Below are 113,431 nucleotides of genomic sequence, written 5' to 3'. Positions count from 1 at the left end.
GCCGCCCACCCGCTCCTGGAGAAGCTGGGCGCGCTCCCGGCCACGCCCCGCGCCGTGCTCCGTACGCCGCAGGTGCGCGCGGCCGTCGCCGAGTCGCTGGAGGGCGACGGGTACGCGCTGCGCGACGACGCCCCCGACGCCGAGGAACTGGCCGAGCTGGTCCTGACGTTGGTCCGGGACGCCGACCTGGCCCCCGGCGATGAGCCCTGGCTCGGCGCCCTCGCCCTGCCCGACGAGGACGGCGAACTGTCGCCCGCCGGCGAACTGGTTCTGCCCGGCGGAGAGTTCGCCTCCGTCATGCGGGAGGGCGAACTCGCCGCGGTGGACGAGGAGTGGGCCGGGCGGTGGGGCGAGCAGCCGCTGGCCGCCTGCGGCGTGCTGGCCCGCTTCACGCTCGTACGCGCCACGGACGTCGTCCTCGACCCCGATGAACTGGAGCCGCGTGACAGCGACTTCGCCGAGCCGGACGACGCGGGGCTGCTCGACGCCGTCGACGTGTGGTGCGAGGACGTGCTGGACCGCCTCCCCGAGGGGCCCGTGCCGCCGGTCGCCACCGAGATCACCGCCGTCCGCGATCTCGACCTGGTCGACGACGACCGCTGGCCCGAGGCGCTCGCCCTGCTCTCCCGGCCGCCGCTGCGCGACGCCCTCACCCAGCCGGTACGCGTGCTGCTGCCCGACGGCACCACCGAGTCGGTCCGCCCCTACACCGCGTGGTGGCTGCGCGGACACCCCGTCCTCGACGGCCGCCGCCCGGCAGGTCTGCGCGCCGCCTCGGGCGACGCGCTGCTGGCCGGGTTGTACGACGAGGTGGACGCGGCCGGTTTCGACGACGCGCTGGTGCTGCGCGCCCTCGGGGTGCGCACCACCGCCGCCGCCCTGCTCGACGAGCCGGGCGGCGCCGCCGAACTCCTGGACCGCCTGGCCGACCCGGACCGTGAGGTCTCCACCCGTCACCTGCACGCGCTGTACGGCCTGCTGGCCGGGCTGGACCCGGACGAGGTGACGCTGCCGGACGAGCTGCGGGCCGTGACCGACGGGATGGTGGAGGTGGTGGACGCCCGTGACGCCCTGGTCGCGGACGCCCCCGACCTGCTGCCCTTCGCCACCGGACGCCCCCTGCTGCCGGTGGCCCCGGCGCTGGCCGCCCGCCTCGCCGAGCTGCTCCAGGTGGGGCGGCTCTCGGAGTCGGTGCGGGTGTCGCCCGAGGGGGAGGGCGTGGAGCACCCGGTGCCGGACGCCGTACGCGAACTCCTCGGCGACGGCGTACCCGCCTCGTACCGGGAGCACGAGGAACTCCTCGCCGACGGCGTCGAACTGGACTGGCACCTCACCCCGTCCGGTGTCCTGCACGCCGCCACCCTGGAAGGCGTCGCCGCCGGCCTCGCCTGGGCGGCGGGCCAGTGGCCGCGCCGCTTCGAGGTGGCCGCCCTGCTGGAGGACCTGTCCCGCACCGCCGAACTGGCCCGCGACCGCTGGTTCGACTGACGCCGCCGCCCGGCCGGTCCTCGCCCCGGGGCGAGGACCGGCCGGGCGGCTTCGGGGCGCGGGTGCGCCGTGGCCCGGCCGGGTAGGTCCGGCCCGCGTGCGGCCGGGGTGGGACGCGGCCCGCTCTGTTCACAGAAAGGTCGCAGTGTCCTACAACCCTTCACATGTCCCCCGGGTCTATCGAGTCGAGTCATGGGACTCGACAGACCTCGCGGTGGCCTCGTGCCGCCGCGGTCTGGGGACGGCCTCCACGGGGGCCCTTCTCCACCTGGGGAAAGACACATGCGTATTCGTGCCACCGTCGCCGTCGTCAGCGGCGCCCTGGCCCTGTCCGCTCTCACCGGCGCCGCCGCCCAGGCAGCTCCGGGACCCGACCGTGAGCGGCCCGCACCGCCCACCGCCCAGTCGGTGTTCGGCGGGAAGGCGACCGTCAAGGGGCAGGGCTTCAAGGCCGCCGCCGCCCCGAAGATCTCCAAGGTCACCGTCAACGGCGGCAAGGACATCGTCCTCGGCACCACCAAGCTGAAGACCGTCACCGTCAGCATCACCGCCTCGCACGCCAGCGGCATCGGTGACGCCTACACCTACCTCTGGCACGGCTCGACGCCCGAGACGGCCGACTGGCTCATCGTGCCGAACGAGGAGTACGCGAGCTGCAAGGCGTCCAGCGCGACCACCTCGACCTGCAAGCTGACCGTCACGATCGACCCGCAGTGGGACCTCGTGAACGACCTGGCCGGAAGCTGGAACGTGGTCACCGCGGCGCAGGCCGCCGACGAGTCGGACTTCGTCTGGAACGACAAGGGCGCCAAGACGCGCGTCCAGCGCGCCTCCCGGCTGGACGTGAACGCCACGCCGGAGCCGGTCAAGAAGGGCAAGACCCTCACGGTCAAGGGCACCCTCTCCCGTGCCAACTGGGACACCTGGAAGTACGCCGGCTACACCAAGCAGTCGGTGAAGCTCCAGTTCAAGAAGAAGGGCGCCGCGAGCTACTCGACCGTGAAGACGGTCAAGAGCGGCACCAAGGGCGCGCTGAAGACCACCGTCAAGGCCGCCTCGGACGGCTACTGGCGCTGGAGTTTCGCGGGGACCTCCACCACGCCGGCCATCAACTCCAAGGCCGACTTCGTGGACGTGAAGTAGCCCCCACCGCCCCGAGGGCCGCTCCCCCATCGCCACAGCCAGGGGGAGCGGCCCTCGGCCGTGTCCGGGCGCGGCTCACCACAGGGCCTGCCCCCGGCGCCACGGCGCATCGCTGCCGCGTCGCCGACCCGGTGGCGACGCGCGCCCCGGTGCCCTCGGTGCCCCGTCCCTGCTCGTCGTTGTGTCCGTCCCGGCCCCGGCCCCGGTGCTCGTGCCGTGCGGGCCCGGCTCGACGACGTACCCCTGGTGACCGCGGGCCCACACCGAGGTGTGTGGGGGCCGGCCCCCGGTCCGGCGGTGCGGGTCTCGGTGCGGGCGGGGTGGCCGGTAGGGGGGGGCGGAGGCCCGCCCGCCCGGCCCCCGGTACCTGGGCGCGGGATTCCGGGCGGGTGGCCCCCGGCGGCGCCCACGTCTCACGGGTGGCGGGGTGGGGCGTGCGCCCGGCCCGCCGCCCCGCGCGGCCGGCCGGTGCTGCCCGGTCCCCGCCGGGCCCGCCGGGCGAGTTCCACCGTCAGCGGCTCACACCGGCAACCGGCGGTCGACGATCCGCCACACCACCTCGACCAGCCCCGCCGCGACCACCGCGATGCCGACCGCCGCCCACGGCATGACGGAGCCCACCAGCCGCAGGGCGAAGAAGTCCTGGAGCCAGGGGACCAGGAGCACCACCACGAAGGCGCCGGCCATCGTCGCGACCAGGCCGATCCGCCACCAGGTGTAGGGCCGGGCGATGATCGCCAGTACCCAGATGGAGACCAGGAAGAGGGTCAGTGTCGCCGCGCTCGTCTCCGCCGGGAGCGAGTCGGGGCCGGTGTAGTACGCCCGCGCCGTCATGTACGTGGTGAAGGTGGCGAGTGCGGCGATGACGCCGCCGGGGATCGCGTACCGCATCACGCGCTTCACGAAGTGCGGCTGGGCCCGTTCCTTGTTGGGGGCGAGGGCGAGGAAGAAGGCGGGGACGCCGATGGTCAGGGTGGAGAGCAGCGTCAGGTGCCGGGGGAGGAAGGGGTACTCGGTCTGGGAGAGGACGACCAGGACGGCGAGCAGCACGGAGTAGACCGTCTTGACCAGGAAGAGTGTCGCGACCCGGGTGATGTTGCCGATGACCCGGCGGCCCTCGGCGACCACCGACGGCAGCGTCGAGAAGCTGTTGTTCAGCAGCACGATCTGGGCGACGGCCCGGGTGGCCTCCGATCCCGAACCCATGCTCACGCCGATGTCGGCGTCCTTGAGGGCGAGGACGTCGTTGACCCCGTCGCCGGTCATGGCGACCGTGTGGCCGTGCGACTGGAGGGCGCCGACCATGTCCCGCTTCTGCTGCGGAGTGACCCGGCCGAAGACGGTGTTCTCGTCCAGCGTGTCGGCGAGGGCCGCCGGTTCCTTCGGGAGCTTGCGCGCGTCGTAGGTCCGCTCGGCCCCGGGCAGCCCCAGCTTCCCGGCGACCGCGCCGACCGAGACGGCGTTGTCCCCGGAGATGACCTTGGCCGCGACGTGCTGCTCCTCGAAGTAGCGCAGGGTGTCGGCGGCGTCCGGCCGCAGTCGCTGCTCCAGCACGACGAGGGCGGTCGGTGTGGCCCCCGCGCCCGGATCGGCGGCGTCCAGGCCGGCCTCGGCGCGGGAGAGCAGCAGGACGCGCAGGCCGCGTTCGTTGAGCGCGTCGGTCTCCGCGAGCGCCTCGGCGCCGGGGGCCAGCAGCACGTCCGGGGCGCCGAGCAGCCAGGTGCGGGCGGTGGTGCCGCCCTCGTCGAAGGAGGCGCCGCTGTACTTGCGGGCGGAGGAGAACGGGAGCGTGCCGGTGGTCCGCCACCCGTCGGGGGCCGGGCAGGCGTCGATGACGGCCTGGAGGCTGGCGTTGGGCCGCGGGTCGCCGGCGCCGAGCGCGCCGAGCACCTGCCGTACGTACGCCTCGTCGGCGCCGCCGAGCGGGCGGATCGACTGGACGTCCATGCCGCCCTCGGTGAGGGTGCCGGTCTTGTCGAGGCAGACCGTGTCGACGCGGGCCAGCCCCTCGATGGCGGGCAGCTCCTGCACCAGGCACTGCTTGCGGCCGAGCCGGATCACGCCTATGGCGAAGGCGACCGAGGTGAGCAGCACCAGGCCCTCGGGGACCATGGGGACGATGCCGCCGACGGTGCGGGCCACCGAGTTCTTGAAGTCGTTGTCCCGGACGACGAGCTGGCTGATGACGAGGCCGACCGCGGTCGGCACCATCATCCACGTCACGTACTTGAGGATGGTGCTGATCCCCGAGCGCAGCTCGGAGTGGACCAGGGTGAAGCGGGAGGCCTCCTCGGCGAGCTGTGCCGCGTACGCCTCGCGGCCGACCTTGGTGGCGCGGAAGGCGCCGCCGCCGGCGGTCACGAAGGAACCGGACATCACCTCGTCGCCGGGGCGCTTGACGACCGGGTCGGCCTCGCCGGTCAGCAGGGACTCGTCGACTTCCAGGCCGTCCGCCTCGCGGACCTCGCCGTCGACCACGATCTTGTCACCGGGGCCGATCTCGATGAGGTCGCCGAGGACGATCTCCGAGGTGGAGACCTCGCCGGATCTGCCGTCCCGGCGCACGGTCGGCTTGGCCTCGCCGATCACCGCGAGTCCGTCCAGGGTGCGCTTGGCGCGCCACTCCTGGAAGATGCCGATGCCGGTGTTGGCGACGATGACGAAGCCGAAGAGGCTGTCCTGGATCGGCGCGACGAAGAGCATGATCACCCAGAGGACGCCGATGATGGCGTTGAACCGGGTGAAGACGTTGGCCCGGGCGATCTCCGCCAGCGAGCGGGAGCTGCGCACGGGGACGTCGTTGACCTCGCCGCGCGCGACCGCCTCGGCCACCTGCGCCGAGGACAGCCCTGTCTCGGGTGGCACGGCGGGCGTGGCGGCGTCCGGTTCCGTCCCCGTGTCGATCCGACCGTTCCCGGAGTCCGGACCCCCGGTGTGCACCTGTCCCCGCTGCGTCATGACACAGACGTTAAGGCCCCCGCCCCCACTTCACCGCCGGAGGGTCCGAAGATCCGTCCCGGGTACGAGATCGGGGTGGGACCGGCGTAGGGGTCCGGCCGCCGGAACCCCCACCGAGGTAGCCCCACCCCCCTACGGGAGGGGTGCTACAGAAGCTGCCGCGACCCAGCCGGCGCTCCCGGGGCCAGGGCTCGCCGGGAGGGGGGGGCGGGCGGCTCAGCCCTGCGACGAGGCCGAGGACGCCTCCGAGGCGGCCGCGCGCCTCAGTGCGGCGTCGCGGCGCCGGACGTACCAGATGCCGAGGCAGCCGAGGCCGGCGCCGGCCAGGCAGGTCCAGACCCACCAGGTGTGGCCGTGGTCGGAGAACCAGCCGTAGAAGGGGAGCTGTACGAGGAAGAGGACGAACCAGAGGATCGTGCCGCCGGTGATGGTGGCCACCACGGGCCCTTCCAGGGGTTCCGGTGCCTCGTGCCGGGGCGTCCACTTCTTCATGCCCCCAGCTTACGACCGGGCCGCCCGGCCTCCGCGCCGCGCCCGCGCCCACCCGCCCGGCCCGTCCCGGTACGCCCCTCCGGCCTTGTGGCTTATGCCTCTACGCGCGGAGATAGCAATTTCGGGTTCATGTATTCATACTGAAACAGCTTGAGGCTGACCGTTTTCTTTCGTAAGAAGACACAAGGGCCGCAAGTATCGGCAGGTTTCCGCCCCGGCCCGATTGATCCACCGGTCACACCGCCGTGATCCGGGGGTCACACCTGGCTGATTCTGTGCGGTGACCCGTACCCCCGTCCCGTCGTACGGACCTCCCGCCAAAGAGCCCGTACGCCTCGCACCCCTGAGGTTTCCATGCCCACCTCGGCCCCAGCCCAGGACGCCACGTCCGAGCAGCCGAACCCGCCGTCCGGCGCGCTCGACCGCTACTTCAAGATCACCGAGCGCGGTTCGACGATCGCCCGCGAGGTGCGCGGCGGCTTCGCCACGTTCTTCGCGATGGCCTACATCATCGTGCTGAACCCGATCATCCTCGGCAGTGCCAAGGACATGTACGGGAACCAGCTGGACAACGGCCAGCTCGTCACCGCCACCGTGCTGACCGCGGCGCTGACCACGCTGCTCATGGGCGTCGTCGGCAACGTGCCGGTGGCCCTCGCCGCCGGACTCGGCGTGAACACGGTCGTCGCCCTCCAGCTCGCTCCCCGGATGAGCTGGCCGGACGCGATGGGCATGGTGGTGCTCGCCGGTTTCGTCGTCATGCTGCTGGTCGCCACCGGCCTGCGCGAGCGGGTCATGAGCGCGGTGCCGCTCGGCCTGCGCAAGGGCATCGCCATCGGTATCGGCCTGTTCATCATGCTGATCGGCCTGGTCGACTCCGGGTTCGTCTCCCGTATGCCGGACGCCGCGCAGACCACCGTTCCGCTCCAGCTCGGCGCCGACGGCCACCTCAACGGCTGGACCGTGCTGGTCTTCGTCCTCGGTGTGCTGCTGACGCTGGCCCTCCTGGTGCGCAAGGTGCCCGGCGCCATCCTCATCTCCATCGTCGCGATGACCGTGCTGGCGCTGGTGGTCAACGCGGTCGCCGACATCCCGTCCTGGGGCCTGACCACGCCCGAGTGGCCCGGCAACCCGGTGGCCACCCCGGACTTCGGGCTGATCGGCCAGGTCAGCCTCTTCGGCGGGTTCGCCAAGGTGGGGCTGCTGACCGGCATCCTCTTCGTCTTCACCGTGCTGCTGTCGTGCTTCTTCGACGCGATGGGCACGATCATGGCGGTCGGCGACGAGGCTCACCTCACCGACGACAAGGGCAACATGCCCGGCATCAACAAGGTCCTCTTCGTCGACGGCATCGCCGTCGCGGCGGGTGGCGCCTCGTCCTCCTCCGCCACCACCTGCTTCGTGGAGTCCACCGCCGGTGTCGGCGAGGGGGCCCGCACCGGCTTCGCCAACATCGTCACCGGCGGCCTCTTCGCCGTCGGCCTCTTCCTGACGCCGATCGTGACGATGGTCCCCTCGCAGGCCGCCACCCCGGCCCTGGTCGCGGTCGGCTTCCTGATCCTCTCCGGCTCGATCGGCGCGATCGACTGGACGGACTTCACCATCGCGATCCCGGCCTTCATCACCTTCATGATGATGCCGTTCACGTACTCCATCACCAACGGCATCGGCATGGGCTTCGTCAGCTTCTGCGTGCTGCGCCTCGCCGCCGGCCGAGGCCGCTCGGTGCCCGCGGCGATGTACGCGGTCTCGGCGGTCTTCGCCTTCTACTACCTGATGCCGGCACTCGGTCTCACCTGACCCGGCCCGGCCCGCGCCCCGGCGCGGTCCGCTGCGGGACGGCCCCGGCCCGGTCCGCCCGACCCCCGCTCGCCGCGGGGGTCAGGTGGGCCGGGTCGCGCCGTTCACCGCCTCGTCCTGGACGCTCCCGTCACGCGGGTCACGGCTCTCCCCGGACTCGTCCCCGTAGAACTTCTCGGTCTCCTCCACCGCCGTCTGGAACCGCTGGTCGAAGTCGTCCCGGATCATCGTCCGCACGACATAGTCCTGGACGCTCATGCCGCGCCTGGCCGCGTGACCCCGAAGACGTTCGAACAGCTCTGAGTCCATGCGCAGGCTGAGTACGTGGGTGTCCATACCTGTCAGGGTCCCCGCACGTCTGGCGCGATCGTGCCGCTTTTCGCGCCACCCTCACTCTTTCGGGTGACGACCAGGTGCCCGTCCGGCAGGTCCCGGGCGACGCTGGTCACTCCTGCGGAGGGTGTCCGGCCGGTGGCCGTGACCCCCGCCACCGCGGGGTCCCCACGGTGGTATTTAGACACAGTAATAAGTTACGCTAACTAGTATGCCGGATCTCACCCATGGCGAAGACGCCGACGCCGTGAACGCACTGCGCTCCTCCGTCATGCGCCTCTCCCGCCGACTCAAGCACCAGCGGGTCGACGAGTCGCTGAGCCCCACCGAGATGTCGGTACTGGGCACCCTCGCCCGCTGCGGTACCGCCACCCCGGGCGAACTGGCCCGCAAGGAGCACGTGCAGCCGCCGTCCATGACGCGGATCGTGGCCCTCCTGGAGGCCAAGGGCCTGGTGCGGCTCGAACCGCACCCCGAGGACCGCCGCCAGAAGGTGGTCACCCAGACCGAGGAGGCCGAGGCGATGCTGGAGGAGAGCCGCAGCAGGCGGAACGCCTGGCTCGCCTCCCTCGCCGCCGAACTGGACGAGGACGAGTGGGCCCGGATCCGTTCCGCCGCCCCCGTCCTGGAGAAGCTCGCCCACCTCTGACCCGTACCCCTCCCGGGTGGCAGCACCGGAAGTACCAGCAGTACCAGCAGCACCGATCGACGAAGACGAACGACAGCCCCGCCACAAGGAGGCGACGTCCTTTGAGTACGGGACCCGGAGCAGACTCCGCCCCCGCACCAGCGACCCACGACACCACCCCGCCCACCCCCAAGCAGTCCATGTTCAGCTCGTTGAGGATCCGCAACTACCGGCTCTTCTTCACCGGGCAGGTCATCTCCAACACCGGTACCTGGATGCAGCGCATCGCCCAGGACTGGCTGGTCCTCACCCTCACCGGGTCGTCCGCGGCCGTCGGTGTCACCACCGCCCTCCAGTTCCTGCCGATGCTCCTCTTCGGGCTCTACGGCGGTGTCCTCGTCGACCGGCTGCCCAAGCGGCCGCTGCTCCTGTTCACCCAGGGCGCCATGGGCCTCACCGGCCTCGCGCTCGCGGTGCTCACCCTCTCGGGCCAGGTCCAGGTCTGGCACGTCTACGTCACCGCGTTCGTCCTCGGCCTCGTCACCGTCGTCGACAACCCCGCGCGGCAGACCTTCGTCAGCGAGATGGTCGGGCCCCGCCAGCTCGCCAACGCCGTCTCCCTGAACTCGGCCAACTTCCAGTCCGCCCGCCTCGTCGGTCCGGCCGTCGCCGCCGTGCTGATCAGCGCCGTCGGCTCCGGCTACGCCTTCCTCATCAACGGCCTCTCCTTCGCGGCGCCCATCGCCGGGCTGCTGATGATGCGCATGGGCGAGCTGCACAAGGCCCCCCGCGCCCCGCGCGGCAAGGGCCAGCTCCGCGAGGGGCTGAAGTACGTCGCCGGGCGGCCCGACCTGATCTGGCCGATCGTGCTGGTCGGCTTCATCGGCACCTTCGGGTTCAACTTCCCGATCTGGCTCTCCGCCTTCGCCGACAAGGTCTTCGACGGCGGCCCCGGCATGTACGGCACGCTCAACACGCTGATGGCCGCCGGCTCGCTGGCCGGTGCCCTGCTCGCCGCCCGGCGGGGCGCGGGACGGCTCAGGCTGCTGGTCGCCGCCGCCGCGGGCTTCGGCATCCTGGAGCTGGTCGCCGCCTTCGCGCCGTCCGTCTGGATCTTCGCCGTCCTCATGGTGCTGACCGGCATGTTCGGCCTGACCGTCAACGTCACGGCCAACTCCTACGTGCAGATGGCCACCGAACCGCAGATGCGCGGACGCGTCATGGCCCTCTTCATGATGGTCTTCACCGGCGGTACGCCGCTGGGCGCGCCCCTGCTCGGCTGGATCACCGACGCGTACGGCGCCCGGACCGGCTTCGCCGTCGGCGGCGCGATCTCGCTGCTGGCCGCCGTCGGCGTCGGCCTGGTGCTGGCCCGCGTCGGCGGGCTGAAGGTCAAGGTCGACCTGCGCCGCGGCCGCAAGCACATCAGGTTCGTGCCGGACGAGAAGCGGCTGACGGCCGCCGCCTGAGGGCACCACCGACCCGCACACGGCCGCTCCCCGGGCCGGGGGAGCGGCCGTCGCCGTACCGGCCCGGCAGACTGCTGCCATGGCCACTCCCGCGCCCCGTCCCCGCCTCTTCGTCGCCGTCGTCCCGCCGCAGGAGGTCCTCGCCGAGCTGGACCGCGCCACCGCCGCCCTGGAGGCCCTGCCCGGCACCGATCGGCTGCGTCGCACCGAGGCGGCCGGGCGCCACTTCACCCTCGCCTTCCTCGGGCCCTGCGACCCCGGGCGCCTGGACGGGCTCACCGCGCGCCTGGCCCGGGCCGCACACCGCACCGCGCCCTTCCCGCTCGCCCTGCGCGGCGCCGGCCACTTCGGCGACCGCGTGCTGTGGGCGCGGCCCGAGGGCGGCCTCACCGCGCTCGGCCGCCTCGCCGACCGCGTACGCGCCGCCGCCTCCCGGGCGGGGCTGCCGCCCGACGCGGAGCACGCCTTCCGGCCGCACCTGACGCTGGCCCGCGTCCGGCCCGGACAGCGCGTCCGGCTCGCCCCGTACACCGAGGCACTGGCGGGACTGGCGGCCGGCCCCTGGCGGGTGACCGAGGTGCGGCTGATCCGCAGCGTGCCGCCGCCTGGCGGCGTGCCGGGGGCCCGTCCCCGCCATGAGACGGTCGGGCGCTGGCCGCTCGGCGGGTGACCGCGGGGGGCGCGTCGGGTCCGTGGGGGCCGTGGGGTCCGTCACCCCGGGCCCGGACCGCGCCACCAGGCCGTTAACCTCGTAGGCGTGGACCCCAAGACCAGGAACCGGATCATGGCCGGTGTGCTCGTACTGATGTTCGCCGTCATCGCCGTCTCGGCGGCCGTCGGCGCCTGACACGTACGCGGGGAAGCGCCCCCGGAACCGTGGCTCCGGGGGCGCCCGCCGCTTCGGCGGCCCCTACCAGGCGAACGCCTCCGGGGACGGCCCCGGGCCGGGGAAGATCTCGTCGAGCGAGCTGAGCAGCTCCCGCGGCAGCTCCAGCTCCACGGCCCGGACCGCCGAGGCGAGCTGCTCGTCGGTGCGCGGCCCGACGATCGGCCCGGTCACCCCGGGCCGCGTCAGCAGCCAGGCCAGCGCCACCTCGCCCGGCTCCAGACCGTGCTTCTCCAGCAGGTCCTCGTACGCCTGGACCTGCGCGCGGATCGTGGAGTTGGCCAGCGCGTCGCCCGAGCGGCCGTCCTTCGTGCGCGACCCGCCGCCCTCGCGCTCCTTGCGGATGGCGCCGCCGAGCAGCCCGCCGTGCAGCGGCGACCAGGCGATGACACCGAGGCCGTACTCCTGGGCGGCCGGGATGACCTCCATCTCCGCGCGGCGCTCCGCGAGGTTGTAGAGGCACTGCTCGCTGACCAGGCCGAGGCCGCCGCGGCGGGCGGCCACCTCGTTGGCCTGGGCGATCTTGTAACCGGGGAAGTTGGAGGAACCGGCGTACAGGATCTTGCCCTGCTGGACCAGGGTGTCCATGGCCTGCCAGATCTCGTCGAACGGGGTGCGCCGGTCGACGTGGTGGAACTGGTAGAGGTCGATGTGGTCGGTCTGGAGCCGGCGCAGGCTGGCGTCCACCGCGCGGCGGATGTTGAGGGCGGAGAGCCGGTCGTGGTTGGGCCACACGTCGCCGTCGGCACCCATGTTGCCGTACACCTTGGTGGCCAGGACCACCTTGTCGCGGCGGCCTGCGCCCTGGGCGAACCAGGTGCCGAGGATCTCCTCGGTGCGTCCCTTGTTCTCCCCCCAGCCGTACACGTTGGCCGTGTCGAAGAAGTTGATGCCGTCGTCGAGGGCCGCGTCCATGAGGGCGTGGCTCTCGGCCTCGCCGGTCTTCGGCCCGAAGTTCATCGTGCCGAGCACGAGACGGCTGACCTTGAGACCCGTACGTCCGAGCTGCGTGTACTTCATGTCCACAGCCAAGCCCTTCGGGTGTGCTCCAGGCAAGGGTGCGGGGCGGCGTGGCTCCGCCGGTGCCCTGTGGCAGGCTCGGAGCCATGACTGAGACGACCGGGGCCCGGCCCCAGCTGCTGGCGGTGGTGCGGGAGCGACTGGCGTCGGCCGGTGACGAGGAGCGGGGCGCCCTGTGGCGGCTGGCCGAGGACGGGCGGGAACTGGACGCCAACCTGGTGCGGCTGGCGCCCGGCGCGGTGGTCGGCGAGCACCGCGAATCCGTCCTCGACGTGCTGCTGGTGGTCGTGGCCGGAAGCGGACGGGTCGAGCCGGACGGGCCGGCGCTGGAGGAGTCCGCCGTGCTGTGGCTGCCGCGCGGCTCCCGGCGCGCGTTCACCGCGGGCCCGCACGGCCTCGCCTACCTCACCGTCCACCGCCGCCGCCCCGGCCTGTCCATCGGTTCCGCGCCGCCCGGCACCGTCCACGCGGCCGAGCCCCCCGGCGGTGAGGCCCCCTGCTTCATGGACCGGGTCTGCCCCGGCTGCGGCCGCGTCTCCGACGACCCGGCGCCGGTGTACTGCTCGCGCTGCGGCGAGCGGTTCGCGTGAAGCCGCCGCCCGCCCCGCGACCGGGCCGGCGCGGTGCGCCCCGGCCCGCCGGGGTAGACGTGGCCCCATGAGCACCGGTCAATGGATCGCCCTCGCCGTGGTCCTCGCCCTGGCGGGACTGGCGGCCGTCCTCGTCCTGCTGGTACGCGTCTTCCGGGCCCGCAGACTTCTGGTGGACGCCGGCGTCCCGCTCCAGAACAAGGCCCTGTTCTGGACCGCGGTGGTCTACACCGTCTCGCCGGTCGACCTGCTGCCCGACCCCGTCTACCTCGACGACATCGGCTTTCTCCTGCTGGCGCTGCGCTCCCTGCACTCAGCCGGCGCCCACGCCGTCGCCGCCCGCCGTGAGAAGCGCGCGGGCGGTGCGGAGACGGGCACGGGAACGGCTGAGGGGCCGGGACCGCGGCGGGCGTCCCTGACGAAGGACCGCTAGCTGTATTGACCACGAGCGTTGTCGACAGTCGCCGGATTTGATCAAGACATCCGAACGGATTGCTGCGGTGGCCGCCCGCCACGCCCGGGGCGAAGCCGAGGAGGAGACGCCGAGGCGGAGACGGACACCGCCCGCCGCCGTCCGGTAGGCGACGCCCACGCCCTCCGGCTCCCGCCACGGGGACGTGGATTCCGTGGGGCTGCGGGCCCGCTGGACCAGCGTTCCTGTGCCGGTCCCGGCGCTGGAGACGCGGGAGTTGGCCGGGTTCGGACCGTCCGGCCGCGCGAGGGCGGGGGAGGTACGGCCGAGCGGCGCGCCGTCCCGCCACCTCGACCGGACCGGCCCCCGCTCACGAAAGCCCCGCCGTGCGGTGAGGAGGCTGCCCGACGTGCGGCCGGGGCGTGCTTGACGCGGGGCGAGGCTGCTGGCAGCGTGCCCAGCGACAACCGTCGCCGTCGCCGCAGACCATCGGGGGAACCCGTGCCCAAGCGAACACCGCGAGGCCGGACCGCCGCCGCCCTCCTGTGCGGCCCTCTGCTCGCCCTCACCGCCGCCTGCGGTTCCGGCGACGACGCCCCGGCCCCGCAGTCCACCGCCAGCTACGCCGCACCCGCGCCCAGCCCCGCCACCACCGGGCCGGCCGGGCCGCTCACCGGTGTCTGGGACAAGGCCGACCCGGAGGCGCCCGCCACACTCACGGTGAGTGACGACGGGGCGGTCACGCTCACGGCCGAGGACGCCACGTGCAACGGAGAGGCACAGCGGGCCGGACGCACCGCCTACACGGCGTCGCTGACCTGCACCTCGGGCCCCGACCGCACCCTCACGCTGACCCTGCCCGACGCCGACCCCGCCGAGACCCTCACGGTCACCGGCGAGGGGAAGCGGGGCCCGGGCACGTACGAGCGCACCACCTGACCCTTTCCGGCCCCTCGCCCGCCGGGCACCCGAGCCGCCTGGCGTAACCAAATACCCCGGCGATAGCGTCAGTTCCCCAGTCCGAACTTTCGCCCGCACCGGGAGTCGTCACGTGAACCGCCGAACGTTGCCCGCCCTCACCGCACTCGCCACGGCGACCGCCCTCCTGCTGACCGGCTGCGGCGGGGAGTCGTCCGACCCGGACGACAAGATCGCAGGCGCGGGGGAGAACTCCGCCGAGGCTTCGGCTTCGCCTGGCGAGAAGGGAGCGGGGGATGGGATCGACCGGCCCGAGATGGAGTTTCCGGGTGACGTCGAGTTCAAGTTCGCCTGGCAGAAGCCCTCAGAAGCCAAAGAGGCTGCAGTACTTGACGACACGGAGCAGTATCTGAGGTCGATCATTTACGGCATCACCGAGCAGGACCCGCGCAGCTCGCCGTACAAGTTCTACACGGTCCCGCTCAGCCAGGCAGCCACCTATGCCGAGGATCAGATCAAGCAGGCCAAGGAAGCGGGGCACACTGTCAGCGGTGTGCAGCAATTTCCCTCTGCTCAGGTGAAGCTGTCCGGGACCAGGACCGCGTCGGTCACCTATTGCCAGGACGAGTCGAAGTTCTACAGCAAGAACGTGAAGGGGGGAAAGGTGAAGGTCACTGAGCCCAGCGAAAACAGCTACTACTCCTTCACCCTGGTCCTGGAGGCTCCTACATCGGGGAAGGGGCCGTGGCGCGCTAAGGCCATTACCGGAAAGCAGGGGGTGGCCGAGTGCGCCGCCTGAGCCGTCGAGGTCCGGTCCTCGGAGCAGGGACCATCCTGCTGCTGGTGGCGAGCACTCCGGCTATGGCGGACCGTGGTGAATCGCTGGTCCCCTCCGGTGGGCAGCAGAACGGAAACCTGAACGCCCAGGTCGAGGTGATCAAGTACGACACCTCGAAGAATGGTTCAGGACCGGCGGCCGGCCCGGTCGCCGCGGCGCAGACCGACTGGTCGCCGCCGCCCTGCTGGTACGCGCCGAAATGGACCCCGGACGAGCTTCGCGACTACTACCAGTTGACCTATCAGGCGATACTTCACGATCCAGGTCTGCCGCCCGACGCTCGCAACAAGTGGAACGAGGAGCGGCACAACTACATCGACGGGGAATACGAGAACTTCAACGAGGAGAAGGAGGGCGAGGGGATGTGGTGGGGAGCAGTGCAGAATCCCAACGCACCCTTCGAGGAACAGTTCGCCTGCGACCGGATCCCCTTCTGGGCCGACAACGGTGAGACCCCCGAGGTCGAGAACGTCATCACGCCCGAAATCCTCGCCGGGCTCGCCTACGAACAGATAAAGGTGCCCGGGACGGAGGTCACGCTCGCCCCCGGGGGCAGGAGCAAGGTGAATCTGCCGACCTGGGCCTGGTTGGACGGTGGGGAGTTCAAACCGGTCTCGGTGACGGCCTCGTTGGCGGTGGGCGGGCTGGACATGTCCGCCACGACCACGGCCACACCCAAGTCGTTGACGATCGAGCCGGGGACGAAGGACGCGCGGTTGCATCCGGCGTCGGGGGAGTGCGCGCTCAACGGGGACGGGTCGATCGGGGAACCGTACGCCAAGGGGAAGGCGAACCAGGAGCCGCCGTGCGGCGTGACCTACCTGCGGTCCTCCGGCGGCGGGTCGTACGCCATGGAGGCGACGGTGACCTGGGAGATCAGCTGGACCGGGACCGGGGTGGCGGCCGCGCAGGCGCTGCCGGACGGGACGTTCGGGAACGAGCAGGCGGTCGAGGTCGAGGAGATCCAGTCGATCAACCGCTGACCCGGCGGGGAGGGGGGCGCGGGCCACCGGCCGGCCCCCCGCTTCCCCTGGGGGACGTCCTCACATCCCGCACGGCGCCCACGGTGCCCGGCACACACGCTCGCCGCACCGGGCGAAAGCCCGGGTACGTCCGGTACGAGAGCTTGTGCCAGGCGTGCCGAGAGCACGGCACCGGACACCGGCGGACACCGGCGGACACGGCGCAGGCCTAGCTCTTCCCCCCGCCCAGGCGGGTGAGCCGTACCGCCTGTGGGGTCAGCGCCGACACCTCGAACCGCACCCCGGCGAACTCCACGGTGTCCCCGGGCCGGACGTCCTCGTAGCCGGCGACCTGGACACCGGCGCAGTTGGCGTCGAGGCCGGCGGTTCCGGTCTCCTTGTGGACGTAGGCGACCGTGACGGACAGGCCCGTGGGGAAGCGCCGTACCCCGCCGTTGCCGAGCAGGGAGAGGGTCTCGCCCTCGGGCGGGAAGCCCTTGGCGGCGGCCGCCAGGACGGTGGGGTTGGTGGTGAAGCAGAGGGGGGCGTCGGCGGCGCCCTGGCGGGGTTCGAGCGACTTCGGCCCGGTGGCGAGGGCGGCCCTGTCCTCGGCGGCCCGCGGCTCCAGGACCACGCGGTGGGCGCAGAGTTGCCGCACCGTGTAGCCGTGACCGGAGACGGTGACCTCCGCCCCGGGGGTGACCTTCCACTGCTCCTGGCCGGAGGCGTAGGTGGCGCCGTCGCGCAGGGTGGCCGTCCGCGTCGTGCCGTCCGCGGAGGCCCCGGCGTACTGCACGCCGCCTCCGCCGGGCAACTTGAAGCCGCCGCCCCGCAGGACGTGGACGCCGCCCTCACCGGGGGCCTCGCCGACGCACGCGGGGCCCTTGTCGCGGGCGGCCGGGGTCGCCTCGCCCCCACCGCCGCCTTCCCCGCCCGCCTCGGGTGACGAGCCGCAACCCGCCAGGGACAGCAGGGCCAGCGCGGCGGCCGCTGCCGTGCCGTAGCCGTGCTTACGCGTCCGCCTGGTCACCGGAGTCCTCCCCGTGGGTGTCCGCCGGGCCTTCGAGGACGACACGGGTGCGGTAGTCGACCTCGGCCACCCGCCAGGTGTCGCCGGTGACCTCCACCGTGTCGCCCGGGGTCAGTCCGTCGTGCTCGACGGGGGGCAGTCCCTCGCAACTGATCTGGACGCGGCCGTGCACCGAGGGCTGCGAGAAGACGGTCGCCACGATCCGGTGGGTGCGGCCCTCGTGCTCGACGGAGTACGGCACGTGGTGGCGCAGCACCCACCGGCCGTCGAACGCGAAGGGGTACTTGACGCGAGGGGCGTCGTCGTCACGGGACATCGAAGGCCTCGGGGTAGTGGAAGTACTTGTCGAGCTGGTCCTGGCTGACGGTGATCGGCGGATAGCCCTGGGTGCCCCAGGGGTTGCCGAGGACGACCTTGCCGTCGTCGGTGAAACCCCGCACGTAGTAGGCGTGGTTGGTGTGGTAGGTGCTGCCCCACTCCTTGGGGTGGTCCTTGTCGAGGCTCTCGTCGTCAGGGGTGGAGACGGTGACGACCTGGCCCGACTCGTAGGCCTCGCGCAGCCGGTCGATGTCCTTGTCCTGGCCCGAGCCGATGCCGAGGAAGCCGCCGGTGCGCAGGTCCTCACCCTCCTGGCCGGTCAGGTAGGGCGCGGACTTCTTGGGGTCGTCGCCCTCGATGCCGCCGTAGCCGCGTTCGCCCTCGCCGTCCTCCGAGTAGACCATCGCGAAGGCCTTCTCGTAGTACGCGGGCCAGGTCTCGCCGTTGCCGTACGTGCTGATCGGGTCGCCGTTCTGGTCGGTGGGCAGGTCGGCGGTCATGGTGACCCAGTGGTGGTTGCCCTCCTTGTCCCAGACGCGGACGCTGACCGTGCCGTTCGGGTTCTCCTTGATGCCCTCCTCGATGAACTTCGGGTTCTGCTGGGAGAGCCCGGCCAGCGAGGCCACGTACCAGCAGTCGCCGAACTGGTTCTGGCTGACGTCGTCGGCGGAGACGCCGTCGCGGAACAGCGGGTCCGAGGGGGGTGCCCAGTGGATGCCGTTGTTGGTCAGGCCGTTCTGGTCGTTGCCGCCGCTCTCGTAGGCGCCCGTGTTGGTGAAGGTGGGCTGCATGTCCGGGAAGGCCGTCTGGAACTTGGCGACGTTCTGCGGGCTGATCCTGGACAGCATCAGGCTGAGCGTGTCGCGGCGCTGGTCCTCGGGCAGGCCGTTCTCGTCGAACGGGTTCCAGCCGGAGTCCGAGGTGTCGGAGAGCAACTCGTTGTAGAAGGCGAGGTCGTCGGGGGACGCCTTCGACATGAAGACGTCCAGCTCGGCGCCGCTCAGCCCGTCCAGTTCGGCGGCGATCCTCTCCAGGTCGTCCCGGTTGCCGTTGGTGCCGAAGTCGGTGCCGCGCAGGCCCTGGAAGTTGCGCAGGGCGTCGTCGATCTTCTTCGGGTCGGGCGGCTTCTCGTCCAGGAAGACGCTGCCGTCACTGACCGGGTAGCCGAGCTTCTCCAGCTCCTGGAGGCCCTCCATCTGGCGTACCCGGCGCTTCATGGAGCCCTGCATGTCCCCGAGTTCGCTCTGCAGGGAGCCGGGCAGGCGGCGGCGTCCGCCGAAGAAGGACGGCATCGGCACCAGGTCGCCGACGAGGCCCTGGAGGTCGGGGTCGCGGGAGGCGGCCTGGCCCGGCGGCAGGTTCTGCTGGGCGGTGGTGAGGAGCGTCGCCAGTCTGGAGTGGAGGCCGGCCGAGTCCCCGGCCTTCCGGTCCAGGTCGCCGGCGAGCGCCCGCAGCTTGGCGGCGTCGAATCCGCGGAAGGCCATCAGCCGCCGCCCGCTTCGGCCTTGGCCGTCTTCTCGGCCTGCCGGTCGAGTTCCTCGGCCTGGCTCTCCCAGCGGGTGGCGTCCGCCATCAGCGCCGTGCCCATGTTGTTGAGGGTGCGCTTGCGCTGCTGGAGCTTGGTGGTGCACTCGTCGGCGAACGGGCCCTGCCATATCGCGCCCTTGCCGTCTCCCGCGGCGGCGCGCGGGGTGGCCTTCTTCACCGCGTCGTCCAGGTAGGGACCGAGGCCGCGGGCGAGGGTACGGGCCTGGCGGGCGCACTCCCGCAACCGCTCGGCGCGTTTCTTCAACTCGGCTTCACTGTCGGCGTCCTTGGGACCCATGCGCCGTTCCTCTCCCCCGTCGGCCCGTTGCGTGCCGTGCCCGCCGGGTCCGCCGTCGCGGACCGGGAGCACCGCTGGTGCAGCATACGGGTGGCCGCCACCGCCTCCTACGGAGCGGCGGCCGTCTCTACGGAGGACACACAATCGGCACACACCCCGCCGCCTCCCCGCACGCGGCCGTGAGAGCGCCCGGGCGCGGGGATGGCGGTGAGGCGGTGGTGCGGTCAGGCGGCTTGCTCGAGGAGAGGCAGCAGGATCTCCTCCTCGTAGGTCAGGTGGGCCTCCAGTTCGGCGATGAGGCGGTCGACGTCCGGGAGGAGGCCGGCCGGGGTGGCGTCGGTGCGGCCGAGGGTGGCGCGCAGCTCGGCCAGGAGGGTGGCGACGGTCTCGTGCTCGGCGCGCAGCCGGTCGAGCTGCGGGGCCAGCTGAGGGTGCTGCCGGCCCATGGCGGGGAACAGACCGCGGTCCTCCATGGTGTGGTGGGCGTGGAGGTTGTCGCAGACGGTCAGGCAGTTGACCTTCAGCTGCGCCATGAGGGTGGGCCCGGATGCGGCGAACTCCTCGCGGACGGTGCTCAGTTCGCGGCGGAAGGCGTCGTGGACGCCGAGCAGCAGGGCTGCCGGGTCGCCGCCGGCGGGCGGGCCGGCGCCGATCTGGGTGAGGGCGACCACCGGGATGGCGCGGGTGGTCCCGCGCTGGTACTCGGCCCACCCCTGGTCGGCCTCGGCGGCCCGGGCGAAGAGGAGGTCGCGCTCCTCGCCGGTGAGGATCTCGGCGCGGGCCTCGTAGGTGAAGGTGCCGTCCTCGACGGTGAGGACGGGGTGGGCGACGAGGTTGTGGTACCAGGCGGGGTGGTGCGGACCGCCGCCCGCCGAGGCGATGATCAGGACGCGGTCGCCGTCGGGGAGGTAGCCGACCGGGTTGGTGTGCGGGCGGCCCGAGCGGGCGCCGGTGGTGGTGATCAGGAGCAGGCGGCCGCCTTCGAAGGGGCCCCCGACCCTTCCCCGGTTGGCGCGGAACTCCTCGATCACCGCCTGGTTGAAGGCGTGGACCGGGTGCGGTTCGGGCGTCGCGGAAGAGGGTGTCGCGGTGGTGGTCAAGAAGAGTGAGCCTTTCTCCGGGGCCATCGGCACGCGGCGCGGGAGTGCGCGGCGGCGGGGTGGGGTGGAGAAAGGTGAAAGGCGGGGCTCGTCCCCGCCTCCGCGTCAGGCGGAGGCCGGGTGCCCTACTCGTGAACGGCGCGAGGCCGACCCGGCAGTCATGGCGTCAGCCTAACCCAAGTCCCGGACCTCCCGCCCGAGTTGTGGCGGAAGGTGTCATTCCGGCAGGCTCCGGTACGGCCCGCCGACGCCCCAGCCCTGGTGCAGCGCGTCGGCGAAGGCGGCGGCGATGCGGTGTTCGCCGGAGGGGCCGGGATGGGTGCCGTCGTAGGTGTCGGCGTCCAGGGTGTAGCCGGGCGGGTGGGAGGCGAGCAGGAGCGGGGAGCCGGGGCGGTCCAGCTCGGCGACGGTCTTGGCGAGGAGCGTGTTGAAGCGGGCGCAGTCGTCGGCGAAGAAGGGGTCGGTGCGGGCGCGGACGTTGGGGACGACCGGGAGGATGACGGCGCGTACGTCCGGCTTGGCGGCGCGGGCCCGGGACAGGAAGGTCCGGGCGTGCTCGGCGGTCTCCTCGGCGTGCGCGTAGAAGCCGAGGTCGATCAGGCCGAGGGCGACCAGCAGCACGTCGGCGCGGGTGGTGGCGACGACCGGCTGGATCAGCGGGGCCATGTGCCGCCACCCCTCGCCCCAGCCCGCGAGGTGGCGGCGCGCGGCGGGCGGGAAGGCGGGGTCCGCGTACGCCTCGGAGGCCTCGGCGCCGTCGCCCGCGTACAGGCCGGTGCGGGGGCCTGTGATGGTGTACGCGCCGGGGCCGAGGGTCGTCTCCAGGTGCTGCCACATGCGGTGGCGCCAGGTGAAGTCCCCGGCCCGGCCGACCGTCATGGAGTCGCCGACGAAGAGGAAGCGCATGGGCAGCATCATCTCCCAGCGGCGCGGCACCGAGGACGTGAGCCCGGCCACGACCGGCTCCCGGCGCCGCGAGGCGACGGCGGCGTAGCAGACTGGGGCCATGAGCCGCCGTTCCAGCACCGCCCGCCGCCGGCCGGTCCGCCCCGGGCGGGCCGCCGCCGTCCTCGCCGCCGGGGCGCTGCTCCTGGCGCCCGTCGCCCCCGCCGCGGCGGCCTCCGGCGCTGACCAGGACTTCACCGTCGAGGACCCCCGGATCACCGAGTCCAGCGGGCTGGCGGCGAGCAGACGGCACCCGGGCGTGTACTGGACGCACAACGACAGCGACGACGGCGCCTACCTCTACGCCGTCGACTCACGCACCGGCAGGACCGTCGCCACGGTGACGATGACGGGCGTCGGCGAGCCGCGCGACGTGGAGGCCGTCTCGCTCGGCCCCGACGGCAACCTCTACGTCGGCGACATCGGCGACAACCTCGGCGGCACCTGGGACCACGTCTGGATCTACCGCCTGCCGGAGCCCGCCGAACTGCGGGACCAGGCGGTGGCCGCCACTCAGTTCACCGTCCAGTACGAGGACGGTCCGCGCGACGCCGAGGCGCTGATGGTGCACCCGGGGACCGGACGGGCCTACATCGCCTCGAAGAAGCAGTCCGGCGGCCGCCTCTACGCGGGTCCGGAGGAGCTGTCCGCCCAGGGCGTCAACGTCTTCCGCCCGACCGGCGCCGAGGTCGACTGGGTGACCGACGGGGCCTTCTCCCCGGACGGCTCCGAGCTGGTCCTCCGCTCGTACCTGGGCGCCAAGGCGTACGACTGGAAGGGCGACGGGAGTCTCGGCGAGCCCCGGCGGCTCTCGGCGCCGCTGCTCGGCCAGTCGGAGTCGGTGACGTACACCGCCGACGGGACCGGGCTCATGTACGGGGCCGAGGGCGCACGGAGCCGGGTCGTCCGGGTCGACGTGGAGAAGCGGGACGGGGAGGGCGGGGCGCCGGAGGGGACGAAGTCCCCCGGGGCCGAGCACCCGGACGGGGCCGGAGGCGGCGGCGAGGCCGACGGGGGTGGCGAGCAGCCGGCCGGCACGCTCGGCCTGGTGGCGGTCGGCGCGGTGGTGCTGGCGTGGCTCGGGCTGCGCAAGGGGCGGCGCGGGGAGAAGTAGCCGCCCACCGTCACTTCCCGGCGCGGCCGGCCGCCGCCAGGGCCTCCGAGCCGGCGGCGAGGCGTTCCGGGCCGGAGGTGCGGCGGGCGGGCGCCGAGGGTGTCCTCGGAGAGCGCGGCCGTCGTGGAGGTGCGGGCGGTGCCGCCTCGCGGATGCGCCTCCGCGTCAGGTTCCCGACGCGGCGGTCCACGGTGACGGCCGAGGCGGGTTGGCGGGAAAAGGCGTGCGAGCGAGGCGCCGGACTGCCTAGGGTAAGGGTTGATCGGTCTGATCGATCCCTACAGGAGGGCCGGTCGCCCCGCCGCTCCACCGCTCGCAGTCCCCGTCACCGAGGAGAGCCGTGACCCCCTCGCTTCCCATCACCCTGGACGACGTGCGCGCCGCCGCCGACCGCGTCAGGGGCGTGGTGCACCGCACCCCCGTGCTGCGCTCCCGCACCCTGGACACGCTGGTCGGCGCCGAGGTGCACCTCAAGGCCGAGAACCTCCAGCGGGTCGGTGCCTTCAAGTTCCGCGGGGCCTACCACGCGGCCTCGCGCCTCGACCCGGAGGCGCGGGAACGGGGGATCGCCGCCTACTCCTCGGGGAACCACGCCCAGGCCGTCGCCCTGGCCGCCCGGGAACTCGGCACCTCCGCCGTCATCCTCATGCCCGAGGACGCCCCCGCCTCCAAGCGGGCGGCGACCGAGGCGTACGGCGCCGAGGTCGTCACCTACGACCGGTACACCGGGGACCGCGCGGCGATCGGCTCGGCCCTGGCGGCCGAGCGGGGGCTGCCGGTGATCCCGCCGTACGACCACCCGGACGTGATGGCGGGGCAGGGCACAGCCGCGCTGGAACTCGTCGAGGAGGTGGGGGAGTTGGACGCACTGGTGATGCCGGTGGGCGGCGGCGGGCTGATGGCCGGGTCGGCGACGGCGGCCAAGGGCCTGTACCCGGCCACCCGGATCGTCGGCGTGGAGCCCGAGGCCGGCGACGACACGCGCCGCTCGCTGGCGGCGGGCGAGCGGGTCGGCGTCCCGGTTCCGCGCACCATCGCCGACGGCCAGGCCCTCACCACCCCCGGCGCCCTGACCTTCGAGGTCAACCGCCTCCTCGCCGACGCCGTGGAGACCGTCACCGACGACGAGATCCGCGCGGCCATGGTCTTCGCCTTCGAACGCCTGAAGACCGTCCTGGAGCCGAGCGGCGCCACGGGGCTGGCGGCGCTGCTGGCCGGACGGATCGGCCCGCTGCCGCCCCGCGTCGGCGTGATCCTCTCCGGCGGGAACGTCTCGGTGGAGCGGTTCACGGAGCTGTGCGGAGGCTGAGCCGGTCCGCGCACGCCCCGAGGCCCGCACCGGGAAACCGGTGCGGGCCTCGGGGCGTGGGACGGCGCGGGCCGCCCCGCACAACTCAGAGCTGCTCGATGACGTGGTCCACGCACTGGGTCAGCGCGGCCACGTCGGACGGGTCGATGGCCGGGAACATCGCGACGCGGAGCTGGTTGCGGCCGAGCTTGCGGTAGGGCTCGGTGTCGACGATGCCGTTGGCGCGCAGGACCTTCGCGACGGCGGCGGCGTCGACGTCGTCGGTGAAGTCGATGGTGCCGATCACCGAGGAGCGCTGCGCCGGGTCGGTGACGAAGGGCTCGGCGTACTTCACGTCCTCGGCCCAGCCGTACAGGGTGCGGGCCGACTCGGCGGTGCGGGCCGTGGCCCAGTCCAGGCCGCCCTGGCCGTTGAACCAGTCGAGCTGCTCCGCCAGCAGGAAGAGGGTGGCCAGCGCCGGGGTGTTGTACGTCTGGTTCTTCAGGGAGTTGTCGATCGCGGTCGGCAGCGAGAAGAACTCGGGGATGTGGCGGCCCGAGGCGTGCACGCGGCGGGCGCGCTCCAGGGCGGCGGGGGAGAACACGCCGATCCACAGGCCGCCGTCGGAGGCGAAGGACTTCTGCGGGGCGAAGTAGTAGACGTCGGTCTCGGAGATGTCGACCGGCAGGCCGCCCGCGCCGGAGGTGGCGTCGACCAGTACGAGCGCGCCCTCGTCGGCGCCCGCGACCCGCTTGACCGGGGCGGCGACACCGGTGGAGGTCTCGTTGTGGGTGAGGCCGTAGACGTCGACGCCCGCCTCGGCCCGCGCCTCGGGGTGGGTGCCGGGCTCGGCGGAGACGACGGTCGGCTCGGCCAGCCACGGGGCGAGCTTGGCGGCCTTGGCGAACTTCGAGGAGAACTCGCCGAAGGAGAGATGCTGGGACTTGTTCTCGATCAGGCCGTGGGTGGCGATGTCCCAGAAGGCGGTGGAGCCGCCGTTGCCCAGGATCACCTCGTACCCCTCGGGGAGGGAGAAGAGGTCGCGTACGCCCTCGCGGACCCGGCCGACCAGGTTCTTGACCGGGGCCTGGCGGTGCGAGGTGCCCAGCAGGGACGTGCCGGTGGCGGCGAGCGCGTCGAGCGCCTCCGTCCGCACCTTGGAGGGGCCAGCGCCGAATCGTCCGTCGGCGGGCTTGATGTCAGCGGGAATCCGGATCTCAGCCACCCCGCGAGCCTAGCCCGTCGGCCGGGGCCTCGGCGAAATGTCCGGAGACTGAGACGGGTATCCGGGGTGTGGACCCGCGGGGGGGTGCGGGGGACCGGCCCCGGCGTGGGGCCGGTCCCAGGCGCGTCCGCGCGGGTCAGCCGTGCAGGCGGACCGGGAGGTCGAAGAGGTCGTTCTGGGTGAGGATCGGCTTGTTGCGCAGCTCGGAGTCGTCGACGGCGAGGGTCAGGTCGGGGAAGCGGGCGTAGAGGGCCGGAAGGGCGACCTCGGCCTCGACGCGGGAGAGGGAGGCGCCGGGGCAGACGTGCGGTCCGTGGCCGAAGGCGATGTGGCGGATCGGGTCGCGGGTGACGTCGAACTCCCCGGCGGTCGGGCCGTGCTGCTTCTCGTCGCGGCCGATGGCGGAGAACGAGACGATCAGCCCCTCACCCTTGGGCAGGATCTGGTCGCCGACCTCGATGTCCTCGGTGGGGAAGCGGATCAGCAGGTGCGAGGTCGGGGTGTTGTGGCGCAGGGTCTCCTCGATCACCTGGGACCAGGGGATCTCGCCGGCGAGTACCCGGGCCCGCTGTTCGGGGTGGGCGGAGAGGGCGCGGACGGCGTTGACGATGAGGCTGATCGTCGTCTCGTGGCCGGCGGTGACGATGATCTTCAGGGTGTTGACGATCTCCTCGTTGGTGAGGGTGTCGCCGTCGGCCGCCGCCTCCAGCAGGCCGCTGGTCAGGTCGTCGCCCGGGTTGTCGCGTTTCGACTGGACGAACGCCTGGAAGATGTCGTCCAGTTCGGCCATCATCGGCGGCACCTGCTCGCGGGGCACCACCGTCGAGAGGAAGATGTCGAAGAGTTCCTTCAGCCGCGGGATGTGGTGCGCGGGCATGCCGAACAGCTGGGTGATGACCGTCATCGGCACCGGGTGGGCGTAGTGGGCCTTGAGGTCGACCACGCCGTCCTCGTCCGCGGCCCGCTCCATCCCGTCGAGCATCCGCGCGCAGAGCGCCTCGATGCCCGGGCGGAGCTTCTGCACCCGGCGCACGGTGAGCGCCTGGGCGACGAAGTTGCGCAGCCGCCGGTGCTCGGGGCCGTCGGCGGTGAGCATGGAGCGGCCCGGGTTGGCGAAGCCCATCAGCGGCCAGTCGGCGGGGATCTCGCCGTTGTTCCAGGCGTTCCAGTGGTTGATGTCCTTGACCAGCCGGCTGTCGGTGAGCAGCTTGCGGGCCTCGGCGTGGTGGGTCACGGAGTAGACCGGGATGCCCCCGATCAGCATGACCTTGGCCAGGGGGCCGGCCGCCCGCAGCTTCGCGCTCTCCCCGTCGAGGTCGCGGACGAGCGGGTCCAGCGCGACGTACGCCTCGGGGGCGGCGGCGTGGGCGTGGGCCGGGCAGCCGGGAGGCGGCGTGACGGGCGTCTCGGTGGCGGACGTCTCGGACAGGGACATGCGGTGCCTCCAGGTGGGCTGGGTCGGTCGGCGTCGCGGGGGGTGGGGTCTGAGGGGGCCGGCCCCCGCGGCGCCGAACGGCCCGGGGCCCGGCCGGTCAGCCGGCGGGCACGGGCGTGAAGCGCACCGGGAGCCGGGTCAGGCCGCGCAGCCACGGCGAGGGGCGGCGGGTCAGTTCCGCGGCGGGGACGGCCAGGTCGATGTCGGGCAGCCGGTCGAGGATGACCTCGATGGCGGTGCGGGCGACGATCTCGGCGATCTCCCGGGCCGGGAAGGGGCAGCGGTGCTCGCCGTGGCCGAAGGAGAAGAAGGCGTTGTTGCCGCCGGTCAGCGCCGACTGGTCGGTGCGGACCAGCGGGTCGTAGTTGGCGCCGGCGAAGCTGAGGATCAGCAGGTCGCCCTCGCGGATGCGGCGTCCGCCTATGTGGGTGTCGCGGGTGGCCCAGCGGCCGGCGATGTTCTGGCTCGGGGTGTCCTCCCACAGGACCTCGTTCATCGCCTCGGCGATGGAGTGGCGGCCGCCGAAGAGGGAGGCGGCGAACCGGTCGTCGGTCAGCATCAGCCGCAGCGTGTTGCCGATCCAGTCGGCGGTCGGCTGGTGGCCGGCGACCACCATCACCAGGACGTCCTGGATGATCTCGGTGGCGCTGAACTCGTCGGTGATCACGGCCCGGTCCTCGCCGGGCAGGTGCCCGCCCAGCCGCAGCATCCGGCTGGTGACGTGGTCGCGGGGGTGCACGTGCAGGTCGGCGACCATCCGGCCGACGCACGCGCGGATGTGCTGCTGCCCGGCGAGGGCGCGCTCACCGCCGTTGATCATGTCGTTGATCGCGTGGGCGAGGCCCCGGCCCTCGCTCTCGGGCAGACCGAAGAGCTGGAAGAGGACGAGGGCGGGCAGCATCATCGCGTAGTCGGCGATGACGTCGGCCTCGCCGCTGCCGCAGAAGTCGTCGATGAGGGAGTCGGCCAGCCGTTCGGTGGTGGCGCGCAGGTGATGCGCCTCGACCGCCTCCAGGCCGCCCTCCATGACGGCGGCGCGACGCCGGTGGCGTTCGCCGACGGTGTAGAGGATCGACTCCTCCTTGCCGATCATCGGGCGCAGGGGCCAGTTCTCCGGGACGCGGTCCCACTGGTTCCACAGGTCGGAGTCGCGGCTGTAGAGCACCGGGTCGCTGGTGACCTGGTGCAGTTCGCGGTAGCCGATGACCAGCCAGGCGGGGAGCCGCCCCGGCAGGACGACGGGGGCGACGGGGCCGTGGTCGCGGCGCAGGTCGCGGTAGAGCCCGATCGGGTCGGACTGGAAGCGGTCGCCGCCCAGCAGCAGGGGCGCGGGCTCGCCGCCGGGCCCGGTGGCGGCCGGGCCGCCGGCGCCGTGGGCGACGGGGCAGCCCCCGGTGGCGGACGCGGCCGGGGCGGGCGCGCCGGTGGCGGCCGACGGGGTGGGGGAGGAAGTCACGACAGGGCCTCCTGAGCCGGGGCGGTGGGGCGCGCGCCGGGGGCGTACAGCGTCCGCAGGTGCTCGACCAGGGTGATCAGCACGTCCCGGGCGGAGTCGCGGGAGCGGGCGTCGCAGTGGACGAGGGGGACGTGCGGTCCCAGGTCGAGGGCGTCGCGGACCTCGGCGTCGGTGTGCCGGGGGCCGCCGAAGTCGTTGCAGGCCACGATGAACGGCGTGCCGTGGTGCTCCAGCCGGTCGATGGCGTACCAGGAGTCGGCGATGCGCCGGGTGTCGACGAGGACGACGGCGCCCAGGGTGCCGGCGAACAGCCGGTCCCACAGGAACCAGAACCGCTCCTGGCCGGGGGCGCCGAAGAGGTAGAGGACGTTGCGGGCGTCCAGGGTGATGCGGCCGAAGTCGAAGGCGACGGTGGTGGCCGTCTTGGCCGAGACGCCGGCCGTGTCGTCGACGTCCTCGCCCGCGCGGGTCATCGTCTCCTCGGTGTTGAGGGGACGGATCTCGCTGACCGAGCGGACCAGCGTGGTCTTGCCGACGCCGAACCCGCCGACGACGACGATCTTCAGGCCGTTGTCGGCGGTGCGGGCCAGGGCCGCGCGCTCGGGCTGAGCGGAGGCGGCCGGGTCCGCGGTCGCTTCAGAGATTGCGGAGTCCAACGAGCACCTGCTCCAGAAGTTCGGGGTCCACCGCGCCGGAAGCCGGGGCGGACCGGGGGTGGCGGGCGCTGATCCGGCCCTGGTCCAGCAGGTCCGTCAGCAGCACCCGCACGATGGAGACGGGCAGTTTCAGGTCGGCCGCGAGCTCGACCACCGCCGTGGGACGGCGGCAGGTGGAGAGGATCGCCACATGCTCGGACTGCATGCCCGCGGTCGGCTCGGTCTCCGTCACCACCAGCGTCACCAGGTCGAAGGCGTCGCTGTCGGCGCGGCTGCGGCCGCCCGTCAGGGTGAACAGCCGGTCGGGGGCGTCGTCGCGGCCCGGCCTGCCCATCAGGTGGTGGCCTCGGTGGCGCGGGGCTCGGCGGCCAGGTGCTCGCCGAGCTGCTCCACCAGTTCGCTCATGTTGTGCCCGACCAGGCCGGGGTCGCCGTCCTCGTCGGCGACGACCGCGAGGTGCGCGCCGTCACCGGCCTCCACGATGAACAGCACCCCGCCGTAGAACTCGGCCATCGCCGACCGGACTCCGCCGGAGCCGTCGCCGAACTCCACCGAGGCGCCGTGCGACAGGCTCTGGATGCCCGCGGCGATGGCGGCGAGCTGGTCGGCCTGGTCGACGGAGAGTTCGGGCGTACGGCACAGCTTCAGGCCGTCGCGGGAGAGGACGAGGGCGTGGCGGGCGCCGGGAGTGCGCTCAAGGAGCTTCTCCAGCAGCCAGTTGAGCTTCTCGTCGGTGGTGGTGCCGGTCATGGGGACTCATTGCCTTCCGGGGTCGGTTCGGTCGGGCGGACGGCGTTGCGGAAGCTGCTGAACCGGGCAGCCCGCAGTCGGGCGTCGACCGGGTCGGGGGCCGCGCCCGGGGAGGCGGGAGCTCCGTCGGGGTGGGCCGCCGCCAGGGTCTGGCCGCGCCGCCGCTTGGGGAGTCCGGTGGTGCCGGACCCGGTGGCCCCCGGGGTGGTGCCGGTGGCCGGTGAGGGGGATTCGGTACGGGGCGGCGCCTGGGCGGCGCGGCGCGAGGGAAGCGGGGTACGGGCGTGCCCGTCGGGCGTCTCGGCGGGCGGCGCGTCGGCGGCCGGGCGGGTGTGCGCCCCGGGCTCGTCCTCGCGGTTCTCCCGGTACGCCGCCGGGTCGTACGGCACGGTCCGGAAGGCACCGGAGTCGTACGGGTCGGGATCGGCGGCCGGGGCCGCGACGGGGCCGGCCGCCGCGTCGTCCTCGTCCGCCCCGTCCGCCTCGGAGGTGGCCGGGAGGACCGTCGTGTCGGCCTCGGTGGCGGGGGCGGGCGAGGCCGTGGGGGCCGGATCCGCCGCGGGGGCGGACAGGAGTCCGGCGAACGGGTGCTCGCGGGCCTCCGGGGAGGCGGCGGTCGCGGGAGCCGTGGGGCCTGCCGGACGCGAGGGGCGCGACAGGAGGTCCTGGGGGAGCAGCACCAGCACACCGGTGCCGCCGCGCGCCGAGGGCCGGAAGGAGACCTTCAGCCCGTGCTTGCGGGCGAGGCGGCCGACGACGGCGAGGCCCAGGCGGGTGCCGGAGAGCCCGGCGAGGTCGGTGGTGCCGGAGACGGCGGCCTCGGCGCGGCGCAGCTGCACGTCGCTCATGACCAGGCCGGCGTCCTCGACCGAGACGATGAGCCCGGCCGGGACCTCCTCCACGTAGACGTGGACCTCGGCGTTGGGCGGCGAGAACGTGGTGGCGTTGTCGAGGAGTTCGGCGAGCGCGTGCATGACGCCCTCGGCGGCGTGCCCGGCGACGTAGACCTCGGTGGCGGCGTGGGTGCGCACCCGCTGATAGCCGCTGACGCGGCCCAGCGCGCCGCGCAGGATGGACTCCATGACGATCGGGCGGGCCCAGCGGCGGCCCGAGCGGGCTCCGGAGAGCACGGCGACCGAGTCGGCGAGCCGGCCGGCCTGCGCGGTGCGGTGGTCGAGGTGGAAGAGGTCGGCGAGGAAGTCCTCGTCGCTGTGGCGCTCCTGCATGGCCCGCAGGTCGGCGAGCATCCCGGTGGCGAGGGCCTGCATGCGTCCGGCGGCGTTGGCGAACGAGGCGAGTGCGGCGTCCCGTTCGGCGAGCGCGCCCCGCTTCTCCTCGGCCAGGCGGGTGTTCTCCCCGGTCAGGCGGACTCTTTCCTTGTCGCCCCGGGCCACCTCCTCGCCGAGCGAGTCGAGCCGCGCGCGCAGGGCCTCGTCGAGCTGGACGTACCGGGCCACGGTCACGGCGGCCACGCAGAGCAGCAGGGCCCCGGCCGCGGTGCACCAGGCCAGCGGTACGCGCATGGACGGCGGCGCGGAGAGGACGAAGGCGGTGCCGAGCACCCCGGTGACGAGTACGGAGACGAGCAGGGCCCGCACGGCGGGACGAAGCGGCAACCGCTCCGTCCCCGAACGCGTGAGGGGGGTGGTCGCTGTCATCAATCGGGTCCTCATGGACGCGTGGGGGCGGCGGCCGGGGACGTGGTCAGCGCCCGGGGCCGATGCGGAACAGAGCTGTACGGCTGCGGGGCGTGACCGCTGCCGGACAGCGTCCGACGCTGCCCGGAATGGCTGACTCCCCGTAACTCGCGGCAACTATAAGAGGCTTCGTGTGCGATTTGGGAAGATCTTGAGCGACGGGGATCGCGGCGGTAACGGTTCGCGAATGATCAATTCCGCTGTATGGCGGTTTTTCGGACCGTGGGGCGGGGTTCCGTACGCGCTCCGTGATGTGACGTCGGTCACGCGAGGGGTGGCGTCCCGGCCCGCCGGGGGCGCGCCGTCGCCGCTCCCGGGGCGCCGGTGACGGGCGGCGGGCGGGTCCGGTGGGAGCCGCCGGGGCAGCACGGAACCCCGAGGGCGACGGGCCGCGTACCCGCGACGCGCGCTGACGGCGCGTCACGCCGTCCGGCCGCGCGGCGGCCCGGTGCGTACCGTGGGCAGGGGGTGACGGTCCTCTGGTGGGCCGCCCCGCCCGTGCCCGACCAGGCCGTGCCGACCGAGGACCGCCCATGCCGCACTCCGTCCCCGCCCCCGAGCAGGTCCTCCGCGCCGACCTGGCCCGTGCCCTGGCCGCCGAGGTCGCGGGCGAGAGCGACTTCTCGGCCACCGCCCGCGCGCTGAACACGATGGACGCCTCCAACTACCGGCGCGTGCCGCTGGGTACGGTCGCCCCGCGCGACGCCGACGACGTGGCCGCCGCCCTCGCGGTGTGCCGCGCGTACGGCGTGCCCGTGGTCGCCCGGGGCGCGGGCACCTCGATCGCCGGGCAGGCCACCGGTACCGGCGTCGTCCTCGACTTCACCCGGCACATGAACGGCCTGCTCGCCCTCGACCCCGGGACCCGCACCGCCCGCGTCCAGCCCGGCCTGATCCTCGACCGGCTCCGCGACGCCGCCGCCCCGCACGGCCTCACCTTCGGCCCCGACCCCTCCACACACAGCCGCTGCACCCTCGGCGGCATGATCGGCAACAACTCCTGCGGCTCCCACTCCGTCGCCTGGGGCACCACCGCCGACAACGTCCACACCCTCGACGTCCGCACCTACCGCGGCACCGCCCACCACCTCACCCCCGGCGACTGGGCCGGCGCCCCCACGGGCCTGCGCGACCTCGTCGACGGCCACCTCGCCCTGCTGCGCACCGGCTACCCCGAACTGCCCCGCCGCATCTCCGGCTACGCCCTGGACGCCCTGCTCCCCGAACGCGGCCCCGACCTGCCCCGCTTCTTCTGCGGCACCGAGGGCACCCTCGGCCTGCTGACCGAGGCCACCGTCCGCCTCGTCGAGGCCCCGCCCGCCCGCGCGCTGGCCGTCCTCGGCTACGCCGACGAGTCCGCCGCCGCCGAGGCCGCCCCCGGCCTGCTCCCGTACGCCCCGCTCACCGTCGAGGGGATGGCCGCCGACCTCGTCCCCGACCCGCGCGGCCTGCCCCGGGGCGGTGCCTGGCTCTTCGTGGAGACTGGTGGCGCCACCCGCGCCGAGGCCCGCCACCACGCGGAGGCGCTCGCGCGGGCCGCCGACGCCGCGGACAGCCTCGTCGTCGACGACCCGGCCGGACAGCGCGCCCTGTGGCGGGTCCGCGAGGACGCCTCGGGCACCGCCACCCGGATGCCCGACGGCTCCGAGGCGTGGCCCGGCTGGGAGGACTGCGCGGTCCCGCCCGCCCGGCTCGGCGCGTACCTGCGCGACTTCCGCGCCCTGCTCGCCGAGCACGGCCTGCGCGGCACCCCGTACGGGCACTTCGGCGACGGCTGCATCCACGTCCGGATCGACTTCGACCTGCTCACCCCCGACGGAGTCGGCCGCTTCCGGCGCTTCTCCGAGGAACTGGCCGCGCTCGTCGTCCGGCACGGCGGCTCGCTCTCCGGCGAGCACGGCGACGGCATGGCCCGCGCCGAACTCCTCCCCGCCCTCTACGGCGACGACCTGGTACGCCTCTTCGGCGACGCCAAGGACGTCTGGGACCCCGACGGCGCCCTCAACCCCGGGGTCCTCGTCCGCCCCGCCCCTCTCGACGCCGACCTGCGCTTCGCCGTCCTCCCCGAGGCCCCCGTCCGGACCGCCTTCGCCTACCCGCACGACGACGGCGACTTCTCGGCCGCCGTCCGCCGCTGCGTCGGCGTCGCCAAGTGCCGTACGGAGACGGTCTCCGGCACCGCCGTGATGTGCCCCTCCTACCGTGCGACCGGCGAGGAGGAGCACTCCACCCGGGGCCGCGCCCGCCTCCTCCACGAGATGCTCGCCGGAGACCGCGGCGGCCTGGTCACCGACGGCTGGCGGTCGGCGGAGGTCCGCGGCGCCCTCGACCTCTGCCTCTCCTGCAAGGGCTGCCGCAGCGACTGCCCGGTCGGCGTCGACATGGCCACGTACAAGGCCGAGTTCCTCCACCACCACTACGACGGCCGCCTCCGCCCCCGCGCCCACTACGCGCTGGGCCGCCTGCCCCGCTGGCTGCGCCTCGCCGCACCGGTCACCCCGCTGCTCAACGCCGCCGCCCGGATCGGCCCGCTCGCCGCCGTGGCCAAACGCCTCGCCGGGATCGCCCCCGAACGCCCCGTCCCGCCGCTCGCCACACCGGCCGAGCGCCGCCGTGCCCGCACCACCCCCGGCCGCCGCGACGGCAGCCCCGTCCTCCTCTTCCCCGACACCTTCACCACCCACCTCACCCCCTCCGTCGAGGCCGCCGCCCGTCGCGTCCTGGACGACGCCGGACTGACCCCCCGCACCCCGGAGGGCCGCGTCTGCTGCGGCCTCACCTACGTCTCCACCGGCCAGCTCGACGCCGCCCGAAAGGTCCAGCGCGCCACCCTCGACACCCTGGAACGCGAAGGGCTCCTCGACGCCGACGACACCACCCCGCTCACCGTCCTCGAACCGAGCTGCGCCGCCGCCCTCGCCACCGACCTGCCCGAACTCCACCCGGGCGACCCGCGCGCCCACCGCCTCGCCGCCCGCGTCCGCACCTTCGCCCAGACCCTCGTCGCCGCCGACTACCAGCCGCCCCGCCTGGACCGCCCCGTCACCGGCCAGACCCACTGCCACCAGCACGCCGTCCTCGACACCGACGCCGACCGCACCCTTCGCGAACGCGCCGGCCTCACCGGCACCCTCACCGGCGGCTGCTGCGGCCTCGCCGGCAACTTCGGCTACGAACCGGGCCATTACGAGGTCTCCGTCGCCTGCGCCGAGGACCAGCTCCTCCCCGCCGTGGCCGCCGCCCCCACCGGCGCCGCCGTCCTCACCGACGGCTACTCCTGCCGCACCCAGCTCACCCAGCTCAGCGACGCCCGGCCCAGGCACCTGGCGGAGGTACTGGCGGAAGGGCTGGAGAGCGGCACCTGAGCGGAGCCGCCGCGCGGTGGCACCCGGTGCTGCCGGGCCGGCCGTGAGTGCTCAGCCCGACAGCAGCCGGCGGGACGGGCGCGACAGGGTGACGCCGAGGCGCCGCTCACGCCGCGCGGCAGGGCGCCGAGCCGCCGCAGCGCCTGACCGGGGGCGGCGCTGCCGGCTGCCTCGCGCCGGCGGCGGCCGGCCGTACGCGGGGCGTGGCCGGAGCCTGGGGCCGGCTCGTCCGGCGACACCCGCGCTGCCCGGTCACGCCTCCGCCGTGATCTCCTGCGCCAGCCTGACCAGGGCCGGGAGCGCCGGGTGGGTGGTGCGGTCGGGCCAGGCGAGGCTGACCGGGAGAGGGGGCGCGTCGGTCAGGGGGACGAAGGCGACGCCGGGGTGCGGGTGCATTCCGGGGGTGGCGGCGCTGGTGACACCCACGGCGCGGTCGGCGGCGATGACGGCCAGCCAGTCGTCGGTGTTGGCGACGGTCAGGGCGCGGGTGGGGCGGGCGGCGGCGGGCCAGAGCGTCAGGGTGGTGGTGCCGGCGACCGGGTTGAGGGCGACCGGGTGCGGGGCGAGGTCGGCCAGGCTCAGCCCGGTCCGCTCGGCGAGCGGGCTGTCGGAGGGGACGGCCGCCACCCGGTGCTCGGTGAAGAGGGTGACCGCGACCAGGCCGGGTGCCTCGACCGGGCCGCGCAGCAGCGCCGCGTCGGTCGAGCCGTCGGCCAGTCCGGCGGTGCGGTCGTCGTGGCGCAGCAGCTCCAGCGGGACGCCGGGGTGGTCGCGGCGCCAGCGGCGCAGCAGCGGGGTGGTGAAGCGTCCGGCCGCCGACCAGGAGTGGCCCAGCCGCAGCGGGCGGCTCCCGGCGCGGCCGACGTCGAGGGCGTCCTCGAAGGCGGTGACGGCGGCGGCGGCCCGTACGCGGAAGGTGTCGCCCTCCGGGGTGAGCGTCAGATGGTGGGTGGAGCGGTCGACGAGGCGTACGCCGAGCGTTCCCTCCAGGGTCGCGAGGGTGCGCGAGGCGGCCGGCTGGGTGAGGCCGAGGCGGGCGGCGGCCCGGGTGATGTTGCGCTCCTCCGCGATGGCGAGGAAGCAGCGGAGGTGGCGGAGTTCCAGGTCGCGAGGGGTACGCGCAGGGCTCATGTCTGTGGAGCATAACTGCTGTGCAGCAGGCATTTCACGGGGCGTGCGGAGGTGCGTAGCGTGGAACGGCGTGCGCGGGTCGCGGCTGCGCGGCGACACGCTCCGGCGCCCGGCGGGCGGCGAGGCGTGGGAGGTGCCCGGGAGTGACCGGCACGCGGCCGGGACGACGGGAACGAGAAGGAACCGGGCGGGGCCGGACGGGCTCGCCGGGGTCGGACGAAGGGCGGAGCAGCCGGTGAGCGGGCAGGGGACGGACGCGGTGGCGGCCGGGACGGTGGCGGCGGGAGCCGCGGTCAGCACACCGGAGGCGGCGGGCGCCGTCGGCGGTGAACGCGGTCCGCGCGTCCGGGGCCGGGGTTCCCTCGGCCCGGTCGGGCTGGTCCTCGCGGGCGGGCTCTCGGTGCAGTTCGGCGGGGCGCTGGCGGTGACGCTGATGCCGAAGGCGGGCGCGCTCGGCGTGGTCTCGATCCGGCTCGTCGTCGCCGCCCTGGTCATGATGGCGGTCTGCCGCCCCTCGGTGCGCGGCTACACGCGCGCCGACTGGGGCACCGTCCTCGCCTTCGGCGCGGCCATGGGCGGCATGAACGCCCTCTTCTACCAGTCCGTCGACCGCATTCCGCTCGGCCCCGCCGTCACCCTGGAGGTGCTGGGCCCGCTCGCCCTCTCCGTCCTCGCCTCCCGCCGCCTGATCAACGTCCTGTGGGCGCTGCTCGCCCTCTCCGGAGTCTTCCTGCTCGGCGGCAGCGGTTTCGGCGGCCTGGACCTGGCGGGCGTCGCCTTCGCCCTCGGCGCGGGCGCCTGCTGGGCGGCGTACATCCTGTTCAGCGCCGGTACGGGCCGTCGTTTCCCGCAGGCCGACGGGCTGGCGCTGGCGTTGGTCGTCGCCGCCGTGCTGGTGCTGCCGTTCGGCGTGGCCGAGGCGGGCGCGGCCCTGCTCGACCCGGTGACCCTCGCTCTGGGCGCGGGCGTCGCCCTGCTCTCCTCGGTGGTGCCGTACACGCTGGAGCTGATCGCCCTGCGCAGGCTGCCCGCCTCCACCTTCGCCGTCATGATGAGCCTGGAACCGGCCATCGCCTCCCTCGCCGGCTTCCTCGTCCTCAGCCAGGCCCTCACCGCCGTCCAGGCCGTCGCGGTCGCCCTGGTCATCGGTGCAAGTTTCGGCGCGGTCCGCACCCAGGTGGGGAGGCGGCCGAAGGGCGCCGAGGGGGCGCCGGTGGCCTCCGGCGGTCCCGGCGCGTAGCCGCCCGCGCGGCCGGGCGGGCGCGGGCGCCACGGAACCTCCCGCCCTGCCGGCCCGTCTGTCCCTGCGGAGTACGCGCAAGCGCGCGGCACGAGTGGGGAGAGGACGTCATGGCCGAGCACCTGATCAGGGCCTGCGGATGGATCGCGCGCGGGGTGGGGGCGGCCTTCGACCACCTCACGCTGCGCACCGGCGTGGGCACCCTCTCCGGCGCCGTGCGGAACGGCGTACCCCGCAAGCGGCGGTGGCGGGCGGGTCAGCCGTAGCCGTCACTCCCGTCCGCCGCGGGTGCCCAGCCGTGCGGGAGGCCGCGGACGCGTCGCGCCCGCGGTGGGCCCGCCGTCGTGCGGGCTCACGCCGTTGCCGCACCCCACCCGCGCGTCACCGACGAGTTCCGGACACCGGGCGGTCACCATGGTGAGGAGAGAGAGGAAGTGCGCCATGACCCCGTCCGACGACAGCCACCCCGACCTCGGCCCCGCCGCCATGGCGGTCGCCGCCCTGGTCGACGGTGTGACCCCGGAGCAGTTCGAGGACCCGACGCCCTGCCCCGACTACGCGGTGCGGAACCTGCTCGGCCACCTCAGCGGGCTCAGCCTCGCCTTCCGGGACGCGGCCCTGAAGAACGCGGGCCCCACCACGGACACCGACCCGGGCGCCACCCTCCCCGACCTCGGCGACGACTGGCGTGCGGTGCTGGCCGCCCGGCTCACCGAGCTTCCCGCCGCCTGGCGCAGCCCCGGCGCCTGGGAGGGCATGACCCAGGCCGGCGGTGTGACCTTCCCGGCCGCCGACGCGGGAGTGGTCGCCCTCAACGAACTGGTCGTCCACGGCTGGGACCTGGCCCGCGCCACCGGTCAGCCGTACGCCCCCGAACCGGCGGACCTGGAGGTCGCGTACACCATGCTGTCGGCGGCCACCGAGTCCGGCGCGGGCGGCGCCGGCATGTTCGGCCCGCCGGTGCCGGTGGACGAGAACGCGTCCCTGCTGGACCAGGTGGTCGGCCTGAGCGGACGCGACCCGGCGTGGACGCCCTGAGGCGGCCCCGGGCGGCCGGGGCACGGACACCACGTCAGCGGAGGGTGCGACCGCGGCCTGGCTGGTGACCCACGGCGTAGAGTCCGGCCGCCAGGGCCAGCAAGGCGGCCAGAGCAGCCTCGGGCCGGCCCGCGGGCTCCAGGAGCACTGCCCACGGGTACGGGTCGGCCGGGGTGCGCAAGCCGCAGGCCAGGGTCAGGAGCAGCCAGCCGACGGTGACGACGGCAGCCAGGGCCGCGCCACGCCAGGCGCGGGCAGCCAGGGCGATGCCGGTCAGGACGATGGTGTTGCGGGCACACGCTGTCGCCGAGGGCATGGCGAAGGTCAGGTGGAACACCGTGCCGATCAGTACCACCGTGCCGAGAGTGGTGGCGACCAGGAGGCGGTCGGCGTTCCCCACCCCCCGGACGGCGGTGGCCTCGGCCGGCGGCAGGCGGCGCTCCAGGCAGTGGAGCAGACAGACGCACACGATCAGGGGCAGGAAGTTCATCGCCTTCACCCCGGGGCTGCCGAAGACCGTCAGGGAGGGCACACGCAGGACGCTCTCGCGCACCAGCAGCAGTACCGCGTAGAGGCCGAGGCCGGCGGCGACGATCCACGGCCGGCGTGCCACTGCCCACGGGTGTCCCCAGGGGCGGCCCGGCCCGCCGCTCATCGGCGTGCCTCGGCGTGCACGCGCGGGTCGCAGCTGCTGACGGCACGCAACTGCCGCTCCAGCCAGGTGAGCTGGGCCGCGCTCGAACGGCTGCGGACCTGGTCGACCTGGCGCAGGGTGCTCGTGCCGTGCCACGTCCGTACGGTGTTCTCGGGGATGCCGGCGGCGAGTCGCAGCCACGCGGTCGCAGGCCCCGGGGATGTGCGGGGCTGGTCGTCCGGCAGGCTGGGGCAGTCGTCGTAACGCTGGATCGGCACAGGCGCGGTGGCAACCAGGTCCGTCGCGCTCAAGTCGGTGTGCGGCTCCTGGTTACGCAACCGCCAGGTGCCCGGGGCCAGTTCGGCGTCCATGGAGACCAGGCGGAGCGAGGCAGGGGTGTCCACGCCCGCAGCCGCCATCCGGGGCAGTGCCTTGCCCGCAGCGGCGCGCAGCCTCGGCAGCGATTCCTCGTACTCCCTGGGAACGCAGATTGTGGGGCTGTCGCCGGAGCAGACCTCGGCGCCCGCCCGTGGCACCGTGGGCATCTCGTATCCCGCTTCGGCCACCAGCGCCCACGCGGGCATGGCGGCGGCGACGAGGCAGCAGGCCGCCGCGACCGCCCGTACTCCGGCGAGGCGCAACGGGGCGGAGGCAGCCAGAACGGCCGTGGTCAGACCGGCGGCGACCAGTACCGGGGCGAGCATCACGGCGGGCGCGAGGCTGTCGGTGACGGTGGCGGCGTCCGTCGGCAGTCCGGTGAGGTAACGGACCCAGGGTGTCTCCAGCGTCGCGGGAATCATGGTCCACAGCGTGAAGACGGTGGCGCAGAGCGGTACGGCCACGAAGCGCGGCAGCGCGCACCCCATGCCGAAACCGACGGCCGTGGCGGCGGACTGTGCAGCCACCATCGCCGCCAGGAGCGGCACGTCCTCCCAGCGCGGCCAGGCGCCCACGTGGTGAGAGGCAAGGCCGACGGCCAGGAGATCCGCGAGAAGTACTGTGCAGGCGAGGCCGGTCAGTGCGTCGCCTGCGACGCGGTAGCGCCCCCGTGCGGATGTTCCCCGCCAGACGCCGCCCACCCGCAGTCGGCCCGCCTCCCAGGCCGCGGTCGCCGCGATCAGACCCGGCAGGGGCGCGAGCGCCCGGGCGGCGGTGAACGCACTGTCGCCCCCGAAGCCGGAGGGGGCCGACTGCCAGATCAGTGAGTAGTAGAGGGTGAGGCCGAGCATCGCCGTACCCGACCAACGCAGGGAAGAGCGGCGAAGGATGGTCAGGAATCCCATGTGCGGTTCCCGCCCGTCAGCGTGTGGTAGGCGGAATCAGCCTTGCGGCCGGGAACGGCGGCAGGGTCGGCGTGGCCCAGGAACGCGCGAACCGGCCCCTGGAAGGCGACGCGGCCCTCGTCCACCACGACCACCTGGTCATAGACCGCCTCCAGGTCCGCCGTGTCGTGGGTGGAGAGAATGACGTGGACCGATGGTGGTAGTCCCGCCAGCGCCTCGTGGAAGACGGTGCGCTGACGAGGGTCCATGCCGGCCGTCGGCTCGTCCAGGAGGAGCACGCGCGCTTCGTGGACGAGCGCCTGAGCGACACCCACCCGGCGCTGCTGGCCGCCGGAGAGGGAGCTGACCTTCTCGTCCGCCCGGTTGCCCAGCTCCACCTGGCGCAGCGCACCAAGGGCTCTCTCCCAGGCCTCGCGACGGCTCAGGCCCTTCAGCCATCCCGCGTAGGCCACCTGCTCGCGGGCGGTCAGACCCGGAACCACCGACAACTCCTGAGGCATCCAGGCCACGTTGCGCCGGTACGCGGCCAACTGGGCGCGCTTGGCCGTGGTTCGCGTCGATTCGTGACGCACTGTTCCCGCACCCGGACGCAAAGCGGAGGCGGCGAGGGCGAGGAGCGTGGACTTCCCGGCTCCGTTAGGGCCGAGCAGGACCGTGCGGCCTGTCGAGAAGGTCAGATTCAGGCGGTCGATGACGTATCGGCGGCGCCGGTAGGCGAAGGTGCATCGGTCGAACGCGATGGGCATACAGGGGTTCTTTCCGGAGGGACCCGGAGGGGGCTGCTGAGGGGCCCCCTCCGGGTGGGAATCAGTGGGCGACGCGGACCTTGCTCACATCCAGGTGGATCGTCCCTGTGCCCCCGTTGATCTTGGAAACCTTGAAGTAGGAGACGTCACCCTTGGTCATGGCCGGGAACTCCCCCACGGACGTGCCGGTCTTGCAGGCGGTGTACTTGCGTGTGGACCCGCGCTGCTCGTCCGGCCAGGCCTTTATGTGCTCCCACATTTGAACATGTGTGCTGGTGAACGCGGTGTAGCCGCTGTTCACCTTGCATTTGGTGAACTCGACCTTGGTCACCCCGGTACCACCGTCGTCCGTCCATCGGCTGGACTCGAAACCTGGAAGGGCCTGAACGATGTAGCTCTCGTACTCCCCTGCCCAGGCGTTGTTCACGACGGCGAACGGCACGAGCGCTGCTGCCGCGATGACGCCTGCCCGCCTGAGTCCTCTGTTGGCTCCGGATGTCATAACCCCTGATCCCTCCCGAGTGTCGATACTGACAGAGCGTCAGCTACCTGACTGCATGGCGAGCGGTTGATTTTTTCGTTACCCCCGCGAGATGTTCCATCAGTGGAGAGAAGGTGAAGGCGGTGCGGCCGTGAGGGCCCCCTTGTCGCCGACCGGAGAAACCTGCAAGCACGCTTGCTTGTTCCTTTTCGCGCTGCCATGCTCCCAGCACGCCGCAGTGCCCGCCGTGCCCGGGAGGAACGAGTCGTGTCCGATCCCTTGCCCGTACTGGACGACCTGGTCGCCGAGAGTGACGAACTCGACGCGTTGGTGGCCGGGTTGAGTGACGCCGAGTGGAAGGTGGCGACGCCCGCCGAAGGGTGGACCGTCGCGCACCAGGTAGCCCATCTCGCCTGGACCGACCGGGTGGCGCTGACCGCCGTCACCGATCCGGAGGCCTTCGCCGCGCATGTGGCCGAGGCGAGCGCACGGCCGTTCACCTTCGTCGACGAGGCGGCCGAGGCCCGGGCCGCCCTGCCGCCCGCCGAGTCGCTCACCGGGTGGCGCGCCGGCCGGGCCGCGCTCGACGCGGCCCTGCGGGCGGCGGAGCCGGGGACGCGGGTGCCCTGGTACGGGCCGCCGATGAGCGTGCCGTCGATGGCCACCGCCCGGCTGATGGAGACCTGGGCGCACGGGCAGGACGTGGCCGACGCCCTCGGCGTGCGGCGTGCGCCCACCGGCCGGCTCCGGCACATCGCCCGGCTGGGCTGGCGCACCCGGGACTTCGCCTACGCGATGAACGGGCTGACGCCGCCCGAGGCGCCGTTCCGGATCGAGCTGACGCCTCCGCAAGGGGAGGGCCGCTGGACGTACGGTCCGGAGGACGCGCCCCAGCGGGTGACCGGTCCGGCGCTCGACTTCTGCCTGCTCGTCACGCGCCGCGCGCACCGCGACGACCTCGCCGTGCGCGCCGAGGGGCCGGACGCGGAGCGCTGGCTGGGCCTCGCCCAGGCGTTCGCCGGGCCACCCGGCACGCCCCGGCCGCCGCGCGGGGAGACGGCGTGAGCGCCCCGCCGCCCGCGCCGCTGCGGATCGGCAACGCCTCCGGGTTCTACGGCGACCGGTTCGAGGCCCTGCGGGAGATGCTCACCGGCGGCCCCCTCGACGTGCTGACCGGCGACTACCTCGCCGAACTCACCCTGCTCATCCTCGGCCGCGACCGCCTCGCCGACCCGGGGCGCGGTTACGCCCGTACCCACCTGCGCCAACTGGAGCAGTGCCTCGGCCTCGCCCACGAGCGCGGCGTGCGGATCGTCACCAACGCGGGCGGGCTGAACCCGGCCGGACTGGCCGAGCGCATACGTCAGCTGGCGGGGAGGCTGGGCCTGCCCACGCGCGTCGCGCACGTCGAGGGGGACGATCTGTCGCACCGGCCCGGCGGCTGGGGCGAGGGTGTGCTCACCGCCAACGCCTACCTCGGGGGGTTCGGCATCGCCGCCTGCCTGCAGGCGGACGCCGACGTGGTCGTCACCGGCCGCGTCACCGACGCCGCCCTCGTCTCCGGGCCCGCCGCCGCCCACTTCGGGTGGACGCCGGACGACCACGACCAGCTCGCCGGGGCCGTCGTCGCCGGGCACCTGCTGGAGTGCGGCACCCAGGCCACCGGCGGCAACTACGCCTTCTTCACCGACCACGACCCGGCCCTCCTGCGCCGCCCCGGCTTCCCGCTCGCCGAGATCCACGCCGACGGCAGCAGCGTCCTCACCAAACACCCCGGCACCGGCGGCACCGTCACCGTCGGCACCGCCACCGCCCAGCTCCTCTACGAGACGACCGGCCCCCGGTACGCGGGCCCCGACGTCACCGCCCGCCTCGACACCGTCCGGCTCCGCCAGGAGGGCCCCGACCGGGTCCGCGTCGAGGGCGTACGCGGCGAGGCCCCGCCGCCCACCCTCAAGGCGGGCCTGACCCGGCTCGGCGGGTGGCGCAACGAGGTCGTCTTCGTGCTGACCGGGCTCGACATCGAGGCCAAGGCGGACCTCGTCCAGGCGCAGATGGGCGACGCGCTCGCGGCCGCCGGGCCGAGGGAGGTCCGCTGGGAACTGGCCCGCACCGACCACGCGGACGCCGCCACCGAGGAGACCGCCAGCGCGCTGCTCCGCCTGGTCGTCCGCGACCCCGAGCCGGAGAAGGCGGGGCGGGCCGTCAGCGGTGCCGCCGTCGAACTGGCCCTCGCCGGGTATCCGGGGTTCCACCTGACCGCGCCGCCCGGCAAGGGGTCCCCGTACGGCGTCTTCGAGGCCGTCCCCGTCGAGCGCGACCAGGTCAGCCACACCGCCGTGCTGCCCGACGGCACCCGCCTGACCGTCACCGACCCCGCCCGCACCCGCGCCCTCGCCCCGGCCCGGGAGCCGGCGCCGCCCGCGCCGCTGCCCCCGGGAGCGACCCGCCGGCTGCCCCTCGGCACCGTCGCCGGGGCCCGCAGCGGCGACAAGGGCGGCAGCGCCAACATCGGCGTGTGGGTCCGCGACCAGCGGGCGTACCGCTGGCTGGTGCACACACTCACCGTCGAGCGGCTGCGCGAACTCCTGCCGGAGACCGCCGGTCTGCCCCTCACGCGGTACGCGCTGCCCGCGCTGAACGCCGTCAACTTCCACATCGAGGGGCTGCTCGGGGAGGGCGCCGCCGCGCAGGACCGCTTCGACCCGCAGGCCAAGGGGCTCGGCGAGTGGCTGCGCGCCCGCCACGTCGACCTCCCCGAAACGCTCCTGGCCCCGCGGGCCCCGACCACGGAGGTACCGCAGTGACCGTCCTGCCCACCGCGCTGGACCCCGCCTCCGCCGAGTACGCGGCCCACCGCGAAGCCCTGCTCGGCAAGCTCGACGCGCTGGCGGCCGAGCACGCCAAGGCCCTCGCGGGCGGCGGCGAGAAGTACGTCGAACGCCACCGGAAGCGCGGCAAACTCCTCGCCCGCGAACGCGTCGAACTCCTGCTGGACGAGGACACCCCGTTCCTGGAGCTGTCGCCGCTCGCCGCCTGGGGCAGCGACTACGCGGTGGGCGCCTCGCTGATCACCGGCATCGGCACGGTCAGCGGCGTCGAATGCCTCATCACCGCCAACGACCCGACCGTGCGCGGCGGAGCCTCCAACCCGTGGACGCTGAGGAAGGCCGCGCGCGCCAACGAGATCGCCTTCGCCAACCGGCTGCCCTGCATCAGCCTCGTCGAGTCCGGCGGCGCCGACCTGCCCTCGCAGAAGGAGATCTTCATCCCCGGCGGGGCCCTCTTCCGCGACCTGACCCGACTCTCCGCCGCCGGCGTCCCCACCGTCGCCGTGGTCTTCGGCAACTCGACGGCCGGAGGCGCGTACATCCCCGGCATGTCCGACCACGTGATCATGGTCAAGGAGCGTTCCAAGGTGTTCCTCGGCGGGCCGCCGCTGGTCAGGATGGCCACCGGCGAGGAGAGCGACGACGAATCGCTGGGCGGCGCCGAGATGCACGCCCGCGTCTCCGGCCTCGCCGACCACCTCGCCGAGGACGAACCCGAGGCGCTGCTCCGCGCCCGCCGCGTCGTCGCCCGCCTCAACTGGCGCAAGGCGCACCCCGACCCGGCACCGGCCCGGGAACCGAGGTACGACCCGGAGGAACTCCTCGGCATCGTGCCCGAGGACCTGAGGACGCCGTTCGACCCGCACGAGGTCATCGCCCGCATCGTCGACGGCTCGGACTTCGACGCGTTCAAGCCGCTGTACGGACCGAGCCTCGTCACCGGCTGGGCCACGCTGCACGGCTATCCGGTCGGCGTCCTCGCCAACGCGCGGGGCGTGCTGTTCAGCGAGGAGTCGCAGAAGGCCGCCCAGTTCATCCAGCTCGCCAACCAGCGCGACGTCCCGCTGGTCTTCCTGCACAACACCACCGGCTACATGGTCGGCAAGGAGTACGAGCAGGGCGGCATCATCAAACACGGCGCCATGATGATCAACGCCGTCTCCAACTCACGCGTCCCGCACCTCTCGGTCCTCATGGGCGCCTCCTACGGCGCCGGGCACTACGGCATGTGCGGCCGCGCCTACGAGCCCCGCTTCCTCTTCGCCTGGCCCAGCGCCAAGTCCGCCGTCATGGGCCCGCAGCAGCTCGCCGGAGTCCTCTCCATCGTCGCCCGCCAGTCCGCCGCCGCCAAGGGGCGCCCCTACGACGACGAGGCGGACGCCGCGCTGCGCGCCATGGTCGAGCAGCAGATCGAGGCCGAGTCCCTGCCGGCGTTCCTCTCCGGGCGGCTCTACGACGACGGCGTCATCGACCCCCGCGACACCCGCACCGTCCTCGGCCTGTGCCTGTCCGCCGTCCACACCGCCCCCGTCGAGGGCGCCCGTGGCGGCTTCGGCGTCTTCCGGATGTGAGGCCCACACCATGACCACCACCCCCTCCCGCCATCCCGCCACGCCGGACCGGCCCCTGACCCGCGTCCTGGTCGCCAACCGGGGCGAGATAGCCCGCCGTGTCCTGCGCACTTGCCACCACCTGGGCCTGACCACCGTCGCCGTCTACGCCGACCCCGACGCCTCGGCCGCCCACGTCCGCGAGGCCGGCGCCGCCGTGCGGCTCCCCGGCGACGCCCCCGCCGACACCTACCTGCGCGGCGACCTCGTCATCGCCGCCGCCCGCGCCGCCGGAGCCGACGCCGTCCACCCCGGCTACGGCTTCCTCTCCGAGAACGCCGCCTTCGCCCGCGCCGTGCGGGACGCCGGGCTCATCTGGATCGGCCCCGACCCCGAGGCGATCGAGGCGATGGCCTCCAAGACGCGCGCCAAGAGACTCATGGCCGACGCCGGAGTGCCGCTGCTCGGCCCGCTCGATCCCGGCGCCGTCACCGAGGCCGACCTGCCCGTCCTCGTCAAGGCGGCCGCGGGCGGCGGCGGACGCGGCATGCGCGTCGTCGACGCCCTCGACGAACTGCCCGCCGCCCTGGAGGCGGCCGCCGCCGAGGCCCTCTCCGCCTTCGGTGACGGCGAGGTCCTCGTCGAGCCCTACCTGCCGTCGGGCCGCCATGTCGAGGTGCAGATCCTCGGCGACCGGCACGGCACCGTCCTCGCGCTCGGCACCCGCGACTGCTCCCTCCAGCGCCGCCACCAGAAGGTCATCGAGGAAGCCCCCGCCCCGGGCCTTGCCGACGCCCTGCGCGCGCGGCTCCACGAGGCCGCCACCGCCGCCGCCCGCGCCATCGGCTACACCGGCGCCGGCACCGTCGAGTTCCTCGTCGCCGACGGCCAGGCGTACTTCCTGGAGATGAACACCCGCCTCCAGGTCGAGCACCCCGTCACCGAGGCCGTCCACGGCGTCGACCTGGTCGCCCTGCAACTCGCCGTCGCCGAGGGCCAGGCACTGCCGGCCGCGCCGCCCCCGGCCCACGGCCACGCCGTCGAGGCCCGCCTGTACGCCGAGGACCCGGCCGCCGGCTGGGCCCCGCAGACCGGCACCGTCCACCGCCTCGACGTGCCCGGTGCCGACCGCGCCCACCTGCCCGGCCGCGAACCGGCCCCCCTGCGGCTCGACGCGGGCTACGAGGCCGGGGACACCGTCGGCGTCCACTACGACGCGATGCTCGCCAAGGTCATCGCCTGGGGCCCCACCCGCGCCGCCGCCGTCCGCCGTCTGGCCGGCGCCCTCGCCCGGGCCCGCCTGCACGGCCCGGCCACCAACCGCGACCTGCTCGTCCGCTCCCTGGAACACCCCGACTTCCGCACCCTCGCCGGACTCGACACCGCCTTCTACACCCGCCACCTCGGCACCCTCACCCGTGCCGCGGACGACGGCCGCCACGCCGCCGTCGCGGCCGCCCTCGCCGACGCCGCCCAGGCCGCCGCGGGCTCCCGGCTCGCCGCCGGAGCCTGGCGCAACCTCCGCTCCGAGGACCCCGTACGCCGCTACCGCGCCGACGACGGTACGGAGTACGAGATCCGCTACCGGCCCGGCCGCCACCACTGGACCCTGCCCGAGGCCGGCGACCCGCGGGTCGTCTCCGTCGCACCGGACGGCGTCGTCCTCGCCGACGGGGCCGAGGCGGGCGGCGTCGAGCGGCGGTACGCGGTCAGCCGGGCCGGCGGGCGCGTCCACGTCGACGGGCCGCACGGCGGCCGGAGCCTCACCCCCGTCCCCCGCCACCCCGACACCGCCCCCCGGCAGGCCCCCGGCTCGCTGCTCGCCCCGATGCCCGGCACCGTCGTCCGCGTCGCCGACGGCCTCGCCGAAGGCGGCGCCGTCACCGAAGGCCAGCCCCTCGTCTGGCTGGAGGCGATGAAGATGGAGCACTGCATCCTCGCCCCCGCCTCCGGCACCCTCACCGCGCTCCACGCCCGCCCCGGCCACCAGGTCGAGGTCGGCGCCCTGCTCGCCGTCGTCCAGGAGGAACCAGCGTGACCACCACCGCCACCCTGATCGAGTCCGAGGAACTGCGCGACCTGCGCGCCGCCGTCGCCGCCCTCGGAGCCAAGCACGGACCCGACGCCGACCCCGCCGCCGTCTGGGCCGAGGCGGGGAAACTCGGCCACCTCGGCGTCAACCTCCCCGAGGAGTACGGCGGCGGAGGCGGCGGCATCACCGAACTCGCCCTGGTCCTGGAGGAGATGGGCGCCGCCGGCTGCCCCCAGCTCATGATGATCGTGTCGCCCGCGATCTGCGGGACCGTCATCGCCCGGTTCGGCACCGAGGAACAGAAGCGCCGCTGGCTGCCGGGGCTCGCCGACGCCTCCCTCACCATGGCCTTCGGCATCACCGAACCCGACGCCGGCTCCAACTCGCACCGCATCACCACCACCGCCCGCCGCGACGGCGACGAGTGGGTGCTGAACGGCCGCAAGGTCTTCGTCTCCGGCGTCGACATCGCCGACGCCACCCTCATCGTCGGCCGCACCGAGGACGCCCGCACCGGCCGCCTCAAGCCCTGTCTCTTCATCGTCGACCGCGACGCGCCCGGCTTCGGACGCCGGCACATCGAGATGGAGATCGACGCCGCCGAGAAGCAGTTCGAACTGACCCTGGACGACGTGCGGCTCCCCGCCGACCGGCTCGTCGGCGACGAGGACGCGGGCCTCCTCCAGCTCTTCGCCGGACTCAACCCCGAACGCGTCATGACCGCCGCCTTCGCCCTCGGCATGGGCCGCCACGCGCTGGCCAAGGCCGTCGCCTACGCCAAGGAACGCACCGTCTGGAAGGCCCCCATCGGCTCCCACCAGGCCATCGCCCACCCCCTGGCCCAGGCCCACATAGAGCTGGAGCTGGCCAAGCTGATGATGCAACGCGCCGCCGCGCTCTACGACGCGGGCGACGACTTCGGCGCGGGGGAGGCCGCCAACATGGCGAAGTACGCGGCCGGCGAGGCGTGCGTGCGCGCCGTCGACCAGGCCGTGCACACCCTCGGCGGCAACGGTCTCACCCGCGAGTACGGCCTGGCCCGCCTCATCACCGGTGCCCGCGTCGCCCGCATCGCCCCTGTCAGCCGCGAGATGATCCTCAACTTCGTCTCCCACAGCAGCCTCGGCCTCCCCAAGTCCTACTGACCCGCGCCAGGGCGGTGTGCGTGCCCCGCCCCGCCCGTACGGCCCGACCCGCTCCCGCCCGCCCCGACCCGAGAGGCCCCCACCATGGCGTACGTCCTCCAGAGCGACCAGCGGGGCATCCGCACCCTCACCCTGGACCGGCCCGAGCGGCGCAACGCCCTCTCGGAGGCGCTCGTCGCCGAACTCGACACCGCGCTGGAGCGGGCCGGGGCCGACCCGGACGTACGGGCCGTGCGGCTCACCCACACCGGGACGACCTTCTGCGCCGGGGCCGACCTGCGGAACCCGCCCGACCCGCACGCGCTGGTGGCCCTCATGCGGCGGATCGTCGCGCTGGACAAGCCGGTCGTCGCCCGCGTCGCCGGGCACGTCCGGGCGGGCGGCCTCGGACTGCTCGCCTCCTGCGACATCGCCGCGGGCGGCCCCGGCGCCAGCTTCGCCCTCACCGAGGCGCGGATCGGGGTCGCGCCCGCCGTCATCTCGCTGCCGCTGCTGGCCCGCGTCGACCGGACGGCGGCCGCCCGGTACTTCCTCACCGGCGAGAAGTTCGGCCCCGAGGAGGCCGCCCGGATCGGGCTGCTCACCCTCACCGGCGAGGACGTCGACACCGCGCTCGCCCCCGTCCTCGACGGGCTGCGGCGCGGCTCCCCGCAGGGGCTCGCCGAGTCCAAGCGCCTGGTCACCGCTACAGTGCTGGCAGCCTTCGACCGGGACGGAGACGACCTGGTGGAGCGCTCGGCACGCCTCTTCGCCTCCGCCGACGCGCGCGAAGGGATGACCGCCTTCCTCGAACGACGGGATGCCGCATGGGTGTGGTGACCTCCCCCAAGCAGGACCGCAGCCGCGCCACCCGGCAGCGGCTGCTCGCCGCCGCCGTGGCCTGCCTCGCCGAGCACGGGTGGGCCGGCTCCACCGTCTCCGTCGTCGCCGAACGCGCCGGCGTCTCCCGGGGCGCCGCCCAGCACCACTTCCCGACCCGTGAGGACCTGTTCACCGCCGCCGTCGAGTACGTCGCCGAGGAACGCTCCACCGCCCTGCGCGCCCTCGCCCCCGAAGGCCGCGCCCAGGCCGTCGAGGCCCTCGTCGACCTCTACACCGGCGACCTCTTCCGGGCCGCCCTGCACCTGTGGGTCGCCGCCGGCGACGAGCCCCAGCTCGGCGCCCGCGTCACGGAGCTGGAGGCCCGCGTCGGCCGCGAGACCCACCGCATCGCCGTCGACCTGCTCGACGCCGACGAGTCCCGCCCCGGCGTCCGCGAACTCGTCCAGGGCTTCCTCGACATGGCGCGCGGCCTCGGCCTCGCCAACCTCCTCACCGACGACACCGCCCGCCGCCGCAAGGTCGTCGCCCAGTGGTCCCGCGTCCTCGACACGGCCCTCGGCCGGCCCTGAGACCCGCAGCCGTCACCTACGACCCGAGACCCACCCCGGTACCGGACATCACCCTTGAGACGTAGGGGAGTTGGGGTCGCCCGGCCGATGCCCGCCGGGGTGTGCCGCCTGAAGGATCGCTCCTGTCCGATCACCCGACCGGAAGGAACGACGAGGTGCGCAGACGACGTCTCCCGCCCGTGCTCGCCGCCGGCGTCGCGGCGCTGCTGGCCCCCCTGCTGGCCGCCCCGCAGGCCGCGGCTGCCCAGCAGGCCACCGCCCCCGCCGCCGCGGAGCGCGGGCTCGACCGCTACACCCAGCAGAAACCCCGGTGGAAACGGTGCCAGGCCGACACCCCGGCCGAGTTCCAGTGCGCCACCATCAAGGTGCCGCTGGACTACCGGGCGCCCGAGGGCGCACAGCTCGACCTGGCGATATCCCGGATCAGGAGCACCGCGCCCGGCAAACGGCACGGCGTCCTGCTCTCCAACCCGGGCGGCCCCGGCGGGCCGGGGCTGTACATGCCGCTGAGTCTGGAGGAGATGCTGCCCGAGAAGGCCCGCGCCACCTACGACCTCGTCGGTTTCGACCCGCGCGGCGTCGGTGGGAGCAGCCCGGTCTCCTGCGGCCTGAGCCCGGAGGAGGAGGACTGGCTGCGGCCCTACAAGGAGGAGACCTTCGAGAAGGACGTCGACTGGGCGCGCGGCGTCGCCGACAAGTGCCGCCGGCGGGCCGGCGACACCCTGCCGCACCTCACCACCCGCAACACCGCCCGCGACATGGACCTGCTGCGGGCGGTCCTCGGCGAGAAGAAGGTCTCGTACCTCGGCTACTCGTACGGCACCTACCTGGGCGCCGTCTACACGCAGATGTTCCCCCGGCGCGCCGACCGGTTCGTGCTCGACAGCGCCGTCGACCCCGCGCTGGCCTGGCGGGGCATGGTCCAGTGGTGGGCGTGGGGCGCCGAACCCGCCTTCGACCGGTGGACCGGGTGGGCCGCCGAACGCTCCGGGGAGTACGGCCTGGGCACCACCCCCAAGCAGGTCGACCGCACCTTCTGGGAGCTGGTCGCCCAGGCCGACGAGGAGCCGATCGTGATCGACGGGCAGCCCGTCGACGGCGACGACATCCGCAGCGGTCTGCGCGGCGCGGTCCACACCCCGCGGTACGCCAGCGAGGCCGTCGTCGAGCTGAAGAAGGCCGCGGCCGGTGAGCCCGCCGCCGCGAAGAAGCTCAGCCCGTTCACCGCGGCCGGCCGGGCCGCCGAGGCGCGCGCCACCGCCGACACGCCCACCGACAACATGACGGCCGGCTTCCTCGCCGTGGTCTGCGGCGACAACTCCGCCGCCTGGCCCCGCGATCCGGAGACCTACCGGCGCGAGGCGATCGAGGACAAGGGCCGCTACCCGCTGTACGGCGACTTCGCGTCCTCCGTCAAGCCCTGCGCCTTCTGGGACGAGTCCGTCGAGGCGGCCACCGAGGTCCGCAACAAGGCCGGCGCCCTCGTCGTCCAGAACGAGTGGGACTCGCAGACCCCGCTGCCCAGCGGCCAGGCCCTGCACGCCGACCTCAAGGGCTCGAAGATGGTCACCGTCCGCGGCGGCGAGGGCCACGGCGTCTACCCGAGCGGGAACACCTGCACCGACGGCACCGTCGACCGCTACCTGCTCACCGGCAGGCTCCCCGCCGAGGACGTCACCTGCCGGGCGACGCCCGAGTCGAACGCCGAGGCCCGGGAGGACCGGCCCGGCACCCTCCCGGGCTCCCCGCTCCCCGAGCGCGCCCCGGACCGCTTCTGACCCCCGGCACGCGGACGGGCCCGGCCGCCACCACGGCGACCGGGCCCGTCCCCTCGGGTACGCCCGGCGGTCAGCCCGCCAGGTCGGGGATCTGGTCGTACCCCTCGATGGTGTGCGGGGAGCGCGAGGCCGGACCCGTGTAACGGGCGGAGGGGCGGACCAGGCGGCCGGTGCGCTTCTGCTCCAGGATGTGCGCCGACCAGCCGGCGGTGCGGGCACAGGTGAACATCGAGGTGAACATGGGCGCCGGGACCTCCGCGAAGTCCAGCAGGATCGCCGCCCAGAACTCCACGTTGGTGGCGAGCACCCGGTCGGGGCGCCGCGCGTGCAGCTCCTCCAGCGCGGCCTGCTCCAGCGCCGCCGCCACCTCGTACCGCGGCGCCGCCAGTTCCTTGGCCGTGCGGCGCAGCACGCGGGCGCGCGGGTCCTCGGCCCGGTAGACGCGGTGGCCGAAGCCCATCAGCCGCTCGCCCTTGTCGAGCGCCTGGCGCACCCAGGCGCGGGCGTCGCCGGTCCGCTCGATCTCCTCGATCATGCCGAGCACCCGCGAGGGAGCCCCGCCGTGCAGCGGGCCCGACATCGCGCCGACCGCGCCGGAGAGCGCGGCGGCCACGTCGGCGCCGGTGGAGGCGATGACCCGGGCGGTGAAGGTCGAGGCGTTCATGCCGTGCTCGGCGGCCGAGGTCCAGTAGGCGTCCACCGCCTTGACGTGGCGCGGGTCCGGCTCGCCCCGCCAGCGGATCATGAACCGCTCCACGACGGACTCGGCCTTGTCGATCTCGCTCTGCGGCACCATCGGGAGCCCCTGGCCGCGCGCCGACTGCGCCACGTAGGAGAGCGCCATCACGGCGGCCCGGGCGAGGTCGTCGCGAGCCTGCTTCTCGTCGATGTCGAGCAGCGGGCGCAGGCCCCAGGCGGGGGCGAGCATGGCGAGCGCCGACTGCACGTCGACACGGACGTCACCGGAGTGCACCGGGATCGGGAACGGCTCGGCGGGCGGCAGCCCGGGGTTGAACGCGCCGTCGACCAGCAGGCCCCACACGTTCCCGAACGAGACGTGGCCGACCAGGTCCTCGATGTCGACGCCCCGGTACCTGAGCGCGCCGCCCTCCTTGTCCGGCTCGGCGATCTCCGTCTCGAACGCGACGACCCCTTCGAGACCGGGTACGAAATCGGACATCAGGCGGCTCCTTCGGTTGCGGTACAAGCAGCGGGGCCCCCGGGGCCGGGTCGACGGACCCTCCGGGCACCACGGACGATACCCCTGAGTGCCACCTTTGGGGAGCCCCTGTGGCACTCAGTGCCACGATCGCCCCGCTCGGGCCCGCCCGCCACCCGGCAGGAACCCCGCGCACCGCGGCGCCCCGCGGTCGTGCGGCAGGATGGCGGGGTGACCGACCGAGAGGGCGGCCCCGCGCGGGCCGCGTCCGCATCACTGAACCCCGCCGCGATGCGCAAGCAGTACCGCCGGGAGGGCCTCGACGAGCGCGCGCTCGCCGCCGGACCGATGGAGCAGTTCGCCCGCTGGTTCGCCGAAGCCGCCCGCGACGGCCTCTACGAACCCAACGCCATGATCGTCTCCACCGTCGCCGCGGACGGCGCTCCCGACAGCCGCACCGTCCTGCTCAAGCAGTACGACCGCCGCGGCTTCGTCTTCTACACCAACTACTCCTCCCGCAAGGGTGCCGACCTCGACGGCGACCCCCGGGTGGCCCTGCTCTTCCCCTGGCACCCACTGGCCCGCCAGGTCCGCGTCACCGGCACCGCCGCCAAGGTGCCGCCCGAGGAGACCGCCGCCTACTTCCGCACCCGCCCGCACGGCTCGCAGATCGGCGCCTGGGCCTCCGACCAGTCCGCCGTCGTCCCCGGCCGCGACACCCTGGACCGCGCCTACGCCGACGTCGCCGCCCGCCATCCCGAGGGCGCCGAGGTCCCGGTGCCGCCGCACTGGGGCGGTTACCGCGTCACCCCGCACACCGTCGAGTTCTGGCAGGGCCGCGAGAACCGCCTCCACGACCGCCTGCGGTACGTGCGGCTCGGCGACGGCGACGGCGACGCGACCGGCGGCGACACCCCGGGCTGGCGCGTCGAACGCCTGGCGCCCTGAGACGCGTGCGGGCCGTCACCCGGTGCCGGGGCCGAAGGCGGCCCACGCGCCGAGCGTGAAACCGCCGCCCGCCCGGCGCACCTCCAGCGCGCCCGGGCCGCCGAAGTGCCCCGGGACGAGCAGTGCGCGTTCGTCGGCGGCGCGGGCGAGGACCCGGTGGCGGCTGCGGGCGGCCCGCGCCGGGTCCAGGCAGGAATTGCTGTGATGGCACGGGGCGACGATCTGCACGGGGCTGTGCACCAGGTCCCCGACGAAGACGGCCCGGTCACCGCCGGAGGCCAGCCGCGCCACCGACGAGCCCGGCGTGTGCCCCGGGGCCGACTCCAGCGTGAGGAAGTCGTTGACGCGGTGGGTGCCCTCCCAGAGCAGGGACTGCCCGGCGCGGTGGACGGGCGCCACGCTGTCCTCGTAGACCAGACGGTCGGCGGGCTGCCGGCCGTGGCCGTACCCCTGGGCGGGGCCGTAGTGGGCGTCGTCGGCGGCCGGGATGAGGTACGTGGCGTGGGGGAAGCTGGGCACCCACTCGCCGCCCGCGTCGACCGTGTTCCAGCCCACGTGATCCACGTGCAGATGCGTGTTGACCACGAAATCGACGCTCTCCGGGGGCACCCCCGCCTCGCCGAGCAGGGCGAGCAGCCTGCTGCGCCCCCGGTGGAACGGCCCCATGCCGGGCCGGTCACGATCGTGGCCCACCCCCGTGTCGATCACGACGGTCTGCCCGCCGCCCCGCAGCACCCAGGACTGCAACGCCACCACGGTCCGGTCCTCGGCCCGCCGCCAGTGGTCGGGCACCAGCCACTCGGCGTGCTCCTCCCACAGCCCGGCGGGAGCCGTGGGGAACATCTCGGCGGGCGGCAGGTACGCGCCCTGCCACTCCACCACCCGGATGACCTCGACCTCACCGAGCCGGACGTGCTCGATCCTCGTGTCGCTCACGCGGCCGACCCTACGGACGGCACGGGCGCGCACCGCGGCCGGCCCGTGCGGAGCCCCGCCGTACGCCGCCCCGGCCGTCCGCCCCCGGCCGCCTCGTGGGGCCCCGCTCCGCCGCCCTCTACATTGGGGCGCACGGACGCCCCGAAAGAAACGTCCCCGCGGACAGGCCCCCACCCGGCAGGCGCCCAGCCGCCGGACTCCCCACAGCCCTTGCCGGACCCACAGCCCAGGAAGCGCGCCGACCGTGTCCCAGCGAATATCCCCACCGCCCCGGCCCCGGCGATTTCCGCGAACCCCGTGTGGGCCGTGCCACAGTCGAGTTGAATGCCGGTACGTGCAGCGTCACGTGCAAGATCCCGTGCGGCGGCCACGTCCGCGCGCGGACACGCTCGACCACATGCGGGACGGCTTGCGGGAAGACATGCAGGACATCGTGTGCAATCGGCCCATGGGGGGCGCCCGATGAGTGCTTACGGGCACAGCGGAACCACCGACGCGCTCGGCCCCGAGGACCCGGGCCCCGACGGCGGCGACCTGCTCGCCGCCCTCCTCGACGGCATGGACGCCGCGCTCTGCGCCTTCGACGCCGACCACGTCCTCACCCACTGGAACCGCGAGGCCGAACGCGTCCTCGGCTGGAGCGCCGCCGAAGCCGTCGGCCGTCGCGGCCTCGCCGGCTGGGCCGTCCGCCCCGGCGACGCCGCCGACGTCGAACACCGCCTCTTCGGCGTCACCGCCGAACGCGGCCGCGAGGTCCACGACGTCGCCCTCCTCACCCGCGACGGCCGCCGCGTCCTCGTCCGCGCCCAGACCTCCGCCGTCCGCGGCCCCGACGGCGAGCCCGCCGGGATCTACTGCGCCTTCAGCGAGGTCCACACCCAGATCGACCTCGAACGCTCCATCGCGCTCAGCGAAGCCCTCTTCGAGGACGCCGCCTGGGGCGTCGTCCTCGTCGACGCCGACCTGCGCCTCGCCGTCCTCAACGCCCACGCGGCCTACGCGCTCGGCACCAGCCGCTCCACCGCCCTCGGCCGCCCCCTCGGCGACCTCGTCCTCCAAGGCGTCGAGGAACTGGAGTCGGCCCTCACCCACGTCCTCGCCGACGGGACCCCCACCGCCCCGGTCGAACTCTGGGTCACCGTCCGCACCGACGAGGGCGAACAACGCCGCTGCTGGCGGTGCGGCTTCGTGCGCCTCGCCTCACCCCTGGCGCAGGAACCCGTACCCCTCGGCGTCGGCTGGCTCTTCCAGGACCTGACCGAGGCCAAGCAGACCGAACAGGAGAACGCCCGCCTCCGCTTCCGCTCCCACCAGCTCCACCGGGCCGCCCGGGTCGCCACCGAGTGCGAGGACCCCTCCGAGGGCGCCGTCGCCCACCTCGACTTCGCCCTCGCCGGCTTCGCCGACCACGCCCTCCTCGACACCGTGGCCCCGCCGGCCGCCGGCACGCCGACCCGCCTGCTGCGCACCGCCGCCAGTCCCTCCGGCGAACCCGGCCAGCCGCCCAACGGCGCCCTGGCCGGTATGCCCGCCCGCTACCCCGACGGCCACCCCGCCCTCCAGTGCGCCGAACGGGGCGGCACCCTGCGCGCCGCCGCCGGAACCGGGCCGGGCGCCCTCGCCCCCGACCGGCCCGGCGGCGAGGAGCCGGCCCGCGAGTGGGCCGTCGCCCACCTCTGGCCCGAGACCACCCGGCACGCCCTGTGCACCGTCCTGCGCAGCCGCGGCCGCACCCTGGGCGTCCTCACCTTCCTCCGCGTCGGCTCCCGCACTCCCTTCGACCGCGCCGACCTCGCCCACGCCGAATGCGTCGCCGCCCACATCGCTCCCCTGCTGGACCTGGCGGCACGCCGCTGACGCACCAGGGGGCGGCCCGCCGTACGGACGACGGGCCGCCCCCAGGGCGCACGGGCCGGGTGTCCCGGTGTCAGTGCTGGTAGAAGATCCTGTCGCGGTACGTCGCGAAGACCTCGGCGTTCCAGTCGTGGCCGCCGTCGACATTGCCAGAGCGGAGCATCGGCGGCTCCACTCCGCGCTCCAGCAACGCGCCCGCCGCACTCGCCATCACGGCCTGGAGGACGGCACTGGTCACCACCGTCGAGGCGGGCGCGAACGGCGCCCCGATCCCCTCGACCGACAGCTCCGCGTCCCCCACCGCGATCTTGTTGTCCAGCACCACGTCACAGTGGTCCTTCAGGAACGTCCCGGAGGGATTGCGCGCCGTCGTCCCCTCCGCGTACGCCACCGAGGTCACCCCGATCACCCGCACGCCCCGAGCCCGCGCGGCCTGTGCCAGCTCCACCGGCAGCGCGTTGCGGCCCGACAGGGAGATGATCACCAGCGCGTCCCCCGCGCGCAGCGGGGAACTGTCCAGCACCGCGGTGGCGTACCCCTCGACGCGCTCCAGCGCCGAGCCGAGCGTCGCGGGGCGCACGTCGACGCCGACCAGGCCGGGACCGGCCAGCAGGTTCATCAGGGCGAGGCCGCCGGCCCGGTAGACCAGGTCCTGGGCGGGCAGCGCGGAGTGGCCCGCGCCGAAGGCGAACAGCCGCCCGCCCGACGCGGCCGTCTCGGCCAGCAGGGTGCCCGCCGCCGCGATGGTCCCGGCCTCCTCCGCACGGACCCGGGCCAGCAGCGCCATGGCGGCATCGAGAAAACCGGTCGCCAGGCCGTCGGGCCCGGCGGCGGGACCGGCCCCCGCCCCGGACGGGGCCGGGGCGGACGAGGCGGAGGACGGGGCGGACGGGGCGGAGGACGGGGCGGACGGGGCGGAGGACGGGGCGGACGAGGCGGAGGACAAGGGCGTGGTCGTCGTGCCGGGCGTGGAGGTCATCGGCGGTGGCCTTTCGGTGAGCGGCACGTGGGGCGGGGCGGGCGCGGGCGCACGCGGGTGCGCGGAGCGGGGGCGGGGCCGGTCCGGACCGCGACGGGCATCACGGTGCGGTCTGGACCAGTGCACTGTCAAGGTGCCGCAAGGGTTGGCGGGGAGGGCGGAGAGGGGGCGCGCCCCGGCCCGGGAGGCTCCGGCCGGCCACCTCGCGAGCGGCCCGGCACGGTTCGCGGGCCGATGCGTCAGAATTGAGGTCAGGGCCAGCGCACGACAGCATCTGAGGGGCACGAATGTCCGGACTGATCGACACCACGGAGATGTACCTCCGCACCATCCTCGAACTGGAGGAGGAAGGCGTGGTCCCCATGCGCGCCCGGATCGCGGAGCGCCTGGACCAGAGCGGGCCCACGGTCAGCCAGACGGTGGCCCGGATGGAGCGCGACGGCCTGGTGGCCGTCGCCAGCGACCGCCACCTGGAACTGACCGAGGAGGGCCGGCGCCTGGCCACCCGCGTCATGCGCAAGCACCGGCTGGCCGAGTGCCTGCTGGTCGACGTGATCGGCCTTGAGTGGGAGCAGGTGCACGCCGAGGCGTGCCGCTGGGAGCACGTCATGAGCGAGGCGGTCGAACGCCGCGTCCTCGACCTGCTCCGCCATCCCACCGAGTCCCCGTACGGCAACCCCATCCCGGGCCTGGAGGAGCTGGGCGAGGAGGCCGGCGCCGACCCCTTCCTCGACGAGAGCATGGTGTCGCTGGCCGATCTCGACCCCGGCAGTGAGGGCAAGACCGCCGTCGTCCGGCGGATCGGCGAGCCCATCCAGACCGACGCCCAGCTCATGTACACCCTGCGCCGGGCCGGCGTGCAGCCCGGCTCGGTGGTCAGTGTCACCGAGTCGGCCGGCGGCGTCCTCGTCGGCTCCAGCGGTGAGGCGGCCGAGTTGAACACCGAGACCGCCTCGCACGTCTTCGTCGCCAAGCGCTGACCTGTTCCCGAAGCGCTGACCGTTCCTCCCGCACCGCCTGCTCCGGGCCGTCTGCCGACTCGGGGCGGGCGGGACCGGGGAGAAGCCGGGGTCCCGGGCCGGGGCGTCCCCTCAAGGGGGCGCCCCGGCCTTTGTGCGTCCCCGCGGGGCGGCCATGAGGGTGCTGTCCTGTCCGGGGCAGGGGCCCGAGGCTTGCGCGGGCCGCCGGTCGTGTTCGCGGTGAACGTGGTGTGAGGGTGCTCGGGGTGGCTGCGGTGTTCGTGGCGCCCGTGGCGCGGGTGCCGCGCGTGATGCGGACGAGGCGGGCGAGGCCCGTGGTGCGGGAGGGGAGCCTGGTGAGTGGCCGGTGGGGGTGGTCTGTGGAGGGCGGGGGGCCCGTGTTCCGGCCGGTCGGGGGCGGCGGAGCCCGGGTTGACCGGAAGTTGAAGATTCTGTGTGCGGAACGGCAGCGCGCGGCGGGTGGCTCGTGCGAGGCTGTCGTCAGGCATATGACGTGATGACTCTTGACCGTCCTGGGCCCGCCTCCGCCTGCCCGCGCGGCGCCGCCCGGGAGGCACCTGGGGAGGGGACGGACCGTGCGCCGATCCTTCACACGTACGGAACCGGCCGCCGCCCGCCCCGCCGCCTCACCCTGCTCAGGCCCCGCCCGCCCGGTGCCGCGAACGGTCGCGGGCAGTGCGAGGCCCCGGCACCCATCGGCGCCGGGGCCTGCCCTCCCCTGTCGTGATCCGGAGCCCCGAGCTCCCAGGATCACTCCCGCCGGACCGGTTTCCCCGAGCGGTCCGCCTCCCGCTGAAGATCTCCCCCCGGCGACGGACGGCAATCCTGGAAGGGGGTCACTCGAAAGAGGGGTGCAGCCCCCCGGAGGCGGCATCGTCGAATGTTTGTTCGGTAACGTGAGGCGGAGGGCACGACCGTGATCGAGAGCCAGGACACGGATCGGGCGAGCCAGAGACTGTGGGGGTGCCAGAGCATGGTGCGGCGCATCGAAGTGACCGGTTCCGGGGGCGTACCCCTGGCCGCCTGGGAGTTCGCCGACCCGCCCAAGGCCGGGGACGGTGGAGGGGAGGGCGCGGGCGCCGGGCGCGCGCCGGGCGTGCTGTTACTGCACGGCCTGATGGGCCGCGCCTCGCACTGGGCCGGCACCGCCCGCTGGCTCGCCGAACGCCACCGCGCCGTCGCCCTCGACCAGCGCGGACACGGGCAGAGCGCCAAGCTCGCCGACGGGCCGTACACGCGCGAGGTCTTCGTCGCCGACGCCGTCGCCGCCATCGAACAGCTCGGCCTCGGCCCCGCCGTCCTCGTCGGTCACGCCATGGGCGCCCTCACCGCCTGGCAACTGGCGGCGGCCCGGCCCGACCTCGTCCGCGGCCTCGTCATCTGCGACATGCGCGCCTCCGCGCTCGGCGCCGCCTCGCAGCGCGAATGGGAGCAGTGGTTCGACGCCTGGCCCACCCCGTTCGCCACCCTCGGCGACGTCCGCAAGTGGTTCGGCGAGGACGATCCGTGGGTGGAGCGGCCCAACGCCGCCCGCGGCGAGTTCTACGCCGAGGTCATGACCGAGCACGAGGACGGCTGGCGGCCGGTCTTCTCCCGCCGTCAGATGCTCAGCACCCGCGCGACCTGGGTCCAGGACGCCCACTGGGACGAGCTGGCCCAGGTCACCTGCCCCACTCTCGTCGTCCGTGGCCTGGACGGCGCCCTCGGCCGTGCCGAGGCCCAGGAGATGGTCCGCGTCCTTCCCCAGGGGCAGTACGCCGAGGTCACCGACGCGGGACACCTCGTCCACTACGACCAGCCGGGAGCCTGGCAGGCCGCGGTGCGGCCGTTCCTGGACGGGCTGCCGGCGGGGTGAGGCCCGCGCAGGCCGCGGCGGCCCGCGCGCTCAGAAACGGGCGGTGACCAGGAGCGCGAGGGCGGCGACGATGAGGGCGACGCGGAGGTGGGGGAAGCGGTCCCCTCCGCAGCCACTTCCGCGGCAGGCGCGAGATCATCGGCGCCGTCGCCCTCGAAGCCGCGGCCGAGTCGGCCGCGGCCCTGCGAGCCGCCGCCCGCCGCGGTGGGCCCCGCGTGCCCAGGTCGCCGCCCTCGCCCGGGCCCGCCTCGACTTCGCGCACCGCGACCCGGCGGTCCACGACGCGAGGTTCCAGCTCGACGGCGGCCTGGTCTTCGCGGACGAGGGCACCCCGGTACCGATCGAGGACGCCTTCACCGCTCTGCTGGAGTGCCTCGGCGACGTCGCCGGAGACGGAGTCCACCCGGGCCTGTCACCGAGGTCTTCTGGGCGTACCCGCACGGCCTCACGACCCTGACGCGTGCGCGACGCCTGCTGCCGGAGGACACGGAGCCGCGGACGGAACTGCTGGTGAGCCGGCTCGCGGTGGTGTGACCCGGGGAGGCCCGGGCCGGGTGTCGCCAGGGGCGCGAGAGCTCCCTGGCAGTCTCCCGCCTCTCCCTCCGGAAGGCGCGGCCGCCCTGCCATCCCGGCCCATGGCGCCGCGTGCGGCACAGTGCCCGTGCGGCCCGTGCGGCCCGTGCGGCCCGTGCGGCCCGTGCGGCCCGTGCGGCCCGAGCGGATGACGGCATGGCGGTCTTCCGCCCGTGTCGACCGTCGGCAGCCCGTGGCCGGCGAGGTGGTGACAGCAGAGTACGAGGCACCCTGGCCCCGCCTCGGTTCCTAGCCCTTGCTGACCGCCTCCAGGATCTCCGGCACCCGCCCCGCGGCCTTCGGCGCCGCCAGTCGCAGCCCGGTGTAGGCGAGGAGCGTCCCGTACGCCGCGCCGGCCGGGAGCACCACCCAGAGCCAGGCGTGGCCGCCGCCCGCGTGCAGCCCGATCTGGAGGGCGAGCAGCGGCAGGCAGAGCGCCGCGCCCCCGACCATGCCGCCGAGAACGCTGATCCAGGCCAGCCCGGCCTGACCCGGGGCGACGTTCTTGTTGCCCTCCTGCGGGATGGAGTACGGGTACCGGGCGGAGGCCCAGGCGCCGGTGGCCGTCATGGCACCGAGCAGGGCGTAGGAGAGCCCCAGCGCCTCCGGGAGCTGCCTCCAGGCACCGAGCAGAGCGGCGGTGAGGACGGTGACCAGGGTGGCGTACGGCAGGGTGATCGTCAGCAGGGCCAGGGCACGGGCACGGAGTTCCACGTAGGCGTCGCGGGCGGTCGAGAGCGAGAGCGCGACCATCCAGAAGGCCGAGGTGTCCTGGCCGAACTGGTTGTACATCTGGACGCCGAGCATCCCCGCCGCGAAGCAGGCGAGGTAGACCGAGCCGCCGCCCTGGAGGGCGTTGAAGACCGGGATGATCAGACCGATCGCCAGGGAGGTGATCCAGGCGGCCTTGGTCTTCGGATCGCGCCACACGTACCGCAGGGACCGTTCGACCACCGCCGCCGTCCGCTCCCGCTCCCGGCCCGAGGGGGCCAGTGCGTACGCGAAGGCCCTGAGACGTGAGGTGTGGTCGCCGCGGCCCTTGCGGGCGGGGTTGTCGGCGGCGCCGAGGGTCGAGCCGTCCGGTGCTGTCATCAGCTTCGTCAGCGAGCGCCGCCACCACCACAGCAGCAGCCCCAGGGCGGCCCCGCCCAGGACGAGCTGCGCCAGCGCCCGGCCCCACTGCCCGTGCCCCGCCTCCTCCACCGAGGAGAGCGCCGACACCGGGGGTATCCAGCGCAGGACGGCGACCGCCGGGTCGAGCCGGGTGAGGCCGCCCGCGGAGCCGACGCGCTGCACCGCGACGTTCACGAGCTGGGCGCCGACCGCGATGATCAACCCGCTGAGCACGGCGAGGTCGCGGCCCTTGCGGCTGGTCAGCAGCCGCGTGTTGGCGGCGGCTACGGCCCGGGCCAGTGCCACGCACACCAGCAGCGTCAGCACCCCCGCCGGGACCGCGAGGACCGCCGCCGCCCAGCCGCGCGTCAGCGCCACCAGGGAACCCGTCAGCAGGCAGAGCGTGAAGAACGGGCCCACTCCCACCAGTGAGGCCACAAGGAGCGAGCGGACCAGAGGCTCCGGGCGCAACGGCAGCATGACCAGCCGGGTCGGGTCGAGCGTCTCGTCGCCGCTCGGGAAGAACAGCGGCATCACCGCCCAGCCGAGCGCCAGCGCCGCGGTGAGGACGAGCGTGACCGTCGGCGCGTAGGCGTGGCCGCGAAGCGCCACCAGGCCGAGGACGAGCAGCGCCGCGAAGAGCAGCGAGACGACGGCGGAGGCGATGTAGGCGGCGCGGCGGCCCGCGGACTGGCGCAGGCCGTTGCGCAGCAGGGAGAGCTTGAGGCGGACCAGGGTCGCGGTGAGGGGCCGGCCACCCGGTGGCGGCGGTGGTGGTCCGGCGGCGGCGGGCGGGAGCGGCGCCGGAGCCGTCGTGGTGCGGTCGCTCATCGGGCACCGCCCAGCCAGTCGAGGCTGCCGCCGGTGCTGCGGCCCTGGGCGCCGACCAGCTCCAGGAAGGCCGCTTGGAGGGAGTCGGCGTCACCGCGCACCTCGCGCACGGCGCCGTCGGCGCGGATCGACCCGGCGGCCATCACCGCGACCCAGTCGCAGAGCGATTCGACCAGTTCCATCACGTGGCTGGAGAAGACGACGGTGGCGCCCGAGGCCGTGTATCCCTCCAGCACCTCCCGGATGGTCTGCGCGGAGACCGGGTCGACGCCCTCGAACGGCTCGTCGAGGAAGAGGACCTCGGGGTTGTGGAGGAGGGCCGAGGCGAGGCCGATCTTCTTGCGCATGCCGGTCGAGTAGTCCACGACCAGTTTGTGCTGCGAGCCGGCGAGACCGAGGACGTCCAGGAGCTGGGTGGCGCGCTGGTCGGTGACCTCACCCGGCAGGCCGCGCAACCGGCCGATGTAGGCGAGGAGTTCACGGCCGGAGAGCCGCTCGAAGAGGCGCAGCCCCTCCGGCAGCACCCCGATGCGGGCCTTGACCTCGGCCGGGTCGCGCCACACGTCGTGCCCGGCCACCTCCACGGTGCCCTCGTCGGGCCTGAGCAGGCCGGTGATCATCGAGAGGGTGGTGGTCTTGCCCGCGCCGTTCGGTCCGACCAGGCCGACGAACCTGCCCGCCGGCAGGTCCAGGTCGATCCCGGCCACCGCGGTCTGCTGCCCGAACCGCTTCCACAGGCCGCGCACCCGCACGGCCGGTACGGCGGCCTCCGCCGTCACCGCGCCCGAGGCGGCGGTCGCGGCCGCCTCGTCACGTGCGCGTGCCCGCTCGGCTTCCCTGGTCATGTCCAGCCCCCTTCGTCCCCGTCGGCGGTCTCCCGCCCCGACGACATTCACCCTACGGGCGGACGGAGAAACGGGGCCAAGCCTGTGGACAACCTCGGTGAGGCCCGCGGACGGAACACGGCCTGCCTGTGGACAAGTGAGGAAAACCCCAGGTCGCAGTGGGTCTCGGCGGGGCGGGCCCAACGCGCGCATCGACGTCGCCTTCGAGGTGGTCCAGGTGACGACCTCCGACGCACGCGCGCGGCAGGGGCCTTCCGTCCTCGGCACAGGAACGGCCGGCCGCTGCTCCCGCCCGACACGGGCCACCGCCTCCGGCAGTTCCGGGCGCGTGACGCGCTCACTTCCCTCCGGCGGGACGACGCACGGAAGGGGAGGCGGCCGCGGCCTCGTGCACGCCGACCAGGTGCGTACCGCGGCAGCCGGGCGGGCCGGTCGCGGCCTGGGGCGTACCGAGTGGCGCCGGGCTCCGGGGCAGGGGCCAGACAGGGGGGGCGTCGGTCGTCGGGGCCCCGTCGGAGGAGAGCCGGACGACGCCGTGCCGTAGTCGTGCCCCCGGAACGGGCCCCACGGAAGGCGGGCGGGCGCGCGGCCCGCTCGGCCGTCCCGCCCGCCCGCCTTCATGCCCTGAGGACGGTCACACCCCGGATCCCACGTCGCGCCCGCAGGCGTAGGCCAGCGGGCTGAGGACGTCCTCGGCGTCCGGGAGCCAGCGGTTGGCCGGGGTCGGGCGGCACGCCCACTGGACCGCGCCCGCGGCGCCGAACCGGGTCGGGGGCGCGGCCACGAAGTCGCCCTCGCCGAGGACGGTCAGGTCGAGGCGGGCGGGGAGCCAGCCGATCGCGCGCAGGAGATCAGGGACCTTGGCGGCGGCGCCGGGCAGGACGAAGAACTGCATACGGCGGTCGGGGCTGCGGGTGACCGGGCCGAGCGCCAGCTCCATCCGCTCCATCCGCGCCAGCGCGAGGAAGCCGGCCGTCTCCGGGACGTCGATCGCGTCGAACGCGCGGCCGGTGGGAAGGAGGACGGAGGCCCGGGGCTGCTCCGCCCAGAGCTTGCGGGCGACCGTGGCGCTGCCGGTGGCCTGCGTCCCCCACTCCGCGTGCGCGGGGTGCGCGCCGGGGGCGGGGCAGGCGCTCGCGCCGCAGGAGCAGTGCTCGGTGCCCGCGACCACCTCCAGCCAGACGCCGGGGACCACGTCCCAATGGCGTTCCTCGGCGTACCGCACCGCCGTGTCCAGCGGCTGCTCGCCGCGCTGCTGGGGGATCTGCCCGGCCGTCGTGACTCCCATGGTCTTTTCCACGCCCAGCTCAACTCCCGCCCCCACCTCCGGTTACGGGGCCCGCGTGCGCCGGGATGGCGCATCGATTCCGCACCCGGGGCGCACGGGGGCATCTCCGGGGGCGCGTATGGGCGACGGGGACGGGCCGGGGGTAGCCAGGACGGGGGGACGGTGGGGCGGGGCGGCGCGTCCGTACGCCGGTACCGGCCCGACGGGCCCCGCCGCCACGGGGGTTCGGCTCCGCAATCTCACTCGCTGGAGTGAAAAACGCTGCACAGCGCGTTCGTTCGAAGAAGCGGACAGAGGTGCATTTCCGGATAAGCGCGCATCTTCCGCGCACTGTCCGGGCATTGATCACGCCAGGACGGTGACAGACAGCCACCACCGCCTGAGGGAGCGGGTCCCTCAGGCCCATCCGATGGACCACGGTGCACAGCAGGGGGTACGCCATGGCCGCCAGGCCACTCGTCGCGCGCCAGCCCAACGAAAGGCTGCAGGCGCTCATCCAGGAAGCGGGCTGTTCCAACGCCGGTCTCGCCCGCCGGGTCAACATGTGCGGAGCCGAACACGGACTGGACCTGCGCTACGACAAGACGTCCGTGGCGCGCTGGCTGCGCGGCCAGCAGCCACGCGGGCGCGCCCCCGGCATCATCGCCGAGGCGCTCGGACGCAAACTCGGCCGCACGGTCACGATCGACGAGATCGGCATGGCCAACGGCAAGAACCTCGCCTCCGGCGTCGGACTCCAGTTCTCGCCGACCGTGCTGGGCGCCATCGAGCAGGTCTGCGAGCTGTGGCGCAGCGACGTCGGCCGCCGCGACTTCCTCTCCGGCTCCACGGTCGCCTCCTCGGCCCTCGTCGAGCCCAGCCGGGACTGGCTGATCTCCGTCCCCGACGGCCAGGTCAGCCGTCAGGCGGGGCCGCGCGTCGGCCAGTCCGACGTGGCCGCGGTGCGCGCCATGACCCAGGCCCTGGTCGACCTGGACCACCAGTACGGCAGCGGGCACGTGCGGCCCGTCGTCGTGCACTACCTCAACAGCGTCGTCTCCGGGCTGCTCGCCGGCTCCTACCGCGAGGCCGTCGGCCGCGAGCTGTTCTCCGCCGTCTCCCGCCTCACCGAGCTGGCCGGATACATGGCGGTCGACACCGGGCAGCCTGGACTGGCCCAGCGCTATTACATCCAGGCCCTGCGCCTCGCCCAGGCCGCCGGCGACCGGGCGTACGGCGGGTACGTCCTCGCCGCCTCCATGAGCCACCTCGCCGCCCAGCTCGGCAATCCGCGCGAGATCGCCCAGCTCGCCCGCGCCGCCCAGGAAGGGGCCAAGGGCCGGGCCACCCCGCGTGCCGAATCCCTCTTCCACGCCGCCGAGGCCCGCGGCCACGCGCTCCTCGGGGACGCCTCCGCCGCCGACGGAGCGATGGGCCGGGCCGCCGACGCCATGGAGCAGACGGGCGCCGAGAGCGCCGACGACCCGGTGTGGATCGGCCACTTCGACCACGCCTACCTCGCCGACGAGCTGGCCCACTGCCACCGCGACCTGAACCGCCCCGCGCAGGCCGCCCGGTACGCGGAGCAGGCCCTGGCGGAGCACCCCGTCACCCGGGTCAGGCGGCGCGCCATCGGCCTCACCCTGCTCGCCGCCGCCCAGGTCCAGGAGCGGGACATCGAGCGCGCCTGCCACACCGGCACCCGCGCCGCCGAACTCCTCGGCACACTCCGCTCCAGCCGCGGCACCGAGTACCTCGACGACCTCCAGCAGCGGCTGACGCCCTTCCAGGACGAGCCGGTGGTCCGCGAGTTCGGCGCCCGGCTCGAACTGCGGGCGGCCTGACGTGGCGCGGCCCCGCCAGGCCCCGTCCGTGAACGGCCGATGGCCGCCGGATGGCCGTCAACAGCGCCTGCGGTCCGCGTTCTGTTACACCCCGCCGACCCGGCCGCCGGGCGGGGCGGGATCGGCCTGAGCTGCGTGGCACCGCACGGAGGGAACCCGGTAGCGTAAACCGGCGATGACGAAGTTCCCCCCTACGTAGGAGTCCTCGGTGAGCCAGAGCGGACAGGGCGCAGAGCCGCACCCACGCCCGACGGGCCCGGCACGCGAAGGTGTCGTGCACCCCGGCGACGGCAGCTCTCCCCTGCTGCCCGGAACCACCGGCGACACCGCCGGACCCGCGGGCGCCGCTCCCTGGGGCCAGGGGCAGGACCGGAGCAGCCCCTGGGCCGGCCAGGCGCCGGGCACCGGGCAGCAGCCCGCTCCGGCGCCCCAGCACGGCGGGTACGGCACGGACGGCTCCGCGTCCTGGGGCGGAGCACCCCAGCCGCCGCAGGGGTACGGCTATCCGCCGCCGCAGGCCGGGCCGCCGCAGGGCTACGGCTACCCGCCGCCGCAGCAGGCCGGGCCGCCGCAGGGCTACGGCTATCCCCCGCCGCACGCACAGTCCCACCAGCAGTACGGCTCCGGCGCGCCCGCCGAGGCTCCGCAGGGTGCCGGTCCGCTGCCGCCCGCCCAGCCGCCGCATCCGCCCGCCCAGCCTGCGGCGGGCGACCAGGACGCCACGCAGTTCATCGCGCCCGTACCGGCCGCCCCGGCTCTGCCGCAGCCCTACGACGAGGGCGCCACCCAGTACCTGCCGCCGGTGCCCCCCGGTCCGGCGGGGCCCGGGCCGCTGCCCGGCGCCCTGCCGCCCGAGGCGCCCGCGGAGCCGGCCCGGCACCCGGGCGCCGGCGGTCCCGCCCACCCGGCGCCGGGGCGGCCCGCACCGGCCTCCCCGGACGAGGACGCCACGCAGTTCATCGCCCCCGTCCCCGCGCAGGGCCCGCCCGCCGGGTACGGCCAGGAGCCCGGCGAACGGCAGCCCCCGGCCGAGTTCGACAACCTCTTCCGCTCCGCCCCGGCCGGCGGCGACGGCGGGGGCGCCACACAGCAGATGCCCCGGGTCGACCCCGGGGCGCCGCAGCCCGCCGCCGGGTACGGCGGTCCCGCCCAGCCGCCCGCCGGCCGGGCCGCCGCCCGCAAGGCCGCCGAGCCGGACCGGGGCCGTACCGGTTCCAAGGGGCCCCTCGTCGCGGCCGTCGTGGTCGGCTGCGCCGTCCTCGGCCTCGGCGCGGGCGCGCTGCTCAGCGGTGGCGGGGAGGAGGAGAAGAAGCCCGGCGGGCAGGAGAACGTGTCGGCCTCCGCGCCCGCCGAGGAGGAGCCGTCACCGTCGCCGTCCGTCGACCCGGCGCGTGAGCAGGCCGTCGAACTCGACAAGCTGCTCTCCGACAGCAACAACAGCCGTGCCGCGGTGATCCGCTCGGTCGCCAACATCCAGAAGTGCGAGTCGCTCGACCAGGCCGCGGAGGACCTGCGCGACGCGGCGAAGCAGCGGAACGACCTGGTGCGCCGGCTCGGCGAGATCGAGGTGGACAAGCTGCCCGAGCACCAGCGGCTGACCAGCGCGCTGACCAAGGCGTGGAAGGCGTCCGCGGAGGCCGACAACCGGTACGCCACCTGGGCCGACCAGACCAAGGGCAAGCGCGGCTGCCGGGACGGCCAGGCCCGCTCCACCGGCCAGCACGCCGCGGGCAACCGCGCCAGCGGCGAGGCGACCAAGGCCAAGAACGAGGCCGCCCCGCTCTGGAACTCCATAGCCGGCGAGTACGGCCTGACCGAGCACACCCCGACCCAGCTCTGAGCGGACGGGGCCGCACCGCCTCAGGGGCCGCTCAGCGTCCTCGTGAGGTCGTGCGGCCCCGTCCCCGTGGCGGTGAGGCGGCCCGAGCGCACCGTCTGGAAGGTGACGTCGGCGTTGACCAGCCGGGGATGGTCGCGGGCGGCCAGCAGGTCCTCGAACCGCCAGCGGAGCCTCGGGGTGAGCCCGCCGGTCTCCACGCTCAGCCCGTCGTCCAGGACGCGGTGCACGTCGCGGGCGGTGACCCGGTCCGCGTCCACCTCGGCGACGGCCCGGCGCAGCACCTCGTAGGCGATCCAGGTGGTCTGGACGCCCGCGTCGGCCGGGTCGACGCGGTTGTCGTCGAAGGCGTGCTCGCGGATGACGCGGCGCATCGGCGCCCACCGGTCGTCGGAGGCCACCGGGTACCAGCCGGTGACGTACGCGCCCTCGTACGGGCCGCGGGCGCCGCCGGTGCGGTCCACCAGGGACTGGTCGACGCCGCCGAGGACCGAGGCGATCCGCACCTCGCGGCCGCCGTCGTCGCGCGCCCGGCGGAAGGTGTCGAAGAAGGTGTCGGTGCGGTCGCCGAGGACCGCCGTGACGCAGTCCGGCCTCGCCGAGCCGGACGGGGCGGCGGCGAGGACCCGCTCGGCCTGCGCCGTGTACTCCCGGGCCGACTCCGGCGCCGGCACGTCCACGGACCTCGCCGCGCCCGCCTCGGCCAGCCCGGCGTCCAGCAGTTTCGGCAGCGCGTCACCCGCGACCGTGTCGGGCCGCACCAGGAAGACCCGTCCGCACTCCTCGCCGAGCTGCCGCCCGTTGCCCGCCAGCAGCGCCGCCTGCCCGCCGTTGACCGGGTAGGAGAGCGGACTGGTGAACTCCTCGCCCGTCACCCCGTAGCCGCCGATGTAGGGGATGTCGGCCGCCTCCAGAGGCGAGAGGAACGACCGCCCGTGCTGGCTGTAGGAGCCGACGACCGCGATCACGTCCTCACGGACCGCGCGCCGGGCGCACGCCGCCGCCCCCACGCTGTCGTTGCCGTCGTCGCAGGTCAGCACCTTCAGCTCGTGCCCGTCGATGCCGCCCGAGGCGTTGACCCAGCGGGCGACGGCCTGCGCCATCGCCGGCATCCCCGGCTTGTCGGTCGCCCCCGTCCGCTCCGGCGCCCAGGTCATCACCGTCACCGGCGCCCGCCCGTCGCTCCCCGTCCCGGCGGGCAGCAGGCCGCAACCGCCGGTCAGCGCCGCCGTCAGGGCGCCGAGGGAGGCGGCCCGGCGGACGCGGAGCGCTCGCCGGGCCGGGGCCGCACGGCGCGGGCGGCGCGTTCGGCGGGCGGACGGGGGTCTGGAGCGGCGGCCGGTCATGGGCCGCACGCTCTTACCCCCGGGCGACACCTGGCGTCATCCGGGCGCAACGCCGCGTGACCGGCAGGTGAATTGGGGGTGCGCGGCGGGCGGGATGCCCGGGAACGTACCATCCATGACCGTGCAAAGCTCGGAGAAGTCTTCCCGTCGTGCCCGCCGTTCCTCCACCATGGGCGACATGCCCATGACCGACATGCCGTGGTGGCGCTGGCGCCTGAATGTGCGCTCAGGGCTGCACATGCTCTCCGACGCCGCCTTCCAGCAGACCGTCTGGCTCGCCGGCCTTCCCGGCTACGGGGACGTCACCGACGCCGTCTACCGCCTCGTCGAGGACACCTGGCTCGACAACTGGTCCGCCGAGAAGTACGTGGGCACCGTCTTCCGCGACGCCCAGGAGGCCGCCCTCGTCGACGGAGCCGTCCTGAAGGTGCTGCGCATACTCCACGAGGTCGGCCCGGACGCCGCTGTTCCGGTCTACCTCCAGCACCCCGGCTGGCCCGAGGCGGTCCACGCCGCCCGCCAGGCCCACGTGGCGCTCGCCACCGGCGACGGCGAGGACCCGGACGCGCCCCCGCGCACGCTGGAGGCACTGACCTCGCTCAAGCGCGCCGCCTGACGGGCCGCGCCTCGGACGTCCCGCCCGCCGCGCCGTCCGGTGTGGGACCCTGGCGGGCATGACTGACCAGCCCGTTCCGGCCGCCGCCGCGCCGTCCGGCTCCGCCGAGGAGCCGACCGACAGCTACGTCCTCACCCTCGCCTGCCCCGACAAGCAGGGCATCGTCCACGCCGTGTCGAGCTACCTGTTCATGACCGGTTGCAACATCGAGGACAGCCAGCAGTTCGGCGACCACGACACGGGTCTGTTCTTCATGCGGGTCTCCTTCTCGGCCGAGTCCCCGGTCTCCGTCGAGAAGCTGCGCGCCTCCTTCGCGGCGATCGGCGACTCCTTCCGGATGGAATGGCAGATCCACCGCGCGGACGAGCGGATGCGGATCATCCTCATGGTCAGCAAGTTCGGCCACTGCCTCAACGACCTGCTCTTCCGCGCCCGCATCGGCGCCCTCCCGGTGGACATCGCCGCCGTCGTCTCCAACCACCCGACCTTCGCCGAGCTGGTCGAGTCGTACGGCATCCCCTTCCACCACCTCCCCGTCACCAAGGACACCAAGGCCGAGGCCGAGCAGCGCGTTCTCGACCTGGTCGAGGCGGAGGGTGTCGAGCTGGTGGTGCTCGCCCGCTACATGCAGGTGCTCTCCGAGGACCTCTGCAAGCAGCTGAGCGGCCGGATCATCAACATCCACCACTCGTTCCTGCCGAGCTTCAAGGGCGCCAAGCCCTACCACCAGGCGCACGCCCGGGGCGTGAAGCTGATCGGCGCCACCGCGCACTACGTCACCAGCGACCTCGACGAGGGCCCGATCATCGAGCAGGAGGTCGAGCGGGTCGGCCACGAGGTCACCCCCGAGCAGCTCGTCGCCGTCGGCCGCGACGTCGAGTGCCAGGCGCTCGCCCGCGCGGTGAAGTGGCACGCCGAGCACCGCATCCTGCTCAACGGCCACCGCACCGTCGTCTTCGCCTGAGGCCGCGGGCACCGGCGCGCCCGGTTCACCCGGGGCGCGCCGCACGGCCCGCACCCGCCCCGGGTGTCACATCCGGCTGAGCGACGCCGCGGCGAGCAGCACCTCGTGGACCGCCTCCATGTCCCCGTCCTGACCGGCCGCCGCCTCCCGGGGCGCCACGTGCCCAGCGGCGAGCCGGCAGAACTCCACGCCGTCCAGCGCCACGTGCGCCACCGCGCGCCCGGGCTCCGCCTGCGCGCCGTCCGTCTCCCCGTCCAGCCCGACGAACCAGTCGCCGCCGCCCGCGCCCTCGATCTCCAGGTGCAGCACTCCGCCCGGCTCCCGCACACCCCGGCCGAGCCCCGCCTCCCGCCGCCGCCCGATCACCCCGGGCAGCAACCGCGCGGCCAGGTCGATCATCGCGTTGAGGTGGCGCGGCTTGGGCGGCTCGTACGGGTAGTCGACGGCCGCCGCGATGTCCTCCGCGTGCACCCAGCACTCGAAGGCCCGGTCCAGCAGCGAGTCCCGCAGCGGCAGCGCGTACCCGCCGTAGGCCACGGCCAGGGCGGCCGACCGGTCGCTCTCCAGCGAGAGCGCGCTGACCAGCCGGTGGCTCTGCTCGCGCCAAGGCCCGCGCACCGACCGGGTCTGCGGCAGCGGCGAGGCGTTCCACAGCGCCTCGGTCCGCGCGTCCGGCGCCACCAGGTCGGCCGGGGTCCGCGCGCCGAGCGGATCCTCCAGCCCCAGGGCGACCGCGACCAGCCCGTCCACCGTCATCAGGTGGCCGATCACCCCGGCGACGGTGGTCCGCCGCCCGACCTGCTCCTCGCCGTCGAACCAGCGCAGCCGTACCGGGGCGTGCCACTCGGCGTCCTGGATGTCCTGGAGCAGGGCGTCCAGCCGCGCCGTCTCCGTGTCGTAGGCGGCCGCCCACCCGGGCACCGGGATCTTCGGCGGGTGCCGGTCGAGGCAGCTCTCCAGGACGCGGGCGCGCAGCCCCGGATCGAGGTCGAGGGGCTCCTCGTGATGGAGCAGGCCGACGGCCTCGCGCAGCCGGCGCGCCTCCTCGGCGCACCGGTCGCACTCGGGCAGGTGGCTCTCGACCGCCGCCGCCTCCTCGGGCGAGCAGGCGGCGAGCGCCCACGCACCGAGGTACGACATCAGGGCGCGGTGGTCCACGTCGAGGCGGGTGGCGGTCATATCGCACCGGAGAAGGCGGACGGGGCGCCCGGCGGGCGGGGCGCGGCGGCCGTGGCCAGCAACTGGAGGCCCAGGCGGAGCCGGCGGCGGACCTCCTCCTCGCTGACGCCCAGGTCGGCCGCGGTCTGCCGGTGGTCGCGCCGCTGGTGGTAGGCGAGCCGCAGGGCGGCACGCAGCGGGACGGGCATCGCGGTGACGATGTAGTCGGCGCGGGCGGCGGTGGCGGCCCGGCCGACCATCGCCTCCAGTTCCTCGGCGGTCCCGTCGCCGGTGACGGCCGCCTCGGCGGCGCTCGTGGCGCGCAGGAGTTCCACGGCGCGGTGGTGGGCGAGCGAGGCGATCCAGGAGCGCAGCGAGCGCTCGCCGGGGGTGAAGTCGCCGGGGCGTTCCCAGGCGTGGGTGAAGACGTCCCGGGTGACGCGGTCGGCGGCACGCTCGTCGGCCAGGACCCGGTGGGCCAGGCTGTGCACGAGGGGCGCGTACCGGTCGTAGAGCTCGCCCAAGGCGGCCGCTTCGCCGTCGAGGAGGCGCTCGCGCATCAGGCGGTCTCCGTCGCGCGACGTCCGCGGCGTCATACGGCCCCCTCCCGGTCCGGTGAGCCCGGTACGCGCCCGGAGCGGGGCCGGACCGAACCGGCCGTTTCTCCGGATGCCGGTGCGCACACGGGCTCTGGGAGGCCAATGTAGTGCGCGCCGGGCCTTCACACCCCCCTTTGCGGCAATGTGCTGACACGGGGGACCCGCTGGTGGTAGTGGGTGCGCGGGAGCCCGCCAGGGCGGTCCGCGAGGCGGGCACGGGCCGGGCTTCCGCCGGGCCGCGTGGTACGGATGGGGGGCGTGCGGGACGACGGGACCGCGCTGATCACGCCGGGCGAACGGCCGATACCGGCCACGACGGCGCGGGAGGGGCGGTATTCGGCCATGACCGGGTGTGCTGGATCATGGACCGTACGCGCGGGGGTGTTTCATGGGAGTGCGGCCGGGCAGCCGCGTACGAAGCGGAAGCGTAGGAATGGCTTCCGGATCAGCGAGCGGGAGGCAGGACGGCGTGGCGCTCACAGTGACCGACGCGGAGCACGGCGGGTGGGCTGTGCTCCATGTGGCGGGCGAACTCGACCTGGTCAGCTCCCCGGTGGTGCGCCAGCGCGTCCACGACGTGGTGGCGAAGGGGCGGCACGAACTCGTTCTCGACCTCTCCGACGTCCTGTTCTGCGACTCCAGCGGTGTCGGTGTCCTGATCGCGACCCGTCGCCTGATCCGCTCCTGCCAGGGCAGTCTGCGGCTGATCCTCCCGGCCAAGGGGGCCGAGGACGGCTCGCACGTCAACCGCGTCCTCGCCGCGCTCGGCGTACGCCGGCTCTTCGAGGTCTACCCGGACGTCACCGCCGCCCTCGACGAGCAGGCCAGCCCGCTCACCGCCTGAGCCGCCTCGGTGCCGCCCGGCGCGACCGGCGCGGTCACCGGCCGGTCCCGTACCGCGACCCGGCGTCACGAGGGCGCTCGCAGTGTTGCGTTCCTGGCACAGACTCTCCCGAATCGGCCCAGGTCACGGCCGTTTCGGCGTACCCTCTCCAGACAATGGCCGACGCCCCGGACCGGTGCGCGGCCAGGTCAGGAACCGCAGCCCAGACCGATCGAGAGGCGGTCCCCCAGCCCATGGACAGTGCCCAGTACCAGCGCACCATCGCCGCCAGGTTCACCGTGTTCGACCAGGACGGCAACGGCTACATCTCGCGCGAGGACTTCAGTACCGCCGCCGCGGCCCTGCTCGCCGAGTTCGGCGCCACCGCCCGCTCCGACCGGGGTCAGGACCTCTACTACGGCGCCGAGGCCCTCTGGCAGGGGCTGGCCGGGATCGCGGACCGCGACGGCGACCAGCGCATCACCCGCTCGGAGTTCGCGCACAGCGCCGTGAAGCGGCTGCGGGACAGCCCCGAGCGGTTCGCGGAGATCGCCCGCCCCTTCGTCCGGGCCGCCGTGGCCGTCGCCGACGGCGGCGAGGACCGCGCCGCCGGGCGGACGCAGACGGTGCGGATGCTCACCGCGCTGGGCGTCGAGCCCGGCGCGGCCACCGCCGCCGTGGAGACGCTCGACGGCGACGAGGGCCGCATCGGGGAGGACCGCCTGCTGAAGGCCGTCGCCGCCTACTTCACCACCGCCGACCCCGACGTCCGGGACCTGTGACGGCGGTCCGGGGGGACAGGGACCCGCGCGCCCGGGCCGGGGCGCGTACGGGGCGGGAGGCGTGCGTGGCGCCTGACGGGCGCGTACCCGCGGCGTGCGCCGGGGGCGCACACGGTCACACTCCGTCCGCATCGGATGGAGCCCTCGCGCCCACCCGTCACGGCGCGGAGTCACCCGGTCGCTCGGGTAGCTTGGGGCGGGTGCGAGCGGTGCGGCGTCCGATGCGGCCCGGTGGCGCCCCCGCGGCGCCCCCGGAACGCGCCGCGTACGCCGGTCGCCGGGCATGGCGAGGCGGGGAAGTCTGGTGTTCGACTCCCCCCGGCGCGCGTCGCACAGTATGCAGCACGCGTACTCCTTCGCGCTGGAATATGCCCGAAGCGCTTGTTGGGGTGACTGTACGTCAACCATGCTGTCTCTCCAGGGGATCACGTTCCGTGACCCTGTGGAGGCGCGAGGCGATGTGTCCGCCGGTTCGGATGGTGTGAGCGGTGCAGGTGCTTCAAGTTCAGCTGGAGGTCGGGACCGATCCCGCGGAGGTCGGGCGGGCCCGCAGATGGGCCCGTTCCCGGCTCACGGGCCCCGGTACGGGTGTCGACGACGCGCTCGCCGACACCCTGATCCTCATCGTGTCCGAGCTGGTCACCAACGCGGTGGTGCACACCGGTTCCCCGGCCGTGCTGCGGATACAGCTGCCCGCCGCGCCCGGCTGCCGGGCCGGTACCGTCCGGGTCGAGGTCGCCGACGCGAGCTGTCACCCGCCGCTCCAGCGGCACGCCGACCGCGACGAGACCAACGGGCGCGGCCTGGAACTGGTCGACGGGCTCGCCGACCGCTGGGGCTGGCAGCCCGAGGGCGAGGGCAAGCGGATCTGGTGCGAGATCGACCCGCACGTCCCCGCCCAGGCGGCCCCGGCCCTCAAGGCCACCACCACGCCGGAGACCCAGGGGTTCGCACTGCCGCAGGGGCTCTGACCCGCCGGGCCCGGCCCCAGCCCGCCCGGGCCGGCCTCCCGCGTCCGGCGGGCGACGGTACGCGGCGGGCGGGACCGCGAATCCCGCCCGGTCGGCTTCCCCGACCGTCCTGGCCCCGTACGGGCCGGACGAAGCCCAGCCGAGCGAGGACCCGGCCCCTGCCGCCGCCTGAGGCAGGGGCACGGCCGCACCGCGCGGGCGGGACGCGCTCGAAGGCGGCGAGAGCCCCGGGCCCCGGGGGGCTCAGGCGGGCGCCGAGTCCCTGTCCGGCCCGGCCTCGCCGGCGGCCTTCAGCCCGGCGCCCTGCCGCTCCGCCGTTCCCGCCGGGGACTTCCGCCGGGCCTTGGCGCGAGCCCGGAGCAGGCGCGCGCGGTCGCGCGGGACCGCCTGGGCGGTGCGGGCGGCGTCCCGGGCGAGGTGGCGCAGGGCACCGTCCACCGGGTCGCCGAAGCCGGTGAAGTAGAGGCCGGGGGCTGCGGCCCGCGGGGCCAGGGCGGCGGGGGCGCCGTCAGGGGTGAGCAGGCCGAGGCCGTCGACCAGTTCCTCCAGGCCGCGCCGGTAGCCGGTGGCCGCGACCACGGTGTCCGGGGCGATCCGGGCGCCGTCGGCGAGCACCACCTCGGCGCCGTCGAACGCCTCGACGGCGGCGACCGGTTCGACCGCGCCGCGCCGCACCAGCGCCGCCAGCTCCGTGGTGTGGACCGGCGGCCGCCCGGCCTCGGCCCTGGTGTACGGCCCGTCGGCCGGGCGCGGCAGCCCGTGTGCCGACAGGTCGGGCACGCCGATCCGGTGCAGGCGCAGCAGGGCGTCGGCGAGCCGGACCGGAATGCGCCGGGCCAGCCGCGCGGAGCGCTGGGCCGGCCAGCCGAGGGTGGCGCGGCGGAGCAGGTGCGGTGGTGTGCGGACGGCGAGGCGGACCCGGGCGGCGCCGCCCTCGGCGAGGTCGGCGGCGAGGTCGCAGCCGGTGGCGCCGGCCCCGACGACGAGGACGTCCCGGCCCTCGTACGGGCGGGCGTCGCGGTAGCGGGAGGCGTGCAGGAACGTTCCCGTCCATGTGTCGCGCCCGGGCCACTCGGGCAGGTGCGGGGTGTGGTTCCAGCCGGTGGCGACGACCACGGCGCTGCCGGTCAGCTTGCGGCCGCCGGACGCCTCCAGGCGCCACAGGTCCCCCTCGGCCGGCGAGATCCGGGCGACCTCGACGCCGGTGACGATCTCCAGCTCGTGGAACTCGGCGTACTTGTCGAGGTAGCGGACCAGGTCGGCGCGGGAGGCCCAGCGGCCGAAGGAGCGCGGCATGGGCACGCCCGGGAGGGCGGAGCGGCGCCGGGTGGTGGTCAGCCGCAGCCGGTCGTAATGGCCGCGCCAGGCGGCGCCGACCGCGTCGGCCTTCTCCAGGACCACGGCGCGTACCCCCCGCCCGCGCAGGGCGGCGGCGACCGCCAGCCCGCCGGGCCCGCCGCCGATCACGTACACGGGGTGCACGGTGTGCGCGGGGGTGGGGGCGGTGAAGGGCTGAGCGTCGGTCATGAGCGTCGAGCGTAGTGATCCCGGCGGGCGGCGGGCGGCCAGGACGGCCGAAATCCGTTGCGAATGGGTCACGGTCGTGAAGAAGGTGGAACGTATCCGGAAATCGCGGGGAGCGCCGGGCGGTTGACGGAGCAGCGGAGAGGACCGGCCCGCCCGCGGGCGGCGTCCCGCCGGGCACACCGGAAGAAGAGGAGCGGCTCATGGCGGGTGACGGCGGCCCGGACGGGCCCGGGGCGAAAGGCGGTTGGCGGCGGACCGGGTCGCTGGACGAGTTCCTGGCGGCCGCCGGACCGTTCCTGCGGTCCCGGCCCGCGCTGCACACCGTCGCGTTGACGGTCACGGACGGGCTCGTCCGGCGGGGGCTGGACCTGTACGGCGACGAGCCGCCGCGGTTCGGCTGGCACGAGGCGCCCGGTGAGGTCCCCGCCGCGCTGCTGTGGACCCCGCCCTTCGCTCCCATGCTGATCGGTGGGGACGAGGCGGCGGCGCGCGGGCTGGCCCGGGTGCTGGCCGAGGCCGGCGGGCCGGCGCCGGGCGGTATCGGCGCACGCGTGGAGCAGGCCGGCGCGTTCGCCGGGGAATGGGCCCGGCTCACCGGCCGGGCCGCCCGCCGCACATTCCGCAAGCGCCTCTACCGGCTCGGTGCTCTCACCCGCCCCACCGCGCCACCCGGCCGCGCCCGTGTCGCGGGGGAGGGCGACCGTACGACGCTGGAGCGCTGGCACGACGGGTTCGCCGCCGATGTCGGGCTGACCGTCGGGTTCGGGGCGGCCGCCTGGGCCGACGCGGGTCTCGCCCGGGGCGGCATCCGGCTCTGGGAGGACGGCGGGCTGCCCGTCGCGATGGCCGTCGCCACTCCGCCGGCCGCCGGAGCGGTCCGCATCACCACCGTCTACACCCCGCCCCACCTGCGCGGCCGGGGGTACGCGGGCGCCGTCACCGCCGACCTCAGTGCCCGGATCGTGGCCGGCGGGGACGAGGCCGTCCTCTTCACCGACTCCGCCAACCCGACCAGCAACGGCCTCTACCGCAGGCTCGGTTACGAACCGCTGGCCGATTTCGCCGAGTACGCCTTCGGGGCGGACCCGAAGAGCCCGTAACGGTGCGGAGCAGCGTCCCGGCCGTCCCGCCGTCTCCCTCACCGGAGGGCGTCCCAGCAGGTCAGCGGGGGGCTTGTCCCGTCCCCTCCGCATCGGCGCGGTGGGGGTGGCCGCCCGGGCCGCGACGGCCGCAGTCTGGGCGCGGAGCAGGCCGAGGGGCCTGCTCTCCGCCCAGCGAAGGAGAATTCCCATGCGTGCCCTGACCAGGACGCTCGTCAGCCTCACCACCGCGGTCGGCATCGCGGCCGGCACCCTCGGGGTCGCCGGGACGGCCGCCGCCGCCCCGGCCGCGCAGCCCGCGGCGAGCGCGGCCGCCGCCGTCGCCCCGCGCGCCGTCAACAACCTCGGCCTCACCTCCGCCGAGGCGAAGAAGGTCCAGCGCGACATCAAGGCCCACTGGGGCTACAAGGGCAAGATCGACGGGCTGCTCGGCACCGAGAGCTGGAAGGGCATCCAGCGGCCGCTGAAGAAGTACAACGGCTACAAGGGGAAGATCGACGGCATCGTCGGCAAGCAGACGGTGAAGGCGCTCCAGCGCCTGCTGAAGGCCCGCTACGGCTACACCGGCGCCATCGACGGGATCGCCGGAGCCGGTACCAAGGCCGCCTTCAAGCGCCTCGCCAACCAGCTCTGACGCCAGGCCACGCCGCGCCCGCACCCTGGTGCGGGCGCGGCGTGGCCCCTGACCGGCCTCTCGCGGTGCGCACCGGGAACGGCCGGTCAGGGCCACAGGAGCTGCCTGGTCCACTCCGGGCTCCGAGGGGACGGGCGGCGGTAGACGAGGCGGACGTGGCGGCGGCCGGGGTCGCCCTGCCAGAACTCGACCTCGGTGGCCGCCACCACGTAGACGGTCCACTGCGGCACGTCCCGCTCCGGCTCCGCCCGAGCCGTGCGCCACGCCTCCGCGGAGGCCCTGGCCAACTCGTCCAGCGAGCCCAGCGGCGCGCTCTGCCGCCCGGTCAGGGCCGCCGCCAGGGCGCCGGTGGAGCGGGCGCGCAGGTCGGCCCGGGACTCCTCGGGGGAGGCGGGCAGCACCGGGCCCCGGACACGGATCTGCCGGGACCGGGCGGGCCAGTGGAAGCCCAGAGCGGCCCGCGGGGAGGCGGCCAACTGGCGGCCCTTGCGACTGTCGGCGCGGGTGGCGACGCGCCAGCCCCGGGCGTCGGCACCGCGCAGGGTGACGGTCCTGACGTCGGGGGCGTCGTCCGCGTCGACCGTGGCCAGGGCGAGGGTGTGCGGCTCCGGCTGGCCGGCCTCGACGGCTTCGGCGAACCAGGCCACGAACAGGGGGAGGGGCTCGGCGGGGGTGTCCGCCGGGTCGAAGACCGGGGGCTCGCTCTGCCACGGGCGCTGCCCGCGCAGCAGGGTGTCCAGGATGTCGGCTGGGGTGTCCATGGGGGGATGGTCGCCCATCCGCCGGGGGCGTGCGGCCGTCACCGCCGTGAGCCCGCCGAACGTCCGGCGGCGGATGCCACGACGGCGTCCCGCCGGGTGGGCGGGACGCCGTGTGCAGACAGGACGGGGGACGGGGGCGAGGGCGGGCGGCGGCGACGGAGGACAGTTTCCGCTGGGGGAGTGCCCGGGACGGCGGGGGCTACTTGGTGGGCTTCCTGCCGGTGACGCCGAGATGGACCAGCTGGGCCAGGTTCGGACGGAGGTCGGCCTGCTTGACGCCCCAGGTCTGGAAACCCTTGAGCTGGGAGGTGACGCCGGAGAGCATCACGACCAGGGCGCCGGAGACAGCGGCCGGGTTGATGTCCTTGTCGACGCGGCCCTTCGTCTGGAGGTCCTTGATGGAGCCGGTCAGCGGGGTCGTCGCCGAGTTGAGGATCTTCAGCCGGAGCTTGGCGAACCGCTTGTCGCCCTCGGCCGCCCCCAGATCGACGACGCGCAGGATCGCGTCGTTCTTCCTCCAGAAGTCGAGGAAGCCGTCGACGAAGTCCTGGGCGGTCTGCCACCCGGCTTTCCCGACCCAGCTACGCCCTGCCAGGACTTCCGACAAAGAGCCGCTTTCCGAGGCCATTTGTTCGGCGATCTCCAGCACCGCCCCTTCCACATCGGGGAAGTACTGGTAGAAGGTCGCGGGCGATGTTCCGGCCTTGCGGGCGACATCGATGACTTTGACGTCCCGGTAAGGCGACGAGTTGAGCATTTCGCTGAGGCAGTCGAGCAACTTCTGACGTGTCGCCTGACCGCGTCGCCCGGCCACGCGGCCGTCGACTGTGCGTACTTGTCCTGTCATGCTGTCAGCTTACCGACGGGCCAACAGAGCGCGATTCGATCGACTGCAAATGGGGTCGGGGCAAGGGAAATGGCCTTCGTGAGGGGGTAAAGGGGCCCGCGAACGGCTGCGGAATATGCCGCTCGTATTGCGCTCGGGCGCCTTTTCGGCAGGGCTGCGGAGCGGGGCGTGCGGACTGTTGTCCGGGGGATTGCCCGCCCCTCGCGGCGGTGCCGCGGCGTTACCTGCCGTCCGCCTCGGGGGCACCCGGGGGGCGCCGTTCGCTGCGCCGAACGAGTGGTGCGCGGTGGCCGGGCGCGCGGGCCGGCGGCGGCCTGGCGGTGGTCGCGCGCCGTCCACAGGCTGTGGACGAGGTGGCGGCCCCTGGCGAAGCGTGGCGCCTCGGTGCCATCCCCTTCCCAACGCTGGTGGCATCCCGGGGTAGCGGGCATGGTGGGATGCGGTGGGGACCGGGGGGCGAGTGGCCTGCCCGGTTCATAGGGGATCATGACGAGACATCCCGGTTCCGCACCGGGTTCGCCACGCACCGCCCGGCCAGGAACAATCGGGGGGCGTACCGCCGGGGGCGGTGCGGTGGGTGAGACGCTGCACGGGACCGTCCTGAACGGCGGTCCGTACGGGGAGGTGGGCAGGTAGTGGTGGAGCAGCTGACGCAGCACGATCCGAGACGGATCGGACCGTTCGAGGTGCTGTCGCGGCTCGGGGCCGGCGGTATGGGCCTGGTGTATCTGGCCAGGTCGGCCTCGGGGCGCCGGGTGGCGATCAAGACGGTCCGCACCGAGCTGGCGGAGGACCAGCTGTTCCGGGTCCGCTTCACCCGCGAGGTCGAGGCGGCGCGCGCCGTCTCCGGCTTCTACACCGCCGCCGTGGTCGACGCCGACCCGCGCGCCCCCGTCCCCTGGCTCGCCACCGCCTACGTGCCGGCGCCGTCGCTGGAGGAAATAGTGAACGAGTGCGGGCCGCTGCCCGCGCCCGCCGTCCGCTGGCTCGCCGCCGGGATCGCCGAGGCCCTCCAGTCGATCCACGGGGCCGGGCTCGTCCACCGCGACCTCAAGCCGTCCAACGTCCTGGTCGTCGAGGACGGCCCGCGCGTCATCGACTTCGGCATCGCCTCCGGCGTCTCCAACACCCGGCTGACCATGACCAACGTCGCCGTCGGCACCCCTGCCTACATGTCGCCCGAGCAGGCCAAGGACTCCCGCAGCGTCACCGGCGCCAGCGACGTCTTCTCGCTCGGCTCCACCCTGGTCTTCGCCGCCACCGGCCACGCCCCGTTCCACGGCGCCAACCCGGTCGAGACGGTCTTCATGCTGCTCCGCGAGGGGCCCGACCTGGAAGGGCTGCCCGAGGAGCTGCGGCCGCTCATCGAGTCCTGCATGCAGATGGAGGCGCCGCTGCGGCCCAGCCCCGCCGACCTCCAGGCGCAGCTGGCCCCGCACCTCTTCGGCTCCGGCAGCGACGACAGCGGCACCGCCTCCGCCTGGCTGCCCGAGTCCGCCGTCGCCCTCATCGAGGAGCGTCGCGGCGGCCGTGTCGCGGTCTCCGCGGGTGCCCGGGCCCGCCCGGCCGTGCCGCCCCCGCCGCGCCACCAGCCGCCGGTGCCGCCACGGCCCGCCTACACCCCGGACGACCTGCCCGCCGACCCCGTCTGGCCGGGCGAGAGCGGGGCCGACGGCGGGCCGGTGCGGCTCGCCGGGCTGCCCGTGCCGATCGGGCCGGGCCCGCGCGTCGCCGACAGCAGGGCCGCCGCCCGCCGGGCCGCCCCGCCCGGCGGCGGCCTGGCCGCCTCCTGGTCGCGGGGCGCGGGAGCGCCGCCCGGCGGTCCCGCCGCGCCGCCCGTTCCGGCGGTCCCGCCGCCGACGGCCCCGCCGGACTCCGGGCCCGCCGCCTGGCGGCCGTGGCGGTTCCGCATGTCCAACGACGTGTGGGGCACCCCGACGCTCGCCGGGGACCTCGTCTACGTCACCTCCTTCGAGGTGCACGCCCTCGACGTGGCCACCGGCCGCCGCCGGTTCAAGACCCGCGACGTCGCCTGGTCGACGGCGGTCGCCGACGGCCGCATCCACGCCTCCGACGGCCCCACCCTGTACGCCCTCGACGCGGCCGACGGCGGCGACCTGTGGCGGATGCCGACCGACGCCTGGGTGTACTCCCTCAAGGCCGACCGGGGCACCGTCGTCACCGGTACCCGGGGCGGCGGCGTGCAGGCGTGGGAGGCGGCCAACGGCGAGAAGCTGTGGGAGCTGACCGGCGCCCAGACCGACTTCGAGACCCCCGAGGCCGGCCCCGTCGTCCACGACGGCACCGTCTACGTCTGGCAGGACGCCCGGCTGCGCGCCCTGGAGGCCCGTACCGGCCAGGAACGGTGGTCGTACCCGATCGGTGACGCGGCCTCCTGCGGCGGCGTCCCGGTCCGCCTCACCCAGGCGTCCGACGGCTACGTGTACGTGGCGGCGGGCACCCGCGCGCTCGCCGTCGACGTGCTCGGCGGCCACGTCCGCTGGCACTTCGAGTCGCCCGCCGTCTTCCTCTCCCCGCCCGCCTTCGCCCCCGGCCCGGCCGTGACCGGCGGCGGCGTCTACCTCACCGACTACCTCGGTACGGTCTACGCCCTCGACGCCACCGACGGCCGCGACCGCTGGCGGATCGCCACCGAGGCCCGCTCCGCCACCGAACCGGTGCTGGTCGCGGGTGGCCACGTGCACGTCGGCAGCGGCAAGGGCCTGTACACCCTGGACGCCGTCACCGGCACGCCCAAGTGGCGGTTCCAGGCCGGCGGCGAGGTCATCGGCTCGCCCGTGGCCGCCGGCGGCCGTATCCACTTCGGCTCGGCCGACCACTGCCTCTACACTCTCGACGCGGCCGGCGGCCAGCTCCGCTGGAAGCTCGCCACCGGGGGCGAGATCACCGGCACCCCCGTCGTCCACGGCAACGTGGTGTACGCGTGCAGCAAGGACCGCTGCGTCTACGCGCTGGACGCGGTCAAGGGGACGGGGACGGCGCCGCGGCCCTGACCCGCTTGTCCGCGCTCGGTCAAGGACCGGTAAAGGTCCCGTCGCAGCCCTGTCCCCGACGGCGGTCCCCGGCGCGGGCGCCGCTAGCGTGAGTCCCCGTTACGGCGCCGGTCTGGCGCCGACGAGTCGGGCCGCCGCAGGCGCGCGGCACGGGACACACGGGGGACAGAGATGCGACGACACCTGCGCTTCACCGCGGTGCTGATCGTGGTGGTACTGGCGCTGACCGGCTTCTCCACCGGGAGCAGCAGCGGCAAGAGCGGGTCCAGGAGCAAGAGCCGCTCCTCCAGCGGTTCGGGCGGTGGCTGCTCCAGCTCAAAGAAGGACAACGACACCTCGCGCGGCTCCGGTCACCGCGGCGGCTACCGCGACACCCACCACGATGACACCTCGTCCACCGGCGGTTCCTCCTCGTCCACCACCACCGACCAGGTCACCGTCACCGTGGTGGACTGCGCGGGTCCCGGCCGCACCAAGCGCGCCAAGCCGGACACCACGGCGGCGCTGCGGGTCACCTCGAACTCGACCACGAGCGACCTGCGGGTCACGCTCGCCCTGCACTTCGAGAACGCCGTCGGCACCACCCTCGACAGCCCCACCACCGACCTGCGCCTGTCCCCCGGTGAGACCCGCACCGTCACCGTCCGCATGACCAGCCCCCGCAAGGCCGCCCAGGTCCGCGACTGCGAGGTGGACCGGGTCAGGGCGGTGACGGTCTGACGTCCCCCCCACGCCCGGCGAGCCCGGCGGTGCGGCCGCTCAGGCCTTGCCGGCCTCCCCGGCCCGCTCCCACCGCCGTTCCCCGTCCTGCCAGTGCGGTGCGGGGCGCAGGCCGGCCGCCGCGGCGACGGCGACGGAGGCGCCGTGTTCCGGGTGGACGTGGGCCACGACGGTCGGTACGCCCTGCCGCAGCACCTCGGCCACCAGCGCCTTGGCCGCCTCGGTGGCGATGCCGCGGCCCTGCCACGGTGTCCCCGTCACCCACGCCACCTCGGCGACCGGGGTCGGGCCCACCGTCGCCTGCACGGTGCCGACCAGGGCACCGGTCTCGCGCAGCCGGACCGCCCAGTTGGCCCACACCACCCGGGGGTCGGGTGATCCCGCCGCCCAGCGCGCGTACCGCTCCCGCAGGGCCGGCGCGCGGAGCGGCTCGCCGCCGGTGAAGGCGTGCAGGGCGGGGTCGTCGAGGGCGGCGGCCAGTTCCTCGGCGTGGTCCGGGAGGAGCGGGAGCAGGTCGAGGCGGCCGGTGCGCAGGGGGCGCGGGACGAAGGCGGGGGAGGGGACGGGCACGTGGCTCGCTCTCAGGTGGTGGCTGGTGGGGCGGGTCAGGCGGCGCGTTCCGCCGCCGAGGGCTCCACGCAGAACTCGTTGCCCTCCGGGTCGGCGAGGACCGCGAAGCCGCGTCCGTCCGGGCGGCGCCGGTCGTCCACCAGCCGGGCGCCGAGTCCCAGGAGGCGGGCCACCTCCTCGTCCCGGGTGCGGTCCTCGGGCTGGAGGTCGAGGTGGACGCGGTTCTTCAGCGTCTTGGTCTCGGGCACGGTGACGAACAGGAGCACGGCGCCCTCGGAGAGCACCAGCGCCTCCGGATCACCGGGGAAGTCCTCGTCCGAGACCCGGCCGCCCAGCGCCTGGGCCCAGAACTGGCCCTGACGGTAAGGGTCGTGGCTGTCGAGGGTGATGTGGCGTACGCGTGAGGTCATGGGGGCACCGTCGCCCATCGAGGCCTTGGGGCGCACCTGGTTTTACGGGCCGTCCGCCGCCCGCCCGGGCCGGGACGCACGTCGGCCGCGGCGGCTCCCCCTCCGCGCCGCCGCGGCCGATCCCCCGTGCGTACCCCCGTTCCTCCTCCCTCCGCCGGTCCGCGGCTCCCCCCGGAACGCGGACCCGGCATCCCCCGTGCGGGGAGGAGGACGTCTGGAGGAAGGTCAGACCTCTTCGCCGGTGGCGTGGTCGTCGAGCGGCTTGACGCCCGTGGCGTGGTCGTCCAGCGGCTTCGGCTCCTTGACGCCGGTGGCGTGGTCGTCCTGCGGCTTGACGACGACCGGGTCCTTCTTCTTCTCTTCACTCATGCTGGACTCCATGTCCTGATGTCCTGAACGTGCGGATGGGTGTGCGCTCCGGCGGCCGGCCGGTCCGGTCAGGCTGGACCGGCCGCGTGCCGGAGAGGGTCCCACCCGGCGCCTCCCCCTGAGGACGCCGGACAGGACCCGGGCCGCCCGGCGAGGCGGCCACGGCGATCCGTCTGCCCCCCGACGCGACGGATCGATACGAGGAGCATGGCGGACGCCGATAAACGTTCGATGAACGTGCTCGCACCCTAGGACAGGTGACTGACACTCACTGCGGCGCGTGAGCCAGCAGTTCGCGTACCTCCGACGCCTCCGGCCTGCCCAGACGCTCGTACACGCCCAGCGCCTCCGTCCAGCAGGCGCGCGCACGGCCCTGCTGGCCGAGGGCGAAGAGGGACTTGCCGAGGACGGTGAGGACGTTGCCGCGTCGCCAGTCGCCACCGATCCTGCGGAGCTGGGCGAGGGCCTGTTCGGCCAGGGTGGCCGCCTTGGCGGGCTCGCCGGTGTCCAGCGCGACCCCGGCCATGCGGAAGAGCGTCATGCCCTCCCAGAGCGGCTGGCGGTTCTCCTGGAAGACCGGCAGCGCCGCGCTGAGCTGGGCCATCGCCTCCTCGTGGCGGCCGGAGGCGGCCAGGGCCAGCCCGAGGGCGTACCTCCCGTTGGCCAGGCGCCAGGTGAGGCCGACCTCGTTGTAGATGGCGAGGGCGCGTTCGGCGAGGGCGACGGCCTCGGCGGGCTCGCCGGTCTGGAGCAGGACGCGGGAGAGGTTGCTGAGGGCGCTGGCCTCGCTCGGGCGGTTGGCGTCGGCGCGGAACTCCTCGATGGCGCGGCCCAGGTAGGCGCGGGCCTCGGTGTGCCGGTTGTGGTAGATCGCGACGATGCCGCGGATGTTCGAGGCGTAGCCACCCGCGACCGGGTCACCGGCGGCGGCGCTCAGCCGCATACCGTGGTCGGCCTCCTCGTCGGCCTGCGTCAGCTTGCCGGTCAGCCGGTAGGAGTGGGCGAGGACGGTGCGCGCCCTGGCCTGGGCGAGCAGGTCCCCGCGCTCCTCGGCGGCCGCCAGCGCCACCACCGCCACCTGCTCGTACTGGCGGGCGTCGGCCCCCGACTCGGCCAGGTCCTTCGCCGCGAAGAGCAGATCGACGGCACGCCGCAGCGTCTCACCCCCGGCGTGCTGGCGTACACATGCCAGCACGCAGGACGCCTCCCGGAACAGCCAGTCCCAGGCGGCCGTACGGTCGGTGAAGGCGAGGCCCGGCACCTCGGTGGGGGCCAGGTGGGCGTGGAGCTGGTCGCCGGGGCGCTCCAGGGCGTACACGCCCGCGGCGGTCGCCAGGTAGAAGTCGAGGAGGCGGGAGAGGGCGGCGGCCCGCTCGGGCCCCTCGTCGCGCTCGGCGCAGGCGCGGGCGTAGAGGCGGACCAGGTCGTGGTAGCGGTAACGGCCCGGGGCGGCGGACTCCAGGAGGCTGGTGTCGACGAGGGATTCGAGGAGGTCCTCGGTGGCCTCGGCGTCCAGGTCGAGCAGGGCCCGCGCGGCGTCCAGCGAGATGTCGGGGCCGTCGGCGAGGCCCAGCAGCCGGAAGGCGCGGGCCTGGGCGGGTTCGAGCTGGCCGTAGCCCAGCTCGAAGGTGGCCTTGACGGCGAGGTCGCCGGCCTGGAGTTCGTCCAGGCGGCGCCGTTCGTCGGCGAGTTTGGCGGCCAGCACCGAGACGGTCCAGGTGCGGCGGGAGGCGAGCCGGGAGGCGGCGATGCGGATGGCGAGCGGCAGGAAGCCGCAGGCGGCGACGACGTCGAGGGCCGCCTCGCGCTCCGCGCCGACGCGTTCGGTGCCGACGATGCGGGTGAAGAGCTGGAGCGCCTCCTCCGGCGACATCACGTCGAGGTCGACCAGGTGCGCCCCGGCCAGGTCCACCATCCGCACCCGGGAGGTGATGAGGGCGGCGCAGCCCCCGGCGCCGGGCAGCAGCGGCCGGATCTGGGCGGCGTCACGGGCGTTGTCGAGGAGGACCAGGACGCGGCGGCCGTCGAGCGTGGAGCGGTACAGGGCGGCCCGCTCGTCCAGGCCCGTCGGAACGGCCGACTCCGGGGTGCCGAGGGCGCGCAGGAAGGAGCCGAGGACCGTCTCGGGGTCGGCGGCGCTGCCGTCGGTGCCCTGGAGGTCGACGTAGAGCTGGCCGTCGGGGAAGGCGGCGCGGGCGGCGTGCGCGACGTGCACGGCGAGGGTGGTCTTGCCGACGCCGCCGATGCCCGCGACGGCGGAGACGGCCATCACCCGGCCGCCGACCGAGCCGAGGGCGTCGCCCAGTTCGGCGACGAAGGCGGCCCGGCCGGTGAAGTCCGGGACGGTGGCGGGGAGCTGGGCCGGGCGCACCGGGGCGGAGGCGGGCTGCTCGGCCGGGGTCTCGGGCTCGGCGAGGGCCGGGTCGGCGGCGAGGATCCGGCTCTGGAGCTCCCGCAGCCCGGCGCGCGGGTCGACGCCGAGTTCCTCCGCGAGCAGGCGGCGGGTGTCGGCGTAGACGGCGAGGGCCTCCGCCTGGCGGCCGGAGCGGTACAGCGCGAGCATCAACAGCTCGCGCAGGTGCTCGCGGAGCGGGTGGGCCGCGGTGAGCGCCGTCAGCTCCGAGACGGCCTCGGTGTGGCAGCCCTGTTCGAGGTCCATCTCCAGCAGGTTCTCCTGGAGTTGCAGGCGCCACTCCTCCAGGCGGGTCCGCTGGGTGCGCCCGTGCGGGCCCGGCACCCCGGCCAGCGCCTCGCCCTCCCACAGGCCGAGCGCCTTGTTGAGCAGGGTGCGGGCCTGGCAGAGGTCGCCCGACCCGGCCGCCTTCTCCGCCTCGGCGGCCAGCTCCTGGGCCACCGTCAGGTCGAGGGCGCCGGGGCGCACGGTGAGGGCGTAGCCCCCGGAGACGCTGGCGAGGTCGCCCGGGGCGAGGACCTTGCGCAGCCGGGAGGCGTAGGTGCGGATGGCGGGGAGCGCCTGCGAGGGCGGCTCCTCGCCCCACAGGGCGTCGATGAGTTCGGGTGCGGTGGCGGTGCGGCCCTCGCGCAGCAGCAGCACGGCGAGCAGCGCCTGCTGCTGCGGGGTGCCGGGGGCGAGCCGGTCGCCGCCGCGCCAGGCCCGGACGGGGCCGAGCACGGAGTAGCGCATCGCCGAGCCGAGGTCGCCCGCCGCGGCGCTCTCCGCCGGGGCGCTCTCCGCCGGGCCGAGCCGTTCCGCGGCCGGTCCCGTGGGCTGCTCCGGCACGCCTCCGGAGACCGAGCGCTGCTCCGGTACCGGTGCTCCGCCGTTCATCCCGTCCCCCTGCGTCCACTCGTCCGCGTCTCTTGGGTCCCGCCTGTGCACACGGGGAAACGCAGGTGACAGTCTGCCTTGTCGGCCAGGCTTGCGGCAGGCGTGAGAGGCAGCTCTCACACGGTCCGCCCACGCGCCCCGTACGGACCGGCCACCCGGGGGCCGACGGGCCGGGCGGCCGTTCCCGCCGGACATGTCGCCCCTCTCATGCTAAAAAGGGCACCCTGTCCGTGCTGGACCGGTGTGAGCTGGAGGTGGAGGGGCCCGGCCCCCGACGTCATGGATCTGCGTTCCGTCGCATCCCTCTACGAGAGTGCCGAGAACCTCGGAGCGCCCGTCGCCTCCGTCCACCTCGACACCACCCACGACGACCGGCTCTCCGCCACCCACGTCGAGCACCGCTGGCGCGCCCTGCGCGAAGGTCTCGCCGAGCACGGCTGCGACGAGGAGACCCTGGCCGTCCTCGACAAGGCGGTCGGCGGCGTCCCCGACCTGCCCGGGCCGCAGGGCGAGTCGGTCTTCGCCGCCGGCGGCCGGCTGCTCGGGGCGCACACCCTGGCCGCCCCGCCGCCGCGCGACCACGCCGCACTGCTGCCGATCCCCGACGCGCTGGCCCTCGTCGTCGACCTCGACCACCAACTCCCGCACGTCGTGGTCGCCGTGGACGAGCACGGTGCCGACGTCGACGCCTTCCCCGTCAGCGCCGAACAGCCCGACACCCGCCGCACCTTCCACGGCACCACCCTGCACCTGGCCGGACTGCTGGCCGACGGGCCCGTCACCGGCGTCACCCGGCGCCGCCGCGAGGGCGACTGGGCGAGCGTCGCCGACCAGGTCGCGCAGGACGTGCTGGCGGCGGTCCACGAGGTCAGGGCACGCATGGTGGCGGTCACCGGTGACCCCCATGTCCTCGAATCGCTCCGCGCGCGCCTCTCGCCCGCCCTCTCGGCGCCCGGCGACGTCCCGCCCGACCTGGTCCTCGTCTCCGGCGGCCGTCCCAGTGGCGGCGACCCGGCGGCCCTCGCCGAGTTGCGCCGCAGTGTCGACGCGGCCCTGCACGACGCCACCACCGCCCGCCACCGCGCCGCCCTGGAACGCTTCCGCGGCGACCTGGCCCGCCACCGCGCCGCCGAGGGCGTCACCGACACCGCCACCGCCTTCGCGCGCGGCCGCGCCACCACCCTCCTGCTCGCCGCCGACCGCGAGCACGACCCGAGGCTCCACGCCTCCGCCACCGACCCGCGAGCCCTCGCCACCCAGGCCGCCGCCCTCGACGGCGATCCGACCGCCTTCGCCGGGCAGGCCGGGCCGCTGCTGCTCAGATCGGCGGTGGCGGCGGGCGCGGAGTTCTCGGAGATCCTCAGGCCGCACCAGGTGCCGGACGGGACCGGAGCGCTGCTGCGGTAGGGCGGTACCCGGCGGACCCGGTGCCCGGCGCCCGGCCGCTGTCGGTCCCGGGGTGTTCAATCGGCCCCATGCCCGCACCTGACCCGACCCCCCGCCCCGAGGACCCCGCGCCCGTCACCGGCGAGACGCTGCGCGGCGACGACTGGTACGGCCGCGACCTCACCGGCCTCGCCTACACCGCCTGCGACTTCTACGACACGGACTGGACGGAGACCACCGGCTCCGGGGCCCGCTTCGACCGCTGCACCTTCTCCGGAGTCCGCTTCAACGTCTCCCGCCTCACCGCCACCGCCTTCACCCACTGCGAGTTCCGTCGTTGCAGCTTCTTCGACGCCCAGCTCGACCAGTGCAAGGCGGTCGGCTCCACCTTCGACGACTGCTCCTTCCAGCTTCTGAGGGTGACCGACGGCGACTGGTCCTTCACCTCGTTCCCCCGCGCCGACCTGCGCAAGGCCACGCTCGACGGCGTCCGGATGCGCGAGGCCGACCTGCGCGGCGCCCGCCTGGACGAGGCGGTGGTCACCGGCACCGACCTCTCCGGCGCCCTCCTCGCCGGGGTCAGCCTCACCGATGCCGACCTGCGTGGCTCCGACCTGACCTCCCTCGACGCCCACACCCTGGACCGCACCGCCCTCGCCGGCGCCCGCATCGACCCCGTGCAGGCCGTGGGCATCGCGGTGGGGATGGGGTTCGAGGTCGCGTGAGGACCGTCCCCGTCCGCCTGCCCCGGCGCGTCGGCCGCCCTTAGTGTTCTGCCATGACGACGGGGGCCGAAGGACATGTGGTCGACGGAAGATTCGAGCTGCTGGAGCGGCTGGGCGGCGGTGGGATGGGGCTCGTCTGGCGGGCCCGGGACCTCGTTCTCCGCCGTGACGTGGCGCTGAAGGAGGTACGCCCGCCGGATCCGGAGCTGCTGCGGTTGCGGCCCGACGCGGCGGAGATGATCCGCAAGCGGGTGCTGCGCGAGGCCGTCTCGCTCGCGCGGATCAACCATGCCAACGTGGTGACGATCCACCACATCGTGAGCTCGGCCGAGGTGGAGCATCCCTGGCTGGTGATGGAGCTGGTCCCGGGCGGATCGTTCCAGGACCGCCTGGAGCGCGGCCCGTGCACCCCCACCGAGACGGCGCGACTGGGCCGGGGCGTACTGGCCGGCCTGCGCGCCGCCCACGGCGCCGGCATCCTGCACCGGGACGTCAAACCCGGCAACGTCCTGCTGCGCGCCGACGGGTCCCCCCTGCTCACCGACTTCGGCATCGCCGCGATACGCGAGGCCGCCACCGTCCTCACCCACACCGGCGAACTCATCGGCTCGCCCGACTACATGGCCCCCGAGCGCCTGCGCGGCCACGACGACGACCCCTCCTCGGACCTCTGGTCCCTGGCGATGATGCTCTACGCCGCCGTCGAGGGGCACCATCCCATGCGCCGCTCCTCCACCCTCGCCACCCTGGCCGCGATCCTGGAGGAGGACGTCCCACCGCCCCGGCGCGCGGGTGCCCTCGGTCCCGTACTGCGGTCCGTGCTCGTCAAGGACGTCGCCTCCCGGCCCGACGCGCGGCTCCTGGACCAACTGCTCGCGGAGGCGGCCGGAGAGCGGCAGCGGACCGTACTCTCCGTCCCGTCACCGTCGGAGCCGGAGCCCGGGGCGCGGCCCGCGCCGTCCGGGGAGCCGGCCGGCGCCGCTTCCCCGGACGGCACGGGCGAAGCCACCGCCCCCGGGCCAGCCGGCGCCCGGGAACCGGAGACCGAAGCGCCCGAGGTGAGGACGCCCGAGGCGAGGACGCCCGGCAGCGCGGCGGACGCCGCCACCGACGAGGCCGTTCCCGGTACGGCGTCCCCGGCACCGGTCCGGCCCACCCGTGGGCGGTCATGGCGTTGGCTGCTCGTGCCCACGGCCGTGGCAGCGCTCGTCGTCGGCCTGGCGTTCCGGCAGGACGTACTCCTCGGCGGGGAGGACAAGCCGGCCGCCGGACAGACTCCTCCGTCCAGCCCCGCCGCACCCAGCTCCCCGTCACCCTCGCCCTCGCCCTCGCGCACCGCGGAGGAGAACCTGATGACGCCCGCCGGGGCCCGCAAGGTCGTCCGCGAGATCGAGCGGGTGACCGGCCGGACCACCGTGCTCAGCTTCACGCTGGACAAGACCTACGCCTCCGCCCAGATCCCCTCGAAGGACGGAGAGGTCTGGAACTCCTTCACCTACCGGGAGGGGAAGGGCGAGAAGAGGGACGGTGGAGGCCGGACGCACGACCGCCCCACCTTCGACATCGCCCGGGTGAACTGGGACGCGCTGCCCCGGCTGATCCATGTCGCCGAGACGGACATGGGGTTGGAGGGGGGACAGGTGACCCAGGTCATCGTGAGCCGGCGGGACGGGGACGTGGAGCTGGCGGTCCCCGCGAAGGACGCGTACGGCGGCGCCTGGTTGTACGCGGACCGGAACGGCAAGGTCCTCGGGCAGAGCCCCGTGAGCTGACCGCTCCGCCCGCAGCCGGCCGGGCTGCTTCCGGTGTGCCACGACGCCGCAGCGGATACCGGGGGCGGTGCGGTGCGCCGGGCGGACGGCGCGGACCCGCGCCGGGCCCGGCGACCGCCCCCCTTGCCCCCGGCCGCCCCCGTGCCGCGTCCCCGCCCGCCGCCTTGGCCTCGTACGCTGCGAGGGACGGGCGGCGGCGCGAAGGGCGAGGTGCGGAGATGGTCAACCGGCTGATCGGCGCGGCCTGGCACCGGCTGCGCGGCCCTTTGCAATGGCGGCTGATGTGGCTGGCGCACGCGACCTTCATGGTGGGCGTGACCGGCGTGGTCCGCGACGACGAGGGGCGCGTGCTCCTCCTCCACCACCGCCTGTGGCGCAAGGACACCCCCTGGGGCCTGCCCACCGGCTACGCCCGGCGCGGCGAGCCCTTCGAGCAGACCGTCGTCCGCGAGGTCAGGGAGGAGACCGGCCTCGACGTCGCCCCCGGCCCTCTGGTCCGCCTCACCAGCGGCTACCACCTGCGCGCCGAAGCCGCCTACGAGGCCCGCCTCACCGGCGGCACCCTGCGCCTGGACCCCCGCGAGATCCTGGACGCGGGGTGGTACGCGCCGGACGACCTCCCGGAGGGGCTGATCGCTTCGCACCGGGAGCTGATCCTTGGAGTGGGGGCGGAATCCGGCGCCTCCGGGGCCAGGTAGAGCACCACCCGCCGCTCGGGAGTGCGATGGCTCCGGCGAGCCGCCGCACGCCCGTGCCGGGGTTCACCTCCGCCTCGCTGCCTGGCGGACAGAGCGCCTTCGCCCGGCGGACGGCCTCGCGCCGGCTGTCTCCGTACCGGCGCTCGAAGCCGAGGCCGGCCCTGTCGTGGGCGGGCACCTGTCGCCGAGGGGAGGGGAGCAGCGCACGGTAGGGGGGGCGGCCGGTGTCGTGTGGTCGGCGAGGTGGAGGAGGAGCCGCGGCTCGAAGCACGGGCGGAAGAGGGCGACGTGGAGGTACCCGGGCCGCCTCGCCTCGGCCAGGGCGGCGGGCGGCCTGGTGGAGGAGGGCCGTTCGCCGGGCATCATCAGGGCTTCCCTGCCCGGCTGCCACCCGCGAGTGAGTCCGCCGTCACGGCCGCCAGTACCCCAGTGCGCTCACCCGTTCCTTCGCCGCGCCCAGTTCCTTGCGGGCCCAGCTCGCCAGGGTGCGGGTGGTGCGGGTGTCGGCGGCTATCCAGAGGTAGGCGTCGGTGGGGAAGGCGGGGAGGGCGGTTCTCACGGTTTCGGTGAGGCGGGCGCCGGCGCGTTCGCGGGGGACCGTGTGGACCGTGTGGCGGTCGGGGTCGGTGCGGAGGGGGAGGCCCTTCGTGGCGGGGCCGGCCTCGTCCGGGGTCTCGAACCAGATGGTGGCCGGGGTGGTCGGGAAGGTGTCGAGGAGGGAGTTGAGGGCGGGCAGCGAGGCGGGGTCGGCGACGGCGTAGAGGTGGGCCGGGGCCGGGTCGGGAGCGGTGAAGCCGGTGCCCTGGACCGTGGCGTCGACGGTGTCGCCCGGGGCGGCGGTGCGCGCCCAGTCGCTGGCGGTGCCCTCGTGCAGGGCGAACTCCAGGCTGAAGGTGCCCTTCTCGGGGTCGGGGTCGACCAGGGTGTAGGCGCGCTGGTGCGGTTTGCCGTCGCGCTCGAACCAGACGCGGACCCACATCGTGGGATGGACGCCGGACTGGGCCAGCAGCCCGCCGTCGGTGAAGTGCACCCTGCGGTACTCCGGGGTGACCTCCTCGCTGCCCGTGACGGTGAACGTGAAGTCCTTGCCGCGCAGCAGCTTGAGGACGACGCCCTCCCAGCCGTGACCCACGGTGATCTCCTCCCCTGATGATTACTTTAGGTTAGGCTAACCTAAATCTGTGGGGGTGTGGAGGCTCGGGAGGGGTTCGGGGGAGCCTGGCGTCCGCGCGCGAGACCGCGGGCGAGACATCCTGACGGCACATCGGTGCCTGACGACGAGCGGGGAGCGGTGGGACGGATGAGAGCCGAGAGAGCCGAGAAGAGCGAGAGGGCCGAGAGGGGCGGGGGGTCCGGGCGGCCCGTCTTCGCGTTGTTCCGGGACGACTGGGGCATCCCGCACGTCCGGGCGGGCGGGGCGCGGGACCTGGCCTACGCCCAGGGGTACGTGACCGCGCTCGACCGGGCCTGGCAGCTCCATGTCGAGCGGCACCGGGTGCTCGGCACCAGCGCCGCCTTCCTCGGAGCCGACTCCGCCGGCTGGGACGGCCTCGCCCGCCGTACCCGTCTCGCCGACACGGCCCGCCGGTGCTACGAGCAGCTGGACGCCGGGACGGCCGCCTGGGTCGCCGCGTACGCCGCCGGGGTCTGCGACGCGTTCGCGGACGGGGTGCACGAGGCGGCCCCCGAGTTCGCGCGGACCGGCAGCGCGCCGGAGGGATGGGAGCCGTGGCTGCCGCTCGGGGTGTGGCTCTCCACCCACCTGCTCTTCGCGGGCTTCCCCGCCAAGCTCTGGCGCGGCGAACTCACCCGCCGCCTCGGCGCCGACGCCGTCCCGCTCTTCGCCACCGACGGGCCCGGTACCGCGGGCAGCAACGGCTGGCTGGTCACCGGCGACCGTACGGCGAGCGGTGCGGCGCTCCTGGCGGGCGACCCGCACCGGTTCATCGAGGACCCGGGGGTCTACCAGCAGATCCACCTCGCGACGACCACGGCGGGGGAGGAGGGGCAGGGGGAGGCCGCGACCGATGTGGTCGGCCTCGCGGTGCCCGGCGTCCCCGGACTCGCCCACTTCGGCCACACCGGCCAGGTCGCGTGGGCCATCACCAACGCCATGGCGGACTACCAGGACCTCTACCGGGAGCGGCTGCGGCGCACCGGCGACACCGTCGAGGCGTACGGGCCCGGCGGCTGGGAGGAGGTCCAGGCACACACCGAGACGTACCAGGTGGCGGGCGGGGAGCCGGTGACCGTGGAGGTGGTGGAGACGGCGCGCGGCACCGTGGTGGTCGGCGGGCCGGAGGCCGGGCCGCTGCCCGGCGAGGAGGAGGACGCGGAGGCGGCCAACGCGCTGGCGCTCCGTCACCACCCGCGTGTCAGCGGCCGCCTCGGGTTCGAGACGCTGCCCGGGCTGCTCACCGCCCGGACCGTCGCCGAGGTGTCGGCCGCCGTCGACCACTGGGTGGAGCCGGTCAACGTCCTGCTCGCCGCCGACACCGAGGGCGGCCTGCTGCACCGCGCGGCCGGGTTCGTCCCGCGCCGCCCGGCCGCCAACCGGCTCGGCCCCGTCCCCGCCTGGGAGCCCGGCAACGCCTGGCAGGACGAGCCGGAACCGCTGCCCGAGGCGCCCGCCGCCACCTGGGCCGACCCGGGGCTGGCCGTGATGGCCAACGAGCGCGGGCTCGCCGCCCCGCTGGGCACCGAGTTCGCCCCGCCCTACCGCGCCGACCGCATCCGCGCCCTGCTCACCGCCCGCACCGGCTGGCGGGCCGGGGACATGTCGGCCGTGCACACGGACACGTACCTCGCCTCCGCACGGCCCCTGCTGGCCCTGCTCGCCCGGGTGGACACCGGTCCGCTCGGCGAGCCCGCCCGCCGCCTGCGGGAGCGGCTGCTGGCCTGGGACCGGCACATGGCCGCCGACTCGGTGGACGCCGCCCGGTACGCGGCCTTCCGCGCGGAGGTCGTCCGGCTGCTCGCCGCCCACCCGGCGCTCGCGGAACTGACCGGCCCGGGCGGGCCCGCCCACGCCGACGGCTACCCGCCGGTCTTCCGGCCCTGGCTGTTCGCCACCGCCCGGATCGCCTACGCCCTCGAATCGCTGCTCACCGGCGGCCCCGTGGCCGAGCCGGACCGGCTCACGCTGGTCGCCCGCGCGCTGGAGGCGGCCGCCGGGGAGGACACCGGGCAGCCGTGGGGCGCCCTGCACCGGCTCGCGCCCTGGCAGGCGGTGGCCTCCGACGAGGAATGGCCGGCGGTCGCCGGCGACCACGACTGCGTGCTCTCCACCTCCAGCCTGCCGGGCGTCACCCACCTCTTCGCGCGCGGCCCCGCCGCCCGCTACGTCTGGGACCTCGCCCGCCGCGACGACAGCCTGTGGGCCGTCCCCTTCGGCGCCTCGGGCGTCCCCGGCGACCCGCACGCCCGCGACCAGCTCCCCCGGTGGAGCGAGGGCGGTCCGGTCCCCGTCGTCACCGACTTCGCCCGGCTGCGCCACGTCCCCCTGCCCACCCCGTCCGACAGGAGTTCCGCCCGATGAGCATTCCCAGCCCCGACCTCAGCGGCCGCACGCCCGTCCACACCCACCACGTGGACGGCTTCGGCGACGTCCGCCTCGTCCCCGTCGACCCGGACGCCGACCTGGACCTGCTGTACGCCTGGGTCAGCGAGGAGCGCGCCGCGTTCTGGGGCATGACCGGCCACACCCGTGAGCAGGTCCACGAGACGTACACCTTCCTGGACTCGCTCGCCACCCACCACGCCTTCCTCGCCGTCCTCGGTGGCCGCCCCGCCGCCCTCTTCCAGACGTACGAGCCCGAGGCCGACCCGCTCGGCGAGTGCTACGACGTGCGGCCCGGTGACTACGGCGTCCACCTGCTGATCGGCCCCGCCCACGGCGGCCGGCCCGTCACCAACTTCAGCAACGGCCTCATCGTCGCCCTGATCGACTACATCCTTACCGACCCCGGCCGCCGCCGGATCGTCGTCGAGCCCGACGCGCGCAACGCCAAGGCCATCGAGCGGCTGCGCCGGGTCGGCTTCGTCCTCGGGCCGGAGATCGACAAGCCGGAGAAGCGGGCCAGGCTCGCCTTCCTGGAGCGGGCCGACGCCGAGGCCGCCGTGAAGGCCGTCTCCCACCGCTGACAGCTCCGGTTCGCGAGGGCGTCGAGGCTGGGGCAGAGTGGGCCCCATGGACGACCTCAACGCCCTCGCGGACGAGCACGTCACCGCGGCCCACACCGGCCCGCACGGGCGCAGCGCGCACATCCTCGTGCACGAGGACTGCCTGCGCCAGACCATCATCGCGCTCACCGCCGGCACCCGGCTGGACGAGCACAACGCGCCCCCGGCCGCCTCGCTCCAGGTGCTGCGCGGTGTCGTCCGCATCACCATGGTCTCCGGCGACGTCGAGCTGCGCGCCGGGCAGCTCCACCCCATCCCGCAGGAGCGGCACGGCCTGCTCGCCGTCGAGGACGCGGCCGTCCTGCTGACGGCGGTCAACGACTGATCCGGGCCCCGGTCGCCGACTGCCCGCCGCCGTACGGCAGTCGGCGACCACCCACCCGGTCCCGCACCGCGCCGCCCACCCCGCTCGTATGCTGCGTGTATGACTGATGCGCAGCCGGGACGGCCGACCGAGAATGCCATGCGCCGAGCGCTCAAGCGGGCCCGGGACGGGGTGGCGCTGGACACCGCGGAGGCGGCGGTGCTGCTCCAGGCGCGGGGCGAGCAGTTGCGGGACCTGTCGGCCTCGGCCGCGCGGGTGCGCGACGCCGGCCTGGAGGCGGCCGGACGGCCGGGTGTCATCACCTACTCCAAGAAGGTCTTCATCCCGCTGACCCGGCTCTGCCGGGACCGCTGCCACTACTGCACCTTCGTCACCGTCCCCGGCAAGCTGCGCCGCGAGGGTCACGGCATGTACCTCTCGCCCGACGAGGTGGTGGAGACCGCCCGCCAGGGGGCAGCCCTCGGCTGCAAGGAAGCCCTCTTCACCCTCGGCGACCGGCCGGAGGACCGCTGGCCCGAGGCCCGCGAATGGCTCGACGCCCACGGGTACGACGACACCCTCGCCTACGTCCGCGCCATGGCCATCCGCGTCCTGGAGGAGACGGGCCTGCTCCCGCACCTCAACCCGGGCGTCATGAGCTGGACCGACCTCCAGCGGCTCAAGCCCGTCGCGCCCTCGCTCGGCATGATGCTGGAGACCACCGCGACGCGCCTGTGGTCCGAGCCCGGCGGCCCGCACCACGGCTCGCCCGACAAGGAGCCCGCCGTGCGCCTGCGCGTCCTGGAGGACGCCGGCCGCTGCAACGTCCCCTTCACCACCGGCGTCCTCATCGGCATCGGCGAGAGTTACGAGGAGCGCGCCGACGCCCTCTTCCAGCTCCGGCGCATCCAGCGCCAGTACCAGTCGATCCAGGAAGTCATCGTCCAGAACTTCCGCGCCAAGCCCGACACCGCGATGCGCGCCATGCCCGACGCCGAACTGGAGGAACTGGCCGCCTGCATCGCCGTCGCCCGCCACATCCTCGGCCCGGCCGCCCGCATCCAGGCCCCGCCGAACCTGGTCGACTCGGAGTACGCGCTGATCGTTGGCGCCGGCATCGACGACTGGGGCGGCGTCTCGCCGCTCACCCCGGACCACGTCAACCCCGAACGCCCCTGGCCGCACATCGACCAGCTCGCCGAGCGCACCCGCGAGACCGGCTTCGAACTGCGTGAACGCCTCACCGTCTACCCGGAGTTCATCGCCCGCGGCGAACCCTGGCTCGACCCGCGCCTCCTCCCGCACGTCCGCGCGCTCGCCGACCCGGAGACCGGCCTCGCCCGCGAGGACGCCCGGCCCGAGGGACTGCCCTGGCAGGAGCCCGACGAGGGATTCACCGCGACCGGCCGCACCGACCTGCACCGCACCATCGACACCGAGGGCCGCACCGGGGACCGCCGCGCCGACTTCGACGCCGTCTACGGCGACTGGGAGGCCCTGCGCGAACAGGCCGCCCCCGGGATGGTCCCGCAGCGCATCGACAGCGACGTCCGCGAGGCCCTCGCCCAGGCCGCCGACGACCCGACCCGGCTCAGCGACGACCAGGCCCTCGCCCTGCTGCACGCGGACGGCCCGGCCCTCGACGCGCTCTGCTCCATCGCCGACGACCTGCGCCGCGCCACCGTCGGCGACGACGTCACGTACATCGTCACGCGGAACATCAACTTCACCAACGTCTGCTACACCGGCTGCCGTTTCTGCGCCTTCGCCCAGCGCCGCACCGACGCCGATGCCTACACGCTCTCCCTCGACCAGGTCGCCGACCGGGCCGCCCAGGCGTGGGAGGTCGGCGCCACCGAGGTCTGCATGCAGGGCGGCATCCACCCCGACCTGCCCGGCACGGCCTACTTCGACATCGCGCGGGCGGTGAAGGAGCGGGTCCCGGGGATGCACGTGCACGCCTTCTCGCCGATGGAGGTCGTCAACGGCGCCAGCCGCACCGGCCTGTCGATCCGCGACTGGCTCACCGCCGCCAAGGAGGCCGGGCTCGACTCGATCCCCGGCACCGCCGCCGAGATCCTCGACGACGAGGTCCGCTGGGTCCTCACCAAGGGCAAGCTGCCCGCCGCCGACTGGATCGAGGTCGTCCGGACCGCCCACGAACTGGGCCTGCGCTCCTCCTCCACCATGATGTACGGCCACGTGGACCAGCCCCGCCACTGGCTCGGCCACTTCCGCACGCTGGCCGCCGTCCAGCAGGAGACGGGCGGCTTCACCGAGTTCGTGACCCTGCCGTTCATCCACACCAACGCGCCGGTCTACCTCGCCGGCATCGCCCGCCCCGGCCCCACCACCCGGGACAACCGGGCCGTCACCGCGATGGCCCGCGTCCTGCTCCACCCGCACATCACCAACATCCAGACCAGCTGGGTCAAGCTCGGCGCGGAGGGCGCCGCCGAGATGCTGCGCTCGGGCGCCAACGACCTCGGCGGCACCCTGATGGAGGAGACCATCTCCCGCATGGCGGGCTCGCGTTACGGCTCGTACCGCTCCATCGAGGACCTGCGCGCCATCGCCACCCTGGCCGGCCGCCCCGCCAAGCCGCGCACCACGCTGTACGGCGAGGTCCCGGCCGAGCGGACCGCGGCGGCCGAGGACTCCGACGGCCACCTGCCGGAGCTGCTGCCGCTGGCGGAGTGAGGGTCAGGGCGTGGCGGGCGGGCCGTCGGCCGGCTCCGCCACGTCCGTCCCGGCGAACGAGGGCTCGACCGCGCACCGGGCCGGGATCTCCTCGGCGGAGCCCTCGCACTCCGCGCGCTCCACGGACTCGGGCCCGTCCGTCGTGGCGGGCGCCCCCGGCGCGCGCCTCCCCGTCTCGACACGCTCCGGCGCGTCCTTCACGGCGGTGGGCGTCCCCGGTGCCCCGGCCGGGCCGGACGCGGAGGAACAGGCCACCGCGGGCAGTCCGGCACCCAGCACGAGCGCGACGGAAGCCACCAGGCCACGACAGCGGACACGGACGCGCATGAGATCCCCCCGGACGCCTGGGCGCGTACGTCCGCGCCCCTCAGGCGCCCCACCCTGCCACGTCGCGCCCCCGTGGGGACCAGGACGGCGTGTGAAGAACGCCCATCCACCTTCCGTCTACGCCCTTGCCACCGGGGCAGACGGCATCCCATGACAGCGGCATCGACACCGTCGAGGAAATGGGGACCTGGTGGCTGAGTGGGCGTCGGCGGTGTTCTCCGGGGAGTGGGCACTGGGGTGGAGCGTGGTCGTGCTGCTCCTCGCCGGAGCGGTGACCGTCTGGTGCAGCGTGCGGCTGGCCGGGGTGGGCGACACCCTCGCCGACCGGACCGGCTGGGGCGAGGCGCTCTTCGGCGCCGTCCTCTTCGGCCTGGTCACCTCGCTCTCCGGGATCGTGATGACCACCGTCGCCGCCGTCGACGGGGAGCCCCGGCTCGCCTACGGCAACGCGGTCGGCGGTATCGCCGCGCAGACCCTCGCCGTGGTCGCCGCCGACGCCTTCCACCGCCGCGCCAACCTCGAACACGCCGCCGCCTCCCTCCAGAACCTCCTCTTCGGCACGCTGCTCGCCGGGCTCCTCGGGCTCTCCCTGATGGCCACCTTCAGCCCCGACGTGACGGTGGCCGGAGTGCACCCTGCCTCGATCGTGCTGGTCCTGGTCTACATCGGCGGCCTGCACCTGGTCCGCCGCACCGACGACCCCGCGTGGGAGGCGTGGGAGGCGGTACGCACCAAGGAGACCGTCGAGGACGTGCCCGACCCGGAGCCCGACGGGGCGTACGCGGGGCGCCGCACCCCCTCGCTCTGGGCGGAGTTCGCCGTGATCGCGGGCGTCGTCATCGTCGCGGGGTGGGCCGTCACCCAGGCCGCCCAGGTCGTCCTCTCCTCGACGAGCCTGCGCGCGGGCCTGGTCGGCGCCGGGATCATGGGCGTCATCAACGCGCTCCCGGAAGCCGTGACCTCCATCGCCGCCGTCCGCCGGGGCGCCGTCACCCTCGCCTTCGCCGCCATCATCGGCGGCAACTGCCTCGACGTCCTCAACCTCGCCATCGGCGACCTCGCCCACCCCGGCGGCTCCCTCTTCCACGCCGCCGGCCGCGACGAACTCTTCCTCACCGCCGCCGCCCTCCTGATGACCACCGTTCTCCTCGCCGGTCTCCTGGTCCGCCAGAAGAGCGGCTGGTTCCGGCTGGGCTTCGACGGGTGGACGCTGGTGGTGGTGTACGCGGGGACGATGGTGACGCTGGGGGTGTGAGCGCACGCCGGACGGCGACCGGAGCCGAGGCGCGTGGCGAACGTGTTCGTTACGATCGGGGGATGAGCGCCAGGAGAGAGCCGGTGAGCCGGCGGGAGCGGCCTGCCAAACGTGCCTTGTCGCGGCGGTGGATCGTGGACACCGCGGTGGCGGTGATGCGGGCGGAGGGGCTGGAGAAGGTCACGATGCGGCGGCTGGCCAAGGAGCTGGACACCGGCCCGGCCTCGCTCTACGTCTACGTGGCCGGCACCGCCGAGCTGCACGCGGCCGTGCTGGACGCCCTGTTGGGCGAGGTCGACCTGACGGCGGACGGGGCCGGGGACGGCTGGCGGGAGCAACTGCGGGCGGTGGTGACCTCGTACACGCTGGTGTTGTTCGCGTACCCGCAGCTCGCCCGGTCGGCGCTCGTCGCCCGGCCGGGTGGCGAGAACTACCTGCGGCTGGTGGAGCGGCTGCTCGACCTGTTGTCCCGCAGCGGGGCCGGGCGCGAGCAGGTCGCCTGGGGCGTGGACAAGCTGCTCCAGGACGCGACCGCCACCGCCGCCGAGCAGTCGGCGCGGGAGGGCGACCCCGCGGCGGAGGACGAGTGGGGCGCCGCCGTACGGGCGTTGAGCGAAGCGAGCGAGGCGACGTATCCGGCGATCGTCGCGCACATGCCGGCCCTGGTCGGCGGTACGGCCGAGGACCGGTTCCGGTGGGGGTTCGACGTGCTGGTCAACGGGATCAGCGGGACGCCCGTCCCGGTGGCGGAGGACTGAGGGCGCGCGAAGGGGGCGAGGCGGGAACGCGGGCGCGCGACGGAGGCGGTCGGCCGGTCCGGTGGAGGCGCCGCGGCCGTCGGGCCCGTCCGCGCCGGTCGTGGTCCCGCGCCTCCGCCCGGAAGGGGACCGCTGCGCCCGAGAGGGGACCGCTGCGCCCGAGAGGGGACCGCTGCGCCCGAGAGGGGACCGCTCACCCTCGCCCCCGCTCGCTCCTCGCGCGGCACCACCCGTACCCCGCTCCCTCTCCTGTCCCCGATGCCCCACGCGGCCGGCCGTCCGAACGGGCATTTCCGCGCGGGCCATTGACAGGTCCTGGTCACGTCGGCACTGTGGGAGCGCTCCCACCCTTCAATTCCCGGCGGTGTCCGGGACACAGGGCCACCCGGAGGCGCTCCACCGGCCTCGCGGAGGTGCGGAGCGTCACTTCTCGTCCACTTCTCCGGTCCGGCGCACGCACCGCCCGCACCCGCGCACCACCAGCACTCCGAGCACCATCCCGCACCCCCGATTCCGCCCCCGGCAGAGCCGCCGAGGGCGTACGAGAGGAGCACGGAGCCGCATGAACACGAGAAGCAGAGGCAGGAGACCTTCCCCCGACGGGGCCGCAGGCGCCCACTCCGGGCGATTCCGTCCTGGCCGCCCGCGGTCGGCGGCCGCCACGCTGACCGCCCTGGTCCTGGGCGCCTCCCTGGCGGTCGCCGTCCCCGGCGCCGCACCGGCCGAGGCGGCGGGGCCCCGGGTCGACAACCCGTACGCGGGTGCCACCCCGTACGTGAACCCGGACTGGTCGGCCCAGGCCGCCGCCGAACCCGGCGGCGGCGCCATCGCGGACGAGCCGTCGTTCGTCTGGATGGACCGCATCGCCGCCATCACGGGGACCCCCGGCGCACGCGGCCTCAAGGAGCACCTGGACACCGCCCTCGACCAAGGGGCCGAGCTGTTCCAGGTCGTCATCTACGACCTGCCGGGCCGCGACTGCTCCGCCCTCGCCTCCAACGGGGAGCTGGGCCCGACCGAGATCGGCCGCTACAAGAGCGAGTACATCGACCCGATCGCGGACATCCTCGACGATCCGGCCTACGCGGACCTGCGCATCGTCACCCTCATCGAGCCCGACTCCCTGCCCAACCTCGTGACCAACGCGGGCGGCACCGCCGGCTCCACTCCCGAGTGCGCCGTGATGAAGGAGAACGGGAACTACGAGAAGGGCGTCGGCTACGCCCTCAAGACCCTCGGCGCGATCCCGAACGTCTACAACTACGTGGACGCCGCCCACCACGGCTGGCTCGGCTGGGACTCCAACTTCGTCCCGGCGGCCGAGCAGTTCAAGAAGGCCGCGACCACCGAGGGCGCGACCGTCGACGACGTGCACGGCTTCATCGTCAACACCGCCAACTACTCGGTGCTGAAGGAGCCGTACCTCAAGATCACCGACACGGTGGACGGCACCACGGTGCGCCAGTCGAAGTGGGTCGACTGGAACTACTACGTCGACGAGCTGACCTTCGCCCAGGGTTTGCGCGAGGAGCTGGTCCGCCAGGGCTTCGACTCCGGCCTCGGCATGTTGATCGACACGGCCCGCAACGGCTGGGGCGGCGACGACCGGCCCACCGGCCCCGGCCCGTCGACCAGCGTGGACGCCTATGTCGACGGCGGCCGGGCCGACCGCCGCATCCACGCCGGCAACTGGTGCAACCAGAGCGGCGCCGGCGTCGGCGAGCGGCCGACGACCGCGCCCGAGCCGGGCATCGACGCGTACGTGTGGGCCAAGCCTCCCGGGGAGTCGGACGGCAGCAGCGAGCCGATCGACAACGACGAGGGCAAGGGCTTCGACCGGATGTGCGACCCGACCTACGAGGGCAACGGCCGCAACGGCTTCAGCCTGACCGGGGCGCTGCCCGACTCGCCGGTCGCCGGGCACTGGTTCTCCGCCCAGTTCCAGGAACTGCTGGCCAACGCCCACCCGCCGCTGGGTGACGGCGGCCCGGGCGGCGAGGACGACACCACGGCGCCCACCGCCCCGACCGGCCTGACGGTCACCGCCAAGTCGGCCACGTCCGTCTCCCTCTCCTGGACCGCCGCCACCGACGACACCGGCGTCACCGGCTACGACGTGTACCGCGACGGCGCCCGCGTCGGCTCCACGACCACCACCGCGTACGCCGACAGCGGCCTGGCGCCCGGCACCTCCTACGCCTACACCGTCCGCGCCAAGGACGCGGCGGGCAACGTCTCCCCGTCCTCGGCGTCCCTCGCCGCCACCACCGACGAAGGGGGCGGCGCCACCGGCGCCCTCAAGGTCCAGTACCGGACCTCGGACACCTCGCCGGGCGACAACCAGATCCGGCTGGGCCTCCAGGTGGTCAACACCGGGGAGAGCGCGGTGGACCTCGCGGACGTCACGCTCCGGTACTGGTTCACGCCGGACGGGGAGAGCGCGGTGACCAGTACGTGCGACTGGGCGCAGCTCGGTTGCGGCGGCGTCACGCACACCGTCGAGCGGTCCGGTGCGGCGGTCCCGGGCGCCAGCCATCACGTGGAGGTCGGCTTCTCCGCCGGCAGCCTCGCGCCCGGCGCCGCCACCGGCGAGGTCCAGCTCCGCCTGAACAAGGCCGACTGGTCGGACTTCGACGAGAGCGACGACTACAGCCGGGGCACCTCCACCGGCTTCACCGACCACGCGAGGATCGGCCTCTACCTCGGCACCGCCCTGACGTGGGGCACCGCCCCCTGACCCACCCACCGGCAGGGAGGCCCGGCACGCACCTGACGGCGTGCCGGGCCTCCCGTTCCGTACCGTTCGCCGTTCAGCCGGGACCGGCCTCCGCCCGCTCGCGCCGCAGGCGGGCCGCCCGTTCGTCGGGACACTCCTGGTGGAACTCCACACTCCGGCCTGCGGCCGAGGCCGAGTCGACGACGAGCAGGACGGGTTCGTCGCCGGGAGCGAAGGGGAGGTCGCAGCGGGCGCAGGACATGGCAGATTCCCGGGGTGAGGAGAGGGAGGGGAGGACGGGCCCGTCACGGGCGGGGGAGGCGAGTGCGCCGGTCCGCCAGGAGGCGGGCGGCGACCAGAGGGTCGTACGCGTGGAGGCGGGCGCGTTCCAGAAGGTCGCGGGCCGTCCTCAGCGAGGAGTCGGGGACCAGCGTGACGCGGTCGCCCCGGTCCACCGTGAACAGCGGTATGGCGGGTGCGGGCCGGTGGTACAGGGTGAGCCCCCGCGCCCCCGCCGGCAACGGGTCCGCCTCCGGCCGCAGCAGCCGGACGCGCAACGTACCGTCGGCCAGGCGGTGCAGGCAGTGGTCGAGCTGGTCGAGCACCGCCTGCCGCTCCCCGGCCGTCGCGACCCGGCGGGGGAAGGCGGCCAGCAGTGCGGAGGCCGGCGCGTACCAGGTCAGGGGCGTGCGCTGCCGCTGGTGCCGGTCGGGGCCGATGCCGCCGGGGGAGACGCGCCGGACCACGTGCGCCGCGTACGCCGTAAGGCGCAGGGCGGGCGGTACGGCGCCCCGGCACAGGGTCTCGACCGCGGTCGCCGAGCCGTCCAACTCCCTTACGGAGGCCCAGGTCAGCGGGCGCCCGGCGCTGATGGCGCGTGGCACGGTTCAGCGGCCGGCGCGGGGACGCCGCACCGGCATCTCCTCCGCGCCGAGGGTGAGCGCCCGGGCCAACTCCGCCGCGAGCGACCGCGCCTCCGGCACCGACAGCCACAGCCCGGTGTCTCCGCCGACGACCCGCCCCCGCAGGTACACGGTCATCGGCAGATGCATCCGGTCGTGCCCGTCCGCACACCGGAACTTCCGGATACGCCGCGTCACGGCACGATCGATCCGCCAGCCGGAGGCGGGGTGGAACGTCGGGGTTTGGGGTGGCATGGGTCTGCCCTTCGTGACGGATTTCGCGGTTACTCGTCACAGCGTGCATTGAAAGTGCCTACGCTCACCAGGTTGGGGGCGTTGCACCGCCGCCATAGGCAACATGGGAGGGTTCAATGCCCGCACGGAAGTCCACGGGGACGGCCGACGCGAAGCAGGTGCTGGTGAAGGAGCTTCAGCGTTTGCGCGAGGCGTCCGGGTTCTCCTACCGGGAGCTGGCAGAGCTGACCAACTACGACGCGAGCTACCTGCAACGCCTGCACACCGGCGAGTCCAACGGCTCGCCTGAAGCCCTGGCAGCGCTCGACAACGTCTACTCGACGGGCCACTTGCGGGGATTGTGGGAACTGTCGAAAAGTGCAGGCTTCACCAAGTACTTCCGGAAGTTCGCCACGCTGGAAGCGCAGGCGATCTCTCGCGCCGACTACCACGCTTCCCTCATCCCCGGCATCCTCCAGACGGCCGCCTACGCTCGCGAGCTGTTGCGGACGCATCCGCACCGTTCAGACGAGGAAGCAGAAGCCATGGTGGAGCTTCGTATGGAGCGGCAGGCCAACCTGTTCGGGGCAGAGGCCATCATTGCTCGGATCGTCATCGATGAATTGGCGCTGCTCCGCCCGCTTGGCGACAGCGCAGCGTGGGCCGACCAGCTGGACCACCTGATGGACTGTGCCCAAAGGCCGAATCTCACGTTGCAGATCCTTCCGAGCAACGCAGGTGCGCACTACCTGGTCGGCGGTGGCGTATCCCTGCTCTGGCTTCCCGCGGGGAAGTGTGTCGCTCAGATGGAGGGCACCAGCACTGGCCAACTGGTGGATGATCCGCTCGACATCGAAGTCACGAGGCTGGGTTACGATCAGATTCGGGACCGCTCCCTGTCTCCAGTCGAGTCCCTGAACGTGCTCAAGAAACTGAGAGAGGGCACTCCACGATGCAACGAGGTCTGAGGCCGCACTACGTCTGGCGGAAGTCCTCGTTCTCGGGAACAGACAGCAACGGGTGCCTGGAAGTCTCCGACGGCCACGTCGGCGTCGTCCCCGTACGTGACTCCAAGCTCGCGGGCGCCGGCCCCGTCCTCCACATCACCCGCCCGGCCTGGGCAGCGTTCGTGAGGATGGCCAAGGCCGGGGTGTAGAGGCGGCGGGGCCGCCGGCGGGCTCAGAGCCGGTGGCGGACCCAGACGTTCGGTTCGACGTACACCGCGTGGCCGTGGGTGAGCGAGCAGTGGACCGGGACCAGCGCGCCCGGGACCTCGACGGGCCCCTCGGTGTCGAAGGGCAGGCCCGTCCAGTCGCGCCACTGTTCCAGGGTTCCGCTGACCGTCATCGACACCGGCGCGACCGAGTCCACCACGCCGCCGGCGCGGACGTGCACGCGCAGCCACGGGTCCTCCGGCAGGCCGTCCTCGGCGCGGGTCAGCCGGACGTACTCCGCCATCGGGAGGGCAGGCCGCAGGTGCTTGGCGCTCGGGCGGACGGGGGCGACCAGTTCGCGGTGACCCAGCGCGCGGGCGTTCTCGCGCATCGCCTCGACCATGCGGCCCGACACACCCCTTCCCAGGTGGTCGCGGGCCACGGTGATCTCGACGGCCCCGGCCGTGTCGGGCGTCCGGCCGTGCCGCAGGTCCGAGAAGGCCCACAGCAGTTCCTGGTCCCAGCCTCCGGCGGGGAGCCCGCCGCGACCGGGCGCGTCGAGCGCGAACGGCACGCTGTACCCCCGGGCGACCACCGTTCCCTCCTGGTCGGTGGCCACCAGGACGTACTCGGGGAACTCCACGGCGATCCTGGGAAAGTTGGCCCAGCCGACCAGGTCCTCCAGGACGAACCGGGGCCAGGTGTCCGGCATCTCGCCCAGCGCGCCGGTCAGCTCGGGGCGGTCGGCCAGGGTGGTGATCTGCGGCGTGATCTGCGGCTCCATGCGCGCGAGCCTAGGCAGCCGGGCCCCGCGGATCCACGGGGTTTCCGCCGGCCGGGTCCGGGGGCGCCGGCGCGTCCAGGGGGACGCGCAGCGCGAGCAGGGCCACGTCGTCGCCTGGTTCCTCCCCCGCCATGCGGTGGGTGAGTTCACCGGTCAGCCGCTCCAGCGGGAGGTCCGCCCCCTCCGTCAGGAACGCGCCCAGGCGTTCCACGCCCGCCTCGATGTCCTCGCCCCGGCGCTCCACCAGGCCGTCGGTGTAGAGCAGCAGCGTGCTGCCCGGCGGCAGCGGCTGGCGGTGCTCGTGCCAGCCCTCGTCCAGCCCCGGGTAGAGCATCATGTCGTGCCCGGTCAGCAGACGGCAGGGGGTGCCCGGCACGGCGAGCAGCGGCGGCGGGTGCCCGGCGTTGGTCCACAGGAGCTCCCACCCGCCGTGGGTGCGCGGGGTCAGGTGGGCGTGGACGAGGGTGCCGGTCAGGCCGAGGTCCAGGGTGGTGGTGGAGTGGTGCAGGGCCTCCACGGCGGCGGCGGGGCCGAGGCCGGGATGGTCGTGGTCGGCCTGGCGGAGCATGCTGCGCGCCTGGCCCATCAGGGTCGCCGCACGGATGTCGTGGCCGGTGATGTCGCCGATGGTCGCCGCCAGCGTGGGCCCGCCGCTCGCCCCCTCGGCCGGGAGCAGCCCGTACGCGTCGTACCAGTCGCCGCCCACCCGGTCGCGGGCGGCGGCGGGACGGTAGAGGCCGGCCAGCTCCAAGCCCTCGACCTGGGGCAACTCGGTGAGCATGGCGTCCTGCAACTGGCGGGCGACGTCGATCCGCTCGTCGATGAAGAGGGCGCGCTCCAGGGCGCGGGCGGCGTAGGCGGCGGTGGCGGTCAGCACGGCCAGCTCGCCGAGGTCCGGCTCGTGCGCCCGGCGCCAGGCCACGGCGAGCGCGCCGATGACACGCCGGGTACCCGTCAGCGGCACGCACACCATCGAGGCGAAGCCGAGCCGCTCCCACCGGTCCGCCGCCTCGGCTCCGTACCCGACGCGGACCGCCTCGGCACCGTGCACGGTGACGGTCCGCTTCTCGCGGGCGGCCCGGCCCGTCGGCCACGGGGTGACGACCGGGTCCACCGCCAGGTCCTGCACCGTACCGTCGGGCCAGCGGCCCTCGGTGGCGTCCCAGGGGGTGCGCTCCTGCTCCAGGCTGATACCGGCGAAGGACGCCTGGAGATCGCCGGTGATCAGCTCGCCGACCTGGTGACGCACCTGGTCGACGCCGGTGGTGTCGGCCAGCACCTCGGAGGCCCGCCGGACCAGGTCGGAGCGGGCCAGCAGCGCCGCCGTCTCGCCGCGCGCCTCCTCGACGCGCCGGGTCACGATCCGCAGCCGGATCTCCGCCGCGCACGCCTCGGCCAGATCGGTCAGGGCGTCGACGACATGGTCCGGCCACTCGTGGGGACGGTGGTCGATGGCGCAGAGCGAGCCGAGCACCACCCCGTCGTCGTCCACCAGCGGCAGCCCGGCGTACCCCGCGACCGACAGCTCGTCGATCACCGCCTCGTCCCGGGTACGCGGATCGGTCCGCGCGTCCGGCACGACCAGTCGCCCCGCCGACACGACCTCGGCACACAGTCCCGTCTTGCGCAGCTTCGACCAGGGAGCCCCCAGACCGGCCAGCCCGGGGAAGGAGAGGTGCTCGGCACCGGCCACGCAGACCAGCGCCACCGGCACGTCCGCGATCCCGGCCGCCAGCCGGGCGAAACGGTCCATGCCTTCGTCGGGGGCAGAGGAGAGCCCCGCCTGCTCCAGCGCGAGCAGCCGCGCGGCCTCCTGGGCCGGCGGGACGGCGCCCGCCGAGCCGCCGGAACCGGGTCCGCTGTCCTGTGCCATGGCGGCGGACCTTCCTGTCGGCGCCCCTGTCCACCCGCTCCTGCCAGGGTAGGTCAGCCTCCCGAGCCCTGCCGCTCACTCGCCGAGAGGGTCGGCCCGGGTACACACCGCCACGGGACGGCGGGCGGCCGGCGGCGTGGCGGGGACGGCGCACGGCCGTACGGACGAGCGGGCCGGGCGTCCGCCGCCGTGGCGACGCCGAGGTTCAGGCCGGCGACCATCCCGGCGCGCCGCCCTCCGGCACGTACACCGTCTCCGGGGGCAGCAGCTCCCGTGCCCCCGCCTCGTCCCCCTCGCGCACCCGCTCGTGCACGGCGTGGGCGAGTGCCGTCACGTCGGTGACCGAGACCAGCCACTCGTCCGCGTACCGGCGCACCGCCTCACCGCTCAGGCCGAGCTGGAGCGAACGGTGGGGCAGTGGCTGGAGCCGCCAGTCGCGTTCGGGGTCCCACTGCACCCGGGCGGGAGAGCGGCGCAGCGCCGCGCGCCACGCGTCGCGGTCCGGGTGGACGCCGGGGTGGTGGGCCGACAGGCAGGCGCCGGCGAGTGCCCGGTCGAACCCCGCCCGGTCGACCTCCACGGCCAGCACCCGCTCCTGCCCCTCCTTCCGCGCCCAGCCCGAGCGGTACATCATCCACAGGAAGGACGGCTTGACCCACGTCATCCGCTCCCGCTTCCACGCGGCCGGGAAGCGCTGGTCACGGGCGGCGGGCCCGGCGATGCGCGGGGAGTACGCCTGGTAGACGGTGACCGTGGTGGGGGTGTGGCGGGCACGGATCTCGTGGCTGGGGCGGGGCAGGGGGAGCGGGCTGGTCATGGGGAGAGGGTGCCGGGCGTGGGAGGGCGAGGACCAGTGGTTTTCGCGGGCGGGAAGGAGCGAGCCGGCGGCAGACGTCCCGCCAGGGGGGGACCGGTCCGCCGGGTGTGTCACGGCCGGACCCCGGCCGGGTGGCCAACTCGCCGGAGCACCCGCCCCGTTCACCGGGGCCACCGCGCGCCGCATACTGACCTCCACCGCAACCGAACCCCGGGGGGACCCGAACCATGCCCCAGCCCACCCTCCAGGAGCTGATCCGGCGTCGCAGACAAGGGGCGTTCGTCGGGCGGGAGCGGGAACTCGAACTGTTCGCACGGAATCTGGACGGGACCCCGACCGACCCCACCCACCGGTTCCTGTTCCATGTGCACGGGGTCGGCGGGGTGGGGAAGTCGACCCTGGTGCGCGAGTGGGAACGGCTCGCGGCGGGGCGGGGCGCGCTGACGGCGTACGTGGACGACTCGGCGCACAGCGTGCCCGAGGTCATGGCGGTGATCGCGGAGCAGTTCGCGCGGCAGGGACGGCCGCTGAAGGCGTTGGAGAAGCGGCTGGAGGCGCACCGGCGGCGCGTGCACGAGGCGTTGGCGGTGGGCGGGGCGGAGGCGGACGGCGGCCAGGGGGCCGCCGAAGGCGCCTCGGCGGTCAGTTCGGCGGTGGTGCGGGCGGGGCTGGTCGGGGTCGGGATGGTGCCGGGCGTGGGGGCGTTCGCCCCGGTGGTGGACGGCGAGCGACTGGCGCGGGGCGCCGACCGGTTCGCCGCCTCGCTCAGCGCCCGCTTCCGCGACCAGGAGGACGTACGGCTCGTACTCGACCCGGTGCGGGCGCTGAGTCCGGTGCTCCTCACCGAGCTGGGCCGGGTGGCCGAGGAGGTGCCGTGGACCGCCCTGTTCTTCGACACGTACGAGAACACCGCCCCGTTCCTCGACGGCTGGCTGCGGGACCTCACCACCACCGACCGGTACGGAGCGGCGCCGGGCAATCTCGTGCTGACCCTCGCCGGGCGTCACCGGCCCGACCGGGTCCTGTGGGGCGGCCAGGCCGAACTCGTCGCCCACCTGCCCCTCGAACCGCTCACCGAGGACGAGTCGCGGCGCCTGCTCGCCACTCGGGGCGTCGAGGACGCGTCGGCCCAGCGCGCCGTCTGGGAGGGGTCGGCCGGGCTGCCCGTCCTCGTCTCCGCCCTGGCCGACCACCCGGGGGACACCCTGCTCGCCGGGGCCACCGCCGTCGACCGCTTCCTCGGCCGCGCGCTCCCGCCCCGGGAACGCGAGGCCGCCCTCGCCTGCGCCCTGCCGCGCACCCTCGACGAGGACGTCTGCGCAGCCGCCACCGGAGAAGACGACGACCCGGCCGCCCTCTTCGCCGCCCTGACGGCGCTGCCGTTCGTCTCCGGCCACGAGGGCGCCCCGCGCTACCACGACCTGGTCCGCGCCCCCATGCTGCACCTGCGCCGCACCACCGCGCCCACCCGCTGGCGCGCCGCCCACCTGCGCCTGGCCGCCCTCCACGAACAGCGCTACGAGGAACTGGGCGGGACGGACGAGAGCGACGCGGCCGACCCGGCCCGGCTGCACGCCCGCCTGGAAGCCGCCTATCACCGGCTCTGCGCGCAACCCGCCGCCACCCTGCCGCAGTTGCTCGCCCAGGGCCCGAGAGCCGCCCGCCTCGGCGCCGCCTTCGCCCGCCGCTGGGCCCGCACCCTCGCCGACGCGGGCCGGGACAACGGCGACGAGGCCACCCGACGCTGGGGCACGGAGTGCCTCGCCGTGCTGGACGAGGACGACGGGCCCGCGGGCCGGGCCCGCCTCGCCGGGCTGCTGGTCGACCGGCCCGGTGCCGACGAGGCGGCGCGCGTCGAGGCGCTGCACGCGCGGGCGGCCCTGCACTGCGAGGCCCGCGAGT

At 74.5% G+C, this 113,431-nt stretch carries 100 protein-coding genes and 1 pseudogene (2 of these 101 cut by a window edge); 55 read left to right on the top strand and 46 right to left on the bottom strand.

What is annotated here, in order from left to right; all coding sequences use genetic code 11:
• Positions 1-1,488 carry the 3' end of a sacsin N-terminal ATP-binding-like domain-containing protein gene (locus Sdia_RS02515; RefSeq protein ID WP_189400227.1) on the top strand. It extends 1,716 nt beyond the left edge of the window, so only the last 1,488 of its 3,204 coding nucleotides appear in the window; the start codon falls outside the window, past its left edge; it ends in the stop codon at positions 1,486-1,488.
• Positions 1,489-1,770: 282 nt separating this feature from the next.
• Positions 1,771-2,631: a calcium-binding protein gene (locus tag Sdia_RS02510; protein ID WP_124287564.1), complete on the top strand. Its 861-nt coding sequence runs from the start codon at positions 1,771-1,773 to the stop codon at positions 2,629-2,631.
• A gap of 519 nt (positions 2,632-3,150) precedes the next feature.
• Here Sdia_RS02510 and Sdia_RS02505 read toward each other — a convergent pair.
• Both Sdia_RS02505 and Sdia_RS02500 read right to left on the bottom strand, forming a co-directional pair.
• The gene (locus Sdia_RS02505) at positions 3,151-5,589 is read right to left on the bottom strand and encodes an HAD-IC family P-type ATPase (RefSeq protein WP_100456224.1); all 2,439 of its coding nucleotides are present in this window, start codon (positions 5,587-5,589) and stop codon (positions 3,151-3,153) included.
• Positions 5,590-5,805: 216 nt separating this feature from the next.
• Positions 5,806-6,081, bottom strand: a complete 276-nt coding sequence (locus Sdia_RS02500; RefSeq protein ID WP_100456223.1) for a DUF2530 domain-containing protein — start codon at positions 6,079-6,081, stop codon at positions 5,806-5,808.
• Positions 6,082-6,435: 354 nt separating this feature from the next.
• Between Sdia_RS02500 and Sdia_RS02495 the strand changes: the two genes are divergently transcribed.
• A complete protein-coding gene (locus Sdia_RS02495) occupies positions 6,436-7,881 on the top strand; it encodes an NCS2 family permease (RefSeq protein ID WP_124287565.1) in 1,446 nt (481 codons plus the stop codon).
• A gap of 81 nt (positions 7,882-7,962) precedes the next feature.
• Here Sdia_RS02495 and Sdia_RS02490 read toward each other — a convergent pair whose 3' ends face one another.
• Complete coding sequence (locus Sdia_RS02490) at positions 7,963-8,217, bottom strand: hypothetical protein (protein WP_100456221.1); 255 nt, start codon at positions 8,215-8,217, stop codon at positions 7,963-7,965.
• Positions 8,218-8,425: 208 nt separating this feature from the next.
• On the opposite strand from Sdia_RS02490, the gene Sdia_RS02485 reads away from it, so the two are divergent.
• The 3 genes from Sdia_RS02485 (at position 8,426) to thpR (ending at position 10,981) form a co-directional block, all read left to right on the top strand.
• Positions 8,426-8,863 (top strand): MarR family winged helix-turn-helix transcriptional regulator, encoded by a 438-nt coding sequence (locus Sdia_RS02485; protein ID WP_100456220.1) that lies wholly within the window; start codon positions 8,426-8,428, stop codon positions 8,861-8,863.
• A gap of 101 nt (positions 8,864-8,964) precedes the next feature.
• Positions 8,965-10,311, top strand: coding sequence for an MFS transporter (locus tag Sdia_RS02480; RefSeq protein ID WP_100456219.1), 1,347 nt, complete (start codon positions 8,965-8,967; stop codon positions 10,309-10,311).
• 79 nt (positions 10,312-10,390) lie between these two features.
• On the top strand, positions 10,391-10,981 hold the full coding sequence (thpR, locus tag Sdia_RS02475) for an RNA 2',3'-cyclic phosphodiesterase (protein ID WP_100456218.1): 591 nt from the start codon (positions 10,391-10,393) through the stop codon (positions 10,979-10,981).
• 240 nt (positions 10,982-11,221) lie between these two features.
• Here thpR and Sdia_RS02470 read toward each other — a convergent pair whose 3' ends face one another.
• A complete protein-coding gene (locus tag Sdia_RS02470) occupies positions 11,222-12,217 on the bottom strand; it encodes an aldo/keto reductase (RefSeq protein WP_100456515.1) in 996 nt (331 codons plus the stop codon).
• Between the two features lie 86 nt (positions 12,218-12,303).
• Here Sdia_RS02470 and Sdia_RS02465 point away from each other — a divergent pair, with 86 nt between their 5' ends.
• From Sdia_RS02465 to Sdia_RS02445, 5 genes are all read left to right on the top strand, one after another.
• Positions 12,304-12,807, top strand: a complete 504-nt coding sequence (locus Sdia_RS02465) for a hypothetical protein (protein WP_100456217.1) — start codon at positions 12,304-12,306, stop codon at positions 12,805-12,807.
• 67 nt (positions 12,808-12,874) lie between these two features.
• The gene (locus Sdia_RS02460; protein ID WP_100456216.1) at positions 12,875-13,240 is read left to right on the top strand and encodes a YkvA family protein; all 366 of its coding nucleotides are present in this window, start codon (positions 12,875-12,877) and stop codon (positions 13,238-13,240) included.
• Between the two features lie 480 nt (positions 13,241-13,720).
• Positions 13,721-14,158, top strand: a complete 438-nt coding sequence (locus Sdia_RS02455) for a hypothetical protein (protein ID WP_115067777.1) — start codon at positions 13,721-13,723, stop codon at positions 14,156-14,158.
• A 112-nt stretch (positions 14,159-14,270) separates the two neighbouring features.
• Positions 14,271-14,936 (top strand): hypothetical protein, encoded by a 666-nt coding sequence (locus tag Sdia_RS02450; RefSeq protein ID WP_124287567.1) that lies wholly within the window; start codon positions 14,271-14,273, stop codon positions 14,934-14,936.
• 62 nt (positions 14,937-14,998) lie between these two features.
• Positions 14,999-15,958: a hypothetical protein gene (locus Sdia_RS02445; RefSeq protein WP_229830929.1), complete on the top strand. Its 960-nt coding sequence runs from the start codon at positions 14,999-15,001 to the stop codon at positions 15,956-15,958.
• A gap of 208 nt (positions 15,959-16,166) precedes the next feature.
• Here Sdia_RS02445 and Sdia_RS02440 read toward each other — a convergent pair whose 3' ends face one another.
• The 6 genes from Sdia_RS02440 to Sdia_RS02415 form a co-directional block, all read right to left on the bottom strand.
• A complete protein-coding gene (locus tag Sdia_RS02440) occupies positions 16,167-16,967 on the bottom strand; it encodes a hypothetical protein (RefSeq protein ID WP_189400235.1) in 801 nt (266 codons plus the stop codon).
• Positions 16,948-17,283: a DUF6406 domain-containing protein gene (locus Sdia_RS02435; RefSeq protein WP_100456211.1), complete on the bottom strand. Its 336-nt coding sequence runs from the start codon at positions 17,281-17,283 to the stop codon at positions 16,948-16,950. The genes Sdia_RS02440 and Sdia_RS02435 overlap by 20 nt, the downstream gene beginning before the upstream one ends.
• Positions 17,273-18,769: a C2 family cysteine protease gene (locus Sdia_RS02430; RefSeq protein WP_115067781.1), complete on the bottom strand. Its 1,497-nt coding sequence runs from the start codon at positions 18,767-18,769 to the stop codon at positions 17,273-17,275. Before Sdia_RS02430 ends, Sdia_RS02435 begins: the two co-directional genes overlap by 11 nt.
• Positions 18,769-19,110 carry a hypothetical protein gene (locus tag Sdia_RS02425; protein WP_100456209.1) on the bottom strand — a complete coding sequence of 114 codons (342 nt, stop codon included), beginning with the start codon at positions 19,108-19,110 and terminating at the stop codon, positions 18,769-18,771. The genes Sdia_RS02430 and Sdia_RS02425 overlap by 1 nt, the downstream gene beginning before the upstream one ends.
• Before the next feature lie 224 nt (positions 19,111-19,334).
• The gene (locus tag Sdia_RS02420) at positions 19,335-20,210 is read right to left on the bottom strand and encodes a nitroreductase/quinone reductase family protein (protein ID WP_185393296.1); all 876 of its coding nucleotides are present in this window, start codon (positions 20,208-20,210) and stop codon (positions 19,335-19,337) included.
• Positions 20,211-20,426: 216 nt separating this feature from the next.
• Positions 20,427-21,116, bottom strand: a complete 690-nt coding sequence (locus Sdia_RS02415; protein ID WP_100456513.1) for a GDSL-type esterase/lipase family protein — start codon at positions 21,114-21,116, stop codon at positions 20,427-20,429.
• A 100-nt stretch (positions 21,117-21,216) separates the two neighbouring features.
• On the opposite strand from Sdia_RS02415, the gene Sdia_RS02410 reads away from it, so the two are divergent.
• Complete coding sequence (locus Sdia_RS02410) at positions 21,217-22,269, top strand: hypothetical protein (RefSeq protein WP_100456207.1); 1,053 nt, start codon at positions 21,217-21,219, stop codon at positions 22,267-22,269.
• Positions 22,270-22,609: 340 nt separating this feature from the next.
• Positions 22,610-23,578, top strand: coding sequence for a pyridoxal-phosphate dependent enzyme (locus tag Sdia_RS02405; RefSeq protein WP_100456206.1), 969 nt, complete (start codon positions 22,610-22,612; stop codon positions 23,576-23,578).
• A gap of 85 nt (positions 23,579-23,663) precedes the next feature.
• On the opposite strand, the gene serC is transcribed toward Sdia_RS02405, so the two are convergent.
• The 7 genes from serC to Sdia_RS02370 all read right to left on the bottom strand — a co-directional run bounded on the left by serC (position 23,664) and on the right by Sdia_RS02370 (position 30,737).
• Positions 23,664-24,782, bottom strand: coding sequence for a phosphoserine transaminase (serC, locus tag Sdia_RS02400; protein WP_115067784.1), 1,119 nt, complete (start codon positions 24,780-24,782; stop codon positions 23,664-23,666).
• Positions 24,783-24,918: 136 nt separating this feature from the next.
• Positions 24,919-26,217, bottom strand: coding sequence for a cytochrome P450 family protein (locus Sdia_RS02395; protein ID WP_189500121.1), 1,299 nt, complete (start codon positions 26,215-26,217; stop codon positions 24,919-24,921).
• A gap of 97 nt (positions 26,218-26,314) precedes the next feature.
• Positions 26,315-27,673, bottom strand: a complete 1,359-nt coding sequence (locus Sdia_RS02390; protein WP_100456203.1) for a cytochrome P450 — start codon at positions 27,671-27,673, stop codon at positions 26,315-26,317.
• On the bottom strand, positions 27,670-28,329 hold the full coding sequence (locus Sdia_RS02385; protein WP_100456202.1) for a GTP-binding protein: 660 nt from the start codon (positions 28,327-28,329) through the stop codon (positions 27,670-27,672). Before Sdia_RS02385 ends, Sdia_RS02390 begins: the two co-directional genes overlap by 4 nt.
• The gene (locus Sdia_RS02380; protein WP_100456201.1) at positions 28,310-28,663 is read right to left on the bottom strand and encodes a DUF742 domain-containing protein; all 354 of its coding nucleotides are present in this window, start codon (positions 28,661-28,663) and stop codon (positions 28,310-28,312) included. The genes Sdia_RS02385 and Sdia_RS02380 overlap by 20 nt, the downstream gene beginning before the upstream one ends.
• A complete protein-coding gene (locus tag Sdia_RS02375; RefSeq protein ID WP_003950061.1) occupies positions 28,663-29,079 on the bottom strand; it encodes a roadblock/LC7 domain-containing protein in 417 nt (138 codons plus the stop codon). The genes Sdia_RS02380 and Sdia_RS02375 overlap by 1 nt, the downstream gene beginning before the upstream one ends.
• Positions 29,076-30,737 carry a sensor histidine kinase gene (locus tag Sdia_RS02370; protein WP_185393297.1) on the bottom strand — a complete coding sequence of 554 codons (1,662 nt, stop codon included), beginning with the start codon at positions 30,735-30,737 and terminating at the stop codon, positions 29,076-29,078. Before Sdia_RS02370 ends, Sdia_RS02375 begins: the two co-directional genes overlap by 4 nt.
• 572 nt (positions 30,738-31,309) lie before the next feature.
• Between Sdia_RS02370 and Sdia_RS02365 the strand changes: the two genes are divergently transcribed.
• A complete protein-coding gene (locus Sdia_RS02365) occupies positions 31,310-34,141 on the top strand; it encodes an FAD-binding and (Fe-S)-binding domain-containing protein (protein WP_189500120.1) in 2,832 nt (943 codons plus the stop codon).
• Positions 34,142-34,393: 252 nt separating this feature from the next.
• Here Sdia_RS02365 and Sdia_RS02360 read toward each other — a convergent pair whose 3' ends face one another.
• Positions 34,394-35,272: a LysR family transcriptional regulator gene (locus Sdia_RS02360; protein WP_100456198.1), complete on the bottom strand. Its 879-nt coding sequence runs from the start codon at positions 35,270-35,272 to the stop codon at positions 34,394-34,396.
• Positions 35,273-35,507: 235 nt separating this feature from the next.
• Here Sdia_RS02360 and Sdia_RS02355 point away from each other — a divergent pair, with 235 nt between their 5' ends.
• The 3 genes from Sdia_RS02355 (at position 35,508) to Sdia_RS02345 (ending at position 37,550) form a co-directional block, all read left to right on the top strand.
• Entirely contained in the window at positions 35,508-36,512 is a 1,005-nt protein-coding gene (locus Sdia_RS02355) for an EamA family transporter (RefSeq protein ID WP_100456197.1), read from the top strand.
• 110 nt (positions 36,513-36,622) lie between these two features.
• The gene (locus Sdia_RS02350; RefSeq protein WP_164494966.1) at positions 36,623-36,778 is read left to right on the top strand and encodes a hypothetical protein; all 156 of its coding nucleotides are present in this window, start codon (positions 36,623-36,625) and stop codon (positions 36,776-36,778) included.
• A gap of 175 nt (positions 36,779-36,953) precedes the next feature.
• A complete protein-coding gene (locus tag Sdia_RS02345; protein WP_100456196.1) occupies positions 36,954-37,550 on the top strand; it encodes a TIGR03086 family metal-binding protein in 597 nt (198 codons plus the stop codon).
• 34 nt (positions 37,551-37,584) lie between these two features.
• Here the strand turns inward: Sdia_RS02345 and Sdia_RS02340 are convergent, their stop codons facing one another.
• The 4 genes from Sdia_RS02340 to Sdia_RS02325 form a co-directional block, all read right to left on the bottom strand.
• Positions 37,585-38,163, bottom strand: coding sequence for a hypothetical protein (locus tag Sdia_RS02340; protein WP_191835334.1), 579 nt, complete (start codon positions 38,161-38,163; stop codon positions 37,585-37,587).
• Between the two features lie 38 nt (positions 38,164-38,201).
• Positions 38,202-39,467 (bottom strand): DUF7224 domain-containing protein, encoded by a 1,266-nt coding sequence (locus Sdia_RS02335; RefSeq protein WP_124287570.1) that lies wholly within the window; start codon positions 39,465-39,467, stop codon positions 38,202-38,204.
• A complete protein-coding gene (locus tag Sdia_RS02330) occupies positions 39,455-40,213 on the bottom strand; it encodes an ATP-binding cassette domain-containing protein (protein WP_100456193.1) in 759 nt (252 codons plus the stop codon). Before Sdia_RS02330 ends, Sdia_RS02335 begins: the two co-directional genes overlap by 13 nt.
• A 61-nt stretch (positions 40,214-40,274) precedes the next feature.
• Positions 40,275-40,715, bottom strand: coding sequence for a hypothetical protein (locus Sdia_RS02325; protein WP_124287571.1), 441 nt, complete (start codon positions 40,713-40,715; stop codon positions 40,275-40,277).
• Between the two features lie 246 nt (positions 40,716-40,961).
• Between Sdia_RS02325 and Sdia_RS02320 the strand changes: the two genes are divergently transcribed.
• The 8 genes from Sdia_RS02320 (at position 40,962) to Sdia_RS02285 (ending at position 51,421) form a co-directional block, all read left to right on the top strand.
• On the top strand, positions 40,962-41,759 hold the full coding sequence (locus Sdia_RS02320) for a TIGR03084 family metal-binding protein (RefSeq protein WP_115067790.1): 798 nt from the start codon (positions 40,962-40,964) through the stop codon (positions 41,757-41,759).
• Between the two features lie 77 nt (positions 41,760-41,836).
• Entirely contained in the window at positions 41,837-43,501 is a 1,665-nt protein-coding gene (locus tag Sdia_RS02315; protein WP_229830980.1) for an acyclic terpene utilization AtuA family protein, read from the top strand.
• Positions 43,498-45,096 carry an acyl-CoA carboxylase subunit beta gene (locus tag Sdia_RS02310; RefSeq protein ID WP_100456189.1) on the top strand — a complete coding sequence of 533 codons (1,599 nt, stop codon included), beginning with the start codon at positions 43,498-43,500 and terminating at the stop codon, positions 45,094-45,096. Before Sdia_RS02315 ends, Sdia_RS02310 begins: the two co-directional genes overlap by 4 nt.
• 10 nt (positions 45,097-45,106) lie before the next feature.
• Positions 45,107-47,113: an acetyl/propionyl/methylcrotonyl-CoA carboxylase subunit alpha gene (locus tag Sdia_RS02305; RefSeq protein WP_189500118.1), complete on the top strand. Its 2,007-nt coding sequence runs from the start codon at positions 45,107-45,109 to the stop codon at positions 47,111-47,113.
• Complete coding sequence (locus Sdia_RS02300) at positions 47,110-48,252, top strand: acyl-CoA dehydrogenase family protein (RefSeq protein WP_115067793.1); 1,143 nt, start codon at positions 47,110-47,112, stop codon at positions 48,250-48,252. Before Sdia_RS02305 ends, Sdia_RS02300 begins: the two co-directional genes overlap by 4 nt.
• Before the next feature lie 84 nt (positions 48,253-48,336).
• On the top strand, positions 48,337-49,071 hold the full coding sequence (locus Sdia_RS02295) for an enoyl-CoA hydratase family protein (protein WP_115067794.1): 735 nt from the start codon (positions 48,337-48,339) through the stop codon (positions 49,069-49,071).
• Positions 49,059-49,643, top strand: a complete 585-nt coding sequence (locus tag Sdia_RS02290; protein ID WP_100456185.1) for a TetR/AcrR family transcriptional regulator — start codon at positions 49,059-49,061, stop codon at positions 49,641-49,643. Before Sdia_RS02295 ends, Sdia_RS02290 begins: the two co-directional genes overlap by 13 nt.
• A gap of 179 nt (positions 49,644-49,822) precedes the next feature.
• The gene (locus Sdia_RS02285; RefSeq protein ID WP_100456184.1) at positions 49,823-51,421 is read left to right on the top strand and encodes an alpha/beta hydrolase; all 1,599 of its coding nucleotides are present in this window, start codon (positions 49,823-49,825) and stop codon (positions 51,419-51,421) included.
• A gap of 70 nt (positions 51,422-51,491) precedes the next feature.
• On the opposite strand, the gene Sdia_RS02280 is transcribed toward Sdia_RS02285, so the two are convergent.
• Positions 51,492-52,601, bottom strand: a complete 1,110-nt coding sequence (locus Sdia_RS02280; protein ID WP_100456183.1) for a citrate synthase 2 — start codon at positions 52,599-52,601, stop codon at positions 51,492-51,494.
• Between the two features lie 210 nt (positions 52,602-52,811).
• Here Sdia_RS02280 and pdxH point away from each other — a divergent pair, with 210 nt between their 5' ends.
• Positions 52,812-53,528: a pyridoxamine 5'-phosphate oxidase gene (gene pdxH / locus Sdia_RS02275; RefSeq protein ID WP_189400249.1), complete on the top strand. Its 717-nt coding sequence runs from the start codon at positions 52,812-52,814 to the stop codon at positions 53,526-53,528.
• Between the two features lie 15 nt (positions 53,529-53,543).
• Here the strand turns inward: pdxH and Sdia_RS02270 are convergent, their stop codons facing one another.
• Positions 53,544-54,464, bottom strand: coding sequence for an MBL fold metallo-hydrolase (locus tag Sdia_RS02270; protein WP_229830925.1), 921 nt, complete (start codon positions 54,462-54,464; stop codon positions 53,544-53,546).
• Between the two features lie 462 nt (positions 54,465-54,926).
• Between Sdia_RS02270 and Sdia_RS02265 the strand changes: the two genes are divergently transcribed.
• Positions 54,927-56,321, top strand: coding sequence for a PAS domain-containing protein (locus Sdia_RS02265; protein ID WP_100456181.1), 1,395 nt, complete (start codon positions 54,927-54,929; stop codon positions 56,319-56,321).
• 70 nt (positions 56,322-56,391) lie between these two features.
• Here the strand turns inward: Sdia_RS02265 and Sdia_RS02260 are convergent, their stop codons facing one another.
• Entirely contained in the window at positions 56,392-57,297 is a 906-nt protein-coding gene (locus Sdia_RS02260) for an SIS domain-containing protein (RefSeq protein ID WP_262417654.1), read from the bottom strand.
• Positions 57,298-57,584: 287 nt separating this feature from the next.
• Here Sdia_RS02260 and Sdia_RS02255 point away from each other — a divergent pair, with 287 nt between their 5' ends.
• The 3 genes and pseudogenes from Sdia_RS02255 to Sdia_RS29870 all read left to right on the top strand — a co-directional run.
• A complete protein-coding gene (locus tag Sdia_RS02255) occupies positions 57,585-58,277 on the top strand; it encodes an iron-dependent transcriptional repressor DtxR (RefSeq protein WP_100456180.1) in 693 nt (230 codons plus the stop codon).
• Positions 58,278-59,250: 973 nt separating this feature from the next.
• Positions 59,251-60,132 carry an alpha/beta fold hydrolase gene (locus Sdia_RS02250; protein ID WP_189500117.1) on the top strand — a complete coding sequence of 294 codons (882 nt, stop codon included), beginning with the start codon at positions 59,251-59,253 and terminating at the stop codon, positions 60,130-60,132.
• Between the two features lie 104 nt (positions 60,133-60,236).
• Positions 60,237-60,666, top strand: a pseudogene (locus Sdia_RS29870) (TetR-like C-terminal domain-containing protein); the annotation flags it as partial.
• Between the two features lie 288 nt (positions 60,667-60,954).
• Here the strand turns inward: Sdia_RS29870 and Sdia_RS02245 are convergent.
• The 3 genes from Sdia_RS02245 to Sdia_RS02235 all read right to left on the bottom strand — a co-directional run bounded on the left by Sdia_RS02245 (position 60,955) and on the right by Sdia_RS02235 (position 64,782).
• The gene (locus Sdia_RS02245) at positions 60,955-62,649 is read right to left on the bottom strand and encodes a transporter (protein ID WP_185393301.1); all 1,695 of its coding nucleotides are present in this window, start codon (positions 62,647-62,649) and stop codon (positions 60,955-60,957) included.
• The gene (locus Sdia_RS02240; protein WP_185393302.1) at positions 62,646-63,494 is read right to left on the bottom strand and encodes an ABC transporter ATP-binding protein; all 849 of its coding nucleotides are present in this window, start codon (positions 63,492-63,494) and stop codon (positions 62,646-62,648) included. Before Sdia_RS02240 ends, Sdia_RS02245 begins: the two co-directional genes overlap by 4 nt.
• Before the next feature lie 634 nt (positions 63,495-64,128).
• Positions 64,129-64,782, bottom strand: a complete 654-nt coding sequence (locus Sdia_RS02235; RefSeq protein ID WP_100456175.1) for a bifunctional DNA primase/polymerase — start codon at positions 64,780-64,782, stop codon at positions 64,129-64,131.
• 440 nt (positions 64,783-65,222) lie between these two features.
• Here Sdia_RS02235 and Sdia_RS02230 point away from each other — a divergent pair, with 440 nt between their 5' ends.
• Together Sdia_RS02230 and Sdia_RS02225 are read left to right on the top strand one after the other, a co-directional pair.
• The gene (locus Sdia_RS02230) at positions 65,223-66,605 is read left to right on the top strand and encodes an NsdA family TPR-like regulatory protein (RefSeq protein ID WP_100456174.1); all 1,383 of its coding nucleotides are present in this window, start codon (positions 65,223-65,225) and stop codon (positions 66,603-66,605) included.
• A gap of 274 nt (positions 66,606-66,879) precedes the next feature.
• Positions 66,880-68,445: a hypothetical protein gene (locus Sdia_RS02225; protein ID WP_115067799.1), complete on the top strand. Its 1,566-nt coding sequence runs from the start codon at positions 66,880-66,882 to the stop codon at positions 68,443-68,445.
• A gap of 20 nt (positions 68,446-68,465) precedes the next feature.
• Here the strand turns inward: Sdia_RS02225 and Sdia_RS02220 are convergent, their stop codons facing one another.
• Positions 68,466-69,788: an ABC transporter substrate-binding protein gene (locus Sdia_RS02220; protein WP_189500116.1), complete on the bottom strand. Its 1,323-nt coding sequence runs from the start codon at positions 69,786-69,788 to the stop codon at positions 68,466-68,468.
• Between the two features lie 115 nt (positions 69,789-69,903).
• On the opposite strand from Sdia_RS02220, the gene Sdia_RS02215 reads away from it, so the two are divergent.
• Together Sdia_RS02215 and purU are read left to right on the top strand one after the other, a co-directional pair.
• The gene (locus Sdia_RS02215; RefSeq protein WP_100456171.1) at positions 69,904-70,404 is read left to right on the top strand and encodes an SCO4402 family protein; all 501 of its coding nucleotides are present in this window, start codon (positions 69,904-69,906) and stop codon (positions 70,402-70,404) included.
• Between the two features lie 58 nt (positions 70,405-70,462).
• Positions 70,463-71,368, top strand: a complete 906-nt coding sequence (gene purU / locus Sdia_RS02210; protein ID WP_100456170.1) for a formyltetrahydrofolate deformylase — start codon at positions 70,463-70,465, stop codon at positions 71,366-71,368.
• A gap of 66 nt (positions 71,369-71,434) precedes the next feature.
• Here the strand turns inward: purU and Sdia_RS02205 are convergent, their stop codons facing one another.
• Positions 71,435-72,547: a maleylpyruvate isomerase N-terminal domain-containing protein gene (locus Sdia_RS02205; protein ID WP_100456169.1), complete on the bottom strand. Its 1,113-nt coding sequence runs from the start codon at positions 72,545-72,547 to the stop codon at positions 71,435-71,437.
• Positions 72,544-73,122: an RNA polymerase sigma factor gene (locus Sdia_RS02200; protein ID WP_100456168.1), complete on the bottom strand. Its 579-nt coding sequence runs from the start codon at positions 73,120-73,122 to the stop codon at positions 72,544-72,546. The genes Sdia_RS02205 and Sdia_RS02200 overlap by 4 nt, the downstream gene beginning before the upstream one ends.
• Before the next feature lie 472 nt (positions 73,123-73,594).
• Here Sdia_RS02200 and Sdia_RS02195 point away from each other — a divergent pair, with 472 nt between their 5' ends.
• The 3 genes from Sdia_RS02195 to Sdia_RS02185 all read left to right on the top strand — a co-directional run bounded on the left by Sdia_RS02195 (position 73,595) and on the right by Sdia_RS02185 (position 75,701).
• On the top strand, positions 73,595-73,969 hold the full coding sequence (locus Sdia_RS02195) for an STAS domain-containing protein (RefSeq protein WP_100456167.1): 375 nt from the start codon (positions 73,595-73,597) through the stop codon (positions 73,967-73,969).
• Between the two features lie 233 nt (positions 73,970-74,202).
• A complete protein-coding gene (locus Sdia_RS02190) occupies positions 74,203-74,730 on the top strand; it encodes an EF-hand domain-containing protein (protein ID WP_100456166.1) in 528 nt (175 codons plus the stop codon).
• A gap of 488 nt (positions 74,731-75,218) precedes the next feature.
• Entirely contained in the window at positions 75,219-75,701 is a 483-nt protein-coding gene (locus Sdia_RS02185; protein WP_100456165.1) for an ATP-binding protein, read from the top strand.
• Positions 75,702-75,944: 243 nt separating this feature from the next.
• Here Sdia_RS02185 and Sdia_RS02180 read toward each other — a convergent pair whose 3' ends face one another.
• On the bottom strand, positions 75,945-77,228 hold the full coding sequence (locus Sdia_RS02180) for a flavin-containing monooxygenase (RefSeq protein ID WP_189400254.1): 1,284 nt from the start codon (positions 77,226-77,228) through the stop codon (positions 75,945-75,947).
• Between the two features lie 200 nt (positions 77,229-77,428).
• On the opposite strand from Sdia_RS02180, the gene Sdia_RS02175 reads away from it, so the two are divergent.
• Positions 77,429-78,328: a GNAT family N-acetyltransferase gene (locus Sdia_RS02175; protein WP_100456163.1), complete on the top strand. Its 900-nt coding sequence runs from the start codon at positions 77,429-77,431 to the stop codon at positions 78,326-78,328.
• Between the two features lie 190 nt (positions 78,329-78,518).
• Positions 78,519-78,962, top strand: coding sequence for a peptidoglycan-binding domain-containing protein (locus tag Sdia_RS02170; RefSeq protein WP_100456162.1), 444 nt, complete (start codon positions 78,519-78,521; stop codon positions 78,960-78,962).
• Between the two features lie 86 nt (positions 78,963-79,048).
• Here Sdia_RS02170 and Sdia_RS02165 read toward each other — a convergent pair whose 3' ends face one another.
• The gene (locus Sdia_RS02165) at positions 79,049-79,723 is read right to left on the bottom strand and encodes a pyridoxine/pyridoxamine 5'-phosphate oxidase (protein ID WP_229830922.1); all 675 of its coding nucleotides are present in this window, start codon (positions 79,721-79,723) and stop codon (positions 79,049-79,051) included.
• 199 nt (positions 79,724-79,922) lie between these two features.
• Positions 79,923-80,570: a TetR family transcriptional regulator gene (locus Sdia_RS02160; protein WP_100456160.1), complete on the bottom strand. Its 648-nt coding sequence runs from the start codon at positions 80,568-80,570 to the stop codon at positions 79,923-79,925.
• 635 nt (positions 80,571-81,205) lie between these two features.
• On the opposite strand from Sdia_RS02160, the gene afsK reads away from it, so the two are divergent.
• Both afsK and Sdia_RS02150 read left to right on the top strand, forming a co-directional pair.
• Complete coding sequence (gene afsK / locus Sdia_RS02155) at positions 81,206-83,584, top strand: protein serine/threonine kinase AfsK (protein ID WP_100456159.1); 2,379 nt, start codon at positions 81,206-81,208, stop codon at positions 83,582-83,584.
• Positions 83,585-83,755: 171 nt separating this feature from the next.
• A complete protein-coding gene (locus Sdia_RS02150) occupies positions 83,756-84,304 on the top strand; it encodes a hypothetical protein (RefSeq protein ID WP_100456158.1) in 549 nt (182 codons plus the stop codon).
• Between the two features lie 39 nt (positions 84,305-84,343).
• On the opposite strand, the gene Sdia_RS02145 is transcribed toward Sdia_RS02150, so the two are convergent.
• The 4 genes from Sdia_RS02145 to afsR all read right to left on the bottom strand — a co-directional run bounded on the left by Sdia_RS02145 (position 84,344) and on the right by afsR (position 88,942).
• Positions 84,344-84,874: a GNAT family N-acetyltransferase gene (locus tag Sdia_RS02145; RefSeq protein ID WP_100456157.1), complete on the bottom strand. Its 531-nt coding sequence runs from the start codon at positions 84,872-84,874 to the stop codon at positions 84,344-84,346.
• A gap of 35 nt (positions 84,875-84,909) precedes the next feature.
• Positions 84,910-85,284, bottom strand: coding sequence for a VOC family protein (locus Sdia_RS02140; protein WP_100456507.1), 375 nt, complete (start codon positions 85,282-85,284; stop codon positions 84,910-84,912).
• A gap of 225 nt (positions 85,285-85,509) precedes the next feature.
• Entirely contained in the window at positions 85,510-85,653 is a 144-nt protein-coding gene (locus Sdia_RS02135) for a hypothetical protein (RefSeq protein ID WP_164494969.1), read from the bottom strand.
• Positions 85,654-85,921: 268 nt separating this feature from the next.
• Positions 85,922-88,942 (bottom strand): SARP-family global regulator AfsR, encoded by a 3,021-nt coding sequence (afsR, locus tag Sdia_RS02130; protein ID WP_115067802.1) that lies wholly within the window; start codon positions 88,940-88,942, stop codon positions 85,922-85,924.
• Between the two features lie 279 nt (positions 88,943-89,221).
• On the opposite strand from afsR, the gene Sdia_RS02125 reads away from it, so the two are divergent.
• The 4 genes from Sdia_RS02125 (at position 89,222) to Sdia_RS02110 (ending at position 93,523) form a co-directional block, all read left to right on the top strand.
• Positions 89,222-90,349 (top strand): baeRF2 domain-containing protein, encoded by a 1,128-nt coding sequence (locus Sdia_RS02125; protein WP_115067803.1) that lies wholly within the window; start codon positions 89,222-89,224, stop codon positions 90,347-90,349.
• Positions 90,350-90,417: 68 nt separating this feature from the next.
• Complete coding sequence (locus tag Sdia_RS02120) at positions 90,418-91,053, top strand: pentapeptide repeat-containing protein (protein WP_115067804.1); 636 nt, start codon at positions 90,418-90,420, stop codon at positions 91,051-91,053.
• Between the two features lie 53 nt (positions 91,054-91,106).
• A complete protein-coding gene (locus Sdia_RS02115) occupies positions 91,107-92,825 on the top strand; it encodes a serine/threonine-protein kinase (RefSeq protein ID WP_115067805.1) in 1,719 nt (572 codons plus the stop codon).
• Positions 92,826-93,043: 218 nt separating this feature from the next.
• Entirely contained in the window at positions 93,044-93,523 is a 480-nt protein-coding gene (locus tag Sdia_RS02110; RefSeq protein WP_100456152.1) for an NUDIX domain-containing protein, read from the top strand.
• A gap of 409 nt (positions 93,524-93,932) precedes the next feature.
• Here Sdia_RS02110 and Sdia_RS02105 read toward each other — a convergent pair whose 3' ends face one another.
• Positions 93,933-94,655, bottom strand: a complete 723-nt coding sequence (locus Sdia_RS02105; protein WP_100456151.1) for a siderophore-interacting protein — start codon at positions 94,653-94,655, stop codon at positions 93,933-93,935.
• 168 nt (positions 94,656-94,823) lie between these two features.
• Here Sdia_RS02105 and Sdia_RS02100 point away from each other — a divergent pair, with 168 nt between their 5' ends.
• The 4 genes from Sdia_RS02100 to Sdia_RS02085 all read left to right on the top strand — a co-directional run bounded on the left by Sdia_RS02100 (position 94,824) and on the right by Sdia_RS02085 (position 100,709).
• Positions 94,824-97,061 (top strand): penicillin acylase family protein, encoded by a 2,238-nt coding sequence (locus tag Sdia_RS02100; RefSeq protein WP_189500115.1) that lies wholly within the window; start codon positions 94,824-94,826, stop codon positions 97,059-97,061.
• Entirely contained in the window at positions 97,058-97,666 is a 609-nt protein-coding gene (locus tag Sdia_RS02095; RefSeq protein WP_100456150.1) for a GNAT family N-acetyltransferase, read from the top strand. The genes Sdia_RS02100 and Sdia_RS02095 overlap by 4 nt, the downstream gene beginning before the upstream one ends.
• A 46-nt stretch (positions 97,667-97,712) precedes the next feature.
• A complete protein-coding gene (locus tag Sdia_RS02090; RefSeq protein WP_100456149.1) occupies positions 97,713-98,030 on the top strand; it encodes a cupin domain-containing protein in 318 nt (105 codons plus the stop codon).
• A 99-nt stretch (positions 98,031-98,129) separates the two neighbouring features.
• Positions 98,130-100,709 carry a bifunctional FO biosynthesis protein CofGH gene (locus Sdia_RS02085; RefSeq protein ID WP_100456148.1) on the top strand — a complete coding sequence of 860 codons (2,580 nt, stop codon included), beginning with the start codon at positions 98,130-98,132 and terminating at the stop codon, positions 100,707-100,709.
• Positions 100,710-100,712: 3 nt separating this feature from the next.
• Here Sdia_RS02085 and Sdia_RS02080 read toward each other — a convergent pair whose 3' ends face one another.
• Entirely contained in the window at positions 100,713-101,006 is a 294-nt protein-coding gene (locus tag Sdia_RS02080) for a hypothetical protein (RefSeq protein WP_229830919.1), read from the bottom strand.
• A gap of 241 nt (positions 101,007-101,247) precedes the next feature.
• Between Sdia_RS02080 and Sdia_RS02075 the strand changes: the two genes are divergently transcribed.
• From Sdia_RS02075 to Sdia_RS02065, 3 genes are all read left to right on the top strand, one after another.
• Positions 101,248-102,291, top strand: a complete 1,044-nt coding sequence (locus Sdia_RS02075) for a sodium:calcium antiporter (RefSeq protein ID WP_100456146.1) — start codon at positions 101,248-101,250, stop codon at positions 102,289-102,291.
• A gap of 62 nt (positions 102,292-102,353) precedes the next feature.
• A complete protein-coding gene (locus Sdia_RS02070) occupies positions 102,354-103,049 on the top strand; it encodes a TetR/AcrR family transcriptional regulator (protein ID WP_100456145.1) in 696 nt (231 codons plus the stop codon).
• Between the two features lie 562 nt (positions 103,050-103,611).
• Positions 103,612-105,786: a glycoside hydrolase family 6 protein gene (locus Sdia_RS02065; protein WP_371874224.1), complete on the top strand. Its 2,175-nt coding sequence runs from the start codon at positions 103,612-103,614 to the stop codon at positions 105,784-105,786.
• Positions 105,787-105,859: 73 nt separating this feature from the next.
• Here Sdia_RS02065 and Sdia_RS02060 read toward each other — a convergent pair whose 3' ends face one another.
• Genes Sdia_RS02060 through Sdia_RS02050 form a run of 3 tightly spaced genes read right to left on the bottom strand, consistent with a single transcriptional unit; the run spans position 105,860 to position 106,865 of the window.
• Complete coding sequence (locus tag Sdia_RS02060) at positions 105,860-106,027, bottom strand: hypothetical protein (protein ID WP_161499812.1); 168 nt, start codon at positions 106,025-106,027, stop codon at positions 105,860-105,862.
• 43 nt (positions 106,028-106,070) lie between these two features.
• Entirely contained in the window at positions 106,071-106,649 is a 579-nt protein-coding gene (locus Sdia_RS02055; RefSeq protein ID WP_124287582.1) for a Scr1 family TA system antitoxin-like transcriptional regulator, read from the bottom strand.
• 3 nt (positions 106,650-106,652) lie between these two features.
• Positions 106,653-106,865, bottom strand: coding sequence for a hypothetical protein (locus Sdia_RS02050; protein ID WP_161499811.1), 213 nt, complete (start codon positions 106,863-106,865; stop codon positions 106,653-106,655).
• A gap of 173 nt (positions 106,866-107,038) precedes the next feature.
• On the opposite strand from Sdia_RS02050, the gene Sdia_RS02045 reads away from it, so the two are divergent.
• The gene (locus Sdia_RS02045) at positions 107,039-107,869 is read left to right on the top strand and encodes a helix-turn-helix domain-containing protein (RefSeq protein WP_115067807.1); all 831 of its coding nucleotides are present in this window, start codon (positions 107,039-107,041) and stop codon (positions 107,867-107,869) included.
• Complete coding sequence (locus tag Sdia_RS02040) at positions 107,854-108,057, top strand: DUF397 domain-containing protein (RefSeq protein WP_115067808.1); 204 nt, start codon at positions 107,854-107,856, stop codon at positions 108,055-108,057. Before Sdia_RS02045 ends, Sdia_RS02040 begins: the two co-directional genes overlap by 16 nt.
• 23 nt (positions 108,058-108,080) lie before the next feature.
• On the opposite strand, the gene Sdia_RS02035 is transcribed toward Sdia_RS02040, so the two are convergent.
• The 3 genes from Sdia_RS02035 to Sdia_RS02025 form a co-directional block, all read right to left on the bottom strand.
• Positions 108,081-108,827, bottom strand: a complete 747-nt coding sequence (locus tag Sdia_RS02035; protein ID WP_100456502.1) for an N-acetyltransferase — start codon at positions 108,825-108,827, stop codon at positions 108,081-108,083.
• A gap of 22 nt (positions 108,828-108,849) precedes the next feature.
• On the bottom strand, positions 108,850-110,712 hold the full coding sequence (locus Sdia_RS02030) for a SpoIIE family protein phosphatase (RefSeq protein ID WP_100456142.1): 1,863 nt from the start codon (positions 110,710-110,712) through the stop codon (positions 108,850-108,852).
• Between the two features lie 205 nt (positions 110,713-110,917).
• Complete coding sequence (locus tag Sdia_RS02025) at positions 110,918-111,529, bottom strand: DUF4291 domain-containing protein (protein ID WP_100456141.1); 612 nt, start codon at positions 111,527-111,529, stop codon at positions 110,918-110,920.
• Positions 111,530-111,756: 227 nt separating this feature from the next.
• On the opposite strand from Sdia_RS02025, the gene Sdia_RS02020 reads away from it, so the two are divergent.
• Positions 111,757-113,431, top strand: partial view of an ATP-binding protein gene (locus Sdia_RS02020; protein WP_189500114.1) — the 5' portion only. 1,031 nt of this gene lie beyond the right edge of the window; the window shows 1,675 of its 2,706 coding nt (coding positions 1-1,675); it begins with the start codon at positions 111,757-111,759; its stop codon lies off the right edge, out of view.

This window comes from Streptomyces diastaticus subsp. diastaticus (genome assembly GCF_011170125.1).
GTDB classification, from domain to species: domain Bacteria; phylum Actinomycetota; class Actinomycetes; order Streptomycetales; family Streptomycetaceae; genus Streptomyces; species Streptomyces diastaticus.
Note: the sequence above shows the minus strand (reverse complement) of the source record. Positions and strands in the feature narration are given on the sequence as shown.

Bases quoted from the DNA above. Each gene is read 5' to 3' on its own strand.
- Sdia_RS02510 (WP_124287564.1), top strand. From the start codon at position 1,771: ATGCGTATTCGTGCCACCGTCGCCGTCGTCAGCGGCGCCCTGGCCCTG.
- Sdia_RS02505 (WP_100456224.1), bottom strand. From the start codon at position 5,589: ATGACGCAGCGGGGACAGGTGCACACCGGGGGTCCGGACTCCGGGAAC.
- Sdia_RS02500 (WP_100456223.1), bottom strand. From the start codon at position 6,081: ATGAAGAAGTGGACGCCCCGGCACGAGGCACCGGAACCCCTGGAAGGG.
- Sdia_RS02495 (WP_124287565.1), top strand. From the start codon at position 6,436: ATGCCCACCTCGGCCCCAGCCCAGGACGCCACGTCCGAGCAGCCGAAC.
- Sdia_RS02490 (WP_100456221.1), bottom strand. From the start codon at position 8,217: ATGGACACCCACGTACTCAGCCTGCGCATGGACTCAGAGCTGTTCGAA.
- Sdia_RS02485 (WP_100456220.1), top strand. From the start codon at position 8,426: ATGCCGGATCTCACCCATGGCGAAGACGCCGACGCCGTGAACGCACTG.
- thpR (WP_100456218.1), top strand. From the start codon at position 10,391: ATGGCCACTCCCGCGCCCCGTCCCCGCCTCTTCGTCGCCGTCGTCCCG.
- Sdia_RS02470 (WP_100456515.1), bottom strand. From the start codon at position 12,217: ATGAAGTACACGCAGCTCGGACGTACGGGTCTCAAGGTCAGCCGTCTC.
- Sdia_RS02465 (WP_100456217.1), top strand. From the start codon at position 12,304: ATGACTGAGACGACCGGGGCCCGGCCCCAGCTGCTGGCGGTGGTGCGG.
- Sdia_RS02460 (WP_100456216.1), top strand. From the start codon at position 12,875: ATGAGCACCGGTCAATGGATCGCCCTCGCCGTGGTCCTCGCCCTGGCG.
- Sdia_RS02445 (WP_229830929.1), top strand. From the start codon at position 14,999: ATGGCGGACCGTGGTGAATCGCTGGTCCCCTCCGGTGGGCAGCAGAAC.
- Sdia_RS02435 (WP_100456211.1), bottom strand. From the start codon at position 17,283: ATGTCCCGTGACGACGACGCCCCTCGCGTCAAGTACCCCTTCGCGTTC.
- Sdia_RS02430 (WP_115067781.1), bottom strand. From the start codon at position 18,769: ATGGCCTTCCGCGGATTCGACGCCGCCAAGCTGCGGGCGCTCGCCGGC.
- Sdia_RS02425 (WP_100456209.1), bottom strand. From the start codon at position 19,110: ATGGGTCCCAAGGACGCCGACAGTGAAGCCGAGTTGAAGAAACGCGCC.
- Sdia_RS02415 (WP_100456513.1), bottom strand. From the start codon at position 21,116: ATGCGCTTCCTCTTCGTCGGCGACTCCATGACGGTCGGCCGGGCCGGG.
- Sdia_RS02410 (WP_100456207.1), top strand. From the start codon at position 21,217: ATGAGCCGCCGTTCCAGCACCGCCCGCCGCCGGCCGGTCCGCCCCGGG.
- Sdia_RS02395 (WP_189500121.1), bottom strand. From the start codon at position 26,217: ATGTCCCTGTCCGAGACGTCCGCCACCGAGACGCCCGTCACGCCGCCT.
- Sdia_RS02380 (WP_100456201.1), bottom strand. From the start codon at position 28,663: ATGGGCAGGCCGGGCCGCGACGACGCCCCCGACCGGCTGTTCACCCTG.
- Sdia_RS02375 (WP_003950061.1), bottom strand. From the start codon at position 29,079: ATGACCGGCACCACCACCGACGAGAAGCTCAACTGGCTGCTGGAGAAG.
- Sdia_RS02370 (WP_185393297.1), bottom strand. From the start codon at position 30,737: ATGACAGCGACCACCCCCCTCACGCGTTCGGGGACGGAGCGGTTGCCG.
- Sdia_RS02365 (WP_189500120.1), top strand. From the start codon at position 31,310: ATGCCGCACTCCGTCCCCGCCCCCGAGCAGGTCCTCCGCGCCGACCTG.
- Sdia_RS02360 (WP_100456198.1), bottom strand. From the start codon at position 35,272: ATGAGCCCTGCGCGTACCCCTCGCGACCTGGAACTCCGCCACCTCCGC.
- Sdia_RS02350 (WP_164494966.1), top strand. From the start codon at position 36,623: ATGGCCGAGCACCTGATCAGGGCCTGCGGATGGATCGCGCGCGGGGTG.
- Sdia_RS02345 (WP_100456196.1), top strand. From the start codon at position 36,954: ATGACCCCGTCCGACGACAGCCACCCCGACCTCGGCCCCGCCGCCATG.
- Sdia_RS02335 (WP_124287570.1), bottom strand. From the start codon at position 39,467: ATGGGATTCCTGACCATCCTTCGCCGCTCTTCCCTGCGTTGGTCGGGT.
- Sdia_RS02330 (WP_100456193.1), bottom strand. From the start codon at position 40,213: ATGCCCATCGCGTTCGACCGATGCACCTTCGCCTACCGGCGCCGCCGA.
- Sdia_RS02325 (WP_124287571.1), bottom strand. From the start codon at position 40,715: ATGACATCCGGAGCCAACAGAGGACTCAGGCGGGCAGGCGTCATCGCG.
- Sdia_RS02315 (WP_229830980.1), top strand. From the start codon at position 41,837: ATGCTCACCGGCGGCCCCCTCGACGTGCTGACCGGCGACTACCTCGCC.
- Sdia_RS02305 (WP_189500118.1), top strand. From the start codon at position 45,107: ATGACCACCACCCCCTCCCGCCATCCCGCCACGCCGGACCGGCCCCTG.
- Sdia_RS02295 (WP_115067794.1), top strand. From the start codon at position 48,337: ATGGCGTACGTCCTCCAGAGCGACCAGCGGGGCATCCGCACCCTCACC.
- Sdia_RS02290 (WP_100456185.1), top strand. From the start codon at position 49,059: ATGGGTGTGGTGACCTCCCCCAAGCAGGACCGCAGCCGCGCCACCCGG.
- Sdia_RS02280 (WP_100456183.1), bottom strand. From the start codon at position 52,601: ATGTCCGATTTCGTACCCGGTCTCGAAGGGGTCGTCGCGTTCGAGACG.
- Sdia_RS02265 (WP_100456181.1), top strand. From the start codon at position 54,927: ATGAGTGCTTACGGGCACAGCGGAACCACCGACGCGCTCGGCCCCGAG.
- Sdia_RS02260 (WP_262417654.1), bottom strand. From the start codon at position 57,297: ATGACCTCCACGCCCGGCACGACGACCACGCCCTTGTCCTCCGCCTCG.
- Sdia_RS02255 (WP_100456180.1), top strand. From the start codon at position 57,585: ATGTCCGGACTGATCGACACCACGGAGATGTACCTCCGCACCATCCTC.
- Sdia_RS02250 (WP_189500117.1), top strand. From the start codon at position 59,251: ATGGTGCGGCGCATCGAAGTGACCGGTTCCGGGGGCGTACCCCTGGCC.
- Sdia_RS02245 (WP_185393301.1), bottom strand. From the start codon at position 62,649: ATGAGCGACCGCACCACGACGGCTCCGGCGCCGCTCCCGCCCGCCGCC.
- Sdia_RS02240 (WP_185393302.1), bottom strand. From the start codon at position 63,494: ATGACCAGGGAAGCCGAGCGGGCACGCGCACGTGACGAGGCGGCCGCG.
- Sdia_RS02235 (WP_100456175.1), bottom strand. From the start codon at position 64,782: ATGGGAGTCACGACGGCCGGGCAGATCCCCCAGCAGCGCGGCGAGCAG.
- Sdia_RS02230 (WP_100456174.1), top strand. From the start codon at position 65,223: ATGGCCGCCAGGCCACTCGTCGCGCGCCAGCCCAACGAAAGGCTGCAG.
- Sdia_RS02220 (WP_189500116.1), bottom strand. From the start codon at position 69,788: ATGACCGGCCGCCGCTCCAGACCCCCGTCCGCCCGCCGAACGCGCCGC.
- Sdia_RS02215 (WP_100456171.1), top strand. From the start codon at position 69,904: ATGACCGTGCAAAGCTCGGAGAAGTCTTCCCGTCGTGCCCGCCGTTCC.
- purU (WP_100456170.1), top strand. From the start codon at position 70,463: ATGACTGACCAGCCCGTTCCGGCCGCCGCCGCGCCGTCCGGCTCCGCC.
- Sdia_RS02205 (WP_100456169.1), bottom strand. From the start codon at position 72,547: ATGACCGCCACCCGCCTCGACGTGGACCACCGCGCCCTGATGTCGTAC.
- Sdia_RS02200 (WP_100456168.1), bottom strand. From the start codon at position 73,122: ATGACGCCGCGGACGTCGCGCGACGGAGACCGCCTGATGCGCGAGCGC.
- Sdia_RS02190 (WP_100456166.1), top strand. From the start codon at position 74,203: ATGGACAGTGCCCAGTACCAGCGCACCATCGCCGCCAGGTTCACCGTG.
- Sdia_RS02180 (WP_189400254.1), bottom strand. From the start codon at position 77,228: ATGACCGACGCTCAGCCCTTCACCGCCCCCACCCCCGCGCACACCGTG.
- Sdia_RS02175 (WP_100456163.1), top strand. From the start codon at position 77,429: ATGGCGGGTGACGGCGGCCCGGACGGGCCCGGGGCGAAAGGCGGTTGG.
- Sdia_RS02170 (WP_100456162.1), top strand. From the start codon at position 78,519: ATGCGTGCCCTGACCAGGACGCTCGTCAGCCTCACCACCGCGGTCGGC.
- Sdia_RS02165 (WP_229830922.1), bottom strand. From the start codon at position 79,723: ATGGACACCCCAGCCGACATCCTGGACACCCTGCTGCGCGGGCAGCGC.
- Sdia_RS02160 (WP_100456160.1), bottom strand. From the start codon at position 80,570: ATGACAGGACAAGTACGCACAGTCGACGGCCGCGTGGCCGGGCGACGC.
- Sdia_RS02150 (WP_100456158.1), top strand. From the start codon at position 83,756: ATGCGACGACACCTGCGCTTCACCGCGGTGCTGATCGTGGTGGTACTG.
- Sdia_RS02140 (WP_100456507.1), bottom strand. From the start codon at position 85,284: ATGACCTCACGCGTACGCCACATCACCCTCGACAGCCACGACCCTTAC.
- Sdia_RS02135 (WP_164494969.1), bottom strand. From the start codon at position 85,653: ATGAGTGAAGAGAAGAAGAAGGACCCGGTCGTCGTCAAGCCGCAGGAC.
- afsR (WP_115067802.1), bottom strand. From the start codon at position 88,942: ATGAACGGCGGAGCACCGGTACCGGAGCAGCGCTCGGTCTCCGGAGGC.
- Sdia_RS02125 (WP_115067803.1), top strand. From the start codon at position 89,222: ATGGATCTGCGTTCCGTCGCATCCCTCTACGAGAGTGCCGAGAACCTC.
- Sdia_RS02120 (WP_115067804.1), top strand. From the start codon at position 90,418: ATGCCCGCACCTGACCCGACCCCCCGCCCCGAGGACCCCGCGCCCGTC.
- Sdia_RS02115 (WP_115067805.1), top strand. From the start codon at position 91,107: ATGACGACGGGGGCCGAAGGACATGTGGTCGACGGAAGATTCGAGCTG.
- Sdia_RS02110 (WP_100456152.1), top strand. From the start codon at position 93,044: ATGGTCAACCGGCTGATCGGCGCGGCCTGGCACCGGCTGCGCGGCCCT.
- Sdia_RS02100 (WP_189500115.1), top strand. From the start codon at position 94,824: ATGAGAGCCGAGAGAGCCGAGAAGAGCGAGAGGGCCGAGAGGGGCGGG.
- Sdia_RS02095 (WP_100456150.1), top strand. From the start codon at position 97,058: ATGAGCATTCCCAGCCCCGACCTCAGCGGCCGCACGCCCGTCCACACC.
- Sdia_RS02090 (WP_100456149.1), top strand. From the start codon at position 97,713: ATGGACGACCTCAACGCCCTCGCGGACGAGCACGTCACCGCGGCCCAC.
- Sdia_RS02085 (WP_100456148.1), top strand. From the start codon at position 98,130: ATGACTGATGCGCAGCCGGGACGGCCGACCGAGAATGCCATGCGCCGA.
- Sdia_RS02070 (WP_100456145.1), top strand. From the start codon at position 102,354: ATGAGCGCCAGGAGAGAGCCGGTGAGCCGGCGGGAGCGGCCTGCCAAA.
- Sdia_RS02065 (WP_371874224.1), top strand. From the start codon at position 103,612: ATGAACACGAGAAGCAGAGGCAGGAGACCTTCCCCCGACGGGGCCGCA.
- Sdia_RS02060 (WP_161499812.1), bottom strand. From the start codon at position 106,027: ATGTCCTGCGCCCGCTGCGACCTCCCCTTCGCTCCCGGCGACGAACCC.
- Sdia_RS02045 (WP_115067807.1), top strand. From the start codon at position 107,039: ATGCCCGCACGGAAGTCCACGGGGACGGCCGACGCGAAGCAGGTGCTG.
- Sdia_RS02040 (WP_115067808.1), top strand. From the start codon at position 107,854: ATGCAACGAGGTCTGAGGCCGCACTACGTCTGGCGGAAGTCCTCGTTC.
- Sdia_RS02030 (WP_100456142.1), bottom strand. From the start codon at position 110,712: ATGGCACAGGACAGCGGACCCGGTTCCGGCGGCTCGGCGGGCGCCGTC.
- Sdia_RS02025 (WP_100456141.1), bottom strand. From the start codon at position 111,529: ATGACCAGCCCGCTCCCCCTGCCCCGCCCCAGCCACGAGATCCGTGCC.